At 64.2% G+C, this 113,061-nt stretch carries 101 protein-coding genes, 1 tRNA gene, 1 other RNA gene, 1 pseudogene and 1 riboswitch (2 of these 105 only partly in view); of the genes and pseudogenes, 64 read left to right on the forward strand and 40 right to left on the reverse strand.

Annotated elements, in window-relative coordinates; genetic code table 11:
* Positions 1 to 111, reverse strand: the 5' end (the start) of a protein-coding gene (gene ilvD, locus PATSB16_RS03610; protein ID WP_047212675.1) for a dihydroxy-acid dehydratase. The gene continues 1,563 nt to the left of window position 1, outside the view; the window shows 111 of its 1,674 coding nt (coding positions 1–111); it begins with the start codon at positions 109 to 111; its stop codon lies off the left edge, out of view.
* Between the two features lie 131 nt (positions 112 to 242).
* Here ilvD and PATSB16_RS03615 point away from each other — a divergent pair, with 131 nt between their 5' ends.
* Both PATSB16_RS03615 and lgt read left to right on the forward strand, forming a co-directional pair.
* Entirely contained in the window at positions 243 to 1,208 is a 966-nt protein-coding gene (locus PATSB16_RS03615) for a LysR substrate-binding domain-containing protein (RefSeq protein WP_047212676.1), read from the forward strand.
* A gap of 42 nt (positions 1,209 to 1,250) precedes the next feature.
* The gene (gene lgt, locus PATSB16_RS03620; protein WP_047212677.1) at positions 1,251 to 2,144 is read left to right on the forward strand and encodes a prolipoprotein diacylglyceryl transferase; all 894 of its coding nucleotides are present in this window, start codon (positions 1,251 to 1,253) and stop codon (positions 2,142 to 2,144) included.
* A 20-nt stretch (positions 2,145 to 2,164) separates the two neighbouring features.
* Here lgt and PATSB16_RS03625 read toward each other — a convergent pair whose 3' ends face one another.
* Positions 2,165 to 2,866: a GntR family transcriptional regulator gene (locus PATSB16_RS03625; protein WP_047212678.1), complete on the reverse strand. Its 702-nt coding sequence runs from the start codon at positions 2,864 to 2,866 to the stop codon at positions 2,165 to 2,167.
* Between the two features lie 203 nt (positions 2,867 to 3,069).
* Between PATSB16_RS03625 and PATSB16_RS03630 the strand changes: the two genes are divergently transcribed.
* The 13 genes from PATSB16_RS03630 to PATSB16_RS03690 all read left to right on the forward strand — a co-directional run bounded on the left by PATSB16_RS03630 (position 3,070) and on the right by PATSB16_RS03690 (position 16,427).
* Positions 3,070 to 4,290 (forward strand): ABC transporter substrate-binding protein, encoded by a 1,221-nt coding sequence (locus tag PATSB16_RS03630; RefSeq protein WP_047212679.1) that lies wholly within the window; start codon positions 3,070 to 3,072, stop codon positions 4,288 to 4,290.
* A gap of 15 nt (positions 4,291 to 4,305) precedes the next feature.
* Complete coding sequence (locus PATSB16_RS03635; RefSeq protein ID WP_047212680.1) at positions 4,306 to 5,178, forward strand: branched-chain amino acid ABC transporter permease; 873 nt, start codon at positions 4,306 to 4,308, stop codon at positions 5,176 to 5,178.
* Complete coding sequence (locus PATSB16_RS03640) at positions 5,178 to 6,062, forward strand: branched-chain amino acid ABC transporter permease (RefSeq protein ID WP_047212681.1); 885 nt, start codon at positions 5,178 to 5,180, stop codon at positions 6,060 to 6,062. Before PATSB16_RS03635 ends, PATSB16_RS03640 begins: the two co-directional genes overlap by 1 nt.
* A complete protein-coding gene (locus PATSB16_RS03645) occupies positions 6,062 to 6,820 on the forward strand; it encodes an ABC transporter ATP-binding protein (RefSeq protein ID WP_047212682.1) in 759 nt (252 codons plus the stop codon). The genes PATSB16_RS03640 and PATSB16_RS03645 overlap by 1 nt, the downstream gene beginning before the upstream one ends.
* Positions 6,817 to 7,521 (forward strand): ABC transporter ATP-binding protein, encoded by a 705-nt coding sequence (locus tag PATSB16_RS03650; protein WP_047212683.1) that lies wholly within the window; start codon positions 6,817 to 6,819, stop codon positions 7,519 to 7,521. The genes PATSB16_RS03645 and PATSB16_RS03650 overlap by 4 nt, the downstream gene beginning before the upstream one ends.
* Position 7,522: 1 nt before the next feature.
* Positions 7,523 to 8,773, forward strand: a complete 1,251-nt coding sequence (locus PATSB16_RS03655) for an NAD(P)/FAD-dependent oxidoreductase (protein WP_047212684.1) — start codon at positions 7,523 to 7,525, stop codon at positions 8,771 to 8,773.
* A gap of 1 nt (position 8,774) precedes the next feature.
* Entirely contained in the window at positions 8,775 to 9,776 is a 1,002-nt protein-coding gene (locus tag PATSB16_RS03660; RefSeq protein WP_047212685.1) for a 4-hydroxyproline epimerase, read from the forward strand.
* A gap of 99 nt (positions 9,777 to 9,875) precedes the next feature.
* Positions 9,876 to 11,108 carry a metal-dependent hydrolase family protein gene (locus tag PATSB16_RS03665; RefSeq protein WP_047212686.1) on the forward strand — a complete coding sequence of 411 codons (1,233 nt, stop codon included), beginning with the start codon at positions 9,876 to 9,878 and terminating at the stop codon, positions 11,106 to 11,108.
* A 45-nt stretch (positions 11,109 to 11,153) separates the two neighbouring features.
* Positions 11,154 to 12,056: a dihydrodipicolinate synthase family protein gene (locus tag PATSB16_RS03670; RefSeq protein ID WP_047212687.1), complete on the forward strand. Its 903-nt coding sequence runs from the start codon at positions 11,154 to 11,156 to the stop codon at positions 12,054 to 12,056.
* 55 nt (positions 12,057 to 12,111) lie between these two features.
* Entirely contained in the window at positions 12,112 to 13,371 is a 1,260-nt protein-coding gene (locus PATSB16_RS03675; RefSeq protein ID WP_047212688.1) for an aconitase X, read from the forward strand.
* Positions 13,364 to 13,858: an aconitase X swivel domain-containing protein gene (locus PATSB16_RS03680; RefSeq protein ID WP_047212689.1), complete on the forward strand. Its 495-nt coding sequence runs from the start codon at positions 13,364 to 13,366 to the stop codon at positions 13,856 to 13,858. Before PATSB16_RS03675 ends, PATSB16_RS03680 begins: the two co-directional genes overlap by 8 nt.
* Positions 13,859 to 14,013: 155 nt before the next feature.
* Positions 14,014 to 14,826, forward strand: a complete 813-nt coding sequence (locus PATSB16_RS03685; RefSeq protein WP_083566654.1) for an enoyl-CoA hydratase/isomerase family protein — start codon at positions 14,014 to 14,016, stop codon at positions 14,824 to 14,826.
* A gap of 50 nt (positions 14,827 to 14,876) precedes the next feature.
* Positions 14,877 to 16,427, forward strand: a complete 1,551-nt coding sequence (locus PATSB16_RS03690) for a malonate--CoA ligase (RefSeq protein WP_237170290.1) — start codon at positions 14,877 to 14,879, stop codon at positions 16,425 to 16,427.
* Positions 16,428 to 16,478: 51 nt separating this feature from the next.
* On the opposite strand, the gene PATSB16_RS03695 is transcribed toward PATSB16_RS03690, so the two are convergent.
* Positions 16,479 to 17,177, reverse strand: coding sequence for an SIMPL domain-containing protein (locus PATSB16_RS03695; protein ID WP_047212691.1), 699 nt, complete (start codon positions 17,175 to 17,177; stop codon positions 16,479 to 16,481).
* Positions 17,178 to 17,317: 140 nt separating this feature from the next.
* Complete coding sequence (locus PATSB16_RS03700; protein WP_047212692.1) at positions 17,318 to 17,782, reverse strand: EVE domain-containing protein; 465 nt, start codon at positions 17,780 to 17,782, stop codon at positions 17,318 to 17,320.
* A 213-nt stretch (positions 17,783 to 17,995) separates the two neighbouring features.
* On the opposite strand from PATSB16_RS03700, the gene PATSB16_RS03705 reads away from it, so the two are divergent.
* Positions 17,996 to 18,913 (forward strand): ferritin-like domain-containing protein, encoded by a 918-nt coding sequence (locus PATSB16_RS03705; RefSeq protein ID WP_156884589.1) that lies wholly within the window; start codon positions 17,996 to 17,998, stop codon positions 18,911 to 18,913.
* A gap of 134 nt (positions 18,914 to 19,047) precedes the next feature.
* On the opposite strand, the gene ssrS is transcribed toward PATSB16_RS03705, so the two are convergent.
* The 3 genes from ssrS to PATSB16_RS03720 all read right to left on the reverse strand — a co-directional run bounded on the left by ssrS (position 19,048) and on the right by PATSB16_RS03720 (position 19,895).
* A non-coding RNA gene (gene ssrS, locus PATSB16_RS03710) (6S RNA) lies at positions 19,048 to 19,229 on the reverse strand.
* 52 nt (positions 19,230 to 19,281) lie between these two features.
* Positions 19,282 to 19,593: a cell division protein ZapA gene (locus PATSB16_RS03715; protein WP_047212693.1), complete on the reverse strand. Its 312-nt coding sequence runs from the start codon at positions 19,591 to 19,593 to the stop codon at positions 19,282 to 19,284.
* Positions 19,590 to 19,895, reverse strand: coding sequence for a hypothetical protein (locus tag PATSB16_RS03720; protein WP_047212694.1), 306 nt, complete (start codon positions 19,893 to 19,895; stop codon positions 19,590 to 19,592). The genes PATSB16_RS03715 and PATSB16_RS03720 overlap by 4 nt, the downstream gene beginning before the upstream one ends.
* A gap of 141 nt (positions 19,896 to 20,036) precedes the next feature.
* Positions 20,037 to 20,266: riboswitch (cobalamin riboswitch) on the forward strand.
* Between the two features lie 163 nt (positions 20,267 to 20,429).
* Here PATSB16_RS03720 and PATSB16_RS03725 point away from each other — a divergent pair.
* Genes PATSB16_RS03725 through PATSB16_RS03750 form a run of 6 tightly spaced genes read left to right on the forward strand, consistent with a single transcriptional unit; the run spans position 20,430 to position 26,624 of the window.
* Positions 20,430 to 22,310, forward strand: a complete 1,881-nt coding sequence (locus tag PATSB16_RS03725; protein WP_047212695.1) for a TonB-dependent receptor domain-containing protein — start codon at positions 20,430 to 20,432, stop codon at positions 22,308 to 22,310.
* A gap of 21 nt (positions 22,311 to 22,331) precedes the next feature.
* Positions 22,332 to 23,327, forward strand: coding sequence for a FecCD family ABC transporter permease (locus PATSB16_RS03730; protein ID WP_047212696.1), 996 nt, complete (start codon positions 22,332 to 22,334; stop codon positions 23,325 to 23,327).
* The gene (locus PATSB16_RS03735) at positions 23,324 to 24,181 is read left to right on the forward strand and encodes an ABC transporter ATP-binding protein (RefSeq protein ID WP_047212697.1); all 858 of its coding nucleotides are present in this window, start codon (positions 23,324 to 23,326) and stop codon (positions 24,179 to 24,181) included. The genes PATSB16_RS03730 and PATSB16_RS03735 overlap by 4 nt, the downstream gene beginning before the upstream one ends.
* A gap of 7 nt (positions 24,182 to 24,188) precedes the next feature.
* Positions 24,189 to 25,253: a nicotinate-nucleotide--dimethylbenzimidazole phosphoribosyltransferase gene (gene cobT, locus PATSB16_RS03740; protein WP_156884591.1), complete on the forward strand. Its 1,065-nt coding sequence runs from the start codon at positions 24,189 to 24,191 to the stop codon at positions 25,251 to 25,253.
* Positions 25,254 to 25,263: 10 nt separating this feature from the next.
* Positions 25,264 to 26,040, forward strand: a complete 777-nt coding sequence (locus PATSB16_RS03745; protein WP_047212699.1) for an adenosylcobinamide-GDP ribazoletransferase — start codon at positions 25,264 to 25,266, stop codon at positions 26,038 to 26,040.
* Positions 26,031 to 26,624: a histidine phosphatase family protein gene (locus PATSB16_RS03750; protein WP_047212700.1), complete on the forward strand. Its 594-nt coding sequence runs from the start codon at positions 26,031 to 26,033 to the stop codon at positions 26,622 to 26,624. Before PATSB16_RS03745 ends, PATSB16_RS03750 begins: the two co-directional genes overlap by 10 nt.
* 18 nt (positions 26,625 to 26,642) lie before the next feature.
* Here PATSB16_RS03750 and PATSB16_RS03755 read toward each other — a convergent pair whose 3' ends face one another.
* The 7 genes from PATSB16_RS03755 to PATSB16_RS03785 form a co-directional block, all read right to left on the reverse strand.
* Positions 26,643 to 27,572, reverse strand: coding sequence for a cobalamin-binding protein (locus tag PATSB16_RS03755; RefSeq protein WP_047212701.1), 930 nt, complete (start codon positions 27,570 to 27,572; stop codon positions 26,643 to 26,645).
* Positions 27,573 to 27,928: 356 nt separating this feature from the next.
* On the reverse strand, positions 27,929 to 28,153 hold the full coding sequence (locus PATSB16_RS03760) for a hypothetical protein (protein ID WP_047212702.1): 225 nt from the start codon (positions 28,151 to 28,153) through the stop codon (positions 27,929 to 27,931).
* A gap of 270 nt (positions 28,154 to 28,423) precedes the next feature.
* The gene (cobU, locus tag PATSB16_RS03765; protein WP_047212703.1) at positions 28,424 to 28,969 is read right to left on the reverse strand and encodes a bifunctional adenosylcobinamide kinase/adenosylcobinamide-phosphate guanylyltransferase; all 546 of its coding nucleotides are present in this window, start codon (positions 28,967 to 28,969) and stop codon (positions 28,424 to 28,426) included.
* A 35-nt stretch (positions 28,970 to 29,004) separates the two neighbouring features.
* Positions 29,005 to 29,412, reverse strand: coding sequence for an aspartate 1-decarboxylase (gene panD / locus PATSB16_RS03770; protein WP_047212704.1), 408 nt, complete (start codon positions 29,410 to 29,412; stop codon positions 29,005 to 29,007).
* A 27-nt stretch (positions 29,413 to 29,439) separates the two neighbouring features.
* Positions 29,440 to 30,276 (reverse strand): pantoate--beta-alanine ligase, encoded by an 837-nt coding sequence (gene panC, locus PATSB16_RS03775; protein WP_047212705.1) that lies wholly within the window; start codon positions 30,274 to 30,276, stop codon positions 29,440 to 29,442.
* Between the two features lie 163 nt (positions 30,277 to 30,439).
* Complete coding sequence (locus tag PATSB16_RS03780; RefSeq protein ID WP_047212706.1) at positions 30,440 to 31,330, reverse strand: segregation and condensation protein A; 891 nt, start codon at positions 31,328 to 31,330, stop codon at positions 30,440 to 30,442.
* 7 nt (positions 31,331 to 31,337) lie between these two features.
* On the reverse strand, positions 31,338 to 31,520 hold the full coding sequence (locus tag PATSB16_RS03785; RefSeq protein ID WP_047212707.1) for a DUF3460 family protein: 183 nt from the start codon (positions 31,518 to 31,520) through the stop codon (positions 31,338 to 31,340).
* 188 nt (positions 31,521 to 31,708) lie between these two features.
* On the opposite strand from PATSB16_RS03785, the gene PATSB16_RS03790 reads away from it, so the two are divergent.
* From PATSB16_RS03790 to PATSB16_RS03800, 3 genes are read left to right on the forward strand one after another with little or no spacing between them, the layout of a single operon-like run.
* On the forward strand, positions 31,709 to 33,493 hold the full coding sequence (locus PATSB16_RS03790; protein ID WP_083566656.1) for an autotransporter assembly complex protein TamA: 1,785 nt from the start codon (positions 31,709 to 31,711) through the stop codon (positions 33,491 to 33,493).
* Positions 33,494 to 33,496: 3 nt separating this feature from the next.
* Positions 33,497 to 37,468 (forward strand): translocation/assembly module TamB domain-containing protein, encoded by a 3,972-nt coding sequence (locus tag PATSB16_RS03795; RefSeq protein WP_047212708.1) that lies wholly within the window; start codon positions 33,497 to 33,499, stop codon positions 37,466 to 37,468.
* A 46-nt stretch (positions 37,469 to 37,514) separates the two neighbouring features.
* Positions 37,515 to 38,084, forward strand: coding sequence for an outer membrane protein assembly factor BamE domain-containing protein (locus tag PATSB16_RS03800; protein WP_047212709.1), 570 nt, complete (start codon positions 37,515 to 37,517; stop codon positions 38,082 to 38,084).
* 33 nt (positions 38,085 to 38,117) lie between these two features.
* Here the strand turns inward: PATSB16_RS03800 and metG are convergent, their stop codons facing one another.
* Positions 38,118 to 40,193, reverse strand: a complete 2,076-nt coding sequence (metG, locus tag PATSB16_RS03805) for a methionine--tRNA ligase (RefSeq protein ID WP_047212710.1) — start codon at positions 40,191 to 40,193, stop codon at positions 38,118 to 38,120.
* Between the two features lie 258 nt (positions 40,194 to 40,451).
* A complete protein-coding gene (locus tag PATSB16_RS03810; protein ID WP_047212711.1) occupies positions 40,452 to 41,108 on the reverse strand; it encodes a YiaD family glycine zipper/OmpA-like lipoprotein in 657 nt (218 codons plus the stop codon).
* A gap of 243 nt (positions 41,109 to 41,351) precedes the next feature.
* Between PATSB16_RS03810 and apbC the strand changes: the two genes are divergently transcribed.
* From apbC to gltS, 4 genes and pseudogenes are all read left to right on the forward strand, one after another.
* Positions 41,352 to 42,434: an iron-sulfur cluster carrier protein ApbC gene (gene apbC / locus PATSB16_RS03815; protein WP_047212712.1), complete on the forward strand. Its 1,083-nt coding sequence runs from the start codon at positions 41,352 to 41,354 to the stop codon at positions 42,432 to 42,434.
* Positions 42,435 to 42,581: 147 nt separating this feature from the next.
* A complete protein-coding gene (dcd, locus tag PATSB16_RS03820) occupies positions 42,582 to 43,151 on the forward strand; it encodes a dCTP deaminase (protein WP_047212713.1) in 570 nt (189 codons plus the stop codon).
* A 95-nt stretch (positions 43,152 to 43,246) separates the two neighbouring features.
* Complete coding sequence (locus PATSB16_RS03825; RefSeq protein ID WP_047212714.1) at positions 43,247 to 45,526, forward strand: arginine/lysine/ornithine decarboxylase; 2,280 nt, start codon at positions 43,247 to 43,249, stop codon at positions 45,524 to 45,526.
* 435 nt (positions 45,527 to 45,961) lie between these two features.
* Positions 45,962 to 46,857, forward strand: a pseudogene (gene gltS, locus PATSB16_RS21075) (sodium/glutamate symporter).
* Between the two features lie 59 nt (positions 46,858 to 46,916).
* On the opposite strand, the gene argH reads toward gltS, so the two are convergent.
* The 4 genes from argH to PATSB16_RS03850 all read right to left on the reverse strand — a co-directional run bounded on the left by argH (position 46,917) and on the right by PATSB16_RS03850 (position 50,345).
* Positions 46,917 to 48,314, reverse strand: a complete 1,398-nt coding sequence (gene argH, locus PATSB16_RS03835) for an argininosuccinate lyase (protein ID WP_047212715.1) — start codon at positions 48,312 to 48,314, stop codon at positions 46,917 to 46,919.
* A gap of 136 nt (positions 48,315 to 48,450) precedes the next feature.
* Positions 48,451 to 49,032, reverse strand: a complete 582-nt coding sequence (locus PATSB16_RS03840) for a chorismate mutase (RefSeq protein ID WP_047212716.1) — start codon at positions 49,030 to 49,032, stop codon at positions 48,451 to 48,453.
* A 13-nt stretch (positions 49,033 to 49,045) separates the two neighbouring features.
* Positions 49,046 to 49,765 (reverse strand): anti-sigma factor, encoded by a 720-nt coding sequence (locus PATSB16_RS03845; RefSeq protein WP_047212717.1) that lies wholly within the window; start codon positions 49,763 to 49,765, stop codon positions 49,046 to 49,048.
* 1 nt (position 49,766) lies between these two features.
* Positions 49,767 to 50,345 carry an RNA polymerase sigma factor gene (locus tag PATSB16_RS03850; RefSeq protein WP_237170291.1) on the reverse strand — a complete coding sequence of 193 codons (579 nt, stop codon included), beginning with the start codon at positions 50,343 to 50,345 and terminating at the stop codon, positions 49,767 to 49,769.
* A gap of 208 nt (positions 50,346 to 50,553) precedes the next feature.
* Between PATSB16_RS03850 and PATSB16_RS03855 the strand changes: the two genes are divergently transcribed.
* Complete coding sequence (locus PATSB16_RS03855; RefSeq protein WP_237170292.1) at positions 50,554 to 51,129, forward strand: ferritin-like domain-containing protein; 576 nt, start codon at positions 50,554 to 50,556, stop codon at positions 51,127 to 51,129.
* 73 nt (positions 51,130 to 51,202) lie between these two features.
* On the opposite strand, the gene ppc is transcribed toward PATSB16_RS03855, so the two are convergent.
* A complete protein-coding gene (gene ppc / locus PATSB16_RS03860; RefSeq protein WP_047212720.1) occupies positions 51,203 to 54,049 on the reverse strand; it encodes a phosphoenolpyruvate carboxylase in 2,847 nt (948 codons plus the stop codon).
* 164 nt (positions 54,050 to 54,213) lie between these two features.
* Between ppc and hemC the strand changes: the two genes are divergently transcribed.
* Genes hemC through PATSB16_RS03880 form a run of 4 tightly spaced genes read left to right on the forward strand, consistent with a single transcriptional unit; the run spans position 54,214 to position 58,268 of the window.
* Positions 54,214 to 55,170: a hydroxymethylbilane synthase gene (gene hemC / locus PATSB16_RS03865; protein WP_047212721.1), complete on the forward strand. Its 957-nt coding sequence runs from the start codon at positions 54,214 to 54,216 to the stop codon at positions 55,168 to 55,170.
* Positions 55,167 to 56,018: a uroporphyrinogen-III synthase gene (locus PATSB16_RS03870; protein WP_052892561.1), complete on the forward strand. Its 852-nt coding sequence runs from the start codon at positions 55,167 to 55,169 to the stop codon at positions 56,016 to 56,018. The genes hemC and PATSB16_RS03870 overlap by 4 nt, the downstream gene beginning before the upstream one ends.
* On the forward strand, positions 56,005 to 57,084 hold the full coding sequence (locus PATSB16_RS03875; RefSeq protein WP_052892562.1) for a uroporphyrinogen-III C-methyltransferase: 1,080 nt from the start codon (positions 56,005 to 56,007) through the stop codon (positions 57,082 to 57,084). The genes PATSB16_RS03870 and PATSB16_RS03875 overlap by 14 nt, the downstream gene beginning before the upstream one ends.
* An 11-nt stretch (positions 57,085 to 57,095) precedes the next feature.
* Positions 57,096 to 58,268: a heme biosynthesis HemY N-terminal domain-containing protein gene (locus PATSB16_RS03880; protein WP_047212722.1), complete on the forward strand. Its 1,173-nt coding sequence runs from the start codon at positions 57,096 to 57,098 to the stop codon at positions 58,266 to 58,268.
* Positions 58,269 to 58,404: 136 nt separating this feature from the next.
* Here the strand turns inward: PATSB16_RS03880 and PATSB16_RS03885 are convergent, their stop codons facing one another.
* From PATSB16_RS03885 to PATSB16_RS03895, 3 genes are all read right to left on the reverse strand, one after another.
* Entirely contained in the window at positions 58,405 to 59,721 is a 1,317-nt protein-coding gene (locus PATSB16_RS03885) for an MFS transporter (protein ID WP_047212723.1), read from the reverse strand.
* 91 nt (positions 59,722 to 59,812) lie between these two features.
* Complete coding sequence (locus PATSB16_RS03890) at positions 59,813 to 60,571, reverse strand: SDR family oxidoreductase (RefSeq protein WP_047212724.1); 759 nt, start codon at positions 60,569 to 60,571, stop codon at positions 59,813 to 59,815.
* Between the two features lie 58 nt (positions 60,572 to 60,629).
* Positions 60,630 to 62,069 (reverse strand): aldehyde dehydrogenase family protein, encoded by a 1,440-nt coding sequence (locus PATSB16_RS03895; protein WP_047212725.1) that lies wholly within the window; start codon positions 62,067 to 62,069, stop codon positions 60,630 to 60,632.
* 200 nt (positions 62,070 to 62,269) lie between these two features.
* Here PATSB16_RS03895 and ppa point away from each other — a divergent pair, with 200 nt between their 5' ends.
* Entirely contained in the window at positions 62,270 to 62,797 is a 528-nt protein-coding gene (gene ppa, locus PATSB16_RS03900) for an inorganic diphosphatase (RefSeq protein ID WP_047212726.1), read from the forward strand.
* Positions 62,798 to 62,871: 74 nt separating this feature from the next.
* Here the strand turns inward: ppa and glcF are convergent, their stop codons facing one another.
* Genes glcF through PATSB16_RS03915 form a run of 3 tightly spaced genes read right to left on the reverse strand, consistent with a single transcriptional unit; the run spans position 62,872 to position 66,735 of the window.
* Entirely contained in the window at positions 62,872 to 64,092 is a 1,221-nt protein-coding gene (gene glcF / locus PATSB16_RS03905) for a glycolate oxidase subunit GlcF (RefSeq protein ID WP_047212727.1), read from the reverse strand.
* Between the two features lie 7 nt (positions 64,093 to 64,099).
* On the reverse strand, positions 64,100 to 65,236 hold the full coding sequence (glcE, locus tag PATSB16_RS03910) for a glycolate oxidase subunit GlcE (protein WP_047212728.1): 1,137 nt from the start codon (positions 65,234 to 65,236) through the stop codon (positions 64,100 to 64,102).
* Positions 65,236 to 66,735, reverse strand: a complete 1,500-nt coding sequence (locus tag PATSB16_RS03915; RefSeq protein ID WP_047212729.1) for an FAD-linked oxidase C-terminal domain-containing protein — start codon at positions 66,733 to 66,735, stop codon at positions 65,236 to 65,238. Before PATSB16_RS03915 ends, glcE begins: the two co-directional genes overlap by 1 nt.
* 227 nt (positions 66,736 to 66,962) lie before the next feature.
* Between PATSB16_RS03915 and PATSB16_RS03920 the strand changes: the two genes are divergently transcribed.
* Positions 66,963 to 67,685: a FadR/GntR family transcriptional regulator gene (locus PATSB16_RS03920; protein ID WP_047212730.1), complete on the forward strand. Its 723-nt coding sequence runs from the start codon at positions 66,963 to 66,965 to the stop codon at positions 67,683 to 67,685.
* Positions 67,686 to 67,707: 22 nt separating this feature from the next.
* Here the strand turns inward: PATSB16_RS03920 and PATSB16_RS03925 are convergent, their stop codons facing one another.
* A complete protein-coding gene (locus PATSB16_RS03925; protein ID WP_047212731.1) occupies positions 67,708 to 68,883 on the reverse strand; it encodes a GNAT family N-acetyltransferase in 1,176 nt (391 codons plus the stop codon).
* Between the two features lie 118 nt (positions 68,884 to 69,001).
* Between PATSB16_RS03925 and PATSB16_RS03930 the strand changes: the two genes are divergently transcribed.
* Together PATSB16_RS03930 and PATSB16_RS03935 are read left to right on the forward strand one after the other, a co-directional pair.
* Positions 69,002 to 70,681 carry an NAD+ synthase gene (locus tag PATSB16_RS03930; protein ID WP_047212732.1) on the forward strand — a complete coding sequence of 560 codons (1,680 nt, stop codon included), beginning with the start codon at positions 69,002 to 69,004 and terminating at the stop codon, positions 70,679 to 70,681.
* Between the two features lie 83 nt (positions 70,682 to 70,764).
* Positions 70,765 to 71,103, forward strand: coding sequence for a P-II family nitrogen regulator (locus PATSB16_RS03935; RefSeq protein WP_047212733.1), 339 nt, complete (start codon positions 70,765 to 70,767; stop codon positions 71,101 to 71,103).
* Positions 71,104 to 71,134: 31 nt separating this feature from the next.
* Here the strand turns inward: PATSB16_RS03935 and PATSB16_RS03940 are convergent, their stop codons facing one another.
* Both PATSB16_RS03940 and trxB read right to left on the reverse strand, forming a co-directional pair.
* The gene (locus PATSB16_RS03940; protein ID WP_047216245.1) at positions 71,135 to 71,800 is read right to left on the reverse strand and encodes a Smr/MutS family protein; all 666 of its coding nucleotides are present in this window, start codon (positions 71,798 to 71,800) and stop codon (positions 71,135 to 71,137) included.
* A gap of 51 nt (positions 71,801 to 71,851) precedes the next feature.
* On the reverse strand, positions 71,852 to 72,805 hold the full coding sequence (trxB, locus tag PATSB16_RS03945; RefSeq protein ID WP_047212734.1) for a thioredoxin-disulfide reductase: 954 nt from the start codon (positions 72,803 to 72,805) through the stop codon (positions 71,852 to 71,854).
* Between the two features lie 269 nt (positions 72,806 to 73,074).
* Here trxB and PATSB16_RS03950 point away from each other — a divergent pair, with 269 nt between their 5' ends.
* From PATSB16_RS03950 to PATSB16_RS03990, 9 genes are all read left to right on the forward strand, one after another.
* Positions 73,075 to 75,396 carry a DNA translocase FtsK gene (locus PATSB16_RS03950; protein ID WP_047212735.1) on the forward strand — a complete coding sequence of 774 codons (2,322 nt, stop codon included), beginning with the start codon at positions 73,075 to 73,077 and terminating at the stop codon, positions 75,394 to 75,396.
* A 4-nt stretch (positions 75,397 to 75,400) separates the two neighbouring features.
* Complete coding sequence (gene lolA, locus PATSB16_RS03955; RefSeq protein ID WP_047212736.1) at positions 75,401 to 76,042, forward strand: outer membrane lipoprotein chaperone LolA; 642 nt, start codon at positions 75,401 to 75,403, stop codon at positions 76,040 to 76,042.
* Positions 76,043 to 76,166: 124 nt separating this feature from the next.
* Complete coding sequence (locus PATSB16_RS03960) at positions 76,167 to 77,549, forward strand: replication-associated recombination protein A (RefSeq protein ID WP_083566853.1); 1,383 nt, start codon at positions 76,167 to 76,169, stop codon at positions 77,547 to 77,549.
* A gap of 85 nt (positions 77,550 to 77,634) precedes the next feature.
* Positions 77,635 to 78,942: a serine--tRNA ligase gene (gene serS / locus PATSB16_RS03965; protein ID WP_047212737.1), complete on the forward strand. Its 1,308-nt coding sequence runs from the start codon at positions 77,635 to 77,637 to the stop codon at positions 78,940 to 78,942.
* A gap of 103 nt (positions 78,943 to 79,045) precedes the next feature.
* A tRNA-Ser gene (locus tag PATSB16_RS03970) sits at positions 79,046 to 79,136 on the forward strand.
* A 138-nt stretch (positions 79,137 to 79,274) separates the two neighbouring features.
* Positions 79,275 to 79,487, forward strand: coding sequence for a 30S ribosomal protein S21 (gene rpsU / locus PATSB16_RS03975; protein ID WP_047212738.1), 213 nt, complete (start codon positions 79,275 to 79,277; stop codon positions 79,485 to 79,487).
* A 755-nt stretch (positions 79,488 to 80,242) separates the two neighbouring features.
* Entirely contained in the window at positions 80,243 to 80,542 is a 300-nt protein-coding gene (locus PATSB16_RS03980; RefSeq protein WP_047216247.1) for a hypothetical protein, read from the forward strand.
* Positions 80,543 to 80,763: 221 nt separating this feature from the next.
* Positions 80,764 to 81,426, forward strand: coding sequence for a response regulator (locus PATSB16_RS03985; RefSeq protein ID WP_047212739.1), 663 nt, complete (start codon positions 80,764 to 80,766; stop codon positions 81,424 to 81,426).
* The gene (locus PATSB16_RS03990; RefSeq protein WP_047212740.1) at positions 81,402 to 82,787 is read left to right on the forward strand and encodes an ATP-binding protein; all 1,386 of its coding nucleotides are present in this window, start codon (positions 81,402 to 81,404) and stop codon (positions 82,785 to 82,787) included. The genes PATSB16_RS03985 and PATSB16_RS03990 overlap by 25 nt, the downstream gene beginning before the upstream one ends.
* Here the strand turns inward: PATSB16_RS03990 and PATSB16_RS03995 are convergent.
* Positions 82,757 to 83,494, reverse strand: coding sequence for a glutathione S-transferase (locus PATSB16_RS03995; RefSeq protein WP_047212741.1), 738 nt, complete (start codon positions 83,492 to 83,494; stop codon positions 82,757 to 82,759). The two genes, PATSB16_RS03990 and PATSB16_RS03995, sit on opposite strands and share 31 nt — an antisense overlap.
* Before the next feature lie 753 nt (positions 83,495 to 84,247).
* Positions 84,248 to 84,499 (reverse strand): hypothetical protein, encoded by a 252-nt coding sequence (locus PATSB16_RS20990; protein WP_169834597.1) that lies wholly within the window; start codon positions 84,497 to 84,499, stop codon positions 84,248 to 84,250.
* 317 nt (positions 84,500 to 84,816) lie between these two features.
* On the opposite strand from PATSB16_RS20990, the gene PATSB16_RS20795 reads away from it, so the two are divergent.
* Positions 84,817 to 84,978 (forward strand): hypothetical protein, encoded by a 162-nt coding sequence (locus tag PATSB16_RS20795; protein ID WP_156884595.1) that lies wholly within the window; start codon positions 84,817 to 84,819, stop codon positions 84,976 to 84,978.
* Between the two features lie 35 nt (positions 84,979 to 85,013).
* Here PATSB16_RS20795 and prpR read toward each other — a convergent pair whose 3' ends face one another.
* Positions 85,014 to 87,005 (reverse strand): propionate catabolism operon regulatory protein PrpR, encoded by a 1,992-nt coding sequence (prpR, locus tag PATSB16_RS04005; RefSeq protein WP_072628602.1) that lies wholly within the window; start codon positions 87,003 to 87,005, stop codon positions 85,014 to 85,016.
* Between the two features lie 235 nt (positions 87,006 to 87,240).
* On the opposite strand from prpR, the gene prpB reads away from it, so the two are divergent.
* From prpB to PATSB16_RS04035, 6 genes are all read left to right on the forward strand, one after another.
* Positions 87,241 to 88,137 carry a methylisocitrate lyase gene (prpB, locus tag PATSB16_RS04010; protein WP_047212743.1) on the forward strand — a complete coding sequence of 299 codons (897 nt, stop codon included), beginning with the start codon at positions 87,241 to 87,243 and terminating at the stop codon, positions 88,135 to 88,137.
* A gap of 26 nt (positions 88,138 to 88,163) precedes the next feature.
* The gene (gene prpC, locus PATSB16_RS04015) at positions 88,164 to 89,321 is read left to right on the forward strand and encodes a bifunctional 2-methylcitrate synthase/citrate synthase (protein WP_047212744.1); all 1,158 of its coding nucleotides are present in this window, start codon (positions 88,164 to 88,166) and stop codon (positions 89,319 to 89,321) included.
* Between the two features lie 41 nt (positions 89,322 to 89,362).
* Positions 89,363 to 90,814, forward strand: a complete 1,452-nt coding sequence (locus tag PATSB16_RS04020) for a bifunctional 2-methylcitrate dehydratase/aconitate hydratase (protein WP_047212745.1) — start codon at positions 89,363 to 89,365, stop codon at positions 90,812 to 90,814.
* 414 nt (positions 90,815 to 91,228) lie between these two features.
* Complete coding sequence (locus tag PATSB16_RS04025) at positions 91,229 to 92,146, forward strand: ABC transporter permease (protein ID WP_237170293.1); 918 nt, start codon at positions 91,229 to 91,231, stop codon at positions 92,144 to 92,146.
* A 14-nt stretch (positions 92,147 to 92,160) separates the two neighbouring features.
* Positions 92,161 to 93,183, forward strand: coding sequence for a taurine ABC transporter substrate-binding protein (locus PATSB16_RS04030; protein WP_047212746.1), 1,023 nt, complete (start codon positions 92,161 to 92,163; stop codon positions 93,181 to 93,183).
* 69 nt (positions 93,184 to 93,252) lie between these two features.
* Entirely contained in the window at positions 93,253 to 93,987 is a 735-nt protein-coding gene (locus tag PATSB16_RS04035) for an ABC transporter ATP-binding protein (RefSeq protein WP_047212747.1), read from the forward strand.
* 7 nt (positions 93,988 to 93,994) lie between these two features.
* On the opposite strand, the gene PATSB16_RS04040 is transcribed toward PATSB16_RS04035, so the two are convergent.
* The 5 genes from PATSB16_RS04040 to PATSB16_RS04060 form a co-directional block, all read right to left on the reverse strand.
* A complete protein-coding gene (locus PATSB16_RS04040; RefSeq protein ID WP_047212748.1) occupies positions 93,995 to 95,356 on the reverse strand; it encodes a four-carbon acid sugar kinase family protein in 1,362 nt (453 codons plus the stop codon).
* Positions 95,353 to 96,651 (reverse strand): ribulose-bisphosphate carboxylase large subunit family protein, encoded by a 1,299-nt coding sequence (locus PATSB16_RS04045; RefSeq protein ID WP_047212749.1) that lies wholly within the window; start codon positions 96,649 to 96,651, stop codon positions 95,353 to 95,355. The genes PATSB16_RS04040 and PATSB16_RS04045 overlap by 4 nt, the downstream gene beginning before the upstream one ends.
* Positions 96,648 to 97,187, reverse strand: a complete 540-nt coding sequence (locus PATSB16_RS04050; RefSeq protein WP_047212750.1) for a VOC family protein — start codon at positions 97,185 to 97,187, stop codon at positions 96,648 to 96,650. Before PATSB16_RS04050 ends, PATSB16_RS04045 begins: the two co-directional genes overlap by 4 nt.
* A gap of 86 nt (positions 97,188 to 97,273) precedes the next feature.
* Positions 97,274 to 99,169 carry a TRAP transporter large permease gene (locus PATSB16_RS04055; RefSeq protein WP_047212751.1) on the reverse strand — a complete coding sequence of 632 codons (1,896 nt, stop codon included), beginning with the start codon at positions 99,167 to 99,169 and terminating at the stop codon, positions 97,274 to 97,276.
* 59 nt (positions 99,170 to 99,228) lie between these two features.
* Positions 99,229 to 100,251: a TRAP transporter substrate-binding protein gene (locus PATSB16_RS04060; protein ID WP_047212752.1), complete on the reverse strand. Its 1,023-nt coding sequence runs from the start codon at positions 100,249 to 100,251 to the stop codon at positions 99,229 to 99,231.
* Positions 100,252 to 100,463: 212 nt separating this feature from the next.
* Here PATSB16_RS04060 and PATSB16_RS04065 point away from each other — a divergent pair, with 212 nt between their 5' ends.
* From PATSB16_RS04065 to PATSB16_RS04100, 8 genes are all read left to right on the forward strand, one after another.
* Complete coding sequence (locus PATSB16_RS04065; protein ID WP_047212753.1) at positions 100,464 to 101,519, forward strand: LacI family DNA-binding transcriptional regulator; 1,056 nt, start codon at positions 100,464 to 100,466, stop codon at positions 101,517 to 101,519.
* Positions 101,520 to 101,756: 237 nt separating this feature from the next.
* Positions 101,757 to 102,611 (forward strand): ABC transporter permease, encoded by an 855-nt coding sequence (locus PATSB16_RS04070; protein WP_083566855.1) that lies wholly within the window; start codon positions 101,757 to 101,759, stop codon positions 102,609 to 102,611.
* Between the two features lie 2 nt (positions 102,612 to 102,613).
* Complete coding sequence (locus tag PATSB16_RS04075; RefSeq protein WP_047212754.1) at positions 102,614 to 103,666, forward strand: ABC transporter ATP-binding protein; 1,053 nt, start codon at positions 102,614 to 102,616, stop codon at positions 103,664 to 103,666.
* Positions 103,667 to 103,678: 12 nt separating this feature from the next.
* Positions 103,679 to 104,737: an extracellular solute-binding protein gene (locus PATSB16_RS04080; RefSeq protein WP_047212755.1), complete on the forward strand. Its 1,059-nt coding sequence runs from the start codon at positions 103,679 to 103,681 to the stop codon at positions 104,735 to 104,737.
* 10 nt (positions 104,738 to 104,747) lie between these two features.
* Positions 104,748 to 105,638, forward strand: a complete 891-nt coding sequence (locus PATSB16_RS04085; protein WP_047212756.1) for an ABC transporter permease — start codon at positions 104,748 to 104,750, stop codon at positions 105,636 to 105,638.
* Positions 105,639 to 105,697: 59 nt separating this feature from the next.
* The gene (locus tag PATSB16_RS04090) at positions 105,698 to 106,888 is read left to right on the forward strand and encodes a M24 family metallopeptidase (protein ID WP_047212757.1); all 1,191 of its coding nucleotides are present in this window, start codon (positions 105,698 to 105,700) and stop codon (positions 106,886 to 106,888) included.
* 37 nt (positions 106,889 to 106,925) lie between these two features.
* Positions 106,926 to 108,167: a metal-dependent hydrolase family protein gene (locus tag PATSB16_RS04095; protein WP_047212758.1), complete on the forward strand. Its 1,242-nt coding sequence runs from the start codon at positions 106,926 to 106,928 to the stop codon at positions 108,165 to 108,167.
* 36 nt (positions 108,168 to 108,203) lie between these two features.
* Positions 108,204 to 109,115 carry a LysR substrate-binding domain-containing protein gene (locus PATSB16_RS04100; protein ID WP_047212759.1) on the forward strand — a complete coding sequence of 304 codons (912 nt, stop codon included), beginning with the start codon at positions 108,204 to 108,206 and terminating at the stop codon, positions 109,113 to 109,115.
* On the opposite strand, the gene PATSB16_RS04105 is transcribed toward PATSB16_RS04100, so the two are convergent.
* A complete protein-coding gene (locus PATSB16_RS04105; protein ID WP_047212760.1) occupies positions 109,112 to 110,272 on the reverse strand; it encodes a glycerate kinase in 1,161 nt (386 codons plus the stop codon). The two genes, PATSB16_RS04100 and PATSB16_RS04105, sit on opposite strands and share 4 nt — an antisense overlap.
* A 290-nt stretch (positions 110,273 to 110,562) precedes the next feature.
* On the opposite strand from PATSB16_RS04105, the gene PATSB16_RS04110 reads away from it, so the two are divergent.
* Positions 110,563 to 111,000 carry a hypothetical protein gene (locus PATSB16_RS04110; protein ID WP_047212761.1) on the forward strand — a complete coding sequence of 146 codons (438 nt, stop codon included), beginning with the start codon at positions 110,563 to 110,565 and terminating at the stop codon, positions 110,998 to 111,000.
* A gap of 33 nt (positions 111,001 to 111,033) precedes the next feature.
* Positions 111,034 to 112,530, forward strand: coding sequence for a glycerol kinase GlpK (gene glpK, locus PATSB16_RS04115; RefSeq protein ID WP_047212762.1), 1,497 nt, complete (start codon positions 111,034 to 111,036; stop codon positions 112,528 to 112,530).
* 39 nt (positions 112,531 to 112,569) lie between these two features.
* Here the strand turns inward: glpK and PATSB16_RS04120 are convergent, their stop codons facing one another.
* Positions 112,570 to 113,061, reverse strand: partial view of an AraC family transcriptional regulator gene (locus PATSB16_RS04120; protein WP_047216251.1) — the 3' portion only. The gene runs 222 nt beyond the window's last position; only the last 492 of its 714 coding nucleotides appear in the window; its start codon lies off the right edge, out of view; it ends in the stop codon at positions 112,570 to 112,572.

The following is a 113,061-nucleotide window of genomic DNA, read 5'->3' on the forward strand; positions in this document are numbered from 1 at the left end:
CATTGGATTGTCGAAGTCTTCCTTCTCGTAGCCGATCGCGTAGTACATCGAGCGATTCGGCGAACGCGCAACGCCTTGCGTGACGTTTTTCGAGCGGCGGTTGTAGGGCATGGACGTCTCCTGGGGAACGGGGGCCGGCGTCTTGCTGCGCCTGCCCGCTAGGGGCAATTGCAAAAGATTGAGCTTTCCTTTTGTTAATGTCAAATATATTATTTGACTCAAATTAGGTCGGAAAAAGTATTATGGATTTGCGTCAACTTCGTTATTTCGTGGCGGTGGCCGAGGAGCGTCATTTCGGCCGCGCCGCGCAGCGGCTGGCAATGACCCAGCCGCCGCTTTCCCAGCAAATACGCGCATTGGAAGACGACCTGGGGGCGCCGCTGTTCGTGCGTACCAAGCGCTCGGTGGAGTTGACGGCGGTCGGCCGCGAGCTGCTGCCGGAGGTGCGGCGCGTGCTGGCCGACGCCGATGGCCTGCGCGGCCTGGCGCAAGGCCTGGCGCATGGCGAGGTCGGCACGCTTTCGCTCGGCTTTGTGTCGAGCGCGGATTACGGTATCTTGCCGCCGTTGCTGCGGCGTTTTGGCGAACGGTTTCCGCGCGTGCGCCTGACGCTGACCGAGGCGACCAGCGACGTGCAGATCGAGCAGCTGATGGCCGGCCGGCTCGATGCCGGTTTGTTCATTCCGCCGGTGCCGCCGCGCTTCGCGCACGAACTGGCTTATCTGCCGATCGAGCGCGAGCCGCTGATGCTGGCGATGCCGGCCGACATGCCGGCGCGCTACCAGCCGGACGGCGGGGGGGACGAAAACTGCCCGGTCAGCCTGCGCGCGGTGATGCGCGAACCGCTGATCATTTTCCCGCGCCGGGTCGCGCCGGCGTTTTACGACATCATCATGGGCTGTTATAGTTCGTGCGGCCTGACGCCGCACATCGGCCAGGAAGCGATCCAGATGCAGACTATCGTCAGCCTGGTGTCGGCTGGCATGGGTGTGGCGCTGGTGCCGCGCTCGCTTTGCCACCTCAGGCGCACTGGGGTGGTCTACCGTCCCCTGCAGGAAGGCGGCGCGACCATCGAGACCGGCCTGCTTTGGCGCACGGCAGAAGTCACGCCGGTGTTGAGCGGTTTTTTGGAGACGGTGCGCGATCTGGCGCAACCATCCGCGCCGGAAGCGGTCCGTACCCGGGTACCCCGTCAGCCTGCCGCATGAGCGGGCGGTGGCCCCCTTTAATCAACTGACCCCCTAGAACCCATGCTGATTCATCCGAACATCGATCCAGTCGCCATTCACCTCGGGCCGCTGTCCATTCGCTGGTATGGCCTGATGTACCTGACCGGTTTCATTCTGTTTCTGTTGGTAGGCCGCATCCGCACGCGTCAGCCGCACATCGCCGCGCAAGGGTGGAAGGCCCAGGATCTCGACGACATGCTGTTTTATGGCGTATTGGGCGTGATTCTGGGGGGGCGGCTGGGTTATGTGCTGTTCTACAAGCCCGATTTCTACTTCGCCCATCCGCTGGAAATCTTCAAGGTCTGGGAAGGCGGCATGTCGTTCCATGGCGGTTTTCTCGGCGTGCTGGTGGCGATGTTCGTCTACACACGGCGGGTCGGACAGACGCTGATGCGCGGGACCGACCTGATCGCGCCGATGGTGCCGCTCGGACTCGGCGCCGGTCGCCTCGGCAATTTCATCAATGGCGAGTTGTGGGGCCGCGTGACCAGTCCCGATGCACCGTGGGCGATGATTTTCCCGGGAGCGGCCGGCGAGGATCGCGCCTGGCTGCTGGCACATCCGCAATTGGCCATCACACAGGGTTTGCAGGCGATCTACGAGAAGTATCACGGCCTGCCCAGGCACCCGTCCGAGCTCTATGAATTCGCGCTCGAGGGCGTGGCGCTGTTCGTGATCATGTGGCTCTTCTCGCGCAAGCCGCGCCCGGTCGGCGCGGTCTCGGCGATGTTCCTGATCGGTTACGGCGTGTTCCGCTTTCTGGTGGAATTCACGCGGCAACCCGACAATTTCCTCGGTTTGCTCGCCTTGGGCTTCTCGATGGGACAGTGGCTATCCTTGCCGATGATCGTGATCGGCTTGCTGATGCTTATTTACGTTTATCGCAAGCAGGCCACCAAGAAGTCCGTGGCGTGATCGCCAGCGCGGCGCCCGCCTCATGGCTGGGCGTCGCGCTGGCCCATCAGTTGTTCGACGATCCCGCGAATCTGCGCGGCCGCGGTGGCAATATGGTGCTCCAGTACTGCCGCTGCGCGCCCGACGTCACGTTGCTCGCATATTTCGATCATCTCCATGTGTTCCGCATGCGCTTGCGCGCGAATTGGCGCGTTGACTATCTGGAAGCGGAAATAGCGGTCAGTACGGTCATGCAGGCGCTTGAGCATGGCCAATGTCATTTCCCTCTGTGCCGGCCGGTAAAGCGTCTCATGCAGCGCCCAGTTCAGGCGTCCCCAGTCGGCTTCGTGGGCATTGTCCATTTGCGTGACCAGGGCGCGTGCGGCAGCCAGACTTTGCGCGTCGATTTTGCGCACCGCCTCCTCGAATAGCCACGGTTCCAACCGGCGGCGAATCTCAAAAGCCTCGTTCAACTCGTCCACCGACAACGCGCACACGAACGCACCGCGGTGCGGCAACACGTCGACCATCCCCTCGGCTTCGAGCAGCCGGATCGCCTCGCGCACTGGAATGCGGCTGACCCCCAATGCTTCGCCGATCGCCTCCTGGCGTAACGCCTCGCCCGGAGCGAGATGACCCGAAAGAATTTGCTGGCGCAGCGCGTCGACCACCTGCGCCGTGGTCGTCTGGCGTTGCAGCTTGGGCATGGCCGCCGGTGCCGCTCGCTTTGCTACTTTGGGCATAAGAATTTTTTCCAATTGACAGGGTTCGGTGAAGCCATTAATCTAAGTTTATCCATTATATTGGATCCAATGTAACATTCCTAGTCAAAATGCGCTCCAATCCTGTGCTGCTGCCGTTCCCGCGCGTGTTTGGCTGAATCTGTGATGACCGGTGCGGTAGGCCGGGCAGCGCAATGCCGCTGCATCAACTTCAAGGAGTCGCAATGGACCGTCGTAAGTTCGTAACTTTGGGTGGCGTGGCGCTTGCCGCCGGGCAGTGGGGAATGCCGGCTTGGGCCCAGCAGCAGGGAGTTTACCGGATCGGTTCGCTCAACCCGATCACCGGCTCCGGCTCACCATACGGCACCGGCATGCTCAAGGCAATCCAGTTTGGCGCCGCGGAGATCAACGACGATGGTGGCGCGGGCGGCATGAAGTTCGAAGTCTATGCCGAGGATTCGCAGACCAGTCCGCAGGCCGCCGTGCTTGGCGCCAAGAAGTTGATCGGCGTCGACAAGGTCAAGGCGATGCTGGGTGTGTGGAGCTCGGGAGAATCGCTCGCGGTGATTCCGATCACAAACGAAGCCAATATGATCCTGATGAACACCGCCGGCGCGCCTGCGCTGAGCGTGCCGCCGGCCAATGCCAAGCATCTCAGTTTCCGCTTTCAGGCAACCAACGAGCGCTTCGGCCGCGCCTTCGCGCAAATCGCCAAGCGCCAAGGCTTCAAGCGCCCGGCTACGATGGCATTCAATAACGCCTCCGGCATCGGCAACACCGAAGGCTTTCGCAAGGCATGGGAGGCGATGGGCGGCAAGGTGGTTGCCAATGTGGTCTATGAGCCCAACCAACCGACCTACCGTTCGGAAGTCGCGCAGATATTGCGTGCCAATCCCGACGTGATCGTTACTGGCTCCTATCTGGCAGACACGACGTTGTTGCTGCGGGCTTGGTACGAAACCGGGCAACCGGTGCACTGGATCATTCCGGGTTGGGCCGGCGGCCCCCCGCTGATCAAGGCGCTGGGCCCGAAGGTTACCGACGGCATCATCTCGGTCGAATCGATCAGCAATGAGGGGGCACCGACCTATAAAAGCTTTGTCGAGCGCTTTTTCAAGAAAACCGGGTTGCATGCGCAGGACAACGTGTACGCGACCATGGCCTACGACGAAGTGATCTTGCTGGGACTGGCCGTGCAGGCGGTGGGGCCGAACGCCAGCGGTGAGGCGTTGGCGGCGAAGATCCATGAGATTGGCAATTCGGGTGGCACTGAAATCAGCCGCTTCGCCGAAGGCAAGAAGCTGATCGCCGCAGGCAAACGGGTGAGCTACATCGGCGCGTCGAGCCGGTTGGATTTCGACAAGTACAACGACGTCACACCCGACTTCTCGGCATCGTTTGCCGAGCACGGGGAGTTCGTGCGCAAGTATATCGTCAAGATCTGACCCGGAGCGGCGCGCATGACTTTCGCGGACGTAGTCAACCTGGCGATCAACGGACTGGTCGCAGGGTTGCTGGTGGCGTTGCCGGCGCTGGCCGTGTCGCTGGTCTACGGGCTGGCACGCTTTCCCAATGCGGCAACCGGTGACGTTGCCACGGCCGGTGCCTTCGCCGGGCTGTTCGCCTACCAGGCGAGTGGTTCGCTGGCGATGGCCGGCATCGCCGGCGCAGCGGCCGGTGCGGCAGTGTCGGTGCTGGCGTATCAGTTGGCGTTCAAACCGGTAATTCGGCGCTCGGTGATCACCACGTTACTGACGTCGATTGGTGTCGGCTTCTTCATCCGCGCGGTGCTGGGTGTGGCGTTCGGACATACCCAGCGGACCTTTGACATGCCGCTGCAGCGTGCGGTGCGCTGGCATGGAGTCATGCTGAATCCGACCGATGCCTCGCTGGCTGCCGTGACGCTCGGGGTGCTGGCCGCCGTGTTCCTGCTGCTGTATGCCTCGCCGATGGGCCGCATGATGCGAGCGCTGGCCGACGATCCCGACCTGGCGCGTGTCTCGGGCATCCGCACCGAAAGCGCGATGTTGACCATGTGGGCGGTGACGGGCGCCGTGTGCGGCATCGCCGGCACCATGGTGGGCATGCGCACGGTGGTCTCACCCGACGTCGGCTGGGATACGCTGCTGCCGGCGTTTGCCGCGGCGGTGGTCGGCGGTCTGGGAAATCCGCTCGGCGCGGTGGTTGGCGCGGTGCTGCTCGGCGTGTTGCAGGAGCTTTCGACGCCGGTGGTCGGCTTCGTCTACAAGATCGCGCTGGCCTATGTGTTCATGTTGCTGGTGCTGTTGGTCCGTCCGCAGGGGTTATTCAACCGCGTTCAGGGGGTGCGCTGATGCTCGACTATGCATTGACCTTGAGCGTCGTGATGCTCATCTATGTGCTGCTCGCGCTGGCACTCAATTTGCAATATGGCTTCACGGGACTGATTAATTTCGGTATCGCGGGGTTCTTCGGTGTCGGTGCCTACACCTCGACGATCCTGACGATGAGGGCTGGTTGGCCGGCGTGGTTATCGTATCCGGCCGCCATGGTAGTGGCCGGGCTGATTGCGTGGCCGCTTGGCAAAGTCGCGCTGCGCTTGCGTGACGACTACCTGGCAATCGTCACGCTCGGCTTCGCCGAGATCATCCGGTTGGTGCTGGTCCAGGAGCAATGGCTGACCAACGGTGTGCAGGGCATCCCGGGCGTACCGCAGCTGTGGCCAAGCTGGAGCACCTGGCAGAGTCAGGTGTTTCTACTGGTCGTGCTGGCCGTGTCCAACATCGGCGTCGTGCTGTTCCTGCGCTATTTGACGCAAAGCCCCTACGGGCGGCTGATTCAGGCGATTCGGGACGACGAGGTCGCCGTCACTGCGCTGGGCAAGGATCCGGCTCGCCTGAAGACCCAGGTGCTGGTCACCGGTGGCGCAGTGGCGGGTCTGGCGGGCGCGTTCTTCGCATCGTACATGACGTACATCGTGCCGGACCAATTCGTGCCGGTGGTGACGTTTTATGTCTGGATGGCCGTGATCATGGGAGGCGTCGGGCGGCTTTCCGGCTCGGTTGCCGGCGCCGTATTGCTGGTAGCCTTTCTTGAGGGTTCGCGCTTCCTGCGCGGCGTGCTGCCGGGGATCTCCGCCGAAGCGATGGCCAGTGTGCAGATCGGCGCGGTGGGTCTGGTACTGATTCTGTTCATGCGCTGGCGTCCCGAGGGCCTGTTCGGACGGAGGGCGCGTTGATGCAACTTAGCACTCACGGTCTGGTGTTGCGCTATGGCGACTTCACCGTGCTGGACGACGTTTCGATGGAGGTCAGCGTCGCGGGCCTGCACGGCATGATCGGCCCCAACGGGGCCGGCAAGAGTACGCTGTTCGCGGTGCTCAGCGGGTTCATCCGTCCCAATGCCGGCCGGATCTCGTTCGCCGGCACCATGCTCGAACATCTGTCGCCCGTCGAGCGAGCGCGCACCGGTGTTGGCCGCACGTTTCAGGTGCCGCGCGAATTCAAGCATCTGTCCGTGCGCGAAAACCTCCAGGTCGCCGCACGGCACCAACCCGGCGAGAGCATGCTCAAGCTGCTGTTCGCGCCGAGCGCCGTGCGCATGGCCGAGCGGGCCATCGCCGAGCGTGTCGAGCGCACGCTCGAGTTTCTGAAGTTGACGAAGGTTGCCGACCAGCATGCCGGCGGTCTGTCGAGCGGGCAGAAGAAGTTGCTCGAACTGGGCCGCGTGCTGATGACCGAGCCGAAATTCATTTTGCTCGACGAACCCTATGCGGGCGTCAACCCGGTGCTGATCGACGAGATATCAACGCGCATTCGCGAACTCAACACGCAGGGCATCGGTTTTCTGATCATCGAGCACAACCTCGAGGCGCTCAATCGTTTGGTCGACGACCTATACGTGATGGATCGCGGCCGGTTGATTGCCCATGGCACGCCGCAGACCGTGCTCAATGAGCCCGCCGTGCGGGCGGCCTATATCGGAGGGGCGGCGTGAATCCAGTATTTGAAATTGCCGGCGTGGCGGGCGGCTATGACGAGGTCGATATTCTGAAAGGAGTGGATCTGCATGTGCTGCCAGGCGAAATCGTCACCATCGCCGGCACCAACGGCGCCGGCAAATCGACCATCATCAAGGCGGCCATGGGACTGTTGCCGCACGTGCGCGGCGCGGTGCGATTCGAGCAGCGCGACATCACGCATGCGCGTGTGCAGGCGCGGCTCGATGCCGGCATCGGCTATGTACCGCAGGTGGCCAACGTGTTCGCGAGCTTGAGCGTGCACGACAATTTGTTGGTAATGCAGGGCGTACGCGACGCGAAGCGGCGCGCCGAATCGATGTACGAAATGTTTCCAGCGCTGGCCCGTCACCGCAAGCGGCGTGCTGGCGCACTATCCGGCGGCGAGCGCCAGCAACTCGCCTTCGCGCGTGCGCTGATGCGCGCGCCGCGCATGATGTTGCTCGACGAGCCCACCGCGGCACTCTCGCCAGCGCTGGTCGACGAGATCTTCGCCTATGTGGTGAAGCTGCCGGCGGCCGGCACCGCCGTGTTGATGGTCGAGCAGCGTGCGCGCCAGTCGCTCGCCATCAGCCAGCGCGGCTACATCATCGATCAGGGGAGCGTAGCGATGCAGGGTGACGCCCAGGCGCTCTTGAACGACCCGGCAGCGGCCGACCTTTTCATCGGGCGCCACTGACATGCCGCGCCTGGTGATCGTTGGCGCCGGTTTGATCGGCTTGGCTAGCGCCCGCGCCGCACAGCGCGAGGGGTGGCAGGTGACGCTGATCGAACGTGACTTCGCGGGTTCGTGCGCGTCGCGCGGCAACGCAAGCGGTATCGCAGTGAGTGAATCGACGCCCGCGGCCGTGCCCGGCATGTGGTTCAAGGCGTGTCGCTGGCTGATGGATCCGCTTGGGCCGCTAAGCCTGCGGTGGTCGCATTTGCCGTCGTTGCTGCCATGGCTGCGTGCGTTCGCGCAAGCAGCGCGGCCGGAACGACTGCGCCATATCGCCAACGCGCTGGCGGCGCTCAATCAGCGCGTGTATGACGACTTGTTGCCGCTAACCGACGAGCTTGGGATTCGCGCCCGGCTCATTCAACGCGGCGCGCTAACAGTATATGAGAGCGAGGCCGCCTACACGGCCGACGCCGCCGAATGGGCGCTCAAGCGCGCGTTGGGCGTGCGCTGGCGGCCGGTTGAGAAAAACGAGCTGCGAGAGCTCGAGCCGGGGCTCGCGCCGGTATTCCAGCGCGCGGTGATGTTGGAAGACTGGGCGCACTTCGCCGACCCGGCCGAGCTCGTCGATGGGTTGCGCGCGCGCGTGGCGAGCGATGGCGCGCAATTGATCCAAGGCCAGGCCGAGAGGCTCGATCTGGGCGACCCTGCCAACCCCGCTTGCGTCTTACAGGACGGCACTCGACACGCGGGCAACCGTGTGCTGATTGCCGCTGGCGCTTGGTCGGGCGCGTTTGCTGCCCAGGCCGGCGATCGCGTGCTGCTTGAGAGCGAACGCGGCTACAACACGACATTGCCCCATGCGGCGAGCCGGCTGACTCGCGAGGTCATTTTCGCCGAGCGGAAATTCGTCGCCACGCCGCTGGCGATCGGCATGCGCATTGGCGGCGCGGCGGAGTTCGCCGGTCTCAGTGCGCCGCCGAACTATCGCCGCAGCATGGCGCTGCTGGCATTGGGCCGTCGCTTCATTACTGAACTCGACGAGCGCGATGCCGTGCCATGGATGGGACATCGGCCGGCCACGCCCGATTCGCTGCCGGTCATCGGTCCATCGGTGCATGCGCGTGGCGTGCTGTACGCGTTCGGCCACGGTCACCTTGGATTGACCCAGGCCGCGACCACTGGCGTGCTGGTCGGCGCATTGCTGGCGGGCCGCCGGCCCGCGATTGCGCTCGAACCGTATTCGATCCAACGTTTTCAGAGGTCTTGCTGAGATGGATTCTCACACATTCTTTTGCATCGACGGCCACACCTGTGGCAACCCGGTACGGGTCGTCGTCGGCGGCGCGCCGACACTGGCTGGCGCCACGATGCTGGAGCGGCGTGCGCATTTCGAGGCTGAGCACGATTGGGTGCGCAAGTCGCTAATGTTCGAGCCGCGCGGGCACGACGTGATGTCGGGTTCGATCTTGTATCCGGCGACGCGAGCCGACTGCGATCTGGGCATTCTGTTCATTGAAGTCAGCGGTTGCTTGCCGATGTGCGGACACGGCACGATCGGCACAGTTACGGCAGCCATCGAACATGGCCTGATCAGCCCTCGCGAGCCCGGCGTGGTGCGGCTCGACACACCGGCTGGCCCGGTCGAGGCGCATTACCGGATGGACGGCCGCCATGTCGCGTCGGTGCGATTGATCAACGTGCCTGCGTTCGTGCACAGCACAGGTTTGTCGGTGGTGCTGGATGGTTTGGGCGAGATACGCTTCGACGTCGCTTATGGCGGCAACTTCTATGCGATCGTCGAGCCGCAGCCGAACTATGCCGGGCTCGACACATTGCGTCCGGCCGACATTCAGCGGCTGAGTCCGCAACTGCGCCGACTGGCGAACGAAAAGTACGAGTTCCAGCACCCCGAGCATCCGGCCATTCGCGGCCTGTCGCACGTCATGTGGACCGGCGCGCCCACCACGCCGCAGGCGCAGGCACGCAATGCAGTGTTCTATGGCGATAAGGCGATCGACCGGTCGCCATGCGGCACCGGCACCTCGGCGCGCCTGGCACAACTGGTGGCGCGCGGCGATATCGGGTTGGGCATGCCTTTCGTGCATGAAAGCATTATCGGAACTTGCTTTACCGGGGTCGCCGAACGTGCCCAGGAGGTCGGCGGGCTACCGGGTGTCGTGCCGAGCATTGAAGGATGGGCCAGGGTGACGGGCTTGAACACGATCTTCGTCGATCGGCGCGATCCGCTGTGGCAGGGCTTTCTGCTGAACTGACCGGATCCAGACAGGAGAAAGATTTGTGGCGCACGCGACTACGCGGGCGAACGCCTCCGGTAACAACCAGTCGAGTCCATGTGGCTCAAGCGAGGAATGATGCTGATTCTTAAGAATGCCCGGGTATTGGATGTGAATCACCGTGACGACGATGGCCGTTACAGCGTGGTAATCGAGCAGGGAATAATCCGCGAAGTGCGCCAGGGCGACTACGCGGGCGGCACGCATGCGCACACGATCGACGTGGGCGGGCGCACGGTGATGCCGGGGATGGTCGATTGTCATGTTCATGTGGTGGCATCGGTGGCTAATCTGGGCAGTAACGCGCAATTGCCGAATGTATTCGCCACGCTGCGTGCGGTGCCGATTCTCGAAGCGATGCTGCGGCGCGGCTTCACCACCGTACGCGATGCCGGCGGCGCCGACTACGCGCTGGCGCGCGCTATCTCGGATGGTTTGATCAAAGGGCCGCGCCTGTTCATTTCCGGCAAAGCTCTTTCGCAAACTGGCGGACACGGCGACTTCCGCGATCGCTTCAATGATCGAGACCCAGACCCTTGCGCGTGCAACCGTAATGCGGGCGCGATTGCGCGAGTGGTGGACGGTGTCGACAATGTGCGCCGCGCGGTGCGCGAGGAAATGCGTGCCGGGGCCAATCAGATCAAGATCATGGCCTCAGGCGGTGTCGCCTCGCCAACCGACCCGATCGCCAACTTGCAGTATTCGGTCGATGAAGTGCGTGCCATCGTCGAAGAGGCGGCTTCCCATCAAACCTACGTGATGGGCCATGCCTACACTCCGCAGGCGATCAAGCGCGTGGTCGAGTTGGGGGTGCGCACCATCGAGCACGGCAACCTGATCGACGACGACGCGGCGCAATCGATGGCGCGCTGCGGCGCATACGCCGTGCCGACGCTGGTGACCTACGACGCCCTGCACAAGGTCGGCGCGCAATATGGCATCGGCCCCGGGTCCGTGGCGAAGATTGACGACGTGAGGCTGCAGGGCATGAATTCGCTCGACGTCTTCAGACGCAACGGCGTCAAGATGGGCATTGGTTCCGATTTGCTGGGAGAGATGCACCGCTTTCAGAGCGACGAACTGCTGCTGCGTGCGCAGGTGCTCGATCCGTTCGAAGTGATCTGCCAGGCCACCGCGATCGGGGCCGAGATCGTCAAGATGCCGGGCAAGCTGGGTGTAGTTGCTGAAGGCGCCCATGCCGATCTGCTGGTGGTTGACGGTGACCCGCTGGCAGATCTGTCGGTGCTGACCGGACAAGGTGAGCGCATTGATTACGTTATCAAGGATGGCGAGATTGTTTTCGGCGAGTGAGCTGCATGTTTTTAATCGGTGGCGTCAAGCTGCCCAGGAGCGCATATGAAAATCGACTGGCAAGGTGTATTTCCCGCAATTACGACGAAACTGAAGGTGGATGAAACGCTCGATCCGGAGGCGATCCGCACAGGGTTGGAACGCTTGATCGCCAGCGGCGTCGGCGGGGTGGTCATGATGGGCATGGTGGGCGAGAACGCATCGCTGACACCGGATGAGAAGCGCACCGTCTTGCGTATCGCGGTGCAGACGGTCGCTGGTCGCGTGCCGGTGGTTGCGGGCGTCGCCGAGACCAATACCGCAAACGCAATGTTGTTCGCGCGAGATGCTGAACAGATTGGGGTGAGCGGTCTGATGCTGTTTCCTGCACTGACGTATAAATCAGACGCGCGCGAGACGGTCGCGTTCTACCGCAGCGTGGCCAGGGCATCAGGGCTGCCGATCATGATGTACAACAATCCCCGTGGCTATGGAGTCGACCTGACGCCGGCGCTGCTGGCCGAGTTGGCTGAGGAGCCGACGCTGGTCTGCATCAAGGAAGAGACTTATGACACGACCCGGGTGACCGACATCTACGGCCGTTTCGGCGATCGCTTTACGGTGTTCTGCGGCGTCGACGACCTGGTGCTCGAGAGCATCGCGCTGGGCGTCAGTGGCTGGGTCTCGGGCATGGCCAACGCATTGCCTGTGGAATCGGTGAAGCTGTTCGACCTGGCCAAGCAGGGCGATTTTCCGGCGGCGCGTGAGCTATACCGGGCGCTGATCGATCTGTATCATCTGGATACCCACGTCAAGCTGGTGCAGTACATCAAGCTCGCCGAGCACGTAACGGCGGGCTTCGCCGAGACGGTTCGGGCGCCTCGCCTGCCGCTGATCGGGGAGGAGCGTGAGCGCACTCTGGCGATCATCAACAAGACGATTCAAACGCTGCAGACATTGTCACTGTAACGAGCACGAACGCCATGCAAATGCTCCGCGAAGACGCCCCTGAGGATGCCGGGCGATGAACGACGCTCCCGCGCTGAGCGAGCGCGATCGCGAGATGCTGGCTGGCACCCACGGCCCAGCTCTGGCGCTGGCGATGCGGATTCTCGTGCGCGCGGCACGCGTGATGCAAGCGCCATATCTGATCGATATCGTGGGGGCGCACATCGATGGCTGCCTGTACCATGGGGCGGCAAGCCTGGATTTCGTCGAGCGCTTGGTCGACGGCGGCGCACGCGTAGCCGTGCCGACCACGCTCAACGTCGGCTCGCTCGACTTGATCCACCCCGAGTTGTATCGTGGCGACCCGGCGACCGGCGAGGCCGCGCGGCAACTGATGCGGGCCCATCTGGCGCTAGGCTGCGAGGCGACCTTCACCTGCGCGCCATACCAGCGTGCGCAGCGGCCTGCGTTCGGCGCACACATTGCCTGGGCCGAGTCGAACGCGATCGTGTTCGCCAACTCGGTGCTGGGCGCGCGCACCAACCGCTATGGCGACTTTATTGACCTATGCGCCGCGATCACCGGGCGGGCACCCTATGCCGGACTGCATGTCGACGCGCAGCGTGTGGGGCAGACGGTGTTTGAGGCGCCAGCGTGTCGTGGCAATGCCGACCGACGCGATATTTTCTTTGCGACGCTTGGACTGTACGTCGGAGCACGCACCGGCGCGCGCGTGCCGGTGATCGTCGGTCTGCCCGCCGATACCAGCGAAGACGAACTCAAGGCGCTCGGCGCCGCGGCAGCGTCCTCCGGAGCCGTGGCGTTGTTCCACGCGGTCGGACTGACCCCCGAGGCGCCCACTTTGGAGGCCGCGCTGGGCGGCGCGCCGGCATCCGACGTGCACCGTATCGAAGCGGCGGCGCTCGAGGTCGAGCGCCGCCGCCTGAATGGCGCGCAGCCGGGCGAGCCGCTTGCGGCGGTGTGTTTAGGCACACCGCATTTCTCGCTGAGCGAATTCGCGCAACTCGAGCATTTGCTGGCGGCGCAATCCGGGCGGCCGAAAGCCGACATCTATGTCAATACCAGCCGCTTCATCCTTTGGGAGCTCGAGCAAGCCGGACGCACCGCGTGCTTGCAGGCCATGGGGGTACAAATCGTTGTCGACACCTGCACCTACCTGACGCCGGTGATGCGGCAGGCCACTGGCCTGATGATGACCAACTCGGCGAAGTGGGCGTACTACGCGCCGGGCAATATCGGCGTGCGGGTCGCGTTCGGCAGTATGGCCGAGTGCATTCGGTCGGCGTATGCGGGCAAGGTGGTGGGCGATGCTTGAGGCGACTGCCCATTGCCACCCGGCCACGACTGTGGTCGCCGGTCACGCCAGCGGCCTCATTGTGGCGCTGGGGGCTCCGTTGAGCTTTTGGGGCGGTTTCGATGCAACCAGCGGCGTGATCGTTGAAACGAAGCATCCGCAAGCCGGCTTCTCGCTGACCGGCAAGGTCGTGCTGTTGCCGGCCACAAAGGGGTCGAGTTCGAGCAGCAGCGTGCTGGCCGAGGCAATTCGCAATGGCACTGCCCCGGCCGGCATCGTAATGCTGAGCCCCGATCTGATCGTTGCGCTCGGCGCCATCGTCGCGAGCGAACTGTATGGCACCGTCTGCCCGCTCGTGACGGTAAGTCCGCCCGTATTCGACGCGCTGGCCGGCGCCGCCGGCCGTATCTTCATCTGCGCGCGACCGAATGGGGTGGCGACGCTCGAGTCCGCTCCTGGCGAAGCCGGCGACCCCAGCGGGTCGACATCGGGCGATCCGGCAGGCTAATCGCCTGCCAGACCCAGTGTCATGCGCGTCTGAAAGCGCGAAGACTGGCCAGCGTTTTTGCCCAACAACGTCAATCGTTGGCTTGCCAGCCCTGGGCTATTGACACCCTCGATCGTTGGACGATAATTCGGCAAACCATGCTGATAGAGGAGACTATGGAACCCACCACGGCGGGCGGCTGTGTGACGATCGATCGAGTTGCCGCCCATGCTGGCGAGGGCGTTGCCACGATCGTGTTGAGCCATCCAGGCAAGCTCAACGCGCTGTCGGTCAGAATGTGGCGTGAGTTGCATGCGTGCGTCTCCCAACTGGCGGCCGACGATGAGGTGCGCGCGATCGTCGTGCGTGGCGCGGACGGCCATTTCGCGGCGGGCGCCGATATCGAGGAGTTTCCTGTCGAGCGGGGCACCGAAGCCGCACTGCGGCATTACCACAATGACATTATCGCCCCGGCACTCGATGCGCTGGCGGGCTGCCGTCACCCGACCGTGGCCCTGATCGAAGGGGTATGCGTGGGCGGCGGGCTGGAGATCGCCGCGCATTGCGATTTGCGAATTGCCGGCGAAGCCAGCCGGTTCGGCATTCCAATCAATCAATTGGGCTTTTCGATGGCGCCCGGCGAGTTGCGCGGCGTGCTTGGCCTGGTGGGGCGTGCGGTTGCCCTGGAGTTGCTGCTGGAGGGGCGGATTTTCGGTGCGCATGAGGCCAGGGAAAAGGGCCTGCTGACACGCGTCACGCACGAGCGCGACGCCGCCGCCGAGGCTTACGCCGCAGCTCGGCGCATCGCGGCGGGTGCACCGCTGGCGGCCCGCATCAATAAAATGCTGATCCGGCGCATGACGCCGCAAGCGGAGCCGTTGACTGAAAGTGAATGGGTCGCCGCATTTGCCTATTGGGATTCGCATGACCATCGCGAGGGGGTGGCCGCTTTTCTAGAAAAGCGCGTGCCGAACTTTCGCGGGCACTGATGCCGACCGCGGAGCGACTGCCCTGCCAGGATTTTTCACTTGTTGAATACATGATGACGACGCCAAACGCCAATCTTTACGCGCTGCTGAGCAGCCGTTTTCCGGCCGATCGCAGCGCTTGCTGCATTGAAACCCAGGACGGGCTTTACTACAGTTGGGACGATCTCGAACGTGCCACCGCGCGAATCGCCAATTTGCTGCTCAGCCTTGATCTGCCTGCAGGTTCGAGAGTGGCAGTGCAAGTGGAGAAGTCACCCGAGGCGTTATTCCTTTACCTGGCGACACTGCGCGCCGGGCTGGTGTATTTGCCCCTGAATACGGCATACCGTGCCGCGGAGATCGAATATTTCGTCGGTAATGCGGAACCTGCGGTCGTGGTGTGCACCGCGCAGAATTTCGGCTGGGTTTCGAAGATCGCTTTCAAGAGCGGCGCTCACAGCGTATTCACGCTCAACGACGATCGCAGCGGTACGTTACTGGAGCGTGCCGCCGCGCACAGCGATGCCTGCGAGATCGTGCCGCGCGCCGCCGACGAGCTGGCAGCGATCCTGTATACGTCCGGGACCACCGGGCGCAGCAAGGGGGCGATGCTCTCGCATGGCAACCTGGCGTCCAACGCGCAAGTGCTGCATGACTATTGGGGCTGGAGCAGGCGCCCGCCAGGCAGCGACGTGCTATTGCACGCGTTGCCGATTTTCCATGTGCATGGCTTGTTTGTCGCCAGTCATGGCGCGCTGCTGTCGGGCAGCAAAATGATCTGGCTGTCGAAGTTCGATGCGCGCGAGGTGATCCGGCAGCTGCCGCGGGCCACGGTCTTCATGGGCGTGCCGACTTACTATGTGCGCCTGTTGGCCGAGGACGGCTTCACGCGGGAGACGTGCCGGGCGATGCGGCTGTTCATTTCCGGCTCGGCGCCTTTGTTGAAGGAGACCTTCGAGTCGTTTCAGCAACGCACCGGGCATACGATTCTGGAGCGCTACGGCATGTCGGAGACGGTCATGCTGACGTCGAATCCGTATGATGGCGACGCCGGTTCGGTGCGGCGCGGCGGCACCGTCGGGTTGCCGCTGCCGGGCGTGACGCTGCGCGTTGTCGACGATGCGGGCCGCCTATGCGGGCCGGACGAGATCGGCCACTTGCAGGTCAAGGGTCCGAACGTGTTCGCAGGCTACTGGCGTATGCCGGAAAAGACCCGCGAGGAATTCACCGGCGACGGATTTTTCAAGACCGGCGACGTTGGCAAGGTCGACCGCGGCGGTTACGTGAGCATCGTCGGGCGCTCCAAGGATCTGATCATCTCGGGCGGTTTCAACGTGTATCCGAAGGAAATCGAAGGGGTGATCGACGAGCTGCCGGGTGTGTCGGAATCCGCGGTGGTCGGTGTGCCGCATCCCGATTTCGGCGAAGCCGTGGTTGCGGTGGTGGTGCCTCGGGACGGCGCTTCGCTCGACGCGGGCAGCGTGATCAGTACGCTCAAGGGGCGCATCGCCAATTTCAAGGTGCCCAAGCAGGTGCATTTCGTCGCGGAGCTGCCGCGCAATACGATGGGCAAGGTGCAGAAGAACGTGTTGCGCGAGCGCTTTTCGGCCGCACCTGCCTGATACCGGCGCCGTCACCCGTGCCATCGCATGGAAGACGGCGCCCGCCGCCGCTCAGTGCACCATCTGTACCGAGCCTGAGACATTCACCGTCACTTGCGCCTTGCCGCCTTCGAGCGGCACGCTGGGCGCGGCTGCCTTGTCAGCGGCCATTGCATTCATCATGAACGGATGCGGCACGATCGGCGTGCTATAGCCGACACGCACTTCACGAATCGTATAGCCCGAATAGCCGAAGGCGCGGCTGTTGGCCTGAGCCTGTTCCTTGAATGCGGAGATCGCCTGAGCGGTCAGCTTGCTTTCGGCGGCTCGCTGTGCCTCGCGCGACAGCGAGAACGACACGCTCCCCACCTGCATTGCGTCGCTCAGTTGTCCGGCCAGCCGTGAGGCGGCGGCGAAGTCGCGCGACTTGAGCAACAGTTCGGTGCGCCCGCGCCACGACGAAATCCGTCCGTTGCGGTCGCTGGTCGGGTCGAGAGAAACATTGCCGGTCTGCACACTGACGTCGGTCTGCGCCTTGGTTCGCTTGAGCGCCTGGGTCGCCTTCTGGTTCAGCGCGGCTGACACGGCGGCCGGGTCGCTGCCTTGCTGCTCGGCAAACAGGGTGATTTGCACGGTGTCCTGCGGCACTTCGGTGTTGGCTTGCGCGTCCAGCGAGAGCACGCCCGAGGGGGCCGCGTCGGCAGCCCTGGCTTGTGCCGACAGGCTGCCGAGAGCCAGCAGGAGGGCGGCGGCGGTTGCGTATCGTTTCATGTTTTGACTCCTGGGGATGGGACTAGCGGCAAAGACGGTGGCGCGCGCGCTGCCGGCCGCGATCGAGCCGGTGCAGCAAACGGCCGGCCTGCCTTAGGAGGGCGGCCGTGCGCATAAGTTCTGCTCGACCATGATCGAGATCAAGCCGGCAGCAGGCGGGTCGTGATGAACTCCCAGTGTTCAGGTGCGACGGGAGTAACCGACAGACGGTTACCTTTGGCAAGTATTTGTAACGACGCTAATTCAGGAATGTCACGCAATTCGCTCAGCGGCAGCAGGGGAGTCTTGCGCACCAGCTTGACGTCGACGAGCACCCAGCGCGGCGCTTCCCGGGAGGCTTTCGGATCGTGGTAAGGACTGGCCGGGTCGAATTGCGTCGGATCCGGATAAGGCGTCGAGGCCACTTCCGCGATGCCGGCAATGCCGGGTACCGCGCAGCTGGAATGGTAGAACAGCACGCCGTCGCCGATTTGCATGCCGTCGCGCATGAAATTGCGCGCCTGATAGTTGCGTACGCCGGTCCAGGCCAGCGTCTGACGGGGGGCGTTGGCCAGATCGTCGATGCTGGCTTCTTCGGGTTCGGATTTCATCAGCCAATATTTCATGCGTCAGGACTCCTTGGCGTGTCGCATACCACATTGTAGGGGAGTGAGGGCTTTGCCGCTTTGGAGGCCCGGTTCGATTTATTCTCTGAACCTCCGCACTGCACAAAACTCGAAGTTTTATTATGCTTGGTGCATAGGGAGTAAAGCCGTCGAAGAAGGGCTTGGGTTTTTTGACTATCCTATAAATGAGGTTGCCGCAAAACGATTTTGGCGATGCTGCGCGGTGTAATCCCACCGGTCGACCGTCTCATCGGCATCGGTGTTTTACATCGTCGCCTGGCAGCACCGGCCCCGCACGAGCATACATGTGATAACCAGTCCTGGGAGATTTCCATGTCAGCAGAGCCGACCGTAAGAACCGATGCATTTACCTTCTATGCTCTGGCAACGTTGTCGTTCGTCGAAAGCAGCGTTCCGGAGTTTGTCTCGACCTTGAACGTCATGTACGCGGACGATCCTGAAATGCGGGATTGGCTGCGCGAGACGTGGCTGCGAGAGGAGATCGAGCATGGCCGACTGGCGCGAACCTATATCGCAAGGACGTGGCCCGAGTTCGACTGGCAACCGGCTTACGAAGCGTTTCTGGTACGCTACAAGCCGCTTTGCGACGTCGAATACATGCGCCCGTCGCTGGCCCTCGAAGCACTGTCGCGCTGCGTCATCGAAACCGAAACTGCGATGATCTACCGCTGTCTCGAAGCCGAGATGACGGATCCCGAGCTCAAGGCGATGATGCGCAAGCTCAGCAGCGAGGAGGTTGGGCACTACCGTTATTTCCGCAAAACCTTCGACCGTTACAACGCGGCCGAGCGCCACGGCGTGATTCGCCGGTTGCATACGATAGTCAAGCGCAGCGAAATGGTGCGCGACGAGGACATCTCCATTGCTTTCGAGCCCTTGAGTGACGCTGCTTTCTGGCGAGGGCCGAAGCCGTTCAAAGAAATGACGTGGCAGGAGTTCCTGGATGTGTCTGGCGATATGATGAAGCGACGCATGCCGGTCGAGGCTGCGACCCGGATGATGTTCAAGCCGCTGGAAACGGGGGTCTGGTGGCGTGACAAGCCGACCCGCGCGCTGCTGTCGTTCATGGTCAAGCGGCAGTATCCGCAGCTTGCGGGCAGCGACGCCTAGCCCGCTGGTGATGTAAGTAAAAAAGCCGGCTTGCGAAGATTCGCAAGCCGGCTTTTTTGCGACGCCAGCACCGTGCGCAATCGCGCCCCAATGAGAAACGGCACTGCAAACGAAAGATTGCAGTGCCGTTGAGATAGGTCCCCACCTTAGCCGCTAGGCCGGCATCCTGAACCGTAAGGTTCAAGGTGGTCGCGGTTAGTAGCACATTGGGCTCATCAGACAGAGTGACGCTCACGCTTGTGCAACAAACTTCCGCAACCTGCATCCGATCATTGGTTCAAGGAATTTACGACCTTCGCGAACCAGGCAGGGAGAAACAATCATGCCACGCAAGAAGCGGCTTTGCAACCTTGCCGCACCTGCTTTTATCAGGCTTGATACTGGTCGATGACCTGATCCAGCCTTTCATTCATGTGTTCAATTGTACGCTGGATTTCTTCGGCGGGAAACGCTTGTCCAGCGTTCACGCTCTTTTGTAGATTAAGCAATTCCGATGCCAAGCTCAGCGCCGCCATCACGGCGATACGGTCGGTGCCGCGCACGCTGCTTTGCGCGCGCAACTTGCTCATTTCCTCGTCGACCTTGGCGACGGCGGCGCGCAGATCGTTCTCGAGTTCCGGCTGACAAGCAAGCCGATAGGACTGGCCGGCAATGGCCACTTCGATCTGTTTGGTGCTCATACGTTCTCACCTCCCTGCAGCAGGTCGAGTTGACCTTCGGCGGGGCTATTGTGCGGGAGTTTTTCCAGGATGGCGTTGAGCCGCACCTGGGCTTCATCGATTTTGGCGGCGAGCTGATCGCGCTGCAGACGCAACTGATCGCGCTCATGCCGCAGTTGCTCGGTATTGGCCAGCACTTGTTCGTGTTCGTGGCGCACCCGTTCGAGCTCACTTTGCAGCGCCTGGTTGTGTTGATGAAAGCGGTGGCTGATCGACACCAATTGTTCGATTCTCTCAGTCAGTCGTTCGAGTTCGGTAAGCATAGGGGCTGCATCCTCGTGAATGGCCTACATTCTAACGGAATCATAGGGCTTTCCAGTAAGAAGCTGTAACAAAACTTCATTTATGCGCCGATCGTGATTCTTGCCCGGCGGCGGTCGAATTGACGTGAACGGCAAGCGCGCCTAAACTTGCAGCGCTTTGGTGCTCGCGCTGGGCTTTTTGCCCGCGCAGTTAAACGGGAAACAGGGAGCCGTGTCCGCTCGGATCGGGCCAACCTGTGCTGCCCCCGCAACGGTAAGCAACCTTCTCTGGCATGCGCCGGAGACCAGTCACTCAAGCGCCACTGCGATCGCGGGAAGGCGGGTGTGCTGCGGTTGCCAGCCCGGATACCGGCCGAAGCGAGTCGGGGAATGGCGCGAGCGGAGGGCTTCGCACCAGTCGGGTGACCGTGCCGTCATAAGCCGGAGCCTGCGGCTGCGCGATCAGCGCCGCGCGCGTGACATTCCCTGTTTGCCACCGGCTTGCGGGGGAGCAGGCCGGAGGCATTGCCTCTGTCACGGAAAATCATTACTCCAATGCGTCTTCACGCCAATGCGGCCGCGCTCTTCGCGCTGGCCGGTCTGCCGGCGCTCTTTGCCGGCGTTGCCAACGCCCAGACTGCCGAGCCGGTTGCAGCGCTCGATCCCACCGTGGTGACGGCTTCACGCACCGCACAAAAACTGAGTGACACGCTTGCCAGCACAACGGTCATTTCTCATCGGCAGATTCAGGATAGCCAGGCGGCCGACCTGCCCGAACTGTTGCGCAGCGTGGCTGGCATCGAGATGGTCCAGACCGGCGGCCCCGGGTCGCAGGCGAGCATTTTCATGCGCGGCGCCAACTCGAGCCAGGTGCTGGTTCTGATCGACGGCGTGCCGGTGAGTTCTGCCACGACCGGCCTGACCGAGATCGACCAGATTCCCGCCAGCCAGATCGACCATATCGAAATCGTGCGCGGCAATGTCTCGGCACTGTATGGCTCGCAGGCAATTGGCGGCGTGATTCAGATTTTCACCAAGCATGGCGGCTACCACCGGCCGCGCGCGAGCGCCGAGCTGAGTTATGGCTCCTACGATACGCGCCGCGCCCAGATCGGCTTGAGCGGTGCACTGGACAAGGCGGGCAAGACGCAATTCAGCCTGAACGCGTCGACTTACAAGACCCGTGGCTTTTCGGCGATCGATCCCGCGCAGGGCGCGATCGTCAATCCGGCCCCCGGGCAAGGCGCGAATCCGAACGACAACGGGTATGAGAACCGCAGCTTCTCGGCGCAATTGTCGCATCGCCTGAACGCGGACTGGGAAGTCGGTGCCAACTGGTTCCAGACCGACGGCACGGTCAGTTTCGACAACGCCTACGGATTGCCGACCGACATCAACGAGACCGACACGCGCGTGCGCCTGCTGTCGGCCTATGCGAAGGGCCATCTGACCAAGTGGTGGAGCACCCGGGCGACCGTGTCGCAAGGCAACGACGACAATGCCTCCTATTTGAACGCACAGGCCAACGGCGACTTCCACACCCGCACGCGACAGTTCGACTGGCAGAACGATTTCGCGCTGAGTGCCAACCAGTCGCTGCAAGCTGGCTATGAGCATCAGAATCAGGACGTCAGCGCGTCTACTGCATATGCCGCTACCACGCGACGTGTCGATTCCGTGTTCGCCGGCTACCTGGGAAAATTCGGCCGGAACCAGTTGCAGTTGAACGTGCGGCGTGACGTGTATTCGGACTTCGGCGGCGCCAATTCCTACTATGCCGGGTACGGCTTCTCTCTGACGCCGCAGTGGAAGCTGCTGGCCAGCCTGAGCGACGCATTTCGCGCGCCGACCTTCAACGAGCTCTATTACCCGGGCTACGGCAACGCGAATTTGCTGCCCGAGCGCGCACATTCGCTGGAGTTCGGCGTACAGCATAGTTCAGCGCTCGGCACCGTGCGCGTCAATGTGTTCCGCACGCGGTACAGCGACCTGATCAACGCCGATGCGCAGAACGGCTACCTCGCGGGGAATATCGACAGCGCCGAAGTCAAGGGCGTCGAGACGATCTACATGGGGAATCTGGCTGGCGTCGATGTAAATTTGAACGCCACGCTGCAAAGTCCGGTGGATAATGCCAACGACACGCTGCTGCCACGCCGCGCCCGGCGCTTCGCTCGTGTTTCGCTGGCGCGCAAAATCGGTGGCGTGCGCTGGGGCGCCGAATGGCTGGTCAGCTCCAGGCGACTCGACGGTGCCACGCCGTACACGCTGGGCGGCTACGGTATCGTCAATCTGAGCGCGCGATACGACATCAACAAATCCTGGTACGTCGCCGCGCGTCTGGACAACGTTTTCAACAAGGCTTACGAGCTTGCATACAGTTACAACACGACCGGACGCGCTGCCTATGTCACGCTTGGCTGGCATCCTCGCTAGGCGCGCGCCGGGCGCAGCGTCATGACGCTGCGCCGCGCTGCGCTCATCTGGTGCGTGCTGGCGCTGGCCGCTGCGCTGGCGCTGGCCGCATCGCTCATGCTCGGCAGCGTGCGGGTGCCGGCCGGTGCGCTGCTCGACCTGCTGCGCGGGCGCGTCGACGGGTTGGCCGGCGGCGTGGTGCTCGACCTGCGCCTGCCGCGCGCGTTGTCGGCTTTTGCCTGTGGCGGGTTGCTGGCGCTGGCCGGCGCGCTGATGCAGGTGCTGCTGCGCAATCCGCTGGCCGACCCGTATGTGCTCGGCGTCTCGGGTGGCGCGGGCGTGTTCGCACTGTTGGCGCTGCTCTTGGCATTGCCGGCGATCTGGGTACAGGCCAGCGCATTCGTGGGCGCATTATTGGCGATCTCGCTGGTGATGGCCCTGGCGCGGCAAGACTTCCTGCGGGCCGATTCCATCGACGGCAGCCCGCGGTTGTTGCTCACCGGCGTGGTGCTGGCGACTGGCTGGGGGGCGGCGGCCGCCTTGATTTTGACGCTGGCGCCTGACGCCGGATTGCGCGGCATGCTGTTCTGGCTCACCGGCGATCTGAATGGTGCGAGCCACGGCTGGCCGGCGGTCGCGGTCCTGGCGCTGTTGCTGCTGGTGAGCTACCCGTCGGCGCATCGTCTCAACGCGCTGCTGCGCGGCGAGACGGTGGCGCAGTCAGTTGGGGTGGCGGTGGCGCCGCTGCGGCTGCGCATTTACCTGGTGGCGTCGCTGGCGACTGCGGTGGCTGTCACCACGGCTGGCGCGATCGGGTTTGTCGGCCTCGTGATTCCGCACATGCTGCGCCTGGCGTTCGGCAACGACCAGCGCATGCTGCTGCCGGCCGCCGTACTTGGCGGCGGCACGCTGCTGATGGCGGCCGACCTGGCCGCTCGCACGGTGATCGCGCCAGCGCAATTGCCGGTTGGCATCATCACCGCACTGGTGGGCGTGCCGGTGTTCCTGTGGCTGCTGCTGCGCAGGCGGGGGCGATGACAGCGGCTGATGCCCCTCTGATCACGCTCGCCTTGTGCCTGCGGGCCGACGAACGGACCCTGATAAGCGATTTGAATATGACTTGCGGGGCAGGCCAGATATGGTGCGTGGCCGGTCCCAATGGCGCGGGCAAAACGACGCTGCTTCATACCTTGGCGGGCTTGCGTCGCCGCCAGGCAGGCGAGACGGGCGAAGTGTCGCTGGCCGGCCGGCCGCTATCCCGGTGGCGGCCCGAAGCGCTGGCCCGGCAGCGCGCCTTTATGCCGCAGCAGGCGCACGACGCATTTGGCGTGACGGTGTTGGAGACCGTGCTGGCTGGCCGTCATCCCTATCTGGTGCAGGGCCGCTGGGGCACCTGGGAGAGTGCCGCCGATGTCGCACACGCGCAGGCGGCGTTGCAGGCATTGGCGCTCCTGCCGCTGGCCGGACGAGACATCACCACGCTGTCGGGCGGCGAGCGCCAACGGGTCAGGCTCGCCGCGCTGCTGGCGCAGCAGACGCCCGTGATGATGCTCGATGAGCCAGTGGCGCATCTGGACCTGCACCATCAGATCGAGTGTCTGCAAATCCTGGCGCGGCACGTCGCCCGGACGGGCGGGCCGGTGCTGTTTTCCTGCCACGATCTGAATCTCGGCCGGCGCTTCGCCACGCACGCGTTGCTGCTCGATGGCCGCGGCGGCTGGCGCGCCGGCCCGGCCCGTGAGATTCTGTCGCCGGCCCATTGCAGCGAAGCATTTGGCTATCCGTTGATATTGCTGCGCGACGGTCCCCACGAGGCGCTGATTCCCGCGGTGGGCGACGAACAGGCATCCGTTCGGCAGGATATCCGTGCACAACCCGGTGTTGAACCTTGAGGCCCCCATGACGACTCCCGCTATGCCATTCGACTTTTCCATCCCGACGATCGACCCGCTCGAGCGCGCGCTGCAGCCGGAATTGCAACTGGCGATCGACCGCAAAACCAAACCGCCCGGCAGTCTTGGACAACTGGAGCGGGTCGCGCTGCAACTCGGCCTGATACAGCAAAGCGTGGCGCCGGTAGTGCGGCGGCCCGCGATGATCGTTTTCGCTGGCGATCACGGCATCGCGCACGCCGGCGTGAGCCCCTACCCGCAGGCGGTGACGGCCCAGATGGTGCTCAACTTCCTGGCCGGCGGGGCCGCCATCAATGCGTTCTGCCGCCTCAATGACATGATGCTGGAGGTCGTCAATGCCGGTGTTGCGTCGGAGCTGCCGAGTCACCGCCAACTTGTCGATATGCCGATCGCTCTCGGCACACGCAGCTTCCTGGACGGACCGGCGATGAGCGGCGCTCAGTTGGCTCAGGCAATGGCCGCCGGCGCGGCCCGGGTCGAGCATCATGCGCGTCACGGCACCAACGTCATAGGATTTGGCGAAATGGGGATCGCCAATACGTCGTCGGCGGCATGCCTAATGCAACGCTTGTGCGGCTTGCCGCTGGAAGTGTGTGTCGGTCGCGGCACCGGGCTCGACGATGCGGGCCTGGCGCGCAAGCGCGAAATTCTGGCGCGCGCGCTGGTGCGCCACCCGATGGCGGCAGATCCGCTCGAGACGCTGGCGGTGTTCGGCGGTTTCGAGATCGCCATGATGACCGGCGCCTATCTGGCCGCGGCGCGCTCGCGCATGTTGATTCTGGTCGACGGCTTCATTGCCACCGCGGCGTTGCTGGTGGCGCAGGCGGTTGCGCCGGCGGTGCTCGATTATTGCGTGTTTTCTCACGCCTCCGATGAAACCGGGCACCGCGCGATGCTCGAGCGCCTGCATGCGCGGCCACTGCTGGCGCTCGACCTGCGACTCGGCGAGGGCACTGGCGCCGCGCTCGCGTTGCCGCTGGTGCGTGCGGCGGCGGCGTTCCTGGGCGAAATGGCGACGTTCGACGCCGCCGGCGTAAGCGATCGGGCGTAGGGCCGCACCGATGCGAGCGTTTGCCTGGATGCGCGAGGAGCTTCGCTATGTGCTGACTGCACTGGGCTATTTCACGCGCATGCCGATCCCGGCCTGGGTCGGCTACGCGCCGCAGCAACTGAACGCGGCGGCGCGCTATTTCCCATTGGTTGGCGTGCTGGTGGGCGCAGTCGCTGCCGCCGTCTATGCCGCAGCGGCGCTTGCCTGGCCGCCGCGCGTGGCCATTTTGCTGAGCATGGCCGCTACGCTGATGCTCACGGGGGGATTTCACGAGGACGGTCTGGCCGATTGTTGCGACGCCTTCGGCGGGGGCATGACGCGCGAGAAGACGCTCGAGATCATGCACGATTCGCGCATCGGCGCATTCGGCGCGCTCGGCCTGACGATCGCGCTGCTGCTGAAATGGGAGACCTTGGCACAAGTGCAACTGCGCCTGGGTTCGGCTGGCCTGCTATGGGCATTGGTGGCCGGCCACGCAGCCAGCCGCTGCGTGGCAATCAGCTATCTGCGCACGCTTGATTATGTGCGCGCCGAAGGCAAAGCCAAGCCGGTGGCGCAGCGGCTCGGCGATGGCGCATTGGGCTGGGCCTTGCTATCGGGCCTGCCGTGGCTGCTGTGGCCACGCTGGCAGGCGGGGCTCGCCGCGCTGGCGGTGCTGGTGGTGCTGCGCTGGTGGCTTGGTCGCTGGTTCGTGCGGCGCCTGGGTGGCTATACGGGCGATTGCCTTGGTTTCGCGCAGCAGATTTTCGAACTGGCAATCTATCTGGTGCTGTGCGCATGGAGCTGATCCTGTTGCGCCATCCGCCCCCCGACGTGCCGGCCGGTGTGTGCTACGGCCAGAGCGATATTGGTCCGGACGCGTCCCGGTTCGAGGCGATCGTCGCAGACATGAGCACGCGGCTCGATCAGGCATTCGCACGGACAGGCCCGGCGGCACCCGCCCTGAGCCGCATTGTAAGCAGCCCGCTCAAGCGGTGTGCGCTGGCGGCCGAGCGCCTCGCCGCTCGCCATGGGCTGCCGCTTGCCTATGACGAGCGCCTCGCGGAAATGCATTTCGGCGCGTGGGAAATGCAACCCTGGAGCACGATTGCCCGAAAAGACATTGACGCCTGGGCGGCGGCGCCGGAACGTTACGTGGCGCCGGGCGGCGAATCCGCATGCGATGTGGCGCGGCGCGTGCAGGCATGGCGCGCGCAAGCCGACGGCGACGTGCTGGTGGCCGTCACGCACCTGGGGCCGATACGTCTGATGGCTGCCCAATGCCTGGGCTTACCGATCCTGGCGTGCCAGCGGTGGTTGTTACCGTTCGGGGGCATTTGCCAGCTGCGCTGCCATGCTCAGCAGGCCGAACTGATCCATTGGGGCGAGTGAGCGCAGCACGCCGGTGCATTACCGATCGGCGGCGAGTCGTTGTCTGGCGTGATCGAGGTCGTCACACATGATCTGCGCGCCTTGCAGGACGCGTGGGCCTGGCCGGTCGATCAGATCGCCGTCGATGGGGAACAAATTGTGGTGGGCTACGGCGCTTAACTGTGGCCAGCGGCGCCACATCGCGAGATTGGCCAGTGGCCTGTCGGCGGGCGTGGCGCCTGGCATCGCGGTGAACATCGCTTGCGGGTCGGCTGCCAGCACCGCCTCCGTAGACACCATGGGAACCAGCGGTTTAAGATCGGCGAATACATTGCGCCCGCCGCACAATCGTATGACGTCGCTGACTATCTGCGAGCCGTTGATTGTCATCAACGGGTTCTGCCAGACCTGAAAGAACACCCTGACCGGCGCTCGTGTGGCATACGCACGTTGCAGCGCGCTGTAGCGGCTGCGGAACTGGTCGGCGGCGCGTGTGGCCTCGGCCGACGTGCCGAGCAGTTGGCCAAGGCGCTCGATTTCGCCCGGGATATCCGTCACGTGCCTGGGCTCGCTGTAGAACATCGGAATCCCGAGCTGCCTGAGTTTGTCGAGCTGGCGCTGCGCATTGCCGTGCCACCACACCACCAGCAGGTCGGGCTTGAGGGCGGCGATGCGTTCGAGATCGAGCGCTCCGCTGTCACCCACCCGAGGAATTTGCCGGGCTTGCGGCGGGTAGTCGCTGTAGGTCACCGCGCCGACGATGCGTGTGCCGCCGCCGGCCGCATACAACAGTTCGGTCGCGTGGGGCGCCAGACTCACGACGCGTTGTGCCGCATGCTCGAGGGTCACGCGCGCGCCGCTGTCATCGGTGACGGAGATGGCTGCACGCGCGGTATGTGAGCTTAGCGGGCCGGCGATGCAGGCAAGCAGGACAAGCGTTCGCAGCAGGCGATTGGAGGTCGGTGACATGGACGGCAGATTGGCGCAGAAGCCCGCTATTGTGCGATAAACGCGCCGGATTGTCAGGCGGGTTGGGGCAGACGAACCGGCGCGGGGCCGGCGGTGTCGAACACGTTACTGCGTGTCGAGGGGGAATCGGATGTATCGGCGAATCGGTATTTGGCTGGCGAGCGGATTGTTGGCGTGCCTGTTGAGCGCTTGCGCGAACCATGGTGCCGGCGAGGCTGGCGGATCGAGTTTTTCAGCGTATGGCGTGATCGACGGCGGCGTGACGTTTCATAGCAAATAGACACGACAACGCCTGAAACAAAACGCCCCGCGTGCTGCGACGCACGCGGGGCGTTTTGTTTTTTGCGGCCGGACGATTACTGCGAAGCGCCGCCCGGTGCGGCAGGCGCCGAGCTCGGGGTGCTGGCTGCAGCGCCGCTCGCGCCATTCATGCTGCCACTGGGCGCAGTGGCCGGAGCTGCTTGCTGCGTGGTGGTGTCGGAGGACGCCGGCGCCGTGCTTTCCTCGGACTTCTTCTGGCAGCCAGCGATAACGACAACGGTGGTCAATAGCGTAGCGATCAACAACGTCAGTTTTTTCATTTGTTCACCTTTCTCCTAGTTTGCGCACTAAAGCGTTTTCAGTTTAACGCCGTGCCGCGCCTCAAGTGTGTGTTTTTGTTGTAAAAATGATTCAATTTGTAACGACGTGGCCTGCGCGTGTTGCGCCCGCACCGCTTGGAGCAGGCATGCCTGTAGCATGCCGACCCATCCCTGGGACGGTCCGGTGCCGGTTGCGTGAATGAAGTGAAGAATGCGAGTCGGCGCGATAGCTGGCCAACGCGCAGAGGCCTCGTGGCAAAGCGGTATCGCCTATCCCTTGACCGGCATGGCAATGCCGGCCACCATCAGGCAGACCCGCGAGCAGCGTGCGGCCAGAAGCTGATTGAGGCGGCCGAGTTCGTCGACGTACTGCCTCGTCATCGCGCCCATCGGAATTACTCCCATGCCAATTTCATTGCTGACCAGGATGACTTTGCCGGGGGTGTCGCGCAGTACTTCGTCGAGCGCCTTCACGGCGTCGGCCCATGCCGACGGCGGGCCTGGGACGGCGTCGGGTGGGCAGAGCCAGGCGGCGGCCCATAGCGTGAGACAGTCGACCAGCACGCAGTGCCCGGGCCGGGCTGCCTCGGCGAGTGCACCAGCCAGATCGCGGCCGACTTCGCGCAGTTGCCAGTGCGCCGGGCGTCGCGTCCGATGCACTGCGATGCGCTCGGCCATTTCGGCATCCGCTATCTGCGCGGTAGCGAGATAAGTGACCGGCAGGCCGCTATCGCGCGCGAGCCGTTCAGCGTAAGCGCTTTTGCCGGAGCGGGCACCGCCGAGCACGAGCAGCGAGTCCGGTGCGGGAGTGGGCATACGGTCTGTGCGTCGCGCGGCTCTGGACGACGGACTTATTCGGAGAAGACCGGCGATGCTTCCCAGGCCTGCAGCGGTACGTGGTCGCGATCGCCCTTGATGCGATTGCGCTCGTCGACAAACACCAGTTGCGGCTTGAAACCGGCCTGCACGTCTTTTTCCTCGACGCCGGCGTAGGCGACGATGATCACGACGTCGCCCAATTGCGCGCGGCGCGCAGCGGCGCCGTTGAGCGAGATCATGCCGCTGCCGCGTTCGCCGCGAATGGCATAGGTGGTGAAGCGTTCGCCGTTATTGACATTGAAAATGTCGATCTGCTCGTTTTCGACCAAACCGGACGCTTCGAGCAGGTTTTCGTCGATCGCACACGAGCCTTCGTAATGCAGTTCGCAGTGCGTCACCGTGGCACGGTGAATTTTCGATTTGAGCATGGTGCGGATCATCGCAGCCTCCGGGCAAAAAAATTGAGTTCAGATTTCCAGGTTGTCGATCAGGCGCGTTTGGCCGAGCCGGGCGGCGGCCAGCACCACCAGCGATTCGGCCGGCGCAGGTCCCGGCTCGGGGCGTTGCAGATCGGCGCGCCGGCGTATTGCGACATAATCGGGCCGCCAGCCGCGTTGAATCAACGACGCCATGGCTTGTTGCTCGAGCGCCGCGTAATCGGTACGGCCCTCGCGCACGGCGTCGCTGACGTGATGAAGCGTCTGATAAAGCATCGGGGCCTCGGCGCGCTCGTCCGCGCTCAGGTAGACATTGCGCGAGGAAAGCGCCAGTCCATCGGTGTCGCGCACGGTCTCGGCCGCGACGATGTCGACCGGCAGAGCGAACTGCTGGCACATGCGTCGCACGATCATCAATTGCTGGTAGTCCTTCTTGCCGAATACCGCAACCCGCGGTTGCACGCATGACAGCAGTTTCATGACGACGGTGCAAACGCCCTTGAAGAAGCCCGGGCGGAACTCGCCTTCGAGGATGTCGCCCAAATCGTGCGGTGGATCCACCCGATATTCCTGCGGTTCCGGATACATGACCTTTTCGTCCGGCGCGAACAGGACGTAGACATTTTCGCGCTGCAATTTCTCGGCGTCATCGCTGAGCGTACGCGGATACTTGTCGAAGTCTTCATTCGGGCCGAACTGCAGGCGGTTGACGAAAATGCTGGCAACCACCGGGTCGCCGTGCTGGCGCGCCAGACGCATCAGCGACAGATGTCCTTCGTGCAGAAATCCCATGGTCGGGACAAAAGCGGCGCGATTCTGGCCACGCATTTGATCGCGCAGTTCCTGTATCGAATGGATAACTTTCATGGAAAATCCGTGAAGTAGGGGGCGAGACGCCTGGGGTGAGGAGCTCCGGTGAGCCACTCGCGAATCATGCGGGACCGGGCTTGCAACACGGGTGACCCGCGCGATTGTAGTGGAAAATCCCCCTGTCGTGCAGCGAGCCGGGGTTGCCGCCTCGGGCAGCGCGTCAGTTCGGCGAGTAGGCCAGGCGCACGTAGATGGGTGCGTAGGGCTCCGCCTGGGTGACTTCCACCAGGGACTCGCGCGATAGTTCCAGCATGGCGATAAAGTTGACCACGACCACCGGCACGCCGCGCGAGACATCGAACAACTCGGTGAACTCCATGAACCGGGCATCTTGCAGGCGGCGCAGGATCTGGCTCATGTGTTCGCGAACCGAGAGCTCCTCGCGGGAAATCTTGTGGTGCTGCACCAGCTTGGCCCGCTTGATCACGTCGGCCCAGGCGGCGCGCAAATCATTCGTATCGACTTCCGGCCAGCGCGGGGCAAGGCTTTGCTCGATATATACGTTGGCTCGCAGGAAGTCCCGCCCCAGTACCGGCAAGGCATCGAGTTGCTGTGCCGCCAGTTTCATCTGTTCGTATTCGAGCAGGCGCCGTACCAGCTCTGCGCGCGGATCTTCGGCTTCCTCGCCGGTGTCGGCCTTCTTGACGGGCAGCAGCATGCGCGACTTGATCTCGATGAGCATGGCTGCCATCAGCAGATATTCCGACGCCAATTCGAGGTTGGTCGCGCGGATCTGCTCGACGTAAAGCAGGTACTGGTTGGTCACCTGCGCCATCGGAATGTCGAGCACGTTGAAATTCTGCTTGCGAATCAGATAGAGCAGCAGATCCAGCGGGCCTTCGAAGGCTTCGAGGAAAATCTCCAGCGCATCGGGCGGGATGTATAGATCCTGCGGCAGCGCGAACAAGGGCTCGCCGTACAGGCGCGCGAACGCGACGCCGTCGACGACGTCGGGCGTGCTGTCGTGGCCGGGAGTCGGATCCTGCAATTTCTGGGCATCGGCCAGGGCCGCCTCGGGCGGGCCGACGGTGGGCGGCTCGGCGGTGCTCATGACGATATTATTCCGACTGATAAACGTACGCCTGCTGCGGCACACGCGACGCTTTTTGCCGTGCGCGTTCGTCAAGGTCGATCGGCTGCTTGTCCCACAGCAGCGCGCGGCCCTTGCGTTGCTCTTCTTCCAGGGTCGGTTTGGCTTGTTTCAATTCTTTGATAAAGCGGGTGATGTCGGACTCGTACATGATCGGCCGGTGAGGGAAAGAAATGCCGTCAATTCTACCGCAAACGATACGTGGTCCGGCGGTTTGGCCACGCCGGGCGGATTCGCGGCGGTTTGGCGCGCCCAGCCGCCGCTGGATATGGTCAAATAGCCATTTTGCACGACACTAGGGCAGAGGACAGATTTTTGACGGTACCAAGGCGAACCGGGATGAACGACCGAAGCGACGGGGGCGTGTCGTGGCATGCCCTGATCCGGGCGATGGTACTGGCAATCGCGCTGTGCGCGATGTTCCCCGCGATCGCCAAAGTTGCCGCGGCCAACGTCGCTTACCGGGTCGAAATCGACGCGCCGGCGCCTCTCGCGGGCTTGCTCAAGGCGCATCTGGACCTGGTGCGCTTCGAGCAGCGGACCGACCTGGGCAAGGAGCAATTCGATTATTTGCTGGCAACCGTCGGCGAGCAGGTCTCGCAGTTGGCTGCCACCGAAGGTTACTTCTCGCCGGTCACGCACGCTCGCGTGGAGAAGGTCGGTGCGCTCCAGGTGGTGCACATCGAGGTGAGCCCGGGCGAGCGCACGCGGGTGAGCGACGTGCTGTTGCGGTTCACCGGGCCGATCGCCACGCAGGAGCCGGGCCGCGTGGCGACGCTGGAGAGCAAATGGGGTATGCCGGTCGGTCAGCCGTTTCGGCAGGACGATTGGAGCAAGGCCAAGGACGACACGCTGTATGCGCTGCAGCGCTATCGTTATCACGCGGCCAGGCTGACTTTTTCCCAGGCACGCATCGAGCCGGACCGACACCGTGCCGAGCTTGACGCCGAATACGACAGCGGTCCGGCGTTCACGCTGGGCAAATTGCATGTGACCGGTACTCGGCGCTATCCGGCCAGCATCGTTGAACATGTCAATCCGCTTCACGAGGGCGAACCTTACAGCGTCGATCGCCTGCTCGAGCTGCAGCGGCAAATCCAGAACACGCCGTATTTCTCCAATGTGATTATCGACGTGCCGAGCGACCCGGCGCAGGCCTCACTCGCGCCGGTCAATGTCAAGGTCACGGAATTTCCCACGCAGCGTGTGCAGGCTGGGGTCGGTTACGCCTCCGACACCGGTGCGCATGTGCTGGGGCGCTACGGCTACAACAACGTCTTCGGCCGGGCCTGGGTTTTCAGCAGCCAGGCCAACCTCGAGCAGCAGCGCCAATACGGTCTGGTGAGCCTGGCGATGCCGCCGGATGCGAAGGCCTACGTCAATAGCGTTTCCACGTCGTTCAACCGGACCACGGTCGAAGGGGTCGACCAGCGCAGCCTGCAGATCGGGCTAAAACGCGCGCGCACGCTCGATAAATACGATTGGGCCTATACGCTCGATTTCTATCGCGACGAACTGCGGCCCGATACCGGCCCGCGCTTCCTGAACCACGCGCTGGTGCCGGGTTTCGCCTGGACCCGGCGTAACGTCGACGATCCGATCTTTCCGCGGCGCGGCAATATCATCTCGACGCAGATCGGCTTTGGTGTCAAAGGGATGCTCAGCGACCAGAGTTTTGGGCGTGTGTATGGCCGCATCCGCCAGTACGTGCCGATCGGCCAGCGCGATCTGATGATCTTGCGCACCGAGTTCGGCGCCGTGCTCACACATGGCAGCAACGACCGCATTCCGGCGTCGCTGCTGTTTCGCGCCGGCGGCAACGATTCGATCCGCGGCTATGGCTACCAGAGCATCGGCCTGAACCAGGACGGCTCGGTGCTGCCGGCCAAATACCTGGCGACCGGCAGTATCGAGTACCAGCATTGGCTTAGCCACCAGTGGGGCGGCGCGATCTTCTGGGATCTCGGCACCGCCAGCGATACGCTGCAGGGCGCGAAAATCTATAACGGCGTCGGCTTCGGCGTCCGGTGGCGCAGCCCGGTGGGGCCGGTCAATCTGGATCTGGGATATGGTATCGAGCGACACCAGTTCCGGCCCAACATTTCTCTCGGCGTGGCGTTCTGACGCATGACGGATCAACACACCCACCCTGCCGCCGCGACCGCACCGTCGCCCCCGCCGCCCCCGCGCCGCCGGCGCTGGCCGCGGGTGCTCGCGTGGCTGGTCGTCGCGCCGCTGGTACTGGTGGTTGGACTGGCCGGCGCGGGCCTCCTGGCGGCACATACCGAGCGCGGCTCCCGCTGGCTCTGGCAGGCCGCCGTGGTCGTTCTCGATGGCAAGCTGGCCGGGCAATGGGAGGGCGGCACGCTGGCCGGCGGAGCACATCTGCGCGAGGTCGCATATACCGACGGCGCAACCCACGTAACGCTCGACCGTCTCGATGGCCGCTGGGCTCTGCAGAGCGCGCCCTGGCGCCTGAGGATAGCCTTTCTGCAGTTGGGCACGCTCGACCTGAAGCTGGCGCCGCAGGCGCCCGCCCAGGCGCCTGCGGCGTTGCCGCAACGCCTGACGCTGCCGTTGGCGATTCGCGTCGACGCGGTGTCGCTGCATCGCCTGATTCTGCATGCGCCGGCGCTGGAGTTGACCGACATCGCGCTGCACGGCGAAACCGACGGCCGGCACCATACCCTGGTGCTGGATAACCTGACGACACCTTATGGCCGGGTGAATGCGTCGATGCGGCTCGACGGCGCGCGGCCGTTCGCGCTAAGCGGCGATGCGGCCGTGGCAGGGCGCTACGACACGCATCCCTATCAATTGGCGTTGCATTTGAGTGGCTCCCTCGAGGCGCTGCGGGCCGATCTGAGCGCCAGCGGCGACCGGCTCGCCGGACACGCCACTGTAAGCGCCGCGCCATTCGACGCGGTGCCGCTCAAGCGCGCACAGGTTGCGATCGATCACGTCGATCCGCGGCTGTTCAGCGCCTCCGCGCCCAGTGCCGATTTGTCGCTGCGTGCCGATCTGGCGCCGGTCGACGGCGCATCGGCATTGCAGGTGGCCGGACCGATCAGCGTGAGCAATGCCGAGCCCGGTTCGCTCGACCGGCAGCGCCTGCCGCTCGTGAGCGCGGCCGCCCGCGTCATGCTCGATGCCACGCATCAGGCGCTGACCGACGTGCAAGTACGCCTGGCCGGGGGGGCGGCCCTGAGCGGCGGCGGCTCGCTCACGCGCCATGCGCAGACAGGCCGAACCACCGGACAGTTCGCGCTTGCGGCGCGCGAGGTCAACTTGCGTGCATTCCTCGGCAAACTGCCCGTCACCCGACTGGGTGGACCACTGATCGTCACACTCGACGGCGGTCGCCAGCAGGTCGCGCTGGACTGGCGCGATCCGACCCGTCGCATCCAACTGGACGCGGCGCTCGATGACGGCGCGGTGACCTTGCGCAGCGCCCGCCTGAGCGCCGGAGCCGGCCAGATCGACCTGCGCGGCTCGCTGCGCACCGACGCTGGCGGCAGCTACGAGGCGAATGCGGTCATGACGCAGTTCGATCCTGCCGCGTGGTTCGACACCGGCGTGAGTTCGTCGACACGCGCGGGCCGGCCGGCCACGCGCATCAGCGGACAGCTTCAGGCGCGCGGGACATTGCACCCGGCGCTCGACGTCGAGGCCAAATTCGCACTGCGCGACAGTCAATACGCCGGGTTGCCGATGGGCGGTGAAGGCACCGTGCGTCTGGCCGGCGGCCGACTCTTGCCGAGCAGCGCGCAATTGCTGGTGGCGGGCAATCGGGCTCGGCTCGACGGCAGCTTCGGTGCCGCGGGAGATCGCCTGCGAGTCGATGTCGATGCGCCGCATTTGAACCGGCTAGGGTTTGGCCTGGCCGGCTTGCTGCAAGTGCATGGGCAACTCAGTGGCTCTCTCGCCCGCCCGGCGCTGCAAGCCGATTTTCGCGCCGAGCAACTCGCGTTCGGCAACCAGCGGCTGGCTCATATGAGCGGCCGGGCCAATATCGAGGGCGGCCTGCATGCGCCCGGCACGAGCCGCCTCGAGCTGACCCTGGCGGGCCGCGATTACCGAGCCTCCCAGGTGGCGCTGAGCCGGGTGGACATCAACCTCGCCGGCACGCGCGCGAGCCACCGGATCCGGGCCGAGTTCGCCGGCACCTTGCGGGGCCAGCCGCTGGCGCTTGCCCTGGCTGCCCAAGGCGGCGTGACCGACCAGCAAGGCCGCCTTGGCTGGGACGGCACGATACAGACGCTGCGCAACGACGGTCTGCCGCGCTTTGCTTTGACTCGACCGTGGCGTGTCAAGGCCGCTGCGCAGGCGGTTCAGCTTGGCGCGGCGCACTTCACGCTGGCGGGCGCCTCGGTCGATCTGGGCCAGCTCGACTATCGCCAGGGCCAGCTTCGCTCGAGCGGATCCATCAGCGCGCTGGATATCGGCAATGTCCTGACGCTGGTCAAGGAGTTCACTGGTGCCGCGCCGCCGCTGCAAAGCAATCTGGTGCTCGATGGCAGCTGGAATCTCGTGCTGGCGAAGCAGGCCGACGGCTTCGTGCAGATCGCGCGACGCAGCGGCGACCTGATGCTGACCGACGGCCGGCGCGAGACGCTGGGGGTGGCCCCCGGGGTGCGTGCGCTGGGGATCTCGGCGCTGCGGGTGCGCGCGGATTTGCACGCCGACCAGGTCAACCTGACTGCCCATGCGGCGGCAAGCAGCATCGGCCAGCTCGATGCAAAGGTGAGTACCGCTGTGCAAATGCATGACGGTCATCCGAGCCTGACCGAACAGGCACCGCTCGACGGCAGTGCCGCGCTCGATGTGCCGAACCTCAATGCGGTAGGGGCGCTGGCCGGACCGCAACTGCTGCTCAAAGGCCGGGCGGCGGCGCGCTTCACGCTCGGCGGCACGGTGGGCAAGCCCCTGCTGTCGGGGAATGTGACGGGCGATGATTTGTCGATAACGATGTTCGATCTGGGCATTCAGCTGACCGGCGGCACGGTGCGCCTGGCGATGGACCGCAACGCGATCGATTTGAAACAGGTTGAGTTCCATGGCGGGGCGGGCACCCTGAAGGCGTCCGGCCGGATCGGCCTCGCGCAGGCCGATCCGGCGATGAATGCCACCATCGTGGCCGACCGGCTGCAGCTATTTGCCGCGCCCGATCGGCAACTGATTCTGTCGGGGCAGGCCAAGGCGAGCGGCAATGCCGAGCATCTGGCGATCGCGGGCAAGTTCGTGGTCGATCGCGCGCGCTTCGATTTGCCGCCGAGCGGCACGCCGAGCCTGGGCGACGACGTGGTCATCGTGCGCGACAACGGGCAGACGCAAGCGGCGAAGGCGAATGCGGCAGAGCGTGCGGCGCGCATCAGCGAAAAGCCCGCCAATCGGTTCGCGCCGCATGTCGATGTCGATCTCGATCTGGGCCGGGATTTCCGTTTCAAAGGGGCCGGCGCGGACCTGCTGCTGCGTGGTTCGATGCATGTGCGCAGCGAGCCGCTCGCGCCCGTGAGGGCGAGCGGCACGATCCAGATTGCCGAGGGCACCTATGAGGCGTTCGGCCGCCGCCTGTCGATCGAGCGCGGACATATCAATTTCACGGGGCCCCTCGATAATCCGGGTTTGTTCATCATCGCGATGCGAACCAATCAGGCGGTCGAGGCCGGCGTGCAGGTCACCGGCACCGTGCGGCAGCCGCGCGTGACGCTGGTGTCGGACCCGAATGTGCCGGATGAGGCCAAGCTTTCCTGGCTGATGTTCGGCCACGGTCCGGAAAGTGCCGGGTTGGGGCAGCAGCAGGCGGTCGCCGGTGCGGCGCTCGCCATGCTGGGCACCGCCGGCGGCAAGCGCATCGTGCAAAATTTCGGAATTGATCAGTTTTCGATTGGCAGCAGCGATTCCGGCTTGCCGGATCAGCAGGTCGTCAATATCGGCAAGGCGATTTCGGAAAGCCTGTCGATCGGCTTCGAGCAAAGCCTGACCAGCGCGGCAAGTATCGCCAAGCTGACCTGGCAGTTGTCGCGGCGCTGGTCGCTGGTGGCTCGCACCGGTTCGATTTACGGCCTGGACATTCTGTTCAACCGTCGTTTCGATTGAGCCGCTCGAATTTGAGGGCGTGCCAGTCAAGGGATATCATCGCGAAATGAATTTGCGCCGCATTCAATCGGGAGTCGCCATGGGGTTGTTCGCCAGCATGTTGGCGCTGTTCGGCTGCGATCAGCAGCAAATCGACAAGGTGCGGCAAAAAGCGCGCGACGTCGCGGCGGCCGTCAAGCCCGATAATCTGCTGCTGCGTGGCCTGCAGGCGGGAGTGTCCACCGAGGCCCAGGTTCGTGCCCAGATGGGCCGGCCGGCGATGGTATGGCAAAACCCGGATGGTTCGAAGCGACTCGAGTACCCGCGCGGCCCCGCAGGCGTCAGGACTTACATGGTCGATATCGGTGCCGACGGCAAGCTGTTGGCGATCAGCCAGGCGCTGAGCGCGGAAAATTTCGCGAAAGTGCATCCGGGCATGAGCGAGGACGAGGTGCGGCGCCTGTTGGGCAAGCCCACCGGGACCGCCGCCTACCGGCTGAAGAACGAGAGCGTGTGGAGCTGGCGTTGGCTCGAGGACGGCGTGAACCAGCCGGCACAGTTCAACGTGTATTTCGGGCCGGACGGCAAGGTCGCGACGACCTCGCGCTCGAATGATCCGGCCACCGAACGCCCTTGAATCGCCGGACGCCGGCGCGCCCGAGCGAGGCGATCACTTGACCCGCATGCCGGGCTTGGCGCCGCTGTGCGGCTCGAGGATGTAAATCCCCGGCTCGGCCTTTTCGTTGGCGGCCGAGGCCGCCAGTACCATGCCCTCGGACAGTCCGAATTTCATCTTGCGCGGCGCGAGATTGGCGACCATGACCGTCAGCTTGCCGACCAGATCTTCCGGACGATAGGCCGACTTGATGCCGGAAAACACGTTGCGCGGCTTTGCCTCGCCGACGTCGAGCGTCAGTTGCAGCAGTTTGTCGGAGCCTTCGACGGTCCGGCAGTCGACGATTTTTGCGATGCGAAGATCGATCTTGGCGAAATCGTCGATGCCGATGGTGTCGCCTTCCGCTTCCGCAGCGGCTTTGGCCGGCGCCGTGTTGGCTGGCGCAGCGGCGGCCGCGGGCGTGGCTTGCAGCGAGTCCCGGTTGGCTTCGAGCAACTTCTCGATTTGTTTGCCTTCGACACGCGTCATCAGGTGCTTATAGGGCGCCACCGGTGTCGCCGAGCTCAACGCGGTGTCGACATCGTGCCAGGCCAACGAGGCAATGTTGAGGAATTGCTCGATGGCCGCGGCGGTGCGCGGCAGCACCGGCTTCAGATAGATGGTCAGCAGGCGGAAGGCTTCCAGGCAAACGCTGCAGGCTTCGTGCAGGGCGCCGGCCTGCGCCGGGTCTTTGGCCAGATCCCACGGCTTGACGTTGTCGACATAGGCATTGACGGTGTCGGCCAGCTCCATCACCTGGCGCAGCGCCTTGCCGTAGTCGCGCGCTTCGTAGTGCTGGGCGACGGCAGGGGCGGCTTCTCGCAACACGCGCAGCAGCGAGTGTTGCATGGCCGCGTCGTCTACCTTGCCGTTAAAGCGCTTGAGCAGAAAGCCGGCGGCCCGGCTGGCGATATTGACGAATTTGCCGACCAGATCGCTGTTGACGCGCGCCACGAAATCGTCGAGGTTCAGATCGATGTCTTCCATCGTCCCGTTGAGCTTGGCGGCGAAGTAATAGCGCAACCACTCGGGGTTCAGGCCGGTATCGATATAGCTTTGCGCGGTGATGAAGGTGCCGCGCGATTTCGACATCTTGAGCCCGTCGACGGTCAGAAAGCCGTGCGCGAAGACATTGGTCGGGGTGCGATGCCCGGAAAACTCCAGGGTCGCCGGCCAGAACAGGGTGTGGAAGTAAAGAATGTCCTTGCCGATGAAATGGTATTGCTCGGTGCTCGAGTCGGGCGCGACCCACTCGTCGAAATTCAGCCCTTTCTTGTCACACAGATTCTTGAAGCTGCCGTAGTAGCCAATCGGTGCGTCGAGCCACACGTAGAAATACTTGCCGGGTGCGCCAGGAATCTCGAAGCCGAAATACGGCGCGTCGCGGGAGATGTCCCAGTCTGCCAGCTTGGCGTCGCCGGCCTCGCCGAGCCACTCGCGCATTTTGTTGGTAGCCTCGGGTTGTGCCAGGCCGGCCACCCATTCGCGCAGGAACGATTCGCAGCGCGGATCCGATAATTTGAAGAAATAGTGGGTCGAGGTCTTGCGCACCGGCGTCGCGCCCGACACCACCGAATACGGGTTCTTCAGGTCGGTCGGCGCGTAGGTCGAGCCGCAGACTTCGCAGGAGTCTCCATACTGGTCCTTGGCACCGCACTTGGGGCACTCGCCCTTGATGAAGCGGTCGGGCAGGAACATTTCCTTGACCGGATCGAAGGCTTGCTCGATGTCGCGGGCCTCGATCAGGCCTTGCGCTTGCAGCGCGAGATAAATCTTTTCCGACAGTTGCCGGGTTTCGGGTGAATCCGTCGTGTAGTAATTATCGAACGAGATGCCGAAATTATCGAAATCGCGCTTGTGCTCGTGCCATACACGCTCGATCAGTTGCTTGGGCGTGAGGCCTTCCTTCTCGGCGCGCAGCATGACCGGCGTGCCGTGGGTGTCGTCCGCGCCGACGTAATAGGTTTCGTGCCCCTGCATGCGCATGAAGCGCACCCAGATGTCAGTCTGGATATATTCGACCAGATGGCCGATATGAATCTGGCCATTGGCATAGGGCAGGGCGGACGTGACGAGCAGGCGGCGGGACATGGCTGGATGGGGGAGTCAGGCAAAAAAGAGGATTCTAACAGGCGGGCCGCGCCGGCCGAAGCGCCGTCGGCGACCCCGCGCAGATGCCTGGCGCAAAAAAAAGAGCCGGAGCGGTTCGCTCCGGCACGTCGAAATGACTTTAACGTCAAAAAAGAGGAGAAGTGGAAGCCGGTACGGGCGCTTCCGGTCTGTCTGAGTGCTGGCTCGGCGATTAGTTCAGTTGAATTGCCGACATCGCCGACCCGAGCGTTCGGCTGGTTACTGCGGACGCGCTTGCGCCGTCGCGCGCAGGAAAATTTCCACGCGACGGTTCTTGGCCCGGCCGGCTTCCGTGCTGTTGTCGGCAACCGGCTGCGTGTCGCCGCGGCCTTCGGCGCTCAGGCGCCCGCGCGCGACGCCCCGGTCGGCCAGGTAGTTGACGACGCTCTGGGCGCGATGGCGCGACAGCGTCATGTTATAGCTCGGGTTGCCGGTGCTGTCGGTATGACCGACCACGGTGCCGACGATCTGAGGGTTCTGGTTCAGCGTTTGGGCGACCTGGTCGAGCACGTTGCGGAAGCTCGGCTTGATCACCGCGCTGTTGGTATCGAACGAGATCGAGCTTGGGATATTGACTTTCAGGGAGCCGTCCGGCTGCTCGGAAATCTGTGTGCCGGTGCCCTGTGTGGCGCCGGTCAGTTTTTCCTTGATGCCCGTCCAGTTGTAGCCGACCGCGCCGCCTGCGGCCGCGCCGACCGCAGCGCCCACCAGCGTGCCGGTGGTGTTGCCGCCGATCAGGTTGCCCAGCCCCGCGCCGATCGCAGCACCGACGCCCGTGCCGACGGCGGTTTGGTTTTGCTGCTGCGTGGCACAGCCGGCCAACAGTGCAGCACCCAGGGTTGCGGCCAGCGCCGCCTTACCGATTGTTCTTTTCATGGATGGCTCCAATTGGAAAATGCCTGGAAGATCGCGCGCTCGACAGGGCTATTATCTGAACAAGCGCCGCGAACCCCTACAATAATGGCAGAGCCGGCCTGCGGCACGCAACAATGTGCGGTCCGGCAAGCCGCCGCCTGTGCGCATGCTAGTGCAACCACAGGGGCAGAAGTGTTACAAGTTGTTAACTACGCGCCACCGGGGGTGGCCGCGCGGGCAGCCGCGCGTTAATCGAGGACAGGCATGGATCTGAACAGCATCAACCAGGCGCTGCAAGGTGTGATCGACCCGGACACGGGCACCGATCTGGTCAGCGGGAAATACATCAAGCAAATCAAGGCCGACGGCGGCAAGGTCTTGTTGAATATCGAGTTCGGTTATCCGGCACGCAGCCAGTTCGAAGCGATGCGCGAGCGGGTGGTGCAGGCGGTGCGGGCCGTGCCCGGCGTCAGCGAAGTCAGCGTGCAGATCGAGCAGCGGATCGTCGCCCACGCGGTGCAGCGTGGCGTCAAGTTGCTGCCGAACGTCAAAAACATCATTGCGGTCGCCTCCGGCAAGGGCGGCGTGGGCAAGAGCACCACGGCAGTCAACCTGGCGCTCGCGCTGGCCGCCGAGGGTGCGCGCGTCGGCATCCTGGATGCCGACATCTACGGCCCGTCGCTGCCGACCATGCTGGGCGTGCACGGCAAGCCGCAGTCGCAGGACGGCAAGACGCTGGAGCCGCTCGAAGGACACGGACTGCAGGCCAGTTCGATCGGCTTTCTGATCGAACCCGACAACCCGATGGTATGGCGCGGCCCGATGGTCACGCAGGCGCTCGAGCAACTGCTGAACCAGACCAATTGGCGCGACCTCGATTATCTGGTGGTCGATATGCCGCCGGGCACCGGCGACATTCAGCTCACACTGGCGCAGAAAGTGCCGGTGACCGGCGCGGTGATCGTTACCACGCCGCAGGATATCGCCCTGCTCGATGCGCGCAAGGGCTTGAAGATGTTCGAAAAGGTCGGCGTGCCGATCCTGGGTATCGTCGAGAACATGAGCATGCACATCTGCTCGAATTGCGGCCACCAGGAGCCGATTTTCGGTGCCGGCGGCGGCGAGCGCATGTGCGCGGAATATGGCGTCGACCTGCTGGGCAGCCTGCCGCTGGATATCCATATCCGCGAACAGGCCGACGCCGGCCAGCCGACGGTGGTGGCCGATCCGAACGGCCCGATCGCCGCGGTGTACCGCCAGGTGGCACGGCGCGTTGCCGTAAAAATTGCCGAGAAGGCCAAGGACATGACCGGCAAATTCCCCAACATCGTGGTGCAGAACACCTGACGCGAGAGCGTTGGCGCGGCACCCGCGGCAGGTCGCGGAAATCTCCGTCAGGACGGTGGCGCTCCGGGGTGTCCGGGATGCCGCCATCGTCTCGCGAATCGCGTAAAATGTCGCCTTCTTTGACCCTTCACGGGATTCCCGCGCCTTATGTCTATCAAGTCCGACAAGTGGATTCGCCGCATGGCGCAAGAGCATGGCATGATCGAGCCGTTCGAGCCGGGTCAGATCAGGCACTCCGCCGACGGCCACAAGATCGTCAGTTACGGCACCTCGAGCTACGGCTACGATATCCGCTGCGCGGCGGAATTCAAGATTTTCACGAATATCAACTCGACGATCGTCGATCCGAAGAATTTCGACGAGAAATCCTTCGTCGATTTTTCGGGCGATGTCTGCATCATCCCGCCGAATTCGTTTGCACTGGCGCGCACGGTCGAGTACTTCCGCATCCCGCGTAATGTTCTGACGGTATGCCTGGGCAAGTCCACCTATGCGCGTTGCGGCATCATCGTCAATGTCACGCCATTCGAGCCCGAGTGGGAGGGCTACGTGACGCTGGAGTTCTCTAACACGACACCGCTGCCGGCCAAAATTTACGCCAACGAGGGCGTCGCCCAGGTGCTGTTTTTCGAGTCCGATGAAGTTTGCGACGTGTCCTACAAGGATCGTGGCGGAAAATATCAGGGGCAGCGCGGCGTCACGCTGCCGAAAACCTAGTGCGTTGCGCTCGCGCAAGACTGTTCATCAAGGCAAGCCAGCCATGAGAGCCAGGGCCGCAGCGGTCGCTGGCTCGTTTTTTTCAAGGAAAGGCCATGAAATTCCGTTTTCCGGTCGTCATCATCGACGAGGATTTTCGTTCAGAGAACATTTCCGGCTCGGGAATCCGTGCGCTTGCCGAGGCGATCGAGGGCGAAGGGATGGAAGTGCTGGGGCTGACCAGTTACGGCGATCTGACTTCATTTGCCCAGCAGGCCAGCCGGGCCTCGAGCTTCATTCTCTCGATCGACGACGATGAGTTCGGCACGTTCGGCAGCGGCGGGGCGGCGGAGGGCGAACTGGCCCTGGCCGTAATCAATCTGCGCGCCTTCGTGCAGGAGGTGCGGCGCCGCAACGCCGATATCCCGATTTTCCTGTACGGCGAGACGCGCACCTCGCGCCACATCCCGAACGATATCCTGCGTGAGCTGCATGGTTTCATTCATATGTTCGAGGACACGCCCGAGTTCGTCGCGCGTCATATCATCCGCGAAGCAAAGGCGTACCTGGACGCGCTGCCGCCGCCGTTTTTCCGAGCGCTTACCCATTACGCTGCGGACGGTTCGTACTCCTGGCATTGCCCTGGGCACTCGGGCGGCGTGGCATTTCTCAAGAGCCCGGTGGGCCAGATGTTCCACCAGTTCTTCGGCGAAAACATGCTGCGCGCGGACGTGTGCAACGCGGTCGACGAACTCGGACAACTGCTCGATCACATGGGGCCGGTGGCGGCCTCCGAGCGCAATGCCGCGCGCATTTTCAACGCCGATCATTTGTTCTTCGTGACCAACGGCACGTCGACTTCCAACAAGATCGTCTGGCACGCGACGGTGGCGCCGGGCGACATCGTGCTGGTCGATCGCAATTGCCACAAGTCGATCCTGCACGCGATCACGATGACTGGCGCGGTGCCGGTGTTCCTCACGCCCACGCGCAACCACTTCGGCATCATCGGGCCGATTCCAAAATCGGAGTTCGAACCCGAAAACATCCGCAAGAAGATCGCCGCGAACCCGCTGGCCGCCGAAGCGCTGGCGCGCGACCCGAACGTGCGCCCGCGCATCCTGACGATCACGCAGAGCACTTATGACGGCGTGATCTACAACGTCGAGACGATCAAGGAACTGCTTGGCGACATGACGGACACGCTGCATTTCGACGAAGCGTGGCTGCCGCATGCGTCGTTCCATGAGTTTTACCGCAATATGCACGCGATCGGCGAGGGGCGGCCGCGCTCGTCGAAGGCGGTGGTCTATGCGACCCACTCGACGCACAAGCTGCTGGCGGGCATCTCGCAGGCCTCGCAGATCGTGGTGCAGGACGCCGAGGCGCGCTATTTCGATCAGCATCGCTTCAATGAAGCTTATCTGATGCACACGTCGACCTCACCGCAGTACGCGATCATTGCCTCGTGCGACGTCGCCGCGGCGATGATGGAGCCGCCCGGCGGCACCGCGCTGGTCGAAGAGTCGATCATGGAGGCAATCGACTTTCGGCGCGCGATGCGCAAGGTCGGCGACGAATACGGCGACAACTGGTGGTTTTCCGTTTGGGGTCCTGAATACCTGGCTGAAGAGGGTATCGGCGAGCGCGACGATTGGGTGCTCAAGGCCAACGAACGCTGGCACGGTTTCGGCGCGCTGGCCGATGGCTTCAACATGCTCGACCCGATCAAGGCGACCATCATCACGCCGGGGCTGGATGTCGACGGCGAGTTCGGCGAAACCGGCATTCCGGCGGCGATCGTCACCAAATACCTGGCCGAGCACGGCATCATCGTCGAGAAGACCGGCTTGTATTCGTTCTTCATCATGTTCACCATCGGCATTACCAAAGGCCGCTGGAACAGCATGGTGACCGAGCTCCAGCAGTTCAAGGACGATTACGATCACAACCGGCCCCTGTGGCGCGTGCTGCCCGAGTTCGTCGCAAAGTACCCGCGCTATGAGCGCATCGGCCTGCGTGACCTGTGCGAACAGATTCACAGCGTTTACAAGGCCAACGACGTGGCGCGCGTCACCACGGAAATGTATCTGTCCGACATGCAGCCGGCGATGAAGCCGACCGATGCGTTCGCCAAACTGGTTCACCGCGATATCGATCGGGTGCCGATCGATGAACTCGAGGGACGTGTCACCAGCATGCTGGTCACGCCCTATCCGCCGGGTATTCCGCTGCTGATTCCGGGCGAGCGTTTCAACGCCGGCATCGTCAAGTATCTGCAGTTCGCACGCGATTTCAACGAGCGCTTTCCTGGCTTCTACACCGACATCCACGGTCTGGTGATCGAGGAGATCGACGGCCGCATGGAGTATTTCGTCGATTGCGTGAAAGCCTGAAACCGACCGGCCGGCCTCGCCGGCCGAGCTGGCCGCGAATCGTGGCGACCCCATGATGGTCGCCACGATTCGCGTCGATGCCCCCGTCTTGGCCGCGTCAATGGCCCAACCGCCTGCGAAAATTGTGACATTTCTTAAGTGCGAGCGGGATGATTCTATAAATGCATAGAGACTGAGCCGTTTGCTGATTTTCGGCCGACTTCTGCCTGGAGAGCGCCGCTACACTACGCTGCGTTTCTCACATAAGGATAGGGGGAATGTTGCATTTCGGCACTGACGGCACACTCGTGTGCGCCTCCCTGGTTTTGCTGCTCGGACGTAAGCTGGTCACGTGGACCCCGCCGTTGCGCGCGTACAGTATCCCGGAGCCAGTGGCTTGGGGGACTGCTGGTGGCGCTGCTGTTGTTGCTCGCGCGCAGCGTGGCCGATGTTCAGGTGAGTTTCGATACCTCGCTGCAAACGCCATTGATGCTGGCGTTCTTTGCCACCATCGGGCTCAATGCCAACCTAGCCAGCCTCAAGGCCGGGGGGCGCACGATGGCGGTTTTCCTGGTGGTGGTCCTGGGATTGCTGATCCTGCAGAACACCATCGGCATCGGTCTGGCCAGCGCCCTGGGACTCTCCCCCGCGCTGGGCCTGCTCAGCGGCTCGATTACGCTGTCGGGCGGGCACGGCACCGGGGCGGCATGGGGTGACGTGTTCAGCGACAAGTTCGGCCTGACGTCGTCCACCGAAGTGGCCATGGCCTGCGCGACCTTCGGTCTCGTGCTGGGCGGCCTGATCGGCGGGCCGGTCGCGCGGGTGCTCATCAAGCGGGTGCGCGTGCCCGGCAATGGCGGCGAAGCGTCACCCATGCCCGCCGGCAAGGATGACGATCCGATTGGTTTCGAGCAGCCCAAGGCTGTGCGCCTGATCACCGCGTCGTCGGTGATCGAGACGCTTGCGCTGATCGCCGTCAGCCTGTCGACCGGCGGCGTGCTTGCCGGCCTGCTCAAGGGCACGGCCCTGGAGCTGCCGACCTTCGTCTGCGTGTTGTTTGCCGCCGTCATCCTGCGCAACGGCCTGGCGCTGCTGGCTGGTACCAGATCTTCGAGCGGGCTGTGTCGGTACTCGGCAACGTCAGCCTGTCGCTGTTTCTGGCGATGGCATTGATGAGCCTGCGGTTGTGGGATCTGGCCGCGTTGGCACTGCCGGTGTTGCTGATTCTCGGTGTGCAGACGCTGGCGATGGCTGCCTATGCGATTTTCGTGACGTTCCGCGTGATGGGCCGAAATTACGACGCGGCGGTGCTCGCTGCCGGGCATTGCGGCTGCGGCGCGAGCGTCGATTGAATGTCGCGCGTGGCGATGCGGCCTCCGGCGGATCGAAGCCCGAGGCCGCTTTTGTTTTCTTATTGCTTCAGTTTCGCGCGGGCCGCGGCAATCGCCTGCGTGACCTGATCGGGCGCAGTGCCGCCGATATGATTGCGGCTTGCCACCGACCCCTCGAGCGTCAGGTAATCGAACACATCGGTTGCGACCAACGGCGAAAATGCCTGCAGCTCGGCCACCGTCAGATCCGCCAGATCGATACCTCGATCCGCGCAGACCCGCACCGCATGAGCCACGGCCTCGTGCGCGTCGCGAAATGGCAGGCCCTTCTTGACCAGGTAGTCGGCCAGGTCGGTGGCGGTCGAGAATCCCTGCAGCGCGGCGTTGCGCATCGCCTCGGGTTTGACGGTGATGCCGGCGACCATTTCGGCGAAGATGCGCAGCGTATCGGCGACCGTGTCGACCGTGTCGAACAGCGGTTCCTTGTCTTCCTGGTTGTCCTTGTTGTAGGCCAGAGGCTGGCCTTTCATCAGGGTCAGCAGAGCCATCAGGTGGCCGTTGACGCGCCCGGTCTTGCCGCGCGCGAGTTCCGGCACGTCGGGATTTTTCTTTTGCGGCATGATCGAGCTGCCGGTGCAGAAACGGTCGGCGATGTCGATAAAGCCGACGCGCGGGCTCATCCACAGCACCAGCTCCTCGGAAAAGCGCGAAACGTGCGTCATGATCAAGGCCGCCGCGGCACAGAATTCGATCGCGAAATCGCGATCGGATACGGCGTCGAGCGAGTTGCGGCAAACTTCGTCGAAACCGAGGGTTTTCGCCACGCGTTCGCGGTCGATCGGATAGCTGGTGCCGGCCAGCGCGGCCGCGCCCAGCGGCAGTCGGTTGGTGCGCTTGCGGCAATCGGCCATGCGCTCGCTATCGCGGCTGAACATTTCGACGTAAGCGAGCAGATGATGGCCGAAGGTCACCGGCTGGGCCACTTGCAGGTGCGTGAAGCCGGGCAAAATGGTGGCGGCATTGCGCTCGGCCAGATCCAGTAGCGAGCCACGCAACTGAGCCAGCAGCTCGCCGATGCGGTCGATTTCGCTGCGCAGCCACAGGCGGATGTCGGTGGCCACCTGATCGTTGCGCGAGCGCCCGGTATGCAGCCGCTTGCCGGCGTCACCGATCAAGTGTGTCAGCCGCGCCTCGATATTCAGATGCACATCCTCGAGATCGAGCGACCACTCGAACTCGCCGCGCTCGATTTCACCGCGAATCTGCGTCAGCCCGCGCTGAATATCGGCCAGATCCTGAGCGCTGATGATGCCCTGGGTAGCCAACATGTCTGCGTGTGCCAGCGAACCCTCGATGTCGAACAACCCGAGTCGCTTGTCGAAAAATACCGAGGCGGTATACCGCTTGACCAGCTCGGACATGGGTTCGGAAAAGCGGGCCGACCAGGCCTCGCCTTTTTTGGAGAGTTGGGATGTCATCTTAGTCAGGCGTCAAGAAATAGGGAGCCGGCCTGCCGGCATGTCCGGCGGATCGAACGACAGGCGAATCGGTGGATTATAGCAACCGCGGCCTGCTGGCGGGCGCCCATCGGGGCCGCCGGCGGGCGCGGGCGCGTTACCGGCCGGCGCAAACGCCGTGCAGCGCCTGTTCCAGCGCCGCGCGGTGCAGCTTGTCGAGGTGTGCCTGGTGGGCTTGTTCCCGGGCGGCGCGAATCACACGCGCGGCGCACGCGGGGCGCGGCAGCGCCGTAATGGGCGCCGCTTGGGCCAGTCCGTCGAGCAGATCCACGGTCAGACGATCCAGGCGCGGGCGCAGGTCTTTAACCAGGTCGGGCGCCGGGCCCGGGGGCGGGCCGCCGCGGCGCCAGCGATCGAGCAGCACCGACTGAATCAGTTTGCTCGCGGCAATCTGGTTTTCAAAAAACTGGCGGGCCTGGGCGGGCTTTACGCCGTGCGCGGGCGCCTGGCGTTCGACTTCGGCCAGCAGGGCCTGCTCGCGCGCGGTGTCTTCGACCGGTTTGTGCGACTGCCATTTGGCGCGGGCGACTTCATCGCCGACGTGCAGACGTTCGATGACCGCATGCAGCAGGGGATCCAGCGCGGGGTCGCCGGGTGTGCGGGCCCAGGCCCGTGCGGTGCCGAGTAAAACGAGCAGCGACAGTGCGCCGCTCAGGGCAATACGTGAATAGTGAGACATGGCATTAGGTGCGTCAGGTGGCGGGGAGCACCGCGCCATGATAAATCACCGGGCCAGTCGGGCCATTCGGGTCGGGCGACCCGCCCAGTGGCTCGACGCTGATGGCCAACGCCGGGAATTGCGGCGCCTGCGCCAGGCGCAGCACCAGCGGGCCCTGCTCGGGCAGGACGCCGAGCGAATGCGGCCGGCCTCCGCTGGGCAGGCCCCACAGCTGCAGGCTCTGATTCGGCTTGAGTGGATAGTTGGCCAGCCGCTCGAGCACCAGCGTGCGCTGGGCCGGATTCCAGCTCACCAGCATGCCGGCATGAGCCTGATTGTCGTTGAGCACGGCCACGTATCGGGGCGCCTGCGCGGGCGAGAGACCGGGCAGCAGGCTGCGCACGGCAAACACGACGGCAATCACCGTCGCAAGCGAGGCGGCGAGGGCCCATTTGCGCCAGAAATCGAGGCGCGACCAAAGTGGCACGGCGCTCACAGCGGGTGCCGCCGGCGGCACGCCCTCCAGGGCAAGTTGCCGGCGCACGCCGTGCCAGACGTGAGCGCCGGGCGCATGCGGAGGTATCAGTTCGGGCAGGGCCGCCAGACGATCCTGCCAGTCCAGCAGCGCGCGTCGCACGGTTTGGTCGCGTTGCGCCAGCGTCTCGAGCCGCCGTCGCGCGCCCCCGCGCAGTGTGCCCAGCGCGTATTCGGCCGCCAGGCGGTCAAGCAGATCCGGATGGTGGGCGGGATTCATCTCAGCCCTCCAGGCAGGTTTTGAGTTTGGCCAGGCCGCGCCGGATCCACGATTTGACCGTGCCGAGCGGCGTTTGCATGATTTGCGCCACATCCTGGTGCGGCAGCTCGCGCAGGTACGCCAGCGCGATCGCCTGGCGCTGCGCGACTTCCAGTGTGTCGAGACAGTGCCCGAGCCGGGTCGCGCCCTGGCTCAGCAGCGCGCGTTCGGCGGGATCGGGCTCGAAGCTCGGCAGCAGATTGTCCAAGGTGTCATTCCATTCCGTTTCATGGTCGCCGACGCGACGCAAATAATCGAGCGCGCGATGGCGCACGATCGTGCTCATCCACGTCATCGGTGCCGACAGGCCGGGGCGGTAATCCTTGGCAAAGCGCCATATGTTGATATAGCTCTCTTGCAGCACTTCCTCGGCCCACTCGCGCTTGATCAATATACGCAGCGCAAGCCCAAATAGTTTCGCGGCAGTCAAATCGTAGAGAGCGTGGAGCGCATCGGCGTCCTGCCGGGCAACCTGCTCGATGAGTTTCAGCAGGCGGCCGCTATCGGCCTCGGACGTCACGGTTGTCGTAGGAATTGGCACGCATGTCACCCGAAATAGATGCCGCTATCTTAGCGGAATTCGTCGCATCAAGACATGGCTTGCATCCAGTCGGCGAGTCCTTGCGTATATGAGGCAGGGAGGTGCTCCCTTAATGGTGCTAACAAAACCCGGACCGCTGCCCAACCGCTCGCGGGCGGGGCCGTCTGGCCGGATTTTGTTGGCGCGTCTTCACACAATGGAGGTTGCCATGCAAGACAATAAACTTGAAAAAGAAGGTCGGCGCGGTTTCATGCGGACTCAGGGGCTGATTACATTGGGCACGATGGCGGCGGTGACGCTGGGCCGCAGCGGCGGCGCCTGGGGGGCGACGATGTCCAAGAATCCCGAGAGCGATGTCTCGATCCTGAATACCGCGCTGGCGCTCGAATACCAGGCAATCGCGGCCTATCAAGTGGGCGCGCAAAGCGGCTTGCTGCAAAAGCCGGTACTGGACGTGGCCGTCAAATTCCAGGGCCAGCACAAGGCGCATGCGCAAGCGCTCGCTGGATTGATCCACAAGATGGGCGGCTCGCCAGTGGAGGCCATGAAGGTTGCCGACTATCATTTCCCGGTGGAAAAACTCAAGACGCAGGCCGATGTGCTGCAGTTCGCCGCAGGCCTGGAGAAGGGCGCCGCCAGCGCATATTTGGGTGTCGTTCCGGTGTTCCACGACAAGGACCTGTCCAAGGCGGCCGCCAGTATTCTGGGCGACGAAACCATGCACTGGGCGATCCTGCTCAATGCGCTGGGTCAGGATCCGGTGCCGGCTGCCTTCATTGGCTGAGTCGGTTATCTGGCGATGACGGGGCGGGCACGCGCGCTGGCAAACTGCGCGCGCGCCCGGCTGCTATGAGCAATTAGCCTGTGTTGCGCAGGCCCGCGGCAATGCCGTTGATAGTCAGGTGGATGCCGCGCCGCACGCGTTCGTCGCTGGTGCCGGAGCGATGCCGCCGCAGCAGTTCGACCTGCAGGTGATTGAGCGGATCGAGATAGGGGAAGCGATTCTTGATCGAGCGCGCCAGCAGCGGATTGTCGGCCAGCCGTTGCGCCTGGCCGGTGATCAGCGACAGCGCGTGGGCGGTGCTTTCCCATTCCTGCACGATCCGGCTGAAAACCGTAGTGCGCAATTCGGCGTCGGGTACCAGTTCGGCATAGCGGGAGGCAACCGCCAGATCGGTTTTGGCCAGCACCATGTCCATATTGGACAGCAGGTTGGCGAAAAACGGCCAGCGCTTGTACATCTGCTGCAATAACGACAGGCGCCTGGCGCGCTCGGTGTCGTCCTTGCTGGCGTCCAGGTAAGCCTGCACGGCGCTGCCGAAGCCGAACCAGCCGGTCAACAGCAAGCGGCATTGACCCCACGAGAAACCCCATGGAATCGCTCGCAGGTCTTCGATGCGGCGATGGTTCGGATCATTGAATTTGCGCGAGGCCGGACGAGAGCCGATATTGAGCTCGGCGATTTCGGCAATCGGCGTCGCGGCGAAAAAATAATCCTTGAAGCCAGGAGTCTCGTAGACCAGCGCGCGGTAAGCCGCGAACGCCTCGTCCGACAGGGTCTGCATGACTTTTTCGAAGGTGGCCAGCCGCGCCGGCTGATTGCGGTTGGGCAGTAGCGTGGCCTCGAGCGTGGCAGCGACGATGGTCTCGAGATTGCGCCGGCCGATTTCCGGGTTGGCGAACTTGCTGGCGATTACTTCGCCCTGCTCGGTCAGACGGATGTGGCCGTTGACGGTACCCGGCGGCTGCGCCAGGATGGCTTGATAGGTGGGGCCGCCGCCGCGTCCGACCGTGCCGCCGCGGCCATGGAACAGCCGCAGGCGAATGTGCTTCTCGCGGAACAGGTTCACCAGCGCCAGTTCGGCCTTGTAGAGTTCCCAGTTCGACGTCAGGAAGCCGCCGTCCTTGTTGCTGTCGGAGTAACCGAGCATCACCTCCTGTTCTCCGCCCTGGTGCGCGACGATGGCCGAAAAGCCGGGCAACTCCAGCAAGGCGCGCATGATGTCGGCGGCATTGCGCAAGTCGGCGATGGTTTCGAACAGCGGGATCACCATCAGATTCATCGCGGCCGGATGCGCGGTGTTGCCGAGTTGGCCATGCCACAATCCGGTTTCCTTCTGCAGCAGCATGACTTCGATCAGGTCGCTGACCGTCTCGGTGTGCGAAATGATGTAGTTGCGCACGGCACGCCCGCCGAAGCGCGCGCGAATCTCGCGTGCGGCCTCGAATACCGCCAGCTCGCCTCGCACGCGCTGCGAATACTCGATATGCGGGGAGAAAAGCGGACGCGGCTGCGCGAGCTCGCGCAGCAGCAGGGCAAGTTTTTCATCTTCGGACAACTTGGCGTAGTCTTTTTCCACGCCGGCCTTGGCCAGCAACTCCGCAATGACGGCCTCGTGCACGTCGGAACTCTGGCGCAGATCGATGCTCGCCAGGTGAAAGCCGAACACCTCGACCGCCCGGACCAGCGGCCCCAGGCGTGGTGCGATGAGGGCGGCGCCGTGTTGACTGGTCAGCGATGCCACGATGGTCTGCAAGTCACTGGCGAATTCTCGTGCATCGGCATAGACCGGCGCCGGACCGACCGCCACGCGCGGCGCCTGGTAGCCGAGCAGCGCGTGGGCCGTCGCGGCCAGGCGTGCGTAGATGCCGATAAGGGCGCGCCGATACGGCTCGTCGGCGCGATGCGGCGAATCGTCCGGCGAGCGCTCGGCCAGTGTCTTGAGGGCGTCGCTGGCGCCGGCCAGCAGGTTCGACACCGACAGTTCGGCCCCCAGCGCGTGCACCTGATCCAGGTAGTAATTGAAAATTTCGGTGGCCTGCCGGGTGATGGCCAACTGCAGGGTCGGGGCGGTCACGTTCGGATTGCCGTCGCGGTCGCCGCCGATCCAACTGCCCATTTGCAGGAACGGCGCCAGGGTGGAGGCCGGAATGTCGGGAGCGGACTGCTTGAGCAGTTCCTCGACGTCGCCGTACAGCGCCGGGATTTCACTCAGGAATGTCGTGCGGTAGTACGACAGCGCATTTTCGATTTCGTCGGCCACGGTCAGGCGGGCGCCGCGCAGCATGCGGGTTTGCCACAGCGAGGTGACCTTGGCGCGCATCAGGCTCAGGGAGTGCGAGCGCTCACGCGCGGTCAGCGGCTGGTCGAGCGAGGCCAGCAGTCGTGCGATATCGCGCTCCGCATCGAGAATACTCTTGCGCTGCACCTCGGTCGGGTGCGCGGTCAGGACCGGCACGATCAGGGCGCTGGCGAAAAACGCCTGCAGCGCCTGATTGCCTCCGGGCTGGCTGGCGCTCCAGGTGGCCAGCGCGTGAGCCAGGCTGCCGGCTTGCGGACGGGAGCCCGCCAGCGCGTGGACGCGACGGCGCCGATTGTGATGGCGATCTTCGGCGATGTTGGCCAGGTGCGAAAAATAGCTGAAGGCGCGCACCACCGCCATGGTCTGCTCGGGGGTCAGACCATTGAGAATCGCATCGAGCGCCTCGGCGGCCGCCCGGTCATCCTCGCGGTGAAAGCGCACGGCCTTCTGGCGAATCCGCTCGACCAGCTCGAAAGTCGCGTCGCCCTGCTGTTCGCGCAGCACGTCGCCGAGCAGGCGACCCAAGAGGCGAATGTCTTCCTTGAGCGGGGCGTCCTTGTCTTCGCGTGTGCGCCGCGTTGCGCGCTGTTTCGTGTCTCCTGCCGATGCGCTACTGTCCATGCTGTTTCCTTGGTGATGCGTGATACCATTTTCTCTTATAAGAAATTGCAGAACGATTTTGACCGTTCGGCGCCGCGGCCCGAAATTGCCGGCGCCCATGGCGCCCGGCCCGTCACGAGTGCGGCCCGATCGAGCAACAACTTCCTGATACCCACGCGATGTCGATGAATTTCTCCGCTGCCCCTCAAACCCTTGTCATTGCCTCACGCGAAAGCCGCCTGGCGATGTGGCAAGCCGAGCACGTACGTTCCACGCTGCAAAAATTATATCCGGATTGTGAAATCACAATTCTCGGCATGACCACGCGTGGCGACCAGATCCTCGATCGGACGCTGGCCAAGGTCGGTGGCAAGGGACTTTTCGTCAAGGAACTCGAAGTCGCATTGACGGACGGACGGGCCGATCTGGCGGTGCATTCGCTCAAGGATGTGCCGATGCAATTGCCCGAGGGATTTTGTCTGGGTGCGATTCTTGCGCGCGAGGATCCGTGCGATGCGCTGGTCTCGCCGCGCTATGCGGCATTGGCTGACCTGCCGCCCGGCGCGGTGGTCGGCACCTCCAGCCTGCGCCGCGAGATGAGCCTGCGCGCGCGCTTCCCGCACTTGCAGGTCAAGCCGCTGCGCGGCAATCTGGACACGCGCCTGGGCAAGCTCGATCGTGGCGACTATGACGCCATCATTCTGGCGGCAGCCGGGCTCAAACGGCTCGGTCTGGGCGAGCGCATTCGCGCGATACTGCCGCCGGAGGACAGCCTGCCGGCTGCCGGGCAGGGCGCGCTGGGCATCGAAATCCGCAGTGACCGGCCCGCATTGCGGCAGTGGCTGGCGCCGTTGCACGACGAGCCAACGGCGATGGCGGTCAGCGCCGAGCGGGCCGTCTCGCGCGCGCTCGGCGGCAGCTGCCAAATTCCGCTCGCGGCGTTTGCCTGCCGCGATAACGAACAATCCCTGCATTTGCGCGCGTTCGTGGCGGCCATCGATGGCAGTCGTACGCTGCACGCTGAAGACGCCGCGCCGGTGCGCGACGTTGCGGACGCCGAAGCGCTCGGCCAGCGTGTCGCGCAGCGCCTGATCGATGACGGCGCGCTGGCGCTGGTGCAGCAAGCCGGCGGCGCGATGTGAGCGCCGCGGCCGCATGCCCGGCTTTCGGCGCGCACAGCCCCGCGGCGGTGCTCACGCGACCGGCCGGGCAGTCGGCATGGCTGGCCGGGCAACTGGCGGCATGCGGCATCGAGCCGCTCGAATTCCCGCTGCTCGAGATTTTGCCGACGCCGGACGATATGCCGCTGCGCACCGCGCTGGCCAATCTGCCCCAATACACGCTGGTCTGCTTCGTGTCGCCCAACGCGGTGCGGCACGCGCTCGAGAAGCTGCCGCACGTCTGGCCGGGGCACGTTGCCGCGGCCGTCGTCGGTCCGGGCAGTGCCGCTGCGTTGGCCGAGTTCGGTGTCGCCGCGCCCGGCGTGCAGGTGTTTCAGCCAGCGGCGGGGCCAAACGCGCGGTTCGATTCGGAAGCATTGCTCGCGGTGCTGCCGCTCGCTCGGCTCGCTGGGCGGCGAGTGCTGCTGGTGCGCGGCGATGGGGGGCGCGATTTGCTGCTCGACCGCTTGCGCGAAGCAGGGGCCCTCGTCGATGTCGTCAGCGCCTATGTCAGGCGGTGCCCGGCGCCGGCCGAGGCCCTCTGGCGCGCACTGGACGGGCTGCTCGTCAGCGACCGACCGACCTCGCTCGCGCTGACCAGCTCTGAGGCCGTAGGTAATTTGGACGCGCTGGCCCGAGCGCATTTCGATACCGTCGGACTGGCCCGTTTGCATCGGATCGATTGCTTTACTTCGCATGAGCGCATCGCAAAAACCGCACGGGCCGCCGGGTTTGGTAGGATTACGCTGTGCGGCGCCGGCGATCGGAATCTCCTGCAGGCGCTAAAATCGTGGGCGAACCCCTACCTTGCAAAGCATGCCGACCGATAATCAAGCATCCAATTCGTCCCAGGCCGCGCCTGCCGCTGCCCCCTCATCCGCGTCCATCGACGCTCCGGCGCCCAGGCATCGCGGCGGCGCCGTGCTGCCGTGGCTGCTGCTCGTGCTCGTTGCGGCGGGCGCTGCCGCGGGGGGCTGGGCGCTCAACCAGAAGATCGGACGGGTCGAGCAGGCAATGGCCAAGCGCCAGCAAGTCGCCGACTCGGATATCTTGCAGGCCAAACTAAAAACCGAGCAGGCACTCGATACGCTGCGCGACGTGCAGAGCCGGCTGACCGCGCTCGACACCCGGGTGGCCAATGACAGCGGCCAGCAGGCCGCGCTGCAGCAGCTTTACCAGGATTTGTCGCGCAATCGCGACGCATGGGTGCTGGCCGAAACCGAACAGATCGTTTCGAGCGCGAATCAGCAACTGCAGCTGACCGGCGATGTGCACGGCGCGTTGCTGGCGCTCGAGGGGGCCGATGCCCGCCTGGCTGGCACCGGCACCGCGCTGGCCACGGTGCGCGCGGCGCTCGAGAAAGACATCGCGCGCCTGAAGTCGGTGTCCGCACAGGATATTCCCCAACTGGCGGGCAAGCTCGATCAGGCCATCGCGCAGATCGACAGTCTGCCGCTGCAGGCCGAATACGTGGCTCCGGCCGGCAATGCCGGGCCGGTTCAGGCGCCTGCGGCGACATTGAGCCAGTGGCGCCTGTGGTGGCATCAACTGGTCGACCAACTGGGCGCGAGTCTCAAGCAATTGATTCAGGTCCGCCGTCTGGACCAGCCCGACGAGATGCTGGTCTCGCCATCGCAGGGCGCCTGGCTGCGCGCCAACCTCAAATTGCGCCTGCTCAATGCGCGCCTGGCATTGCTGGCGCGCAATCAGAAGGACTTGCATGCCAACTTGCGCATGGCGCAAACTGCTCTGGGTAAATATTTCGACGTGAAGTCGGAGCGCACGCAAGCGGTGCAGGCCCTGCTCACGCAGGTCGATAGCGGGGCCAATGCGGTCGAGTTGCCGACCTTGGCGGGCAGCCTGAGCGCCATCGCCCAAGTCAAAATCAAGAACTGAGCGGGAGCGGCATGCGAGGACTGTTCTGGTTAATCATCTTATTTGCCGTCGCGGCAGGCGTCGCGATCCTGGCGACGTTCAATCACGGGCAGGTGGTGCTGCTGGTGCCGCCGTACCGGGTCGACCTTTCACTCAACCTGTTCGTGCTGGCGCTGGCGCTGCTTTTCCTGGCGCTGTACGTGGTGATCCGTCTGCTGCGCAATCTGTGGAAAATGCCGGACCGTGTGGCCGCGTATCGCGACCGCCAGCGCAGCCGCAAAGCCAATATCGCGTTGCGCAACGCGATGGCATATCTTTTCGCCGGGCGCTTCACGCGGGCTGAGAAAGCCGCGCGCGAGGCTGCTGCGCAGCAGGATAACCGTGGTGTTGCATCGCTCATCGGCGCACGGGCCGCGCATCGGATGCGCGAGTTCGAGCGCCGCGACACCTGGCTGGCCGATGCGCAGGGGGCCGATCTCGAAGAGGCGCGTCTGCTGTCGACCGCGGAATTGCGGGTCGATGCGCGCGATGCCGAAGGAGCCTTGCAAGCCTTGGCGGAGATGCGCTCGCAGGGCGCGCGGCGTATCCCGGCCCAATTGGTGGCGCTGCGCGCTCACCAGCATCTCAAGCACTGGAAGGAAGTGCTCGCGCTGCTCAAGGTTCTCGACAAGCGCGAGGCTCTGCATCCGGCGCTCGCGGCCAAGCTGAAGCAGACCGCCAGCGACGGGTTGTTGCGCGATCATCGCCATGATGCCGACGCATTGCTGGCCTGCTGGAAAGGATTGCCTGTCGAAGCCCGTCAGTCGTCTCGCACGGCTGATCTGGCTGCCGAACTGCTGATCGGGCTGGACCGCTCGCGCGAGGCGCGCGAGATCGTCGAGGCGGCGCTGGCCGAGCATTGGGATGCGCGCCTGCTGCGGCGTTATGCCGATTGCGCGGGCAGCGATGCCTTGCCGCTGATTCAGCAGGCCGAGCAGTGGCGGGAGCGCCATCCGAATGACCCTGATCTGCTGTTTGCGCTGGGTAAGCTGTGCCAGCATCAGCGTCTGTGGGGCAAGGCCCAGACCTTCCTGGAGGCAGGCCTGCGCCACACGCAGGACGACGCGCTGCGTGCCAGGCTGCACCTGGCGCTGGCACAGTTGTTCGAAGGGCTCGAGCAGGGCGAGGCGGCGGCTCGGCACTATCGGGCCGCGGCCCAGGCTTAGTGACTGCGAGGAGCAAAGGCGCGATCCGCGCCTTGCCGTTCCGACAAACCGAGAGGCCGGGCAACGCATCTTGCCCGGCCTCTTCATTTCAACCGTGCGGCGGGCCAGGCTCGTGGCGCCGCCGCGTATCAAACGCTTATTTGTCGACCAGCCGTGCGGGCATCGAGAGTACCAGCAAGGCACCCAACACCATGAACGCGGCCAGCACATAGATGCCGCTGTTGGTGCTGTGCGTTGCATCCTTGAGGAAGCCGACGAGATAAGGGCCGAAGAAGCCCGCCAGGTTGCCGAGCGAATTGATCATGGCAATCCCGGCGGCAGCGGCCGCGCCCCCCAGGATGGCCGTCGGCAGGCTCCAGAACAGCGGCAGCACGGCCATGATGCCCATCGTGGCGAAGGTCAGCGCGATCATCGCCAGTTGGGTGTTATGGCTCCAGACGGTGCTCAGAAACAAGCCGGCGGCCGAAATGAGCGCCGGAATCGCCACGTGCCAGCGGCGCTCGCGTTTCAGATCGGATCGCCAGCCGATCACCAGCATGGCGATCACCGCGAAGCCGAAGGGGATGGCAGTGAGCAGACCGATCGTCAGCGGATCCTTGACCCCCGTGCTCTTGATGATCGTCGGCAACCAGAAGCTGACGCCATACAGGCCGATCACGAACGAGAAATAAATCAGGCTCATGACCCAAAGCCGCCCGTTGCCGAACACTCGTGACAGCGGCAGATCGTGCTTGCCGACCGCATCGGTGTCGATGTTGCGCACCAGCAGCGCCTTTTCCTCATCGGTGAGCCACTTGGCCGACTGAATCCGGTCGTCCAAGTAGAAGAACACCACCACGCCGATCACCAGCGAGGGCAGCGCCTCGAGCAGGAACAGCCATTGCCAGCCGGCCAAGCCGTACAGGCCGCTGACGTCCTTCAGGATCCAGCCGGAGAGGGGGCCGCCGACGAAGCCCGATAATGCAACGGCAGTCATGAACCACGCGGTCATGCGGCCGCGCCGGGCTGACGGATACCAGTAAGTCAGATACAGGATGATCCCGGGGAAGAAGCCCGCCTCGGCCAGCCCGAGCAGAAAGCGCATCACGTAGAACGTCTCGGGGGTGGACACGAACATCGTGGCACCCGAGACAATTCCCCACGTGATCATGATGCGAGCGATCCAGACGCGCGCGCCGACCTTGTGCAGAATGATGTTGCTGGGGACTTCGAACAGGAAATAGCCGAAAAAGAAAATACCCGCGCCCAGGCCATAGACCGTTTCGCTGAACTTCAGGTCGCTGACCATCTGCAGTTTCGCGAAACCGACGTTGACGCGATCCAGGTACGACACCACATAACAAATCAGCAACAGCGGTATCAGCCGCCAGCCTACCTTGCGGTAGGTTGCCACTTCGAATGCCGAAGGTGTGCCGCTTGTGGCGGTGTTCGGCTGTGATGTGACGGATTCCATCTGACCTCCTCGTTGGATGAACGTTTTTCAAATGCGCGCCGAGTTTTGTGATTTTGCGAGCCGGGGCGCGCGACCGGCGAAACAGCGCTTCTTATATGCAGCGGCCGCCGTCGACTTCCAGGCAAACGCCGGTGATGAATTCCGCGTCGTCCGAGGCCAGGTATAGACAGGCGTTGGCGATATCCTGTGGTTTTGAAAAGCGCCCCAGTGGAATGCCGGCGAGGAATTTCTTGCGGTTCTCGGGGGTGTCCGGCATGCCCATGAATTCGGTCATCAGGCCGGTTTCGCCGATCACCGGGTTGACGCAGTTCACGCGGATCTGGTCGGGTCCCAACTCCGCGGCCATGGCCTTGCTGGCAATGATGACCGCGCCCTTGCTGCCGTTGTACCAGACCAGGCCGGGGCGCGGCCGCACGCCGGCCGTGGAGGCGACGTTGATGATGCAGCCCCCGCCTTGCTGGCGAAAGTAAGGCACCATGTGCCGCGCGCTCCAGAAAATGCTTTTGACGTTGACCGCGTAGACACGGTCGAACTCCGCTTCGGTGATCTCGAGCAGCGGCTTGTTGCGATGCGTGGTGCCGGCATTGTTGACGACGATATCGAGCCGGCCGAAATGACTCAGTGCGGCGTCGAGCAATCCCTGCGTGTCGGCGCTTTGCGAGACGTCGCCGTAGACGAAGGCCGCCTTGCCGCCGGCCGCGTTGATGGCGTCGGCCACCCGTTGTCCGCCTTCACGGTTGAGGTCGTTGACGACGACGTTGGCGCCCTCGCGCGCGAAGGTTGCCGCGATGCCCTCGCCGAAGCCTGACCCGGCGCCGGTAACGATGGCCGTCTTGCCTGCTAAACGCATAGCTGTCTCCTTGTTGTGATAGTTGGGTAATGCGCTGCCGGCGGCAGCTCACGGCACGTCAGTCATGGCGTATCGCAATTGTCTTGAGTGTCGTGAAACCGTACAGCGCTTCGAAACCTTTCTCGCGGCCGTGACCGGAGTGTTTGACGCCGCCGAACGGCAGTTCGACGCCGCCGCCGGCACCGTAATTGTTGATGAACACCTGGCCCGAGCGCAGCCGTCGCGCCAGCCGCAACTGACGCGCTCCGTCGCGTGTCCAGATGCCGGCGACCAGTCCGAAAGGTGTGCCATTGGCCAATTGCAGCGCGTCGCTTTCTTGTTCGAACGGCATCGCGGCGAGCACCGGGCCGAATACTTCCTCGCGCGCCAGGCGGTGCGAGGGCGGCACGTCGCGCAGCAGCGTGGGCGCCTGGTAGAAGCCGGCTTCGGGGGCTTCCGGCACGACCTGCCCGTGCGCGAGCATGGCGATGCCGTCGTGCTGGGCATCCGAGAGAAAATCCCATACGCGCTGCTGCTGCTTGGCGCTGATCAATGGTCCGCAATCGAGATCCAGCATCGCCGGGCCGACCTGCAAAGCCTCGAACGCCTGGCCCAGCCGATCCAGCAGCGGCTCGTAGGCACTGCGCTCGACCAGCAGCCGGCTGCCCGCCGAGCAGGTCTGACCGGCGTTCTGCACGATCGCGTTGACGACAACCGGCAGCACCGCGTCCATATCGGCGTCGGCAAAGACGATCTGGGGCGATTTGCCGCCCAGCTCCAGCGTGACCGGAACATGGTTTTCCGCCGCCATTTGCGTGACCAGCTTGCCGGTTTGCGGCGAGCCGGTGAATGAGATGTGGTCAATGCCGGGGTGCCGCGCGAGCGCCGCGCCGGCTTCGTGGCCATAACCGGTGACAATGTTCAGTGCCCCGTCGGGCAAGCCGGCCTGCTGCGCCAGTTCGGCGAGCTTGAGCAGCGACAGGCAGGCGTCCTCGGCCGGTTTGACCACACAGGCGTTGCCGGCGGCGAGCGCCGCGCCGACGCTGCGCCCGAAGATCTGCAGCGGATAATTCCAGGGAATGATGTGGCCGGTCACGCCGTGCGGCTCGCGCAGGGTGAGCACCGTGTAGCCGGTCTGGTAGGGGATGGTCTGGCCGTGCAGCTTGTCGGCGGCACCGGCGTAGAACTCGAAGTAGCGCACGACCGCGGCGGCGTCGGCACGCGCCTGCTTGAGTGGCTTGCCGGTGTCGCGGGCCTCGATATGGGCCAGCGCATCCTGCTGTTCGGCCAGCAATGCCGCGAGCCGGAACAGGACGCGGCTGCGTTCGGCCGCGCTGCTGTTTCCCCAGGCCGCCTCACACGCCGCCCGGGCGGCCTGCACGGCTGCGTCGATGTCGGCGGCGCTGCCGCGGGCCAGCACGGCGAATGGCTGGCCGTCGGACGGGTCGAGTACCGGGATCGTCTGTTCCTGTGCCGGCGCGACCCACCGGTTGCCGATGAAATGATGAGCTTCCTGCATTGTCACCTCGCAGTGAAAATAGGTTCACATCTTCATTAACAGCGACAGTGTAGCCTGATGTGCGCGGCAGCGGGGCATCGGCCGCCCGTGGCGGATCGTGCGCCTGCCGCAACGGTCCGATACCGCAAAACCGCTATAATCTCCGGCTGAGAGCGCAGCGCGCCCCCGATACTTCCCATCACTTCGCAAGAGAGTCGATCATGAGCTTCAATAACGTGCCGCCGGGCAAGGATATTCCTAACGATTTTAATGTCATCATCGAAATCGCCGCGCAAAGCGATCCGGTGAAATATGAGGCTGACAAGGAAACCGGCATGCTGATGGTCGACCGTTTCATCGGCACCGGCATGCGCTACCCGGCCAATTACGGCTTTATCCCACAAACGCTGTCGGGCGACGGCGATCCGGTCGATGCGCTGGTCGTCACGCCGTTTCCGCTGCTGGCCGGCTCGCTGGTGCGCTGTCGCGCGGTGGGCATGCTGAAAATGACCGATGAATCCGGCCAGGACGCGAAGCTGGTGGTGGTGCCGGTCGACAAGGTCTGCCCGATGACCGCGCACATCAAGTCGCTCGACGACGTGCCGCAAAACCTGAAAGACCAGATCAAGCACTTTTTCGAGCACTACAAGGCGCTGGAAAAAGGCAAGTGGGTCAAGGTCGAGGGTTGGGCCGGCATCGACGAGGCCCACAAGGAAATCACCGACGGCGTGGCGAATTACAAAAAGTAAGCGCGCTTGCCCGAGCGGCAATAAAAAACCTCCGGTTCACGGAGGTTTTTTTTCGTTTGGACAGGCTTGCTGCCTTACAGGCGTTGCGCGATGAGTTCGACCCAGTGTCGCACGGGCGTCGAGGTGCCGCTTTGCAAGTGGCACAGGCACCCGATATTGGCCGAGACGATTTCCTCGGCCTGGGTCGCGTGCAGGCAGGCGAGCTTCTGGTCGCGCAACTGCTTGGATAGCGCTGGCTGCAGGATCGAATAGGTGCCGGCCGAGCCGCAGCACAGGTGACTGTCGGCCGGCAGCGCAACGTCGACACCGAGTCCGCGCAGCAGCGCCTCGACCTTGCCGCGGATTTGCTGGCCGTGCTGCAGCGTGCACGGCGAGTGAAACGCCACGCGCGGCGCGTCGGCGCGGCGGGCCAGGGCGATCAGCTGGTCGGTGAAATCCGGCAGGATTTCGGCAAGATCGCGCGTCAGCGCGGAAATGCGTTGCGCCTTGCTCGCATAGGCCGGATCGTTGCGCAGCAGGTGGCCGTATTCCTTGACGGTTGCCCCGCACCCGGAGGCGTTCATGACGATGGCTTCTGCCCCGCTCTCGACATGCGGCCACCAGGCGTCGATATTGCGGCGCACGTCGTCGAGGCCGTCGGCCTCTTGACCCAGGTGCAGGCGGATAGCTCCGCAGCAACCGGCTTCGCTGGCCACCACGGTTTCGATGCCCAGGGCGTCGAGCACGCGCGCGGTGGCGGTGTTGACCGAGGGCATCATGGCCGGCTGCACGCAGCCGGCGAGCATCAGCATCTTGCGCGCGTGCGTGCGGGTCGGCCAGGCGCCGACGTTGTGACGCGGCGGAATCTTGTGACGTAAGGCGGCCGGCAGGGCCAGCCGCACGCGCCGACCGACTTCGAACAGGGCGCCGAAGAGCTTGCGATTGGGCACGACATTGGCAAGTACGTAGCGCATTGCACGCTCACCCAGCGACCGTTGCACCTGACGGTCGACATAGCGGCGCCCGATGTCGACCAGCCTCCCGTACTGCACGCCCGACGGACATGTCGATTCGCAGTTGCGGCAGGTCAGGCAACGGTCCAGGTGGGCTTGCGTCAGACGCGATACCGGCGCGCCTTCGGCCATTTGCTTGATCAGATAGATGCGTCCGCGCGGCCCGTCGAGCTCGTCGCCCAGCAATTGGTAAGTCGGGCAGGTGGCGGTACAAAAACCGCAATGCACGCATTTGCGCAGGATGGCGTCTGCTTCTTCGCCATCGGGGGTATCACGCAGAAAATCAGCGAGGTTGGTCTGCATCTTGGACTCAGAAGTCGGGGTATAGCCGACCCGGGTTGAAAATTCCGGCCGGATCGAAGGCCTGTTTGAGGCGCTGGTGAATGGCCATCAGTGGCGCGGGCAGCGTCGTGAACACCGGGGGCGCGTTCGGCTGCTCGCGCGGGCCGCGAAAGCAGGTGGCATGACCGCCCACCTGACGGGCGGCCGAGCGTATCGCTTCGGCCTCGCCGCCGACGTGCCAGCGCTGTGCGCCGCCCCACTCGATCAGTTGCGGGCCCGGCAGCGTCAGCACGGGGGCGACGCTCGGCGTGCTGAGCCGCCACAGCGGTCTGGCATCGGTGCGGGCCGCGAAAAAGGGTGCGGCTTGTTCGCGCAGTGCCGTCCACCAGCGCTCGGCTTCGCCGGCTTCGAGCACGTCGCCGCCGAGCGCCGCCTGGGCTGCCTGGACAGCGGCTTGCGCGCCGGACAGGCGCAGCGTCAGTCGTCCGTCCTGCCATGCGCTGGCGCTGATCGGCAGCGGGCGCGCAGCCCACTCGTTGAGCTGGTGCAGGGCGGCTTGCTGATCCAGTTCGAATTGCAGCGTGAGCTCGCTGGTGGGACGCGGCAGCACCTTGATCGACACGGTCAGCAACAAGCCGAGGCTACCCAGCGCGCCGGCCATGAGCCGTGCCGCGTCGTAGCCGGCCACGTTCTTCATGACTTCGCCGCCGAAGTGCAGCTCCTCGCCGCGCCCGTTCATCAGCGTCGTGCCCAGCACGAAATCGCGCGGCGCGCCGGTGTACGGGCGGCGTGGCCCGGCGAGTCCGGCGGCAATGCAGCCGCCGAAGGTCGCCCGCTCGCCGAAATGGGGCGGCTCGAAAGGCAGCATCTGGTTTTTTTCGGCCAGCGCAGCCTCGATTTCACGCAGCGGTGTGCCGCAGCGCGCCGTGATGACGAGTTCGGCGGGATCGTAGGCGACGATGCCACGGTACGCGCTGACGTCGAGCACCTCGCCGCGCGGGACCTCGCCGTACCAATCCTTGGTGCCGCCGCCGCGCAGTTGCAGCGGCGTATGCTTGGCACTGGCTTCGAGAATACGCGCGCGAAATTCAGCCAGCATGGCGTCGCTCGCCGGTTCGGCGGACGACGCTGGCTGGGACGCAGTGGTGTTATCGGTCGCAGACATCAGAATCTCGGAATATCGGGGTGGGGCAGTTGTCCGCCGCGCACATGCAGCTTGCCGTATTCGGCGCAACGCGCGCGCGTGGGGATCGCCTTGTCCGGGTTCAGCAGACGGTCGGGATCGAAGGCGTGCTTGATGGCGAAAAAGGTGTCGCGCTCTTGCGGCGAGAACTGCACGCACATCGAATTGATTTTCTCGATCCCGACGCCATGCTCACCGGTGACCGTGCCGCCGAGTTCGACGCAGGCCTCGAGAATGTCGGAGCCGAACGCTTCGGCGCGGTGCCATTCGTCGGGGTCATTGCCGTTGAACAGGATCAGCGGGTGCATATTGCCGTCACCGGCGTGAAATACGTTCAGGCAGCGCAATCCGTATTGCTGCTCCATTTGTTCGATGCGCGTGAGCAGCCTGCCGATGCGGCGACGCGGAATCGTGCCGTCCATGCAGTAATAGTCGGGCGAGACGCGGCCGGCGGCCGGAAAGGCGTTTTTGCGCCCGGACCAGAATTGCAAGCGCTCGTTTTCGTTTTTGGAAACCTGGATGCGCGTGGCGCCGCAGGACGACAGCACGGCGCTCATGCGCGCGATCTCTTCCTGCACTTCCTCGGGGGTGCCGTCCGATTCGCACAGCAGGATGGCCGCTGCGTCCAGGTCGTAGCCGGCATGGACGAAGTCTTCGACGGCGCGCGTGGCGCCGCGATCCATCATCTCCAGGCCGGCCGGAATGATGCCGGCGGCGACGATGGCGGCGACCGCATCGCCGCCTTTTTCGACGTCGTCGAAACTGGCCATGATGACCTGCGCGGTCTGCGGTTTTGGAATCAGCCGCACGGTGACTTCGGTGACCACGGCGAACATGCCCTCGCTGCCGATCATGACCGCGAGCAGATCGAGGCCAGGCGAATCGAGTGCCAGCGAACCGAATTCGACCACCTCGCCGGTCATCGTCAGTGCCCGCACGCGCAGCACGTTATGTACCGTCAGGCCATATTTGAGGCAATGTACGCCGCCCGAGTTTTCCGCTACGTTGCCGCCAATGGTGCAGGCGATTTGCGACGACGGATCGGGGGCGTAATACAGTCCGTAAGGTGCGGCGGCCTCTGAAATGTGCAGATTGCGCACGCCGGGCTGGAGCGTAGCGGTGCGCGCATAGGGATCGATATTTAGAATTTTCTTGAGGCGGGCGAGCGACAATACAATGCCGTCGGTGATCGGCATTGCGCCGCCGGATAAGCCGGTGCCGGCGCCGCGCGGAACCACGGGCACGCCATGCTGATGGCACAGCCGCAGGACTTCGGCTGCCTGCGCTTCATTCTCGGGCTGCACGACCGCGAGCGGCAGGTTGCGATAGGCGGCCAGGCCGTCGCACTCATACGGTGTGATGTCTTCACGCCGGGTCAGTACGCGGCAACCGGGTTCAAGCCGCGTCAGCGCGGCGAGAAATGCCTGCCGGTCAGGCGCTGTCGGCGCGTCGGCCTGGGCAGCGGGCTCGGAAAGATTCATGGCTTCCCTCGGTGGAATCAGTGCAACGTTGCGGCCAGCACCGGGGCGGGGAGCAGCGTGCGGTATGGATTTTTGGTCTACTGGTCGACCAGTAGACCATCTGATCAATTCTAGCGCAATGTGGCGGCATGCTGGGGTGGTAATAACCCTGATGCGCTTGCGGCGCTGGTCATCGTATTGCGATATCCGGTATTGTTAGACCTTTTCCGCTTTTTGCCGCATCTGCCATGTCGTTCGCCCCCGTCACTCCCCCGCCGCGCTACCGCCTCTCCGATGCAGTCTACGACCAGTTGGAGAAAATGATCGCCGAAGGCACCCTCGAGCCGGGGGAGACGCTGCCCTCGGAGCGCGATCTGGCTCAGCAACTCGGCGTGTCCCGACCGTCGTTGCGCGAGGCGCTGCTCAAACTCGCCTCGCGAGGCTTGATCAACGAGCGCGCGACCGGCGGCTACGTCGTGGCCAACGCTACCGGACCGATCCTGGCCGAGCCCCTGGCGCAATTGATGGCTCGCCAATCCAAGACGGTGAACGACATCTTCGAGTTGCGCGAATGCCTCGAGTCGATGGCGGTGCGATTGGCGGCGCTGCGAGCCAATCGCACCGATTTGAAACATCTGGCCGCGGTGATCGACTCGCTGGAGCAGACCTACCGGGCACCGTCGGGCGCCGGCGCGGCGGCGTCGCTGCCGGAGCTCGACGCGCGTTTTCACCTGGAAGTCGCCAGGGCGACCCACAACGTGGTGCTGATTCACACGATGCAGGCGATTTTCAATCTGATCCAGCACTCGATCGAGAAGACCTACGAGCACTTCGACGTGCGCGATGTCGATCTTGCGCATCTGGTCGGACAGCACCGCACCATTTACGAAGCGATCGCCGCCCACGATCCGGAAGCCGCGCAGCAGGCCGTGCTCACGCACCTGACCTTTATCAAGAAGAACGTCGCCTGAGCGCGGCGCCGGCCGGGCGAACTCAAACGCTCGTCGCCTTGAACGGACTGTGTTCGTGCAACTCGCTCACGTAATGCTCGATGCCGCCGCGTTCGCGTTGCAGGAATTGCGCGACGGCATCGGCAAACGCCGGGTGCGCCAGCCAATGCGCGGACTGCGTCACGATCGGCAAAAAACCGCGCCATAGCTTGTGCTCGCCCTGCGCGCCGCCTTCGAATAGCGTTATGCCGCGCTCGATGCACAGCGTCTGCGGCTGGTAATAAGCGGTCTCGAAGTGCAGGCACGGAATGGCTTCGAGCGCGCCCCAATAACGGCCATAAACGACCGCCTCGCCGTGTTCGGTGGCTGGTTGATGAATCAGCAGCGAGGCGCAGATCGGCTGCGCTTCGCGCTCGCCGATGATGAGCAAAAGATTGTCCGGCATGGCCTCGGCCAGCGCCAGAAAAAACGCCAGATTCAGATAGGGCGTCGAGTGGTGCTCGCGGTAGGTGTGACGATAACAGCGCGCGAAAAAACGCCAGTCCGCCTCGCTGGCCTGCCGGCCGTCGAGGTGCCGGAAGCGCACGCCGGCCTCGTGTACCTTGCGCCGCTCGGCGCGAATGTTCTTGCGCTTTTTCTGTTCCAGCGTAGCGAGAAAGGCGTCGAAGTCACGGTAACCGTCGTTGCGCCAGTGAAATTGCACGCCCTGACGCACTTCAAGATCTTGCCGGGCTAGTTCAGCCATATCGGTGCTGTCGGGGAACAGAATATGCAGCGACGACACCTCGCTGTGCCGCGCGGCGTCGAGCAGCGCCCGCACCAGCGCTTGCCGGGCGGGCGCGTCCTGCGCCAGCAGGCGGGTGCCCGAGACGGGCGTGAACGGCACTGCGCACAGCAGCTTGGGATAGTAGTCGAGCCCGTTGCGCGTGTAGGCGTCGGCCCAGGCCCAATCGAACACATACTCGCCGTAGGAGTGCTGCTTGAGGTACAGCGGCACCGCGCCGGCCAGCGAATCGCCTTGCCATAGCAGCAGGTGGCTGGGTGTCCAGCCGGTGCCGGGGCCGACACAGCCGGACTGTTCCAGCGCGTTGAGAAAGGCATGGCGCAGAAACGGCGTGGGCTGTGCCTGAGCGGCCAGCAGGGCGTCCCAGGACGCCGCATCGACGGCGCACATGCCGTCGATCACTTGCGTGCGATAATTCGAACCATTCGTTGTCATTGATGGGCCAGGAGGTCGACGGTATGAACCCGGCCGACATCGGCCAGGGCGGCGACCACGCGCCCGGCCGGAGCCAATTGTCCGGACCAGGAGCGCTCCGCCAGATCAGGTATCGGGAATGAAAACCAGAATCGCACTCGCACAACTCAATTGTATCGTCGGTGATTTCGCCGGAAATGCCGCCAGAATTCTTGCTGCCGCCGAAACGGCATTTGCCGGTGGAGCGCATCTGCTTCTGACCCCGGAGCTGGCCCTGACCGGGTATCCGCCGGAAGACTTGCTGTTGCGCCCCGCATTTTACGACGGCTGCCGCGCCCAACTCGAGCAGCTTACCCAGGACTTGCTGCGCTTCCCGGGACTGCACGTGGTCGTCGGTCATCCGTGGCTACCGGCCGGGGCCGCGCCGCGCACGAACGATCTTAGCGCAAACGGCGGGATGGCACACGGCGCCGGCTACAACGCCGTCTCGGTGCTGGCCGATGGCGCGGTGCTGGCGACCTACCTCAAGCATGAACTGCCCAACACCGAAGTATTCGACGAGAAGCGCTACTTTGCGGTGGGACAAGAGCCGGTGGTGATCGAGCTCAACGGGTTGCGCATGGGCCTGACCATCTGCGAGGACGTCTGGCATCCAGCGGTCGCCGCGCGTGCCAAGGCGGCTGGCGCGCAGTTGCTGCTGGTGCCCAATGCCTCGCCCTATCACCTGGACAAGGAGAACCTGCGCCTGGATGTCACCCGAGCGCGGGTCGCCGAAACCGGACTGCCTCTGGTCTATGTCAATCTGGTGGGCGGTCAGGACGAACTGGTGTTCGACGGCGGCTCGTTCGTGCTCGACGCGGCGGGCGAGGTCGTCGCGCGCATGCCGTTGTTCGAGGAGGGGCTCGCGCTGGTCGATTTCGACGGCGCGCGCGCATTGCCCGCCGACATTGCGCCCACACGCTCGCTTGAGGCCAAAGTCTATGCGGCGCTGACCATCGGCGTGCGCGACTACGTGAACAAGAATGGTTTTCCGGGCGTCATCGTCGGCCTGTCTGGCGGGGTCGATTCGGCACTGGTGCTGGCGCTGGCGTGCGATGCGCTGGGTGCCGACAGGGTGCGGGCGGTGATGATGCCATCGCGCTATACGGCCGATATTTCCTGGCTCGACGCGCGCGATATGGCGGCTCGGCTGGGCGTGCGCTACGACGAGATTCCGATCGCGCCGATGGTCGACGCGTTCGGCGGGGCGCTGGCCGACGAGTTCAAAGGGCTGCCCGAAGACGCCACCGAGGAAAATATTCAGGCGCGCATTCGCGGCACGCTGCTCATGGCGCTATCGAACAAATACGGTTCGATCGTGCTGACCACCGGCAACAAGAGCGAGATGGCGGTCGGCTACTGCACGCTGTATGGCGACATGGCGGGCGGCTTCGCGGTGATCAAGGATATCGCCAAGACGCTGGTCTACCGCCTGTGCGAATACCGCAATCGGAGCGCGGACTTCGCGCGGCGCGAGGTGATTCCGGAGCGCATTCTGACCCGCGCGCCGTCGGCCGAGCTGCGCGAGAATCAAAAGGATCAGGACAGCCTGCCGCCGTACGACGTTCTCGACGCGATCATGCGAATGTACATGGAAGATAATCGCTCGCTGGCCGACATCATCGCGGCCGGTTACAGCGAGGCGGACGTGCGCCGGGTGACGCGGCTGATCAAGATCAACGAATACAAGCGGCGTCAGGCGCCGGTTGGCATTCGGGTCACGCACCGCGCTTTCGGGCGAGACTGGCGCTACCCGATCACGTCGAAATTTCAGGAATAACACGCGTTGCGGCATGGCCAGGTCGGTACAATGCCAACAGACGATACGACCGATACTTCATCAACCAGGATAACGAGGCGACAATGAAGCAAATCACAGCCATCATCAAACCCTTCAAGCTCGACGAGGTGCGCGAGGCGCTGGCCGAGGTGGGCGTGGCCGGCCTGACGGTGACCGAAGTCAAGGGCTTTGGTCGCCAGAAGGGACATACCGAGCTGTATCGCGGCGCTGAATACGTGGTCGATTTTCTGCCGAAGATCAAGATTGAAGTCGTGGTCGGCGCCGATCAGGCCGAGGCGGTCATCGACGCAATTCTGGGCGCCGCCCGCACCGGCAAGATCGGCGACGGGAAGATTTTTGTCACGGACGTCGAACGGGTGATCCGCATTCGCACCAGCGAAGAAGGCGAAGCGGCGGTTTAAGACCGGGGCGGGGCAACGGCTGCCGCCGGGATCAGCGCGGCGAGCCCGCCTGCAGCAGCACCACCAGCGCGCCCGAGCCGCCGTCTTGCGCGCGCGCCTGACAAAATGCCATGACCTCGTTCTTTTGAGCGAGCCAGATGCGCACCTTGTGCTTGAGCACCGGTTCGCGATTGACGGACCCCAGGCCTTTGCCGTGGATGACACGCACGCAGCGCAGGCCGCGCTTGACGGCCTGGTGCAGAAACTGCGCCAGCGCCTCGCGTGCCTCGTCGCGGCGCAATCCATGCAGATCGATCTGAGCCTGTATCACCCAATGCCCGCGGCGCAGCCGCTGCACCACCGTGGTGCTCAGGCCGGGGCGCCGGAACGACAGGGTTTCATCCGTTTCGAGCAGCGTATCGGCATCGAATTCATCAGACAGCGATTCCTGCAGCACGGCGGCCTCGTCCTGGCGCGTGTGGCGTGGCAATGGTTCGGGGCGAGGGCGCTCGAGCGGAGCCCGCTCGTCGCCGTGTTTGCCGGGCAGCGGCGTGATGTCGCCCACGCTGCGACGAAAAATCTGTGCTTCGGCCGCCTGCTCCCGGCGGCGCTGCTCGGCCAGCAGGCGCTCCTCGGCTTGTGCCTTGGCTTGATCCTGCAGGCGGTTGCGCAAATGAGCCAGTCCGGCCAGATCTAGCCTCGGCGGTTTCTTGCCCATGATGCCTCCATGCGTCATGCGGGCGCCGTGACGGCACGGCGCCCGCACGTTTTACTCCTGACTTTCCAGGTAACGCTGCGCGTCGAGCGCGGCCATGCAGCCCGTGCCCGCGCTGGTGACGGCTTGGCGATAGACGTGATCCTGCACATCGCCGGCCGCAAACACGCCGCTCACGCTGGTCGCGGTCGCGTTGCCGTCGAGTCCGCCGCGCGTGACGATGTAGCCGTTTCTCATTTCCAGCTGGCCTTCGAAAATGTCCGTGTTGGGCTTATGGCCGATGGCGATGAACACGCCCTGCAGCGCAATCTCCTCGGCCGTGCCGGTCTTGACGTTCTTGACGCGCACGCCGGTGACGCCCGAGTCGTCGCCCGTGACTTCGTCAAGCACGGTATCCCATTTGATCGCCACGCGGCCTTCTTTTTCCTTTTCGAGCAGGCGATCGACCAGAATCGGCTCGGCGCGGAACTTGTCGCGACGATGGATCACCGTGACTTTCCTGGCGATATTCGACAGATAAAGCGCCTCTTCGACCGCGGTGTTGCCGCCGCCGACCACGCACACGTCCTGCTGCTTATAGAAGAAGCCGTCGCAGGTGGCACAGGCCGATACGCCGCGGCCGCTGAACTTTTCTTCCGACGGCAAGCCGAGGTATTGCGCGGAAGCCCCGGTGGCGATGATCAGCGCGTCGCAGGTGTATTCGCTGGCGTCGCCGATCAGGCGCAACGGCCGTTCGTCGAATTTCACGGTGTGAATGTGATCGAACACGATTTCGGTATTGAAACGCTCGGCATGCTCGAGAAACCGCTGCATCAGTTCGGGACCCTGCACGCCGTTGGCGTCGGCCGGCCAGTTCTCGACGTCGGTGGTCGTCATCAACTGCCCGCCCTGCGCGATACCGGTGATCAGTACCGGATTCAGGTTGGCGCGGGCGGCATAGACGGCAGCTGTGTAGCCGGCCGGGCCGGAGCCGAGAATCAAAACTTTTGCGTGCTTGACGTTGGACATGGCGTGTATCGGAGAGAAAGCCCGGCGATACCGGTGTGGCGGCCGGAAAGCCCTCATTATAAGGGGCGCAGGGCTCGCGCGTTGATCGAACCTGTCAATCCAAGCCATAGCCGTCGTCAGGGCGGATGCCGCCGCGGGCTTGTAAAACCTGCTTACGCTTTTGTCCGGCCGAGCGGCATTTGTTGTTTACAATGGAGCCCTGGCCCACGCAGCCGCCGGCATGCCGTCATCGACACTGCCTCGCGCCTGCGGTTTCTATTCACGGATTGATGACGACCAAATCTTCCTATTCCGCCGCCAACGGGGCATCGTTGCCGAATCGCATGTCCCGCCTGCTCAACGAAATGCGTTGGATGGTGCAGGTCGCGGTCATGGCCTTCCTGCTGATGATCCTGCTGACCTACAGTCGCCAGGATCCGGGCTGGACGCACGCCGCCCACGTCGAGCAGATCGCCAACTGGGGCGGTCGGGTCGGCGCTTGGATTGCCGATATCCTGTTGGTGACGTTTGGCTTGTCGTCCTACTGGCTGGTCGTGTTTCTGGCGCGGCGGGTGGTGCGCGGGTATCGCCGTATCGCGCAGCACCGTATGCCGCCGCCGTTGCGCGAGCGCCTCTATAACGGCGGGTGGATCGAACTGGTGTCGTTCGTCCTGTTAATGCTGTCGAGCACAGGCATCGAGTCGCTTCGTCTCTATTCGCTCAAGCTGCAGTTGCCGCGCGCGCCGGGCGGTATCATCGGCGATCTCGTCGGCAGCGGCATTCAGCATGCCCTCGGTTTCACGGGCGGCACCCTTTGTCTGCTGTTCCTGTTCGCTTGCGCACTGAGCCTGTTTTTCCATTTTTCGTGGCTCAGCGTGGCCGAAAAGGTGGGTATGCTGCTGCTCGACACCGCTTCGCTGATTCGCCGCAGGCACGAAGCCAAGCGCGATCGCAAGCTCGGCGAGGAGGCCGCGATGGCGCGCGAGGGGATGGTCGAACAGGGGCGCGTGCGCAAGGAAGTGCAGGAGCCGGTGCAGATCGTGCCGGCGGTCGTCACGGTGGCAAAGTCGGAGCGCGTCGAGAAAGAGAAGCAGGTGCCGCTGTTCCAGGATTTGCCCGATTCGACCTTGCCGCCGCTGGCCCTGCTCGATGCCGCGCCCGTGGCCCAGGAAACCGTGTCGGCCGAGACGCTGGAATTCACCTCGCGGCTGATCGAGAAAAAGCTCAAGGATTTCGGCGTCGAAGTCAGTGTGGTGGCCGCCTACCCGGGGCCGGTCATCACCCGCTACGAAATCGAGCCGGCGACCGGCGTCAAGGGCAGCCAGATCGTCAACCTGGCCAAGGACCTGGCGCGCTCGTTGTCGCTGGTGTCGATTCGCGTGGTGGAAACCATCCCGGGCAAGAATTTCATGGGGCTGGAGCTACCCAACCCGCGCCGCCAGACCGTGCGGCTGACGGAAATTCTCGGCTCGGAGGTCTACAACGATTCGCCGTCGCTGCTCACGCTCGCATTCGGCAAGGACATCAGCGGCAAACCGGTGGTGGCCGACCTCGCCAAAATGCCCCACCTGCTGGTGGCGGGCACGACCGGATCGGGCAAATCGGTGGGTATCAACGCAATGATCCTGTCGCTGCTCTACAAGGCGACCGCCGACCAGGTACGGCTGATTCTGATCGATCCGAAGATGCTTGAAATGAGCATGTACGAAGGGATCCAGCATTTGTTGTGCCCGGTGGTCACCGACATGCGCCAGGCCGGCCATGCGCTGAACTGGACGGTGGCCGAAATGGAGCGCCGCTACAAGCTGATGAGCAAGCTGGGCGTGCGCAATCTGGCCGGCTACAACAACAAGATCGAAGAGGCGGCCAAGCGCGAGGAAAAGATCCCCAATCCTTTTTCGCTGACGCCGGACGCGCCCGAGCCGCTCGAAAAATTGCCGTACATCGTGGTGGTGATCGATGAGCTGGCCGATTTGATGATGGTGGTCGGCAAGAAGGTCGAAGAGCTGATCGCGCGGATCGCCCAAAAGGCGCGCGCTGCCGGCATTCACCTGATCCTGGCCACGCAGCGGCCGTCGGTCGACGTGATCACCGGCCTGATCAAGGCCAACGTGCCGACGCGGGTGGCCTTCCAGGTGTCGTCGAAAATCGATTCGCGCACCATTCTCGACCAGCAAGGCGCCGAGACACTGCTCGGCATGGGCGACATGCTGTTCCTGCCGCCAGGCAGCGGTTTGCCGCTGCGCGTGCACGGCGCCTTCGTCGCCGACGACGAGGTACACCGCGTCGTCGAGCGCCTCAAGGAGCAGGGCGAGCCGAATTACATCGAAGGCATCCTCGAGGGCGGCACGCTCGACGGCGAGGAGGGCGGCGCGCCGGGCGAGGGCGGAACCGGCGCGGGCGGCGGCGAGTCCGACCCGATGTACGATCAGGCGGTCGCGGTGGTGCTCAAGCATCGTCGCGCCTCGATATCGCTGGTGCAGCGCCACTTGCGCATCGGCTACAACCGGGCTGCCCGGCTACTCGAACAAATGGAACAATCGGGCCTGGTGTCCGCGATGGCCAGCAACGGCAACCGCGAGATCCTGGTGCCCAACCGCGAGGGAGAATAACTGCATGCGTTTTAGCAAATACTGGGCCGCGCTGTTTGCCGGCGTGACCTTGATGGCCATGTCGGCCGGCGCGATGGCCGATGGCGTGTCGCAGATCAAGGCGTTCGTGGCGCAGGTGAAAACCGCGCGGGGCGAGTTCGAGCAGCACCAGATCAATCATGACTCGAACGGTGAACCCAAGTCGCGGCAGGAGGCGTCGGGTACCTTTGAATTCGCCCGTCCGGGCCGTTTCATCTGGATCTACCAGAAGCCATACGAGCAACTGCTGCAGGCTGACGGCGAAAAGCTCTACGTGTACGACAAGGATCTCAAGCAGGTCACCGAGCGCAAGCTCGACGCGTCGCTTGGCGCGAGCCCCGCGGCGATCCTGTTCGGCAGCGACGATCTCGAGAAGAACTTCGTCCTCAAGGACCTCGGCGCCCGCGACGGAATCGACTGGGTGGCGCTCACGCCCCGCTCGAAGGATACCCAGTTCCAACGCGTGGCGATCGGTTTCAAGGACAACAATCTCGCCGCCATGGAACTGCACGACGCATTCGGCAACACGACGATGCTGACCTTCAAGAACATCCAGAAAAATCCTCACATCAATCTGAGCCATTTCAAATTCGTCATGCCCAAAGGGGTCGATGTGATCAAGGGATAAACGGCATTGCCCCGGCGTCACTGGCATAATGAGCCATTGCGCCACCCTCCCGGACGGCGCACTCGTGCGCCGTTCGCGTTTTTCGCTTCCCGCTTCATGCCCCGCCGTCGGCGAGGCCAAGGTTATGCTCGACTCGCCACTCCAAGCTTCCGTGCCGCTGGCTGAACGCCTGCGGCCGCGCACCATCGACGATGTGATCGGCCAGCGCCACCTGTTGGGCCCGGGCAAGCCGCTGCGCGTCGCCTTCGAATCGGGCCGGCCGCACTCGATGATCCTCTGGGGCCCGCCGGGAGTGGGCAAGACCACGCTGGCGCGGCTGATGGCCGATGCGTTTCACGCCTATTTCATCGCGCTCTCGGCGGTGCTCTCCGGGGTCAAGGACATTCGCGATGCGGTCGAGGCGGCGCAGATCCAGCGCGCGCAGGGCAAGCAGACGCTGGTGTTCGTCGACGAAGTGCATCGATTCAACAAGAGCCAGCAAGACGCCTTCTTGCCGCACGTCGAATCCGGATTGTTCATTTTCGTCGGTGCGACTACCGAAAACCCGTCGTTCGAAGTCAACGGCGCATTGCTGTCGCGCGCCGCGGTCTATGTGCTCAAGAGCCTGTCGGACGATGAACTGAGCGAGCTCCTCGCACGAGCTTTGGCCGAACTGGGCGGTGAGCTCACGCTGACCGACAGTGCCCGGGCCGCCTTGACCGCATCGGCCGACGGCGACGGCCGCAAGCTGCTCAACAATATCGAGATCGTCGCGCAGGCCGCCTTGATGCAGCAGGCCACGGTGATCGACGACGCACTGCTGGCCAGCGCGCTGACCGAGAGCCTGCGCCGCTTCGACAAAGGCGGCGATGCGTTCTACGATCAGATCAGCGCATTGCACAAATCGGTGCGCGGCAGTGCGCCCGATGCCGCGCTCTATTGGTTCTGCCGCATGCTCGACGGTGGCGCCGATCCGCGCTATCTGGCGCGCCGCATCGTGCGCATGGCCTGGGAGGACATCGGCCTGGCCGATCCGCGCGCCGCGCGCATCACGCTGGACGCGGCCGAGACCTACGAGCGCCTGGGCACGCCGGAGGGCGAACTGGCATTGGCGCAGGCTGTCCTGTATTTGGCCGCCGCGCCCAAATCCAACGCCGGCTATATGGCCTACAACCAGGCCCGGGCCTTTATCGGCAAGGACAAATCGCGCGCCGTGCCGGTGCACCTGCGCAATGCGCCGACCAAGCTGATGAAAGAGTTGGGGTACGGTCACGAATACCGTTACGCGCACGATGAGCCTGATGCGTATGCGGCTGGCGAAAATTACTTTCCCGACGATTTGCGTGCCCAGCAGTGGTACAAACCTGTGCCGCGCGGGCTCGAGGGCAAGATCGCCGAGAAGCTGCAATGGCTCAGATCGCTGGATGCCCAATGGCGCAAGCAGCAGGCTGCCGGGCAGCGCCAGCGCCAGGCCGAGCCGGCCCCCGACGACAAGCCGCCGCCCGAACCGGCTGACGCCGGGGATTGATGCGCGAAGCGCCGAGCGCCGAATCCGTGGCCGGGTCGGGTAAAATCGCCTACCTGACGTTCTACAACTTAGCCCGGCCTACCCCATGCTCGATATTCAACTCCTTCGCAAAGACATCGACGCCGTCGCGCAACGGCTCGCCACGCGCGGTTACTCGCTCGATGTGAGCGCTCTGCAGTCGCTCGAGACCGAGCGCAAAGAAATCCAGACCCGTACCGAGGAACTGCAGGCGCGCCGCAATACGCTGTCCAAGCAAATCGGCGTGCTCAAAAGCAAAGGGGGCGACGCCAGCGAGGTGATGGCCGAGGTCGGCGGTATCGGCGGCGAGTTGAAGGCCTCCGCGATGCGCCTGGAGGTCATTCAGGCGCAACTCTCGGAACTGCTGCAGGGGGTGCCGAACCTGCCCGATGCGAGCGTGCCGATCGGCCGCGACGAAACCCAGAACGTGGAGGTGCGCCGCTGGGGCACGCCGCGCGAGATGGGCTTTGCGCCGCGCGACCACGTCGATCTGGGCGCCGGTCTGGGGCTCGACTTCGACGCCGCCGCCAAACTCAGCGGCGCGCGCTTTGCCGTGATGAAAGGCGGTATCGCCCGCCTGCATCGGGCCCTGGCGCAATTCATGCTCGACGTCCACACGAGCGAGCATGGCTATACCGAGGCCTACGTGCCGTATATCGTCAATAGCGCGTCGATGCGCGGCACCGGGCAACTGCCGAAATTCGAGGAAGACCTGTTCAAGGTGCCGCGCAAGTTCGGCACCGACGAGGGCGAGCGAATCGAGAATTTCTATTTGATCCCCACCGCCGAGGTGTCGCTGACCAATCTGGTGCGCGACGAAATCCTCGATGCCGGTGTGCTGCCGCTCAAATTCGTCGCCCATACGCCGTGCTTCCGCTCGGAAGCCGGCAGCTACGGCAAAGACACGCGCGGCATGATCCGCCAGCACCAGTTCGACAAGGTCGAGTTGGTGCATATCGTCAACCCGGAGCAATCGTACGAGGCTCTCGAGGCGCTGGTGTCGCACGCCGAGGCCATCCTGAAGAAACTCGAGCTGCCGTTTCGCACGATCGTGCTGTGCACCGGCGATATGGGGTTCGGCAGCGCCAAGACCTACGACCTCGAAGTGTGGATCCCGGCACAGAACACTTATCGCGAAATCTCCTCCTGTTCGAACATGGAGGCGTTCCAGGCGCGGCGCATGCAGGCGCGTTTTCGCAACGCGCAAGGCAAGCCGGAACTGGTGCATACGCTCAACGGCTCGGGTCTCGCGGTCGGCCGGGCGTTGGTGGCGGTGCTGGAAAATTACCAGAACGCCGACGGCTCCGTCACGATTCCCGAGGTGCTGCGGCCCTACATGGGCGGGCTGAGCCAGCTGACGCCAGCCAACGGGTAAAGTCCATCGAATAGTCGTGTCCTGGGGCTTGGTTTTTGGCAGGATTTTCTGCTAGAATCGCTGTTTCGCCGCCTGTTAAACCATAGGCTGGACGATGTTGTAAGGAAAGGTGGCAGAGAGGTCGAATGCGCCGGACTCGAAATCCGGTGTACGGTTATACCGTACCGTGGGTTCGAATCCCACCCTTTCCGCCAAGAAGTATCGAAGTCGAAGCCGGAACCATACGGCTTTTTCTTGCGATGTCGATCGGTGGTTGAATCGCATCGCCTAATTTTGCAACGGTCTCTGTGTGTAAACTGGGCCGCTGAACTAACGCCACGCACAAGGAATGCATGACAAAGATCGCTATTAGAGATGGTGAGCCGCTCGAGGTGGCCCTGCGCCGCTTCCGCCGCGCGATTGACAACACCGGCCTGATCAAGGAAGTGAAGGCACGGATGTCCTACGAAAAACCGACCACCGAGCGCAAGCGCAAAAAAGCTGCCGCGGTGAGCCGTTTGCGTAAGCGCCTGCGTAGCCAAACGCTCAAGAAAAAGATGTACTGAAAATTCGTAACGGATTCGTTCCGTTACGATGAAAAGACCCGCCTGATTTTTTGCCGGCGGGTTTTTTCGTTACTGTCGTCATTGCTGGCATCAGGTAGCGCAAAAGCGTTGTCGGCGCTGCCCACCGGTGGGACGGCCGTTGCCGAACTGTGGTACTTTGACGCCATCCCAAGGTTAAGCGGACGATTCGCGTGAAAAAAACCACACTAATGCTGATGTTTGCCGTCGCGACCTTGATCCAGGGATGCGCCCTTTACGTCCCCGCGCCAGGCGTGGTCGTTGTGCCGGATGGCCCGCGTGGCGGGCCCGGCAACGGTTTTTGCCCGCCAGGGCAAGCGAAAAAGGGAAACTGCTGAAACTCCCCCGGGTTCCTTGCCCGGACAATGCATGCCGCCTTGCGTGAACGTTCACGACACGGCGGCCAATTCCTTGACGTGAGCGACGTGGGAATTTATCATGCCGCCAACTCAATTCCTGGAGGTATCTGTGAATACCGATGCAAGTTGTAGTCGATCTCCGATCGGCCTGACTGCCTGAGGATCCGCAGAACTTCGTCGTCTGCCGCATCCTGCCAGGCAGGGTGCGGTGTCTGAAGGCCCGACTCGTCGGCCTGCCGTTACCGTAAATTTCAAAGTTCGGACATTCGGACGAGCCACTCGTGCCGCTGCACGGGGGTTTGTCGTTACTGGTCTGTCCGGAGAATGGCGCGCCGCAACGTCTGCGGCCGTGCCATTCGCAGCCATGCGAGGAAGCCCATGCGCATTTTCAATTCCGCTCCATTCGGTCGGCACGGCGGGCCGACCTATCACCTCACCATCGTCTGCTTGAGCTCGGCGCTCAATGCATTGCGCAAGCAGCTCTTCATCGATCTGAATACGATTGGCTTGCGTGTCACGCAAGTTGTCGTCACGCGGGAGACCGGCGACGATGTCGCGTCGGCGACCGTCACCTTGGCGTGCCCGCCGGATTCGCGAGCCGCGCTGACGACGCTTGTCATGCGCCTGGGAGAAGACCGCAATGTGCGCCGGGTCAACTGGTCGGGCGCCGCGCCTTGATTTGGCCATTGCCCTGCGTTGCCGGGCGGCGTCTCGGGTGCCGCGGCGGCGGCACGATGTCCCGCGGTCGCGTTGCGGCGGGCGCGCTGGCGGCGTCCGGTCCGGCACGGCCCAGGGCTGTCTGCACGAATGCAACAACCCTAAGTAAGGCCTAAGTCTGATACCGTAGCTTGCAAGGCTGAATTCCTGGCGAACACAACTTTTCAGCGAAGGGGAGGCACATGCGGATACTGCTGGTGGAAGACGACCGCATGATTGGCGAGGCGGTCATGCTTGCGCTGCGCGACGCGGCCTACGCGGTCGACTGGACGCAGGATGGCGACAGTGCACTGGCGGCGCTGAGTGCCCAGGAGTATGAATTGGTGCTGCTCGACCTCGGTTTGCCGCGCCGCGACGGCGTCGACGTGCTGCGGCAAATGCGTTTGCAGGGGTGCGCAACGCCGGTGCTGGTGATGACCGCGCGCGACGCCGTCGAAGACCGTATCCTGGGACTCGATCTGGGCGCGGACGACTACCTGGTCAAGCCATTCGATCTCGGTGAGATGCTTGCCCGCATGCGGGCCGTGATCCGGCGCCATGGCGGCCAGGCCAGTCCGCTGCTCAGCAACGGCCCGCTGAGCCTCGACCCGGCGACGCACGAGGCGCGCCATGGCGGCAGCGTCTGCCGTCTGTCGGCGCGCGAATATGCGCTGCTGCACGCGCTGCTGGTGCGGCCGGGCGCGATCCTGTCGCGCACCGAGCTGGAGGAGCGTATCTACGGCTGGAACGAAGAAGTCGAGAGCAACGCGGTCGAATTTCTGATCCACGGGGTGAGGAAAAAGCTCGGCACCGACGTCATCAAAAATGTCAGGGGGGTGGGATGGATGGTGCCGAAAGTCGACTGACGAACCGCTCGCTGTTTCGCCGCATGGCGGTGTATCTGTCGGCGACGATCCTCGGGGTCGGCTTGCTGGGTGCCGGCCTGTCGTTTTTCTCGGCTTTCGAGCAGGCCCGCGATTTACAGGACGATCAGCTCAAGCAAATCGCCTGGCTGTTCCCCGCAGGCGAGATGGCCGAGCAGCTCACCGACGGCGTTCTGCGCGGCGACGCTGACGAGGCCGCGCGCATCCTGATTTTTCGCGTGCAGCCGGGCCTGCCGTCTCATGACAAGGCAGACAAGCTGCCGCTGCGCGTGGCGGGCACACTGCCCGACGGATGGCATACCGTCACCGCGCATCACGACACGTGGCGCGTCTACCTGCGCACGCTGAAGGGCTCCGAGCGCATCGCGGTGGCGCAGCGCACCGAAGCCCGTGACGACATTGCCCGCCGCAGCGGCTGGCTGACCTTGTTTCCGTTGCTCGGGCTGATCCCGGTACTGATTTTGATTGCCGCGTTGCTGGTGCGGTTTTTTCTTAAATCCATCACCCGCCTGTCACGCCAGGTCGACGAGATGGGCGACACCAACCTGACGCCGCTGTCCAGGCAGGGCGTACCCAGTGAAATCCTGCCGTTCGTTCGATCGATCAATCGCCTGCTCGAACGTCTGGCGCTCTCGCTCGAGCAACAGCGGCGCTTCGTGGCCGATGCCGCGCACGAGTTGCGCACGCCGGTGGCCGCCTTGACGATTCAGGTGGAGAACCTCGGCCAGGTCGATTTGCCCGCACCGGCGCGCGAGCGCCTCAAATCGGTCGCAGGGGGCCTCAAGCGCATGCGCGTGCTGCTCGAGCAGTTGCTCGAACTGGCACGCTTTCAGGCCAAACCGGAGATGATCGACGAGCGCTTCGACGCGACCCTGCTCACCAAGCAGGTCATCGGCGACCTGTTGCCGCTGGCCGAGGCCAAGGGCGTCGATCTGGGCATGATCCACATGGATGCACTTACCATGCGGGGCCGTGCCGACGACCTCGGTTCGATTTTGCGCAACGCACTCGACAATGCAATCCGCTATACGCCGCAGGGCGGGCGCATCGACGTCAGCCTTCGGCGCGATGCCACCGGCGCCGCGGTGCTGGAAGTGCGCGATACCGGGCCGGGTATCCCCGCCGACATGCTCACGCGGGTTTTCGACCCGTTCTATCGCGTATTGGGTACCGGCGAAGCGGGTAGCGGTCTGGGGCTGGCAATCGTGCGCAGCGCGGCAGCCCGCCTGCATGGCCAGGTCAGCGCGGCCAATGCAGTCGACGGGCAGGGTGGACTGATCGTACGCTTCGTGCAGCCGCCGGCGTTGGTTGCCTATCGGGCCGGTCGGTCGAGCGCCGGATAGTGCCGGAAAATGCCCGTATCGTTGAACGGGATGCGGCGCGAGGAGGCCAGATAAGCGGCGATGCGCGCTCGCGCGGCGACCCGGTCGTGCAGATCGATCAGGCGGGGATAGGCACGAGCGGCGCCGCTCATGGCGTGCGGGAACGCATAACGCAGTCCTTCGATCATTTGAAACATCGATAAGTCCGCGTACGACAGCGCATTGCCGACCAGATAGCGCTCGCCCGCCGGATTGTCCGCCAATACCCGTTCGAAATAGGCGAGGAACTTGGGTAGCCGGTGCCGCAAAAAGTCCTCGGCGCGCCGCAGCGCCTCCGATTGCTGTTCTTCATAGTACAAGCCGCTGCCGATCGGGTGGTGTGTGTCGTGCACCTCGGTGAGCATGTCGGCAATGGTCAACTGCAGGCTGTTCGTCCACAGGCGCCTGGTCTCGCTCTGCCCGACCAAGCCATGGCGAGGTCCCAGAAACAGCAGGATATTGGCGGTTTGCGCGATCAGCTGTTTGCCGGCCCGCAGGAACGGCGGCGCGAAGGGAGAGTGCGGGTGGCCGGCATCCTGAAAAATCCCGATCATCGCCGACACGCCACCGTGTCGGTCCGACGGCGCGCGCGCCACATCGATGTACTCGGCGGCGGCCTCCTCCAATGCGAGCCGAACGAATTCGCCGCGCCCCTGGATAGACGGCCAGTAATACAGTTCATAACGCATGAAGCCCTCCTCGTAATCGAGCGTGCAAATGCTGCGTCTGGGATCAACGCTGGCACCGCGAAAGCGTCTTTGTCAAGTGTCCCGCGTAGCTGATTTCGGCCCGAAAATTTATTTTTTATCAATTGCCCCGATATTGGGCAGATATCTTGACAGGCCCGCTGGCAGGCGATTTCCCCGCGGCGATCAAAACTTATTCACAGGGTTTTTCACAGATGATGTGAATAACTTCTATAGGCTTTGGTCCCGCCGCGGCCCGGGCCCGCGACACGCCTATGGCGCGACGGCCATTGGCCCGGAGTTCGAACGGTCGCAGGGCAGAGCGGAAATTGCCAATGCTCGATGCCGTCCAGCCGTTTGGTTGGCATCCCTGACGATTGGGCTGACCGGTGCTTGCCAAGGCAGCGCGGGAGTCTTGGCGACATACCGTTTTGCATATTTGCCGCGGCCGTTTCACGACAGAAACGTTTTATCGGCAGCCCGCTTGAGTCGCTCGATAATCTTGCTAAATAATTCAATCAAATTAGAGGCTTAAGCGTTCTGGCATGGATATCGCTTGAGCTCTGGTGTAACAGAGAGATCTAGCATTCACAAAGGTCGCGCCTGAAGGCAGCCGCGTGTTGCCGGGGCTCCCTTTTGCCCAAAAAAAGACTCATGTTGCGGGCCCTCGCTGCGTTTCGTCCGGTTGCCGGCGAACGCGCGCTTTCGGCATCAGGTAAGGGGGCGCATATGAAACGGTTTCTGACACTCTTGTTATCACTGTTCATCGCGTGTGCTGTGGTCGGTGTCACGATCAACACCGCCTATGCGTGCGGTTGTGGCGGCGGCGGCGGTGGTGGTGGCGGCGGCGGCGGCGGCGGCGGTGGTGGCGGTGGCGGCGGCGGCGGCGGCGGTGGCGGTGGTGGCGGTGGTGGCGGTGGTGGCGGTGGCGGCGGCGGCGGCGGCGGCGGCGGTGCGGGCGGCGGTGGTGGTGGCGGGCCCGACGGCGGTGGCGGCGCATATAGTCACAGCACGTCGTCGGTCACGGTCGATGGTCCGCGGCGCGAAGTGCCTACGCCTGGCGCCAGTGGTCCGAGACGCGATGCTCCTCCCAGCAACATCGACGGGCCTCGCCGCGAGATCAATGGCCGCATGGTCGGGCTCAACACATGTACATCCAGCCCGTTCTGGCATTGCTATTGATCGGCATCCTAAGATTGCCGTCGACGCTGGCGTTGCAGGCTTGAAACACCGTGTCGGCTGCCACGCGACGCCAGCGGGCGACTTCAATCACGGAAAATCTGACCTAAAATGTAACGGTGGTGCCTGAATGAAAGGAGGTTGCCATGTCTGGAATCGGGCTGTGGATGATGGTCATTGCGTTGATCGTAAGCTTCGCGCTCGGCATGATGGTCGACTACCTATGGGTCAGCCACGCCGGCGAAAGTACGTCGCACAAGCGCATGGACTGGCATCATCTGAGAGACCGCATGCGTCACGGTCATTAAGCGCCTGGTCGCCCGGCTGTTGACGAACCAACGAGTCAATCGCCGGGCGACTCGCGCAGCCTTCGCCATAGTGTCGAGCGGCTGATTCCCAGCCGTCGGCACACTTCGTCGCGATCGCCCCCGCACTCGGCGAGCATCGCGCGGATCAGGTTGCGCTGGCTCCGCTGGCTGATATCACGCAGTCCGCGCGACACTGAGCCGGCCGATGGCGCGGCAGACTCGGAGTTCGGGCCGAACAGCTCCGGGGCAATGTCGAGCCACCGCATCGAGCGCAGCGCCGCGACGTCGGGCAAAGCCGCGCATGACACGGCGATGCGCTCGAGCACGTTTTCCAGCTCGCGCACATTGCCCGGCCACGCGTAGTTCTGCAGCAGCGGCTCGAGTTCGGCCAGCAGTTGCGCGGCGCCGAGTTGCGCGCCGGCGCGGGTCAGTGCGCGCTCCAGCAGGCGGTGCGCCAGCATCGCGATGTCGCCGCGGCGCGCGTGCAACGGCGGCAACGTCAGGCGCAAAATATTGAGCCGATAGTAGAGATCTTCGCGGAAGTCGCCCTGCGCCACCAGCGCGCGCAGATCGCGGTGGGTGGCGGCAATCACCCGAACGTCGAACGGGATCGGCTCGTTCGCCCCCAGCCGCAGGACTTCTCGTTCCTGCAGCACGCGCAACAGGCGCGTCTGCAGCGGCAGTGGCATTTCGCCGATTTCGTCGAGAAACAGCGTGCCATTGTGCGCGGTCTCGAAAATCCCGGCCTTGCCGCCGCGCCGCGCGCCAGTAAACGCGCCTTCCTCGTAGCCGAACAACTCGCTCTCCAGCAGCGTCTCCGGAAATGCCGCGCAATTGATCGCGACGAACGGGTAGTCGGCGCGCCGGCTGGCATTGTGGATGCCCTGCGCGACGAGTTCCTTGCCGGTGCCGCTCGCGCCGTCGATCAATATCGTCGAATCGGTCGCGGCGTAGTGCCTGGCGAGCGTGCGGATGCGCTCGATCGGGGGCGACGTGCCGACCAGATCGTCGAGCCGGTAGCGGGCCACCAGATGACGAGGCCGATGGCGCGAGCGCAGCGAACGGTCGATCCGGCTGACCGCCAGCGAATCCTGGCAGGTCAGCACCGCGCCGGTCAGCACGCTCTGCTCGCGCAGGGGGATGCGATTGACCACATAGGTCTTGCCAAGCAGCGGCACAATGGTTTCCAGTTCGGCCTCGCCGCTGGCCAGTGTGCGCTGCAGGCTGAGTTCGGGCGCGACGCTGCCCAGCGTGCGGCCGGTCAGCGAGGTGCCGGCCTCCAGGCCAAGCATGGTCAGCATCGGCGCATTGATCGATTGAATGCGCTCGTTGGTGTCGACCGCGATCACCCCATCGCGCAGGTGGCGCAGGATCGTGTCGAGCCGCTCGCGTCGCCACGCTTCGATGCGGCTAAAGCGTGCGACTTCGAGCGCGGTTTCGAAGGCCGCGTGCACCGAGTCATGCGAATAGAGAAAAATGCCCGCCATGCCGCTCTTCTCGGCCAGTTCCGTCACCAGCCCCGGCCCGACCACCGCCTCGATGCCGCGCTGGCGCAGCATTTGCACCAGATCCTCGGCATCCTGGGCATTGCGGTAAGACCACTGGCCGACGTCGAGCCCGAAGGCGTTCTTGAAACGCTCGAACTCCAATACCGGCCGCGCATACGACACCAGCGCGATACGCGACGAAATGCGGCGCGCGCGCGCCAGCGCCTGCATCACGTCGAAACCGGTGACCTTGACCAGCACCACCGGCAATGCCAGGCGCTCGCGCAGATAGGCGCCGTTCGACCCCGCCGCGATGATGCCGTCGACCGTGCCCGCCGGTTGCGCGGCCAGTTCGTCGATCACCTCGTCGTAGCCCTTGTCGATGATCTGAATATCGGCGGCCGCTGCGTACTCCGGCACGATGTCGCGGTACAGCGCGCCCAGTTTGCTGATGCCCACCGCCCATAGCGTCGGCTTGCGCGACGTTGTCGCAACGGGACGTGTCAGGGACGACAGTGGCGGCGCGGGCAGGGTAGACATGAGTTCAAAGAGGGCCGGAAAACCCGTTCAGGATAGCACGTGAAATTTCAAATTTGCATTTTGAGATTTCAAAATTGAAATGGATGGGCATTGCCAACCTTCCAAACAGCTCATCATGCGCAAAAATAACTCAATGGAAATAATGCGTTAGCGTTTTACCCAGCGGTACGGTGTGTGATGGCACAGCTCTTGCTGAATATCGATCATTTCGTCACCCTGTGTTCGGAGAAGTCTCATGACAACATCGTCATCCGGTTCCGCCGGCGCGAAATTTCGCGCCGCGGTGCAAACCGAGCTGCCGTTGCAGATCGTCGGCGCAATCAACGCCAACCATGCCTTGCTGGCGCAGGCCGCCGGCTTCAAAGCAATCTACGTTTCCGGCGGCGGTGTGTCGGCCGGCTCGCTGGGTTTGCCCGACCTGGGCATTTCGACGCTCGACGACGTGCTCACCGACGTGCGGCGCATCACCGATGTATGCGACCTGCCGCTGCTGGTCGACGTCGACACCGGCTTCGGGCCGTCGGCGTTCAACATCGCGCGCACCGTCAAATCCCTGATCAAGTTCGGCGCCGGCGCCATGCACATCGAAGACCAGGTCGGTGCGAAACGCTGCGGGCATCGACCCGGCAAGGCGATCGTCAGCCAGGAAGAAATGGTCGATCGCATCAAGGCCGCTGTCGATGCGCGCACCGACCCCGATTTCGTGGTGATGGCGCGCACCGACGCACTGGCCGTCGAAGGGCTGTCGGCCGCCATCGACCGTGCCTGCGCCTGCGTCGAGGCGGGCGCCGACATGATCTTCCCCGAAGCCATGACCGAACTGTCGATGTACCGTCAATTCGTCGACGCGGTGAAGGTGCCGGTACTGGCCAATATCACCGAATTCGGCGCCACCCCGCTGTTTACGGTGGATGAATTGCGCAGTGCCAATGTCAGTCTGGTGCTCTATCCGCTGTCGGCGTTCCGCGCCATGAACAAGGCCGCCCAGAACGTCTATCAGGCGATTCGCCGCGACGGCACGCAGCAGGCCGTGCTCGACACCATGCAGACGCGCGCCGAGCTGTATGAAAGCATCGGCTACCACGTCTACGAACAGAAGCTGGACGCGCTTTTCGCCCAGCAAAAAGCCTAAGCACCCACTTTGATCTGGAGGATTCCATGAGCGAAAACACTGCCGCCGCCGGCTTCAAGCCGAAGAAATCCGTCGCGCTGTCCGGCGTCACCGCTGGCAATACCGCGTTGTGCACCGTCGGCCGCTCGGGTAACGACCTGCACTACCGCGGCTACGATATTCTCGATCTGGCCGAGCAATGCGAATTCGAGGAAGTCGCCCACCTGCTGGTGCACGGCAAGCTGCCCACCGGCACCGAGCTGGCCAGCTACAAGCGCAAGCTCAAAGGGCTGCGCGGCCTGCCAGCGAACCTGCGCGCGGCGCTCGAACAGATTCCCGCCAGCGCGCATCCGATGGATGTGATGCGCAGCGGCGTGTCGTTGCTGGGCACCATCCTGCCGGAGAAAGACGATCACAACCTGCCTGGCGCTCGCGATATCGCCGACCGCCTGATGGCCAACCTGGGCAGCATGCTGCTGTACTGGTATCACTACAGCCAGCACGGCCGCCGCATCGAAGTCGAAACGGACGACGACAGTATCGGCGGACACTTCCTGCACCTGTTGCATGGCACCGTGCCCAGCGAACTCGCGGTACGCGCAATGCACACCTCTCTGATTCTGTACGCCGAGCACGAATTCAATGCCTCCACCTTCACCGGGCGGGTAGTGGCCGGCACCGGTTCGGACATGTACTCGGCGCTGACCGGTGCGATCGGCGCACTGCGCGGCCCCAAGCACGGCGGCGCCAACGAAGTGGCGTTCGAGATCCAGCAGCGCTACGATACGCCCGACGAGGCGGAGGCCGACATCCGCCGCCGTGTCGAGGCCAAGGAAGTGATCATCGGTTTTGGCCATCCGGTCTACACCATCAGCGATCCGCGCAATGAAGTCATCAAGCGTGTGGCGCGGCAACTGGGCGAGGCGCAGCACAACCTGAAGATGTACGCGATCGCCGAGCGGCTCGAGAGCGTGATGGCCGAAGTCAAGAAGATGTTCCCCAACCTCGACTGGTTCTCGGCGGTGAGCTATCACCTGTTGGGCGTGCCCACCGCGATGTTCACTCCGCTGTTCGTGATCGCGCGCACTTCCGGCTGGAGCGCGCATATCATCGAGCAGCGCGTCGACAACAAGATCATTCGGCCCAGCGCGAATTACACTGGCCCCGAAAACCTGAAGTTCGTGCCGATCGACCAACGCGGTTGAGCGGCGCGCCGGATTACGATTTTTTTGACTGAAGAGAAACCATGTCTGCTGCCATTTCATCCGTTCGCCCGGCACCCGATCAGGTGCTGGTCGACATCGTCGACTACGTGCTCAATTACGAGATCAAGAGCGACGCCGCGTGGGAAACCGCGCGCTATTGCCTGATCGATACGCTCGGTTGCGGCCTCGAGGCGCTCTCGTACCCGGCCTGCACCAAGCTGATGGGCCCGATCGTGCCCGGCACGGTGGTGCCCAACGGCGCCAAGGTGCCCGGCACGCAGTTCCAGCTCGATCCCGTGCAAGCGGCCTTCAACATCGGCGCGATGATCCGCTGGCTCGATTTCAACGACACCTGGCTGGCCGCTGAATGGGGCCATCCGTCCGACAATCTGGGCGGCATCCTCGCCACCGCCGACTGGCTCGCGCGCAATGCCGTCGCCAACGGGCAGCAGCCCCCGACCATGCGCGCGGTGCTCGGCGCGATGATCAAGGCCCACGAAATCCAGGGCTGTCTGGCGCTGGAGAACTCGTTCAACCGCGTCGGGCTCGATCACGTGCTGCTGGTGAAAGTTGCCTCCACCGCAGTGGTCGGACAACTGCTGGGCCTCACGCGCGACGAGCTGCTCAACGCCGTGTCGCTGGCTTTCGTCGACGGGCACAGCCTGCGCACCTACCGCCACGCCCCCAACACGGGCAGCCGCAAGTCGTGGGCCGCGGGCGACGCCACCAGCCGCGCGGTGCGCCTGGCGCTGATGGCCAAGACCGGCGAGATGGGTTACCCGACCGTGCTTACCGCGAAAACCTGGGGCTTCTACGACGTCCTGTTCAAGGGGCAGCCGTTCAAGTTCCAGCGCCCCTACGGCAACTACGTGATGGAGAACGTGCTGTTCAAAATCTCGTTCCCGGCCGAGTTTCATGCGCAAACCGCGGCCGAAGTGGCGATGACGCTGCATGGGCAACTGGCCCAGCACGGCAAGCGTGTCGAGGACATCGCGAAGATCACCATCCGCACGCACGAGGCGGCGATCCGCATCATCGACAAAGAGGGCCCGCTGGCCAATCCGGCCGACCGTGACCACTGCATCCAATACATGGTCGCGGTGCCGCTGCTGTTCGGACGCCTGACCGCCGAGGACTACGAGGACCGCATCGCCAGCGACCCGCGCATCGATGCGCTGCGCGCGAAGATGACCTGCGTGGAGGATCCGCAGTTCACCCAGGATTACCACGACCCCGACAAGCGTTCGATCGCCAACGGCCTGACGGTGACCTTCAACGATGGCTCGCAATTGCCGGAAGTCGTGGTCGCGTATCCGATCGGCCATCGGCGCCGCCGCGATGAAGGCATGCCGCTGCTGGTCGAGAAATTCAAGACCAATCTGGCGCGGCGCTTCCCCGCCAAGCAGCAGGACGCCATCCTCGCGCTCACGCTCGATGCGGCCAAGCTGCAGGCCATGCCGGTTCAGCAGTTCGTCGATATGTTCGTGATCTGAGCCGGCGCGCCAATGGCGTGCCTTCGTTCGGTGTGACCAGCGCCGGCCGGACTCGCGTGTCTCACGCGGGCCGGCCGGCGCTGTTTTTTGTGGCGCGCCGTCGGCGCTGTGCGCGCCGGGTTAACCCCGATGCAATTTGGAACGTAAATCATAGGATTTCATATATATGTATGAAATCCTAAAAAGCGTTTTGCCATCTCGCTGGGCCAGCTCGATCGGGCCAACGCGTGGTTGGACCAAGCGGTTCGGCGGAACTGGCACTATCGCGCGCATTGTTGCGTGCACATACTGCAATTACCTCACCGGATCGTCGCCCGGTGAGGCGGTCGATGCGGAGACACCAGCCACAACGTCCCCGATCGTTTGGCCGACGACGTGGTTCGAGCGCCGAGTCGAGACGAAAAGGAGTCTCGCATGCCCGTGACGCCGGATATTCCTGACAGGCAGGCCCCCGCTGCGGCGGAGAACTCCGCGAGCGGTGGCGGCGGCGTTTCCTCCGATACCCCCGCCGAGGACGCTGCGCAGGCGGAGGACGTCCGCCGCGGCTCCATGGGGGCCCGGGTGGGCGGCCATGTGCATCGGCTGGCCACCATCATCGCGTTGATCTGCGCCGTCGCGGTTTGGCAAATCGTCTCGATTCTCCATGTGTTTCCCCCGATTGCCTTGCCGTCGCCGACGGCTGTGTGGCGCGCGCTGGTGCTGCTTCTCTCGCAAGGCTATGGCGGGCGCTCGCTGTTCGAAGACATGTGGATCAGCGTCGTGCGCATCGGCATCGGCTTTCTCGGCGCGGTGCTGCTCGGCGTGCCGATCGGCCTGGGCATGGCGCGCAATCCGCTGATCTTCCGCGTCATCGATCCGTTCCTGCAGTTCGTCCGCCCGGTGCCGCCGCTGGCCTACATCCCGTTGCTGGTGGTGTGGTTCGGCATTGGCGAGTTGCCGAAAATACTGCTGATCCTGGTGGGCACCGTGCCGGTCATCATCATCGGCACCATCTCTGGCGTCAAAGGCACGCCGGCACTCAGGCTGTCGGTGGCGCGCACCCTCGGCGCCTCGGAGGCGCAAATTTTCCGCTACGTCATTTTGCCGTCGGTATTGCCGGAGATTTTCACGGCCATGCGCGTGGGCATCGGTGTGGCATGGACCTGCCTGGTGGCCGCGGAACTGATCGCGGCCGATCAAGGCCTCGGCTGGCTCGTTCAGTACGCGGGGCAGGCGTTGCAGGTGGCCATCGTCATCGTTGGCATCATTGTGATTGGCATCCTTGGTTATTGCATGGAACTTCTTATTCGCGTGGTCGAGAGCCGTGCCGTTCCGTGGCGCGGTCATACATAACAACGGAGGTTGCTGTGAAAAAGATCGGTCAATACGTTGGGGTTTGCCTGCTCTCATCGCTGCTTGGCCTGGCGATGGCCGCGCCCGTGCTGGCGCAGACGCCGGATGTGGTCATCGGCTACGAAAACAATGGCGCCGACCCGTATATGGTGACGCAGGGCCTGGGGTTGTTCCAGAAAAACATTCCCGGTCACGTCAGTCTCAAATTCTTCGATTCGGGCCCGGCGGCGATGAGCGCACTGGCCTCCAACAGCCTGCAGTTCATGTGCGGTCTGGGCATCCCGCCGTATGTCACCGGCATCTCTCAAGGCTTGCCGTTTGCCATCGTGTTCAACCAGGAGCGCTACACGACGGACGCCGGCATCGTCGTGCGCCCGGGCAAGGGGATCAATTCGGTGGCCGACCTGAAGGGCAAGACGATCGCCATCGTGGTTGGCTCGCAAGCCTCGTTCGAGCTCGCGACGTTCCTCGATCAAGCTCACGTGCCGATGGACTCGGTGCGCCAGCTCAATATGTCGCCGCCTGAAATGCACGTGGCCTGGAGCACCGGCAGCATCGATGCGGCGATTGTCTGGGATCCGGTGTTCGACGCGTTGCAGGGACTGGGCGGGCATGTCCTGAAATCCGACGGCGACTTGCCGCAGGACGCGTCCTCCTACAACATCTGCATCGTCAACACCCAATGGGCCAAGCAAAACCCGAAGATCGTCGCCGCTTTCGTGCGCGCGATGGATCAGGGTGTCACCTACACCAAGGAGCATCCGGACAAGGCGCTTGCCATCATGGCCAAGCAATCCGGCGTGACCCTGCCGGTGGCCAAGGCCGAACTGGCTGGCTACGACATTTATTCCGCGCAGGATCAGCTCACGCCCAAGGTACTCGGTTCCGGTGCCGGCGTCGCCACGTCGGCGACCACCAAGACGCTGGAGAACACCGCCAAGGTCTTGAAGAAGATCGGCCGGATCACGGAAATGCCGAGTAATTTCGCCTCGGCGGTCGATTCCAGTTACGCGGCCGAGGCAGTCAAGTCGAAGTAACCGGTTCACCGGGCCGCCGCGCACGCGCCGACGGCGGCCTCTGGCTCGCATTGCTAGCAAAGGTTGGGTATGCCAATTGTCATCGACCAGGTCTCCAAGAATTTCGGCGCGACCCGTGCGCTGGACAAAATCTCCCTGACGATCGAGGACGGCACCTTCGTGACGATTCTCGGCGCCTCGGGCTGCGGCAAGTCGACCTTGCTGAACATGCTGGCCGGCCTGACACCCACGAGTGCCGGCCGCCTGACGCTCGATGGCCGGCCGATCATGAAGCCGGGCCCCGATCGGGTAGTGGTGTTCCAGCAGCCCGGCCTGTATCCGTGGCTGAGCCTGCGCGACAATATTGCCTTCGGCCTGCGCATGCGGGATGCGGGTCAGATCGACTGGAAGCTGGTCGATGAACTGATCGACATCATTGGCCTCAAGGGCTTCGAGAAGCACAAGCCCTACGAGCTCTCCGGCGGCATGCAGCAGCGCGTGGCGATCGCGCGCGCGCTGGTGATGCAGCCTCGCGTACTGCTGATGGACGAGCCGTTCGGCGCGCTCGACGCGCAAACGCGCCGGACCATGCAGCAATTCCTGCTCGATCTGTGGGAGCGCATCCATGCGACTGTCGTGTTCATCACGCACGACATCGACGAGGCCATTCTGCTCGGCAGCCGGCTCGTGGTCATGAGCACCCGCCCTGGACGAATTGCCCTGACCAGCGAGATTCCGCTGGCTCGCCCGCGCCACTGGGAGATGATGCTGGAGCCGGCGTTTCTCGATCTCAAGCGGCAGGCCATGGCCATTCTGTCGGTTTGACGGGGCGCTAGCCCGCGCGCCGGCTGGCGTCGGAGTTCGCTCCGGGGGCGCCATGCACCAATTGCTCGAACAGGCCGATCTCGCCCATTTGCCCGCCCTTGAGGGCGACCTCGACGGCGTCTAGCCGGGCCTCGCCGGCATGCAATCGGCATAACGCGACATTGCCGGGCAAGCTTGCCTGGAACGACAATCCCCAGGCATCGAGCGCCTGCATCGCGAAGCTGGAGGTGTCGCCGCCGGCCACGCCGATGCGCTCGACACGCACTGCCGTGACAACGCGCCGCAACAGTGCGGCGCAAGCTTGCGCCACCGCGCCCGGCGGCGGCCCGCCGGCCTCGCTGGCGCGGTGTGTATAGGCCAGTGCGTGCCGACCTTCGCGCAGTGCCGCGATCACCGATGCGGCTTGCCTGTCGAGATAGTCCGACGCGCCGGCGTCGGTGAGCCGAGCCGGCGCCAACTCGATACGTGTGAACGAGTGCGCGGCCTCGATTTGCGCGGCAGTCATCGGCGAAAGACTGCCCGCCAGCACCAATACGGGTGAGCGGGCCGGCGCGATACGCGTGCCGCTCGAATGCGCCGGCGGCGCGGCGCCAGCTCGCGCCAGCGCGTAGGCTTGCGCAACGCTGCTCGGACCGATCGCGCACAGCGGCTGGCGCGTCGCCTGGTCGATCAGCAGGCGGCCGAGCTCGGGCAGCTGGGCATCGTCGAGCACATCGAACAGCACCGCCCGGGGTCGTCCTGCCAGCACCGTGGCCAGCGAGCTCGCCAGGGCTGACGCACCCGCGTCGCGCCAGCGCCAGTCGACCAGGCCGATGTTTTCCAGACCCTGCTGCCTAAGATGCAGGCGCAAATCCGACTCGCGCATCGGGCTGACCGGATGGCTGCTCATCGTCGGGTGTCGATCGAGGCGATGAATCGCCGGCAAGCCGCCGGGCTCGGCACCGCCCGCGGCAAACAGATGGCCGAACACGCAATAGCGCTGCAGCCCCGGCTGGCCGCCGACGATGGCCGCCAGCGGATGCGGGAAATAGCCACGCAGGGTATCCAGCGCCACGCAGATATTGCCGATGTGCGGCGCGCTATCGAAAGTGGAGCAGACCTTGTAATGCATCAGCCGCACGCCGAGCGACGCCATGCGTGCGCCCACCTCGCGCAGTTCCTGCGCCATGCGCGCGGCAGGCATGGCGCGGGCCGCGCCGGCGATGCCGATCGCGTCGAGTTCGCCCGCCAGCGCCAGCTGGACATCGTCCGGAGCGCGCAGGAACAGCATGGTGCGCAGGCCGGCGCGCGCCAGATGGGCAAGCGTGTCGGTCGCGCCGGTGAAGTCGTCGCCGTAGAAGCCATAAAACGCTGCCGCCGGCCCGTTCATTCGCGCGATCCAAAAAAATCCAGCGCATGCCGCAACTCGGCAGCCGTGCGCGCGCGCTCGGCAAGCGGCACGCCCGCCTGTGCGGCATCCCATGCCTGGCGAATGCTCGTCACGCCTGCCGCCGGCCCGAGCGGGTGCGCGAGAATGCCGCCACCGGCCATGAACAGCAGGTCGGCGCTACGCACCGCCGCGAAGGTTGCAGGCACGGTGCCTGCCCATTGTCCCGAGGAAAACGCCGGCAGCACCGTGTCGTCGATGCCGGGCGCCAGCGGCGTGGCGCACTCGCGCGCCGATGCGACGACTTCGTCGTCGCTTTGCGCGAACTTGCCCGACAAGCCGTGCACATGCATGTGATCGACTCCGGCCAGGCGCCAGAGCGTCTGGTAGGCCTGGAAGCCGATGCCCAGCGCCGGGTCGCGCGACATCATGCCAAAACCGTTGCGATGCGCATGCAGCACCAGCGGCGTTGCGCGGCGCAACGCCTGGATCGCCGAGGTGCCGCACCAATTGATGCTGGCCATCACGCAGGTGCCGCCCTCGCGCTCGACCAGTTCCGCATGCCGGCGCATCGCGTCGATCTCGTCGCTAATGTTGAAGGCCACCATCACCGGCCGGCCGGTGCGCTCGCGATAATCCCGCACCACCTTCATGACCGCGCGAACGCGCTCGGCCAGCGGCGCGTGGACCGGGTTGGCGCACACTTCGTCATCCTTGATGAAATCGACACCGGCCTCGCACAGATCGCGCACCAGGGCGGCGGTTTCGTCCGCGCTCAGGCCCACGTTCGGCTTGATGATGGTGCCGATCAACGGACCGGAGGCGACGCCGCTCAGGCGCCGCGTGCCGGCTACCCCGTGGCGCGGCAGGTCGAAACGGGCGCGATAGGCCGTGGGCAGGCGCAACGACTCGAGCCGCATGCCGGTGACCTCGCCCAGATCGTAGAGGTTGCCTGCCACGGTTGCGGCCAGCGTCGGCAGATTGGCGTCGATATTGGCCAGCGGGAAAGACAGCGTCAGGCGCGCGCGGCGCCACGGTCCGGCAATGCGCTGACGCGCCAGCCAGGCGTTGGGCAGGCTCGGCTGCGGCAGCGGCTCGATTTCATCGACACGCTCGACCACGGCGCGACTGCGCGCGCGCAGCTCGTCCGTCTCGTGCGCCACCCGCACGAAGGTGCCGCTCGATTGCTCGCCGGCCATCACCTCGGCCACGCGGGCCGGATCCAGCGGCGTCTCGATCAGGTAATCGGCCTGCAGGAAGTTGTCGCGCTGCAGCGCTGCGATGGCGGATGAACTCATAGCGTATTCAGGTCCGGAAAGGGGCGTACCGGATCGCGACCGTCCCAATCGAGCGAGGCCGCGCGGATCAAGTCGAACATTTTTCCCTTGGGGCCGGCGACTTCCGACAATTCGATGACCGTGCCCGGATGCGCCTCGGTGTCGAAATAAACGAAGCGCCCGTTCTGGCCCACTTCGCCGCTCATCGCGACCCGAAAGCCGTGTCGTTCGAGCCGCGCCAGATCGGCATCGAAATTTGTCGTCCAGTAAGCGTTGTGCTGCAAGCCCGTGTGTCCGGCGGCGAGAAAATCGCGGTACATCGACGGCGCGTCATTGCGCGTCTGAATCAGCTCGACCTGCAGTGCTCCGGAATTCGCCAGCGCGACCGAGTTGTGAATCTCGTACGACTGGCCGCGATAACGGTAATGCTCGACCGGCACCCGCTCGTTGTAGAACCACGGGCCCACGCCGAGCACGCGGCTCCAGTGATCCATTGCCGCTTCGATGTCGTGCACGACGTAACCGGCCTGGCGAATTTCGCCAAAAAAACGACTCATGAAAATCTCCCGATACTGCCAATTGAAAATCGAGCCGCACCGCCAGCGACACCCGTCTTGCATACGGGGCGACCCATTGTTCGACGCTATAGAAAACCGACCGACAGCCACGGAATCGCGGCCACCAGAATCAACCCGGCCAGCAGCGCGCCCATGTACCCGACGATCGGACGAATGCCGGCGTCGGGGTCGACCTTGCTGATGGCGCAGGCCGAGTAATAGCCGACCCCGAACGGCGGCGAGAACAGGCCCACGCCCATGGCCAGCACCACGACGATGGCGTAGTGAACTTCGTTGATGCCGGCCGCGCGTGCGATCGGAAAAAGGAGCGGCCCGAACAGCACAATGGCGGGAATGCCCTCGAGCACGCTGCCCAGCAGGATGAAAACCACGATCGAGATCGCCAGGAAACCGTACGAGTGCCCGGGCATCTTCGCCATCAGCGCGGCGAGGTCCTGCGAAAAGCCCGATTGCGTAAGCGCCCACGCCATGGCGGTGGCGCAGCCGATAATGAAGATGATCGCGCCCGACAGGGTGGCCGCGCTCACCAGCATGCGGCCAAGCCGCCGCCAGGCAAATTGACGGTACACCAGGACCCCGACCGCGGCGGCGTAGACGATGCCGATGGTCGAGACCTCGGTGGCCGTGGCGATACCCTCGACCACGGCAGTGCGGATCACCACCGGCAAAATGAGCGCGGGCAGCGCGCTCAGCATGAGGCGGACGATCTCGCGCCGGCTGGTGCGCCGTGCGCCGCTCAGATCTTCCTTGCGGTAGCGCCACGCCACCACCGCGCACAGCAGCACGGCGAGCAGGGCGCCTGGCAGCAGGCCCGCGGTAAACAGCGCGGAAATCGATACGCCGGTGACCGACCCGATCGTGATCAGCACGATGCTGGGCGGAATGGTCTCGCTTTGTGCGCCGGCGGTCGCCAGCAATGCAATCAGGTCGCCCTCGTCGGCACCGCGCTTTTTCATCTCGGGAAACAGCACCGGTGCAATGGCCGCCATATCAGCCACTTTGGAACCCGAAATGCCGGAGACCAGGTACATCGCGCCGACCAGCACGTACGACAGTCCGCCACGCACGTGGCCGACCAGGCTGGCGAGAAACGCGATCATCGCGCGTGCCATGCCGGTCATCTCGATGAGCAGACCGAGAAAAACGAACAGCGGCACGGCCAGCAAAATGAGATTGGACATGCCTTCGTCCATGCGCCCGACCATCACCTCGAGCGGCGTGGCGGTCGTCAACGACAAGTAGCCGAAGGTCGCCAGTGCGAAGGAAAAGCCGATCGGCACGCCCGAGAAGATGCCGATGGCGACTACCCCGACGAAGAAAATCAGCAGGTTGGCTTTGCCCAGCGTCTGGAACCACGGCGCGGCGAGCACGGCAAGCGCGCCCAGCGCGACGGCGATCGCCAGCGCGATGGCGATATCGCGCCGGCGGCCGACCTGCGCCAGACGAACCAGACCCACCACGAGCATCAATCCGGTACCGACCGGCAGTGCCAGCGCCCGCCAGCCATCGCTGATTTCCATGGCCGGCGTGAGGATCGGAACCTGATCGAGCGCGTAGCGGTAAGCCGGCGTCATGATCAGGCCCAGCATGGCGATCGAGGCCGAGTTCGCCAGCGTATCGACGAACGCGCGGCGCGACGGGCTCAGGCGCGCCACGCACGCGGTCATGCGCATATGCTCGCCGCGGCGCAATGCCAGTACCGCGCCGAGCATCGACAGCCACAGAAACAGCATGCCGGCCAATTCGTCCGACCAGACCAGCGGCGCATGCAAAACGTACCGGCAGATCACGCCTGCCAGCAGTACGCAGATTTCGACCAGCAACAGGACGGCGGCGCAAATTTCCACCGCCGTCATCAGGGCGCGATCCAGCGCCTGCGACCAGCGGCGTGCTGCAGGCGCAGCGCGCGGTTCGGCGCGCTCGGCGGCAACCGGCGCCGATGCCGATATCGGCTCAACCATACGAGTGTCTCCAGAGAGCCCGGCGCCGCTGCCGGCGCGGGCGCATTGGCAGCGCGGTCTTATGCCAGCTTGCCGGTGTATTGCTCCAACGAGGCCCACGCCTGCTCACCGAAGCGGGCTTTCCATTTGGCGTAAAAGCCCGATTGGCGCAGCGTTGCGCGAAAGCTGTCGGGCGCCGGGTGGTTGATCTTCAGCCCCTTGCCGCGCAGGTAGGTGACCGCGTCGTCGTTGAGCTTGAGCACGTCGGCCCGCTGCTTGAGCGCAGCCTCATTGAACGCGTCCTCGGTGATCTGCTGGAGATCCTTGGGCAAGCCTTGCCAGGCGCGCTGGTTGAGCACGAACCAAAAGCCGTCCCAGATGTGATTGGTCAGCGAGCAATATTTCTGCACCTCGTACAGCTTGGCCACTTCGACGATCGACAGCGGATTTTCCTGGGCGTCGACGATATGGGTCTGCAACGACGAATAAACCTCGCTGAATTCCAGGCTGGTCGGCGATGCGCCCAGGCCTTTGAACATATCGATACTGAGCGGACTCACCGGCACGCGGATTTTCAGGCCGCGCATGTTCGCCGCGCTGTCGATCGGCACCGTGCCGGTGGTGGTTTGCCGGAATCCGTTGTCCCACATGCGCGCGAATGAGGCCAGGCCAGCCTTGGCCATGGCCGCGCGCACGTTGGCGCCGAGCTTGCCGTCCATGGCGGCCCACACCTGGTGATAGTCGGCGAAAGCGAAGCCCACCGCGTTGATGGCCGCGACCGGCACCAGGGTCGAGACGACCAGGCCCGACGGTGTGAACATCTGGATGCCGCCGCTGCGCACCTGGGCCAGCATGTCGGTGTCGCCGCCCAATTGATTGTTGGGGAAGATCTGGATCTGCATGCGCCCCTTGGACGCCTCATGAATCTGATTGGCGGCTTCCTGGGCGCGCACGTTCAGCGGATGTGTCAGCGGCAGGTTATTGCCGTACTTGAACACATGCTGCGGCGCGGCGGCGCGCGCGATGGCGGGGAAGGCCAAGGCGCCGGCCAGCGGCGCGGCGGCTGTGGCACGCATGAGTGCGCGCCGCTTGAGATTGGTCATTCGTCTGTCTCCAGGTTATTGTTTGTGATTCAAAAACAATCAAAAAACATCATTTCATCGGCAACACAAGCCAGGACTGCCGATTAAGAAATGGGGCTTTGTGTTCAGTCGATAGCAGCAAGACTAGGTGGGTGAGCGGGGCGTGTCAAACCACAAAAATGATTGTTTTTGATGTAATCTTCGATTTATCGATGCTTTCGAGGATTTGAAAAATGACGGATGTCCTGCCCCGCCTGGCGGTGGCGCGCGCGCGTATCCCCGACATTGCCCAAAGCGCCGGCGTGTCGACTGCCACGGTCGATCGGGTGCTCAACGGTCGCGGCGGGGTGCGTGCCCAGACCGCTCAACGCGTCATGCAAGTGGCTGCCCAACTTGGCTACCTGCCGGCGCAAGCGCCCCTGAGCCCACCGAGCGCGCGGCCGTTGCGCATCGCGTTTTTGTTGCCGGCAGGCACCAACCGCTATTTGCGCATGCTGGGCGACTACATCGATTTTGCGCAGGACCAGTGGGCCGCGCTCGACATGAAATGCCGCACGCACTACGTCGAGAGCTTCAATCCGAATGAGTTGGCGGCGCGGTTGCTGCATTACGGCCAACGCTCGGACGGCGTGGTGTTCATGGCGCTCGAACATCCGGTGGTGCGCGACGCCGTGAACACGCTGGCCGACCAGGGCGTGCCGGCCATCACACTGATCTCCGATTTGTCGAATGCGAGGCGGCTGGCCTATGTCGGCATCGACAACCGCGCGGCCGGGCGCACGGCCGGGCTGCTGCTGGGCCGCTTCATGGGCCCGCGCCCGAGCGGCAAGATCGCCATGCTGGCCGGCAGCCTGAACTACCGCGGGCACGAGGAGCGAGAAATCGGCTTCCTGCATCTGATCGAATCGACCTTCCCGCAGTTGCGGGTGATCGGTCTGCGCGAGGGGCAGGACGACAGCGAGCGCAATTACATGCAGACCCGCAAACTGCTCGAGCAGCATCCGGATCTCGCGGGGATCTACAACAGCGGGGGTGGGTCCGACGGCGTGGCACGCGCCATCGTGGAGGCCAAGGCCGACCAGAAAATTCTTTTCATCGGCCACGGCCTGACGCCGGATACGCGCGCACTGCTGATCGACGGCACCATGGATGCGCTTATCACGCAGACGCCGCAATCGATGGTTGCCAACTGTCTGAAGATTTTCCGCAATGTGCGCGACCAGCGCAGCCCGCTCGACGGCGTCAAGCCGATCCAGTTCAGCATCGTGCTGCGCGAGAACCTGCCGTAATTCGGAGCCCGAACCATGCGCCATTTCGGTGCATGGCCCACCTCTGCCGTCCGCGTCTTCATCACGCTCGCCCGCGCACCATCAAGCACGTTAGTGTTTCTCCCTATGGTGCTACTTGGTTGCAATGATAGGATGAATTGAAATTTTCCACTCTATTCACAAATGAATAGATCGGCCCCGGACGTGCCACGCGCCGCACCGGGTAGCGCCGTACCGACGAGGTGTCGTGTGGTGACGATGGTTTCCGAACTGCAGGCCGAAGATCAAACTCCACCGTTGCGCCGACGGCCGATAGGCTGGCGCCGGTTTGGCACCCGTGTGTTCGTGGGGCTGATCTTTTTATTCATGCTCAGCCCGATCATCTTCGTGCTGTGGCTGAGTTTCTTCTCCGACGCGATTCCGACCTTTCCTCCCTCCGGCTACACGCTGCACTGGTACGTGCAGGCCTGGCAAAACCAGGCGTTTCTCGGCGGCTTCATCCTGAGTCTCAAGGTTGCCGCGGTGGCGGCCGTGCTCAGCGTGACGCTGGGCATCGCCGCCGCGCTGGGCATCGCCCGCCACACGTTTCGCGGCGCGTCGCTGTGCAACGGTGTGCTGATGTCGCCGCTGATCGTGCCGGGCATCGTGGCGGGCATCGCAATCTACCTGTTCTATCTGCGCGCAGAAAATCTGCTGAACATGGATATCGTCGGCACCTTCGGCGGGCTGATCGCCGCGCACGTGTGCCTGACCATTCCATGGACCATGCGGCTGGTCTCGGCCAGTATCGGCGGGCTCGACAGCACGGTCGAGGAGGCCGCGCGCAACCTCGGCGCGAGCGGTCTGCAGACGTTCTGGCGCGTGACATTGCCGATGCTGCGCCCGGCGATCGTTGCCTCCGGGCTGTTCAGTTTCATTATCTCGTTCGAAAACCTCGAGGTGACGCTGCCGCTGGTGGGGCCGGGGCACACGACATTGCCGATCGCCATCATGCAGTACCTCGAGTTCAATCTCGATCCAACCATTGCCGCTGTCTCCGCGGTGCAAATCGTGTTGCTGGGCATCGTCATGCTGGTCACCGACCGGTTCGTCAAACTTAGTCAGGTGGTATGACCATGGCACAGGTATCGCTGCGCAATCTTCGCAAACAATACGGCACCGCGCTGGCGGTGTCGGACTTCTCGCTGGACATTACGGATGGCGAAATGGTGGCGTTCCTGGGCCCCAGCGGCTGCGGCAAGACCACCACGCTGCGCATGGTGGCCGGGTTCGTCGCGCCGACCTCGGGCACGGTTCATATCGGCGGCAAGGACGTCACGCAATTGGCGCCCAATCGGCGCAACACCGGCATGGTGTTTCAGCGCTACGCGCTGTTTCCGCATATGACGGTGGCGCAGAACGTCGCGTTTGGCCTGGAAATGCGCAAGTTCCCGGCGGCCGAGCGCGCCGCGCGCATCAAGCAGGCGCTCGAGATGGTGCGACTGCATGCGTTGAGCGAGCGCTATCCGCGCCAATTGTCGGGCGGCCAGCAGCAGCGCGTGGCGATCGCCCGCGCGCTTGCCGTGCAGCCCGAAGTATTTTTGCTCGACGAGCCCCTGTCGAATCTCGACGCCAAGCTGCGTGTCGAGGTGCGCGAGGAGATTCGCGCCCTGCAGCAACGCCTCGGGCTCACGACGATTTTCGTCACGCACGACCAGGAAGAAGCGCTGACCATCGCCGACCGGCTGGCGGTGATGCACGACGGGCGGGTCCAGCAGATCGGCACATCGGCCGAACTGTATGAGCGTCCGGCCAATCGCTTCGTTGCCGATTTTCTGGGGCAGATGAATTTCCTCGAGGGACGCCTGCACGAGGGTGGGGCGTTCGTCACCGAGCGCGGCACGCCGTTGAGCGTGGCGAGTACCGATCAGGCCATTCGCGTGGTGGGTTTGCGTCCCGAGCGCGTGGCGCTGGCCGATACGCCGCTGGCATTGGGCAACTGCCTGCCGGTGACCGTATCCTCGGCGGTCTACAAGGGCGCCACGGTCGAAGTGCATGCGCAAACGGAGCGTGGCGACACCTTGATCTGCCACGTGCAAAACAACGGCAGTACGCCGCATCAATCGATCGCTGCTGGCGCCAAGGCCTTTGCGGGCTTTGCGGCAAGCGATTGCGTTTTCTTCCACTGAAAGGGGTTAGTCATGACGTATCGCATCGATCGCCGCAAATTTCTGCAAACCGCCTCCGGCCTGCTGGTGGCTCCCGCGCTGGGCCTCGAGACCCTGAGCGCACGCGCCGCGACGGCGTGTCCGAACGTCGTGGTCGGCACCTGGGGCGGCGACTACGAGCGCCTGCTCGACAAGAACGTGGCGCCCATCATCAAGGCGCAAGGCGGCGCGGTGACCTACGCCACGGCCGATCAGGTCTCGCGCATGACCAAGATGCGCGCCGAGAAAATGCTGCGCCACGGCTCGCTCGATGTCAGTTGCCTGGCCGACACCGACATGTTCATCATGAATCAGGCCGGCACGCTGGCCCCGGTGGAGGCCAGCCTGGTGGCCAACGAAGCCAACGTGTTCGAGCCGCTGCGCAAGCCGTATTCGATTCCGCATATCTTCAGCGCGATGGGGATCGTCTACAACCCAGAAAAAATCCCGACCGCACCCGATGCTTTCAAGGCTGCCCTCGACCCGCGTTTCAAGAATCGCGTGGGCCTCTCCGATATTCTCTTTGCCTACTACGGCATGGCCGGCGCGCTGGCCGCGGGTGACCCCAAGGGCGATCTGTCGAAGGGCGTCAAGTTCCTGCGCGAACTCAAGCAAAACCGGCCGAAGGTTTATCCGTCGAACGAAGCGGTCGCGTCGGCGCTCAAGACCGGCGATATCTGGATGACCTTCATGTGGAAGGCGCGCGCCCTGCAATGGAAAAAGCAGGGTGTGCCGGTGGAATTCGCGTTCCCGTCCGAAGGTGCGATTCCGGCCGTATTCGAGGCGGCCGTGCTGAAGAACGCGCCCGAGAAGACCTGCGGTTTCAACTACCTGAATGCCATGCTCGACCCGCACGCGCAGGTCGAATTCGCCAGCACCATGGGATATGCGCCGACCGTCAGCAATGCCAAACTGCCGGCCGATCTGCAGCAAAGCGTGGGTTTCACCGATGCCCAGCTGAGCAAATTCCTCAAGCCCGACTACGAGGCGTTTGCCGCGCAAAAGCCGGCATTCCTCAAATACTGGTCGCAAGATTTCAAAGTCGGCCTGTAAGAGCGCGCTCATGGAACCATTGGCTGCACCGCCCGCCGGGGGGCGCCGGAGATTGTCGCTGGGCCCGCTGTTGGCGGGGCCGGCGACGCTGGTCGTGCTGCTCGTGATCATCCTGCCGTCGCTGCAGCTGATCCGCTACAGCTTCAACCGGTTCGATCCGACCAATTTGATGCAGGCGGCCTGGACCTGGGAGAACTACCGGGAATTCTTCGCCAACATATATTACTTCACGGTGCTGATGACCACCGTGAAGGTGGCCTTCATCTGCACCGCGCTGTCGTTCGTGCTCGGATTTCCGGTGGCCTATGTACTGGCCAAGACGCAAAGCCGTTTCAAGAGCGTGCTGATCATCCTGCTGGTATTCCCGCTGCTGGTGGGCAATGTCGTGCGTGCGGCCGGCTGGATGGCGATTCTCGGCACCGCCGGCTTCGTCAATGTGCTGCTGCAGGATATCGGTTTGATTCACGCGCCGATTCGCCTGCTCTACACGCCGCTGGCGGTCATTCTCGGCACCACCGGCGTGGTGCTGCCGTTCATGATCCTGACCCTGCAGAGCGTGCTCGAAGGCATCGACATTTCGGTCGAGGAGGCCGCGCAGAACCTCGGCGCCAACTTCATGCAGACCCTGCTGCGCGTGCTTTTTCCGATGGCCGCGCCCGGCATTGCGGCCGGCACCATGCTGGTGTTCATTCTTTGCATGAACGCCTACGCCACGCCGGTGCTGCTCGGCGGCACGGGCCTGACGATGATGGCGCCGGCCGTGTACGACCAGATCTCGCAGGCGTCGAACTGGCCGCTCGGCGCGGCGCTCGCACTGATTCTGATGGCCGTCACGCTGCTTGTGGCGGGGCTGTCGAACCGGCTTATTCACCACAGATACGCTCGCACGATGATGTCGTGAGGCTGCGAGCGGCCGTGCGCGCGACAGTGGTTTGCCCCACTCTTCAAAGGATCGATCTCATGCCGACATTGACACACCGAACCCGGGCGCAGCGCCTCGATGCGATGCGCCAGCTCATGGCCCGCGAGCATGTCGATGCGCTGTTGCTGAGCAGCGCCGACTTCTTCCAGTGGGCCACCAATTTTCATGTCGACGTGCTGACGTGGGAGCGGCCCATCGTCGTTTGTGTGCCGGCTTCGGGCGAGCCGTTCGCGGTGATGAACGAGCTCTCCACGCATCACATGCGCTTCGCGCGCGAGCGCGGGTCGGTGTGGCTCGACGACGTCACTTTCTACGCCGAGCATCCGCGGGTGTCGGCCCGCCAGCCCCTGCTGGGCCAGGTGCCCGAACTGATCGCCGAGCGCTTGCGGCAAGCCGGGCTGGCGCGATCGCGCATCGGCGTCGAGGCGGTGGGCGGCCCGCTCGCGCGCGCCGCCGCGCTGCTGCCGGAGGCGCGCATGGTGCCCATGACCCCCGAGTTGCGCGGGCTGCGCTGGGTAAAGACCGACGAGGAACTGGCCATCATGCGCGCGGCCGCCGAGCTGTCGGATTGGGTACAGGCCCGTTACCGTGAAAACATCCGGGCGGGGCGCCTGGTGCAGGAGCTCGATTACCAGATGGCCGCCCTGATGGTCGAGGAAGGCGCGCGCCGCTTTCCGGGCGAGAACCTCGAGGTGCTGCGTTGCTGGACCCTGTCCGGGCCGGCGTCGGCCTCGCCGCATGGCGACGGCGCCTCGTGCGGGGCTCGCATCAAGGCCGGCGACGGGTTGGTCAATATCGTGATTCCGCGCTTGAACGGGCTGGTGGTCGAGAACGAGCGCACCTGGTTTTGCGGCAAGCCGTCCGACGAGCAGCGCAAGTATTACGAGGTCGCGCGCGCGGCCAATGAAGCCGCGCTCGAGGCTGCCGTGACCGGCCGCCCGGTGTCCGGGATCGACGCCGCGGCCCAGCAGGTCATCGAAAACGCCGGTTGCGGGCATTTGATCCGGCATCGCACCGGGCACGGCATGGGCATCATCGGCCATGAGTATCCGGAAGACATGGCATTCAATCACCGGCCGCTATTGGCCAACGAAGTGTATTCCGCCGAGCCTGGCCTCTATGTGTTCGGACTGGGCGGATTCCGACTCGACGATTCCGTGGTGGTCGGCAGCACCCCGGAAGTCCTGACCCAAACCCCGAAAACGCTGGCCCACGCGACGCTCGACTGAGCCGCCGCGCGGACCCCTACAACGATCAAGGAGACTTATGACAGCCGTTCTGTTTGCCAACGCCGCATTGCTCGATCCGCTCGAACCCGAATTGCTCGAGGGGCGTCATGTTCTGATCGAGGACGGCATCGTGCGCGAGGTCTCCGACCGGCCGCTCAAGCATCGCGGCACGACCATCGACCTGAAGGGCAAGACGCTGATGCCCGGCCTGATCGACCTGCACGTGCACCTGTGCGCGACGCAGCTCAACCTCTCCTCGCAGGCTCACGTGCCGAACGTGCTGGTGACCCTGCGGGCCGTGCCGATCATGCGCGCGATGCTGCGCCGCGGCTTTACCACGGTGCGCGATGCGGGCGGCGCCGGGGCGCCGCTCAAGCAGGCGCTCGAGGAGGGGCTGGCCGAAGGCCCACGCGTGTTTGTCTCCGGCCGGGCGCTCAGCCAGACGGGCGGCCACGGCGATGGCCGCATGCGCAGCGATTTCCTGCATGACGCGCCGTGCCAGTGCGTGCGGGTCGGCGCCATTGGGCGCGTGGCCGACGGGGTCGACGCGGTGCGGCGCGCGGTCCGCGAGGAACTGCAGATGGGCGCCGATCAGATCAAGATCATGGCCTCCGGCGGGGTCGCCTCGCCAACCGACCCGGTCGGCTCGCTGGGCTACTCGGAGGACGAGATTCGCGCGGCAGTGGCCGAAGCCCACGGCCGGCAGACGTATGTGATGGCGCACGCGTATACCGCCGAGGCGATCCAGCGCGCGGTGCGGTGCGGCGTGCGCACCATCGAGCATGGCAATCTGGCCGACGAGGAGACCGCGCGCGTGATGGCCGAGCATGGCGCTTATGTCGTTCCGACGCTGATAACCTACGATGCGCTGGCCAGCGAGGGTGCGCAATATGGGCTGCCGCCGGAGAGCGTGGTCAAGATCGCCGCGGTGCACGAGGCCGGCAAGCATTCGCTCGAGATGTTCAAGCGCGCCGGCGTCAAAATGGGGCTGGGCACCGATTTGCTGGGCGAGTCGCATCGCCATCAGAGCGACGAGTTGCGCATTCGCGCCGAGATCCTCTCGCCGGCCGAGGCCATCGCCAGCGCCACCGTGGTCGGCGCCGAGGTGCTGGGCATGCAGGACAGGCTCGGCCGCCTGGTACCCGGGGCTTACGCCGATGCGCTGGTGGTCGATGGCAACCCGCTGCGCTCGGTCGATTGCCTGCTCGGGCAGGGCGAGCATATTCCGCTGGTCATGAAGGGCGGCAAGATACACTTCAATGCTTTGGAGCAGGCCTGAGACGACTGCCGGACATGAAGGTACTTGAGGGATTGAATGGACTTTCGCCACATCGACGCATTTCGCGCGGTGATGCTGACCCGCACGGCCACCAAGGCGGCCCAGCTGGTCGGCACATCGCAGCCCGGTATCAGCCGGCTTATCGCGGAACTCGAGAAATCGACCAAATTGACGTTGTTCAATCGCGAGCGCGGACGCCTGGAGCCGACCGCCGAGGCGTTTGCGTTTTTCGAGGAGGTCGAACGCCGCTACGCCGGACTTGATAACCTGCGGGAATTTGCCCTGCGCCTGCAGGACCCCACCACCGCGGTGATGCGCGTGGGCAGCGTGGTGTCATTCAGTCTCGGCTATTTCGCTCGCGCCATCGCGCATTACCGAAAGATCCAGCCTGCGGTGCAGATCGGCCTGACCACCGGCTCCTCGGCGTTGATTCGCGACCAGGTAGTGATGCGATCGCTGATGCTCGGCGTGGTCACCGACGTCGTCGACCTGACCGAAACCGACGCCGTGGCGTTCTCCAGCGACAGCACGCTGTGTGCGATGCCGGGCGATCATCCGCTGGCCCGGAAGTCGGTGGTCAAGCTGGCCGATCTCGCCGGTTATCCGATCATTTCGTACGAGCCGGCAGACATGGTGCGCTGGGGCATGGACAAGATCTTCACCGAGGGCAATCTCGGGCCGCAGATCGCTGCGATCGTGCGCTATTCGGTCAACGTCTGCACGCTGGTGCGGGAGCGGGTCGGCGTAGGTTTCGTGCACCCGGTGGCCGCCTATGATTTCCTGAACGTCGACGGCATTGTGTTTCGCCGGTTCGAGCCCGACATGAAATTCCATTCGCTGCTGATCAAGCCGCGCACGCCGGCGGCTTCCCCGCAGGTCGAGCAACTCATCGACGTGCTCGACGAAACCCTCGTCGAGGTTCTGGAGGAGGTCGAGGCGAGGCTCTAGCCGAGGCTGGGCAGCGAGTGAAGCCGCGTCAATTGTTCGGCGCTGTCGGCCAGCAGGCCGGCGGCGTTGGCGATGGCCTCGTCGAGCGTGGTGGGGCCGAAAGTCAGCGAAAAGCAGCCGGTGAATACGCCGTTCAGGCTCGCCAGCGCCGAGCGGTCGACCGCGCCCGAGAGCAGTGTGGCCGGCACGCCGGCGCGCTGTGCGAACTGCGCGGCGACCATCGGGGTTTTGCCCGACAGGGTTTGCACGTCGCTGCGGCCTTCGCCGGTGATGAGCCAGTCGGCGCCGTGCAGGGCATCGGCCAGGCCAATGCTCTCGGCCACGACCTCCGCACCGGAGCGGAACGTCGCGCCCAGCAGTTGCAGCGCAAAACCCAAGCCGCCGGCGGCGCCGGCGCCAGGTCGGGCAGCGGCGCCCCGGGCCGACGCGCCGAAGGCCGGCTCGGCAAGTGCGGCAAACCGCGCGATGGCCTGGTCGAATGTTTCGACCTGCGCCGCACTGACGCCTTTTTGCGGACCAAACACCGCACTGGCGCCGCGCGGACCGCACAGCGGGTTGTTGACGTCCGACATCGCCACCAGTTCGCAATCGCGCAGGCGGGCGTCGAGCCCGCTCAAGTCTATCGACGCCACCTTGCCGAGTTCGGCCGGCACTGGGGCGACCGGCTGGCCGGCCTGGTCGAACAGGCGCGCGCCCAGGCCCACCAGCAAGCCGGCGCCGCCATCGTTGGTGCTGCTGCCGCCCAGTCCGATCAGAATGCGGCGTGTGCCATGCTCGAGCGCCGCGCGCAACTGCTCGCCGAGCCCGACGGTGGAGCGCTGGGCGACCGGCTCGGCCATGCCTTCCGGGTCGGTGATGCTGACCACCAGCGCGCTCTCCAGTACGCCGGTGCCATCGGGCAACAACCCGAAGGACGATTTCAGCGGCGCGCCGCCGGCGCCTTGCACCGTCTGTGCGACGCGCTGGCCGCCGCCGGCCAGGAGGGCGTCGAGCGTGCCCTCGCCGCCATCGGCCATCGGACGCTGGCGTACCTCGGCGCCCGGGTGGACCCGGGCAATGCCGGCGGCGATGGCGGCCGCGACATCGGCGGCGCTGAGCGAGCCTTTGAACGAATCGGGAGCGATGACAATGACGGGCGCGCGCGAAGGTGTCGACATATCGGATGCAAAAAGCTGGGCAATGGCTCTGGGAAACGGCGCTGATAAATGACGCTGATAAATGGTGCCGAGAAACGGCAAAGCCGCCGGCAGGTGCAGGCGGCCAGCCCCGCAATATACGCGATTTGCCGGCGGCTTTCATGATGCGTCGCACCATCCGGGGCGCGACGCCGTGAGATTGTCAGAACAGGAAATTCGCGGGTAAGATGATCGGCTGAGTGCCAGTTGTCTACAGGGTCGCGCGAACTGGCACGCGTGCCACGGGGGCGATCGATAACACGGAGCGGGCGATGAGCAAGCGGCTATCGGGGAGCGTGGGTCTGATGTTGGCGGCGGGGGTGCTGGCCGGATGCGCGGCGCAGTTGCCGAGCGCCGATCCGGTCGCGCCGGCCAAGCACGACAAAATCGAAACGGTGGTGATGCCGGCGTACCGCGCCAGTTCGGCCGATGTGCGCGCCAACGCGCCGCAGCTCGACGAGCATGCGCGCCGTGTCGAGTGGCGCGTAGCCTCGTGCATTTCGTACGCCTGGCGCCGGCAGCCCGGCATTCAGGTCGACGTGGTGCAGATCGACCACGGCCGCTCGGTGCAGGCTTCGCACGCTGGCGAAGGCGAGGTGGCGGTGGCCGACGTGACATGGCAGCCGCGGCATCGCGGCAGCACCGTGAAGTTCTATCAGGCGGATGGCGCGCCGCAGGCGCTGCTCGGTGCGCTCAAGCACTGCCTGTGACGCGCCGGCCGCCCTTGGCGGAGATCGGTAACGATGGCAGAACAATACATTCTGGCGCTCGATCAGGGCACCACCAGTTCGCGTGCGATCGTGTTCGACCGGCGCGGCCACATCGCGGCGTCGGCACAAAAGGAATTCCAGCAGATCTATCCGCAACCGGGCTGGGTCGAGCATGATCCGCGCGAGATCTGGTCGACGCAGGCCGGCGTGGCCGCCGAGGCGCTCGCCAAGGCCGGCGCCGACGGCCGCGCGGTGGCGGCGATCGGCATCACCAACCAGCGCGAGACGACGATCGTATGGGACCGCGCCACCGGCGCGCCGGTCTACAACGCGATCGTCTGGCAAGACCGGCGCACTGCCGATTTCTGTGCCGAGCTAAAGCGGCAGGGACTGGAAGATACCATCCGCGCCAAGACCGGCTTGCTGATCGATGCGTATTTTTCCGCCACCAAGATTCGATGGATTCTCGATCACGTCGAGGGTGCCCGCCGGCTGGCCGAGCAGGGGCGGCTCGCGTTCGGCACGGTCGACACCTGGCTGATCTGGAACTTCACCCGCGGCCGTCTGCACGTGACCGACGTCTCTAACGCGTCGCGCACGATGCTCTTCAATATTCATACGCTGGCCTGGGACGACGAACTGCTCGAAATATTCGACATACCGCGCGGCCTGCTGCCCGAGGTGCGTTCGTCCAGCGAGATCTACGGCCATACCGAAGGGGCGGTGTTCGGCAGTGAGATTCCCTTGGCCGGCATAGCCGGCGACCAGCAGGCGGCGCTGTTCGGCCAGATGTGCCTGAGCCCCGGCATGGTGAAAAACACCTACGGCACGGGCTGCTTCATGGTGATGAATACGGGCACCAGGCCGAAGGTGTCGCGCCATCACCTGCTCACCACCGTGGCGTGGCAGATCGGCGGCGAAGTGAACTACGCGCTCGAAGGCAGTATTTTCATCGGCGGCGCTGTAGTGCAGTGGCTGCGCGATGGCCTGGGCATCATTCGCCGCTCGGCCGATATCGAGGCGCTGGCCAAAAGCGTGCCCGACAGCGACGGCCTGTACCTGGTGCCGGCCTTCGCCGGCCTGGGTGCGCCGCACTGGAATCCGCACGCGCGCGGCACCATGTTCGGCGCCACGCGCGGGACCACCTCGGCCCACCTGGCACGGGCGGCACTCGACGGCATCGCCTACCAGACCATGGACGTGCTGCGCGCGATGGAGGCCGATGCCGGCCTGGCGGTGCAGGAGCTGCGGGTCGACGGCGGCGCCACCGCGAGCGACCTGCTGATGCAGTTCCAGGCCGATCTGCTGGGCGTGGCGGTGGTGCGGCCGAATATCACTGAGACCACCGCGCTGGGCGCCGCCTATCTGGCGGGGCTGGCGGTCGGTTACTGGCCCGACGTGAACGCCTTGGCGGGCCAGTGGCAACTGGACCGGCGTTTCGCACGCCGCATGGCCGAAGCCGACGTCGACCGGGCCGTGCGCGGCTGGCGGCGGGCGGTGTCCGCCGCCATCGCCTGGGCCGACGGTTGAGCCGCAGCGGCGGCAAACACGCCGATTCGCGGGGGTGGCTCAGGCCGTCGCCGGATGCAGCAGCGCGCGGTACTGGCTTGGGGTGAGGCCCACGGTCGCCTTGAATTGGCGGGTGAACGCGCTGTGGTCGTTATAGCCGCACAAGGTGGCGATGTCTGTGATGCTGGTCTGGCCTGCCAGTAGCGACGAAGCGGCGTCCAGACGGGTCTTGAGCAGCACCTGGCGTGGCGTCAGGTGGAATATCTTGTGAAAGTACCGCTCGATCTGGGCGACCGACATATTGGCCAGCTTGGCCAGATGTGCCAGGTGCAGCGGCTGCGCGTAGTTGTCCTGTATATATTTGGCGACCGCGGCGAGCCGATGGTATGCCGGATGGCTGCCTTCCGGCGCCTGCAGGTCACGTGAAATACCGGCCACGCCCAGTATCCTGCCGTGCGGATCGTGCAACGGCAGCTTGCTGGTCAGGCACCAGCCGGGCTGACGCCCGGGGTACAGGTGCAGCTCCAACTGGTCGATCAGCCGGCTGCCGTG

It is taken from the genome of Pandoraea thiooxydans (assembly GCF_001931675.1).
Classification (GTDB): domain Bacteria; phylum Pseudomonadota; class Gammaproteobacteria; order Burkholderiales; family Burkholderiaceae; genus Pandoraea; species Pandoraea thiooxydans.

Excerpts from the sequence above, each read along its gene's own strand:
- PATSB16_RS03615 (WP_047212676.1), top strand. The coding sequence starts at position 243 with ATGGATTTGCGTCAACTTCGTTATTTCGTGGCGGTGGCCGAGGAGCGT.
- lgt (WP_047212677.1), top strand. The coding sequence starts at position 1,251 with ATGCTGATTCATCCGAACATCGATCCAGTCGCCATTCACCTCGGGCCG.
- PATSB16_RS03625 (WP_047212678.1), bottom strand. The coding sequence starts at position 2,866 with ATGCCCAAAGTAGCAAAGCGAGCGGCACCGGCGGCCATGCCCAAGCTG.
- PATSB16_RS03630 (WP_047212679.1), top strand. The coding sequence starts at position 3,070 with ATGGACCGTCGTAAGTTCGTAACTTTGGGTGGCGTGGCGCTTGCCGCC.
- PATSB16_RS03635 (WP_047212680.1), top strand. The coding sequence starts at position 4,306 with ATGACTTTCGCGGACGTAGTCAACCTGGCGATCAACGGACTGGTCGCA.
- PATSB16_RS03640 (WP_047212681.1), top strand. The coding sequence starts at position 5,178 with ATGCTCGACTATGCATTGACCTTGAGCGTCGTGATGCTCATCTATGTG.
- PATSB16_RS03645 (WP_047212682.1), top strand. The coding sequence starts at position 6,062 with ATGCAACTTAGCACTCACGGTCTGGTGTTGCGCTATGGCGACTTCACC.
- PATSB16_RS03655 (WP_047212684.1), top strand. The coding sequence starts at position 7,523 with ATGCCGCGCCTGGTGATCGTTGGCGCCGGTTTGATCGGCTTGGCTAGC.
- PATSB16_RS03660 (WP_047212685.1), top strand. The coding sequence starts at position 8,775 with ATGGATTCTCACACATTCTTTTGCATCGACGGCCACACCTGTGGCAAC.
- PATSB16_RS03665 (WP_047212686.1), top strand. The coding sequence starts at position 9,876 with ATGCTGATTCTTAAGAATGCCCGGGTATTGGATGTGAATCACCGTGAC.
- PATSB16_RS03670 (WP_047212687.1), top strand. The coding sequence starts at position 11,154 with ATGAAAATCGACTGGCAAGGTGTATTTCCCGCAATTACGACGAAACTG.
- PATSB16_RS03675 (WP_047212688.1), top strand. The coding sequence starts at position 12,112 with ATGAACGACGCTCCCGCGCTGAGCGAGCGCGATCGCGAGATGCTGGCT.
- PATSB16_RS03680 (WP_047212689.1), top strand. The coding sequence starts at position 13,364 with ATGCTTGAGGCGACTGCCCATTGCCACCCGGCCACGACTGTGGTCGCC.
- PATSB16_RS03685 (WP_083566654.1), top strand. The coding sequence starts at position 14,014 with ATGGAACCCACCACGGCGGGCGGCTGTGTGACGATCGATCGAGTTGCC.
- PATSB16_RS03690 (WP_237170290.1), top strand. The coding sequence starts at position 14,877 with ATGATGACGACGCCAAACGCCAATCTTTACGCGCTGCTGAGCAGCCGT.
- PATSB16_RS03695 (WP_047212691.1), bottom strand. The coding sequence starts at position 17,177 with ATGAAACGATACGCAACCGCCGCCGCCCTCCTGCTGGCTCTCGGCAGC.
- PATSB16_RS03700 (WP_047212692.1), bottom strand. The coding sequence starts at position 17,782 with ATGAAATATTGGCTGATGAAATCCGAACCCGAAGAAGCCAGCATCGAC.
- PATSB16_RS03705 (WP_156884589.1), top strand. The coding sequence starts at position 17,996 with ATGCTGCGCGGTGTAATCCCACCGGTCGACCGTCTCATCGGCATCGGT.
- PATSB16_RS03715 (WP_047212693.1), bottom strand. The coding sequence starts at position 19,593 with ATGAGCACCAAACAGATCGAAGTGGCCATTGCCGGCCAGTCCTATCGG.
- PATSB16_RS03720 (WP_047212694.1), bottom strand. The coding sequence starts at position 19,895 with ATGCTTACCGAACTCGAACGACTGACTGAGAGAATCGAACAATTGGTG.
- PATSB16_RS03725 (WP_047212695.1), top strand. The coding sequence starts at position 20,430 with ATGCGTCTTCACGCCAATGCGGCCGCGCTCTTCGCGCTGGCCGGTCTG.
- PATSB16_RS03730 (WP_047212696.1), top strand. The coding sequence starts at position 22,332 with ATGACGCTGCGCCGCGCTGCGCTCATCTGGTGCGTGCTGGCGCTGGCC.
- PATSB16_RS03735 (WP_047212697.1), top strand. The coding sequence starts at position 23,324 with ATGACAGCGGCTGATGCCCCTCTGATCACGCTCGCCTTGTGCCTGCGG.
- cobT (WP_156884591.1), top strand. The coding sequence starts at position 24,189 with ATGACGACTCCCGCTATGCCATTCGACTTTTCCATCCCGACGATCGAC.
- PATSB16_RS03745 (WP_047212699.1), top strand. The coding sequence starts at position 25,264 with ATGCGAGCGTTTGCCTGGATGCGCGAGGAGCTTCGCTATGTGCTGACT.
- PATSB16_RS03750 (WP_047212700.1), top strand. The coding sequence starts at position 26,031 with ATGGAGCTGATCCTGTTGCGCCATCCGCCCCCCGACGTGCCGGCCGGT.
- PATSB16_RS03755 (WP_047212701.1), bottom strand. The coding sequence starts at position 27,572 with ATGTCACCGACCTCCAATCGCCTGCTGCGAACGCTTGTCCTGCTTGCC.
- PATSB16_RS03760 (WP_047212702.1), bottom strand. The coding sequence starts at position 28,153 with ATGAAAAAACTGACGTTGTTGATCGCTACGCTATTGACCACCGTTGTC.
- cobU (WP_047212703.1), bottom strand. The coding sequence starts at position 28,969 with ATGCCCACTCCCGCACCGGACTCGCTGCTCGTGCTCGGCGGTGCCCGC.
- panD (WP_047212704.1), bottom strand. The coding sequence starts at position 29,412 with ATGATCCGCACCATGCTCAAATCGAAAATTCACCGTGCCACGGTGACG.
- panC (WP_047212705.1), bottom strand. The coding sequence starts at position 30,276 with ATGAAAGTTATCCATTCGATACAGGAACTGCGCGATCAAATGCGTGGC.
- PATSB16_RS03780 (WP_047212706.1), bottom strand. The coding sequence starts at position 31,330 with ATGAGCACCGCCGAGCCGCCCACCGTCGGCCCGCCCGAGGCGGCCCTG.
- PATSB16_RS03785 (WP_047212707.1), bottom strand. The coding sequence starts at position 31,520 with ATGTACGAGTCCGACATCACCCGCTTTATCAAAGAATTGAAACAAGCC.
- PATSB16_RS03790 (WP_083566656.1), top strand. The coding sequence starts at position 31,709 with ATGAACGACCGAAGCGACGGGGGCGTGTCGTGGCATGCCCTGATCCGG.
- PATSB16_RS03795 (WP_047212708.1), top strand. The coding sequence starts at position 33,497 with ATGACGGATCAACACACCCACCCTGCCGCCGCGACCGCACCGTCGCCC.
- PATSB16_RS03800 (WP_047212709.1), top strand. The coding sequence starts at position 37,515 with ATGAATTTGCGCCGCATTCAATCGGGAGTCGCCATGGGGTTGTTCGCC.
- metG (WP_047212710.1), bottom strand. The coding sequence starts at position 40,193 with ATGTCCCGCCGCCTGCTCGTCACGTCCGCCCTGCCCTATGCCAATGGC.
- PATSB16_RS03810 (WP_047212711.1), bottom strand. The coding sequence starts at position 41,108 with ATGAAAAGAACAATCGGTAAGGCGGCGCTGGCCGCAACCCTGGGTGCT.
- apbC (WP_047212712.1), top strand. The coding sequence starts at position 41,352 with ATGGATCTGAACAGCATCAACCAGGCGCTGCAAGGTGTGATCGACCCG.
- dcd (WP_047212713.1), top strand. The coding sequence starts at position 42,582 with ATGTCTATCAAGTCCGACAAGTGGATTCGCCGCATGGCGCAAGAGCAT.
- PATSB16_RS03825 (WP_047212714.1), top strand. The coding sequence starts at position 43,247 with ATGAAATTCCGTTTTCCGGTCGTCATCATCGACGAGGATTTTCGTTCA.
- argH (WP_047212715.1), bottom strand. The coding sequence starts at position 48,314 with ATGACATCCCAACTCTCCAAAAAAGGCGAGGCCTGGTCGGCCCGCTTT.
- PATSB16_RS03840 (WP_047212716.1), bottom strand. The coding sequence starts at position 49,032 with ATGTCTCACTATTCACGTATTGCCCTGAGCGGCGCACTGTCGCTGCTC.
- PATSB16_RS03845 (WP_047212717.1), bottom strand. The coding sequence starts at position 49,765 with ATGAATCCCGCCCACCATCCGGATCTGCTTGACCGCCTGGCGGCCGAA.
- PATSB16_RS03855 (WP_237170292.1), top strand. The coding sequence starts at position 50,554 with ATGCAAGACAATAAACTTGAAAAAGAAGGTCGGCGCGGTTTCATGCGG.
- ppc (WP_047212720.1), bottom strand. The coding sequence starts at position 54,049 with ATGGACAGTAGCGCATCGGCAGGAGACACGAAACAGCGCGCAACGCGG.
- hemC (WP_047212721.1), top strand. The coding sequence starts at position 54,214 with ATGAATTTCTCCGCTGCCCCTCAAACCCTTGTCATTGCCTCACGCGAA.
- PATSB16_RS03875 (WP_052892562.1), top strand. The coding sequence starts at position 56,005 with ATGCCGACCGATAATCAAGCATCCAATTCGTCCCAGGCCGCGCCTGCC.
- PATSB16_RS03880 (WP_047212722.1), top strand. The coding sequence starts at position 57,096 with ATGCGAGGACTGTTCTGGTTAATCATCTTATTTGCCGTCGCGGCAGGC.
- PATSB16_RS03885 (WP_047212723.1), bottom strand. The coding sequence starts at position 59,721 with ATGGAATCCGTCACATCACAGCCGAACACCGCCACAAGCGGCACACCT.
- PATSB16_RS03890 (WP_047212724.1), bottom strand. The coding sequence starts at position 60,571 with ATGCGTTTAGCAGGCAAGACGGCCATCGTTACCGGCGCCGGGTCAGGC.
- PATSB16_RS03895 (WP_047212725.1), bottom strand. The coding sequence starts at position 62,069 with ATGCAGGAAGCTCATCATTTCATCGGCAACCGGTGGGTCGCGCCGGCA.
- ppa (WP_047212726.1), top strand. The coding sequence starts at position 62,270 with ATGAGCTTCAATAACGTGCCGCCGGGCAAGGATATTCCTAACGATTTT.
- glcF (WP_047212727.1), bottom strand. The coding sequence starts at position 64,092 with ATGCAGACCAACCTCGCTGATTTTCTGCGTGATACCCCCGATGGCGAA.
- glcE (WP_047212728.1), bottom strand. The coding sequence starts at position 65,236 with ATGTCTGCGACCGATAACACCACTGCGTCCCAGCCAGCGTCGTCCGCC.
- PATSB16_RS03915 (WP_047212729.1), bottom strand. The coding sequence starts at position 66,735 with ATGAATCTTTCCGAGCCCGCTGCCCAGGCCGACGCGCCGACAGCGCCT.
- PATSB16_RS03920 (WP_047212730.1), top strand. The coding sequence starts at position 66,963 with ATGTCGTTCGCCCCCGTCACTCCCCCGCCGCGCTACCGCCTCTCCGAT.
- PATSB16_RS03925 (WP_047212731.1), bottom strand. The coding sequence starts at position 68,883 with ATGACAACGAATGGTTCGAATTATCGCACGCAAGTGATCGACGGCATG.
- PATSB16_RS03930 (WP_047212732.1), top strand. The coding sequence starts at position 69,002 with ATGAAAACCAGAATCGCACTCGCACAACTCAATTGTATCGTCGGTGAT.
- PATSB16_RS03935 (WP_047212733.1), top strand. The coding sequence starts at position 70,765 with ATGAAGCAAATCACAGCCATCATCAAACCCTTCAAGCTCGACGAGGTG.
- PATSB16_RS03940 (WP_047216245.1), bottom strand. The coding sequence starts at position 71,800 with ATGGGCAAGAAACCGCCGAGGCTAGATCTGGCCGGACTGGCTCATTTG.
- trxB (WP_047212734.1), bottom strand. The coding sequence starts at position 72,805 with ATGTCCAACGTCAAGCACGCAAAAGTTTTGATTCTCGGCTCCGGCCCG.
- PATSB16_RS03950 (WP_047212735.1), top strand. The coding sequence starts at position 73,075 with ATGACGACCAAATCTTCCTATTCCGCCGCCAACGGGGCATCGTTGCCG.
- lolA (WP_047212736.1), top strand. The coding sequence starts at position 75,401 with ATGCGTTTTAGCAAATACTGGGCCGCGCTGTTTGCCGGCGTGACCTTG.
- PATSB16_RS03960 (WP_083566853.1), top strand. The coding sequence starts at position 76,167 with ATGCTCGACTCGCCACTCCAAGCTTCCGTGCCGCTGGCTGAACGCCTG.
- serS (WP_047212737.1), top strand. The coding sequence starts at position 77,635 with ATGCTCGATATTCAACTCCTTCGCAAAGACATCGACGCCGTCGCGCAA.
- rpsU (WP_047212738.1), top strand. The coding sequence starts at position 79,275 with ATGACAAAGATCGCTATTAGAGATGGTGAGCCGCTCGAGGTGGCCCTG.
- PATSB16_RS03980 (WP_047216247.1), top strand. The coding sequence starts at position 80,243 with ATGCGCATTTTCAATTCCGCTCCATTCGGTCGGCACGGCGGGCCGACC.
- PATSB16_RS03985 (WP_047212739.1), top strand. The coding sequence starts at position 80,764 with ATGCGGATACTGCTGGTGGAAGACGACCGCATGATTGGCGAGGCGGTC.
- PATSB16_RS03990 (WP_047212740.1), top strand. The coding sequence starts at position 81,402 with ATGGATGGTGCCGAAAGTCGACTGACGAACCGCTCGCTGTTTCGCCGC.
- PATSB16_RS03995 (WP_047212741.1), bottom strand. The coding sequence starts at position 83,494 with ATGCGTTATGAACTGTATTACTGGCCGTCTATCCAGGGGCGCGGCGAA.
- PATSB16_RS20795 (WP_156884595.1), top strand. The coding sequence starts at position 84,817 with ATGTCTGGAATCGGGCTGTGGATGATGGTCATTGCGTTGATCGTAAGC.
- prpR (WP_072628602.1), bottom strand. The coding sequence starts at position 87,005 with ATGTCTACCCTGCCCGCGCCGCCACTGTCGTCCCTGACACGTCCCGTT.
- prpB (WP_047212743.1), top strand. The coding sequence starts at position 87,241 with ATGACAACATCGTCATCCGGTTCCGCCGGCGCGAAATTTCGCGCCGCG.
- prpC (WP_047212744.1), top strand. The coding sequence starts at position 88,164 with ATGAGCGAAAACACTGCCGCCGCCGGCTTCAAGCCGAAGAAATCCGTC.
- PATSB16_RS04020 (WP_047212745.1), top strand. The coding sequence starts at position 89,363 with ATGTCTGCTGCCATTTCATCCGTTCGCCCGGCACCCGATCAGGTGCTG.
- PATSB16_RS04025 (WP_237170293.1), top strand. The coding sequence starts at position 91,229 with ATGCCCGTGACGCCGGATATTCCTGACAGGCAGGCCCCCGCTGCGGCG.
- PATSB16_RS04035 (WP_047212747.1), top strand. The coding sequence starts at position 93,253 with ATGCCAATTGTCATCGACCAGGTCTCCAAGAATTTCGGCGCGACCCGT.
- PATSB16_RS04040 (WP_047212748.1), bottom strand. The coding sequence starts at position 95,356 with ATGAACGGGCCGGCGGCAGCGTTTTATGGCTTCTACGGCGACGACTTC.
- PATSB16_RS04045 (WP_047212749.1), bottom strand. The coding sequence starts at position 96,651 with ATGAGTTCATCCGCCATCGCAGCGCTGCAGCGCGACAACTTCCTGCAG.
- PATSB16_RS04050 (WP_047212750.1), bottom strand. The coding sequence starts at position 97,187 with ATGAGTCGTTTTTTTGGCGAAATTCGCCAGGCCGGTTACGTCGTGCAC.
- PATSB16_RS04055 (WP_047212751.1), bottom strand. The coding sequence starts at position 99,169 with ATGGTTGAGCCGATATCGGCATCGGCGCCGGTTGCCGCCGAGCGCGCC.
- PATSB16_RS04060 (WP_047212752.1), bottom strand. The coding sequence starts at position 100,251 with ATGACCAATCTCAAGCGGCGCGCACTCATGCGTGCCACAGCCGCCGCG.
- PATSB16_RS04065 (WP_047212753.1), top strand. The coding sequence starts at position 100,464 with ATGACGGATGTCCTGCCCCGCCTGGCGGTGGCGCGCGCGCGTATCCCC.
- PATSB16_RS04070 (WP_083566855.1), top strand. The coding sequence starts at position 101,757 with ATGGTTTCCGAACTGCAGGCCGAAGATCAAACTCCACCGTTGCGCCGA.
- PATSB16_RS04075 (WP_047212754.1), top strand. The coding sequence starts at position 102,614 with ATGGCACAGGTATCGCTGCGCAATCTTCGCAAACAATACGGCACCGCG.
- PATSB16_RS04080 (WP_047212755.1), top strand. The coding sequence starts at position 103,679 with ATGACGTATCGCATCGATCGCCGCAAATTTCTGCAAACCGCCTCCGGC.
- PATSB16_RS04085 (WP_047212756.1), top strand. The coding sequence starts at position 104,748 with ATGGAACCATTGGCTGCACCGCCCGCCGGGGGGCGCCGGAGATTGTCG.
- PATSB16_RS04090 (WP_047212757.1), top strand. The coding sequence starts at position 105,698 with ATGCCGACATTGACACACCGAACCCGGGCGCAGCGCCTCGATGCGATG.
- PATSB16_RS04095 (WP_047212758.1), top strand. The coding sequence starts at position 106,926 with ATGACAGCCGTTCTGTTTGCCAACGCCGCATTGCTCGATCCGCTCGAA.
- PATSB16_RS04100 (WP_047212759.1), top strand. The coding sequence starts at position 108,204 with ATGGACTTTCGCCACATCGACGCATTTCGCGCGGTGATGCTGACCCGC.
- PATSB16_RS04105 (WP_047212760.1), bottom strand. The coding sequence starts at position 110,272 with ATGTCGACACCTTCGCGCGCGCCCGTCATTGTCATCGCTCCCGATTCG.
- PATSB16_RS04110 (WP_047212761.1), top strand. The coding sequence starts at position 110,563 with ATGAGCAAGCGGCTATCGGGGAGCGTGGGTCTGATGTTGGCGGCGGGG.
- glpK (WP_047212762.1), top strand. The coding sequence starts at position 111,034 with ATGGCAGAACAATACATTCTGGCGCTCGATCAGGGCACCACCAGTTCG.